This window comes from Humibacter ginsengiterrae, from assembly GCF_054780115.1.
On the sequence record NZ_BAAGWY010000009.1, the window covers coordinates 1 to 115343 of the forward strand.

Sequence of the window (115343 nt, forward strand, 5' to 3'; positions counted from 1 at the left end):
AGCTCGCCGCCTGGCAACACGCCACCAACGAAAACCAGCGGCAAGTCGACTGGCAGTTCACAACAGCCGACGCCCGCGTGAAACTCCGCCACCTATACCCATGCGTTTAGATGCGACGAGCTACTAGGTGCATGCGCCGCGACCGGTGCCCATGCACCTGGCCTCATCGCGTGCACCTAGTCTCGCGGGCGCTGCTTCTCTGAGGCGCGCCCGCCATGCAGCCCGATCTTGTCCGACACAACGCGATTGGGACAAGGCGACCAAGCGGCCGACGTAAGACGCTCTGCGAGGCGGCGGCTCCCCGCCGCCGCCGCACGCAACCACACGGCCCGCCGACTGCGGCGCGCCGCAGGCGCGCAAAGCTACCCAGTGCAGTAAGTGAACTTGATCGTCGAGCCCTGGGGTACCGGGCCGGGGGCCTGGTCCTGATGGTTCACGGGAGCGCCGGTCTGCGTCTTGCACGAAGGATCGGCCTCGGCGTCGGGGACCAGTCCGAGGCTGGGATCCTGCAGAATGGCCGTTGCCTGCTGAACGCTCTTTCCCGTGAGGTCGGGAAGGTTGACCTGCCCGTTCGAGACGACGAAGTTGATCGTGTCGCCCTCGTGAGCGGTGGAACCGACCGCCGGATCCGTGCTGATGACCACGTTGGCCGCCACAGTGGCAGAGTCTTGCTGAGTGATCTGGCCCGTCTTGAAGCCGAGGTCTTGGAGCTCCTTCTGGGCGTCAGAGATCGACTTGCCTGCGACATCCGTCGGCACCTGCACCGGCTTTGCTCCACTGGAGACGTAGACCGTCACGCTGTCGCCCTTGCTGGCGATGACGCCGGAACCGGGGTTGGTGCCGATGACCTTGCCCTTCGGTACCGATGTACTCGACTCGTCGGTGAAGGTGGGGTCGAGTTTTACCTTGTGGAGGGCATCCGTCGCGTCTTTGACCGTCATGCCGGCCACGAGGGGAACCTTCGCGGCGTTGTCGGCGAGGTGCTGAGTGGGCGTCTGGTTGAAGACCCACAGCAGCAGCGCGGCGATGATGACCGCGACGCTGAGCACGCCGGCCCAGATCCACAGCACGGGCGGCCGGTTCTGCGTGCGCACCACCTGGTCGTCGTCGGCGAGCTGGCGCAGCGCCGCCTCGGTCGGGGTGGGACTCGTCACCGATTCGCCGAAGAGCGCGGCGTCGAAGGCGTCGCCGCGCTTCTTGTGCACCGGTACCTTGCCGGATGCCGCGAGCTCGAGATCGTCGCGGAACTCGGCAGCGCTCTGGTAGCGCTGGAAGCGGTCTTTCGCCAGCGCACGCATGACGACCATGTCGTAGGCGGGCGAGACCTTGGGGTTGATGCTGCTCGGCTTGACCGGCTGCTCGCTCACGTGCTGGTACGCGACCGCCACGGCGGTATCGCCGCGGAACGGCGGGCGGCCGGCGAGCATCTCGAAGAGCACGACGCCCGTGGAATACAGGTCGGTGCGGGCGTCCACTGTCTCGCCCTTCGCCTGCTCGGGCGAGAAGTAGCTGGCTGTGCCGAGGATGGCGGTGGTCTGAGCGACCGTGGCCGACGAGTCGCTGATGGCCCTGGCGATGCCGAAGTCCATCACCTTCACCTGGCCGGCGCGGGTGACCATGATGTTGCCGGGCTTGATATCGCGGTGCACGACGCCCGCGCGGTGCGAGTACTCGAGCGCGGTCAGGAGCCCGGATGCGATCCGCGCCGCCTCCGCCGGGTCGAGCGGGCCGTTGCGCAGGATGTCGCGCAGCAGCACGCCGTCCACGTACTCCATCACGATGAAGGGGGCCTGCACCTCGTTGCCCATGGCGTCGCGCACAGTCTCTTCGCCCGCGTCGAACACGCGGACGATCGTGGGGTGCGCCATGCGCGCCGCAGCCTGCGCCTCCTGCCGGAAACGGGTGCGGAAAGCAGGGTCGGTCGCCAGTGAGGGCTTCAGCAACTTGACCGCTACCGTTCGCCCCAAACGGATGTCGACACCCTTGTGCACGTCGGCCATGCCGCCGCGCCCGATGAGCTCGCCCACACGGTATCGCCCCGCGATCATGCGGGGTTCGTCCGTGGCGGTGGATTCGACGTCAGGCAACACTGCGAACAGTGTAACGGGGCCAAGTTGAGTGTTCGGTACACCGCGTCGAGCGGTGGGTGAACGCCCAGACCTCTACGGAGTCGGCGTGCTGCCGCTGGATGCGGTGACCTGCAGGGGCGGCGACTGGGCCGACTCGACCGACTGCCCGCAGAAGATCGTGTAGGTGACGTTGTGCGGCTTCGTGTCGCCGAACGTGTACTGCTGCTGGCTGCTCGTGGTCGGTCCGACCCCGGCGCCGTCGACGTAGAGCTGGCGTCCGGTGAGGCTCTGTCCCGCCGGGCACTGCGCTGAGCCGAAGTTGAACGTTGCAGGCTGACCGACGGTGGCTTTCCCGCCGACAAGCGTGACCGTGTCGGTGGGAGCGGAAGGCGGCGTGACATTGTCGTAGATGGTGAGAGTGATCGTGCTGGAGAACGGTACGGTTCCGGTGGGATTGATGTCGTAAACCGTGTTCACTTTGTCAGCGGACGGAGCGGCGGTCCCCACGTTCCGCGTGATTTTCTGGAAGCCGGCTGCGTTCAACGCTGCCACGGCCTGATCGTACGTCTTACCCAGGTAGTCGCCTCGGTTGATGGTGCCGGTCGTCGCTTGCGCCTTCGTCGGCGTCGTCTTGGGTGTTGTGTGCACTACGGACGGGGTGGACGCCGGGGGCGATGTCGACGGAGCCGGGTTGCCGTGGTTCTGGGTGAGCAGCGCGATGAGGGTCGCGATCAGGATGATCGCCAGTAGCGCGATGAGCGCGATCAGCGGCCAGGTCCACGGGCTGCGCTTCTTCTTGGTCTCCGCGGGTTCCTCGGCGGTCTCGGTTGCCGAGAGCAATGTCGTCGCCTGCGTGTCGCCAGCCGCGGCGGCAGCAGCGCCGCCAGGGAGGAGAAGCGTGTTGAACCGCGTCGTGTCGGTCTCGTCGCCGAGCACGGCCGGCACGGCTGCCGCGGCCGCCTGGATGTCGCCGCGGCGCAGTGCGGTCGCCGCGCGCGCGAGGTGGGCCGCCGACGAGGGCCGCTCGGCCGGGTTCTTCGCGATGCACGCGTAGACCAGGTTGCGCACCGGCTCGCTGACCGTGACAGGCAGCGGCGGGGGCTGCTCGTTGATCTGCGCCATCGCGATCGCCACCTGCGACTCGCCCGTGAACGGGCGGCGGCCGGCCAGGCACTCGTAGGCGACGATGCCGAGCGAGTAGATGTCGGTGGTCGGCGACGCGGGATGCCCGGATGCCTGCTCCGGCGACAGGTACTGCACCGTGCCCATCACCTGGCCGGTCGCGGTGAGCGGAACCTGGTCGGCGATGCGGGCGATGCCGAAGTCGGTGATCTTGACCCGGCCATCCGGCGTGATGAGAAGGTTGCCCGGCTTGATGTCGCGGTGCACCAGGCCGGCCGCGTGTGCGGCGTGCAGCGCCGCGGCCGTCTGCGCCACGATGTCGAGCACCTTGTCGGTGGAGAGCGTGTGCTCGCGCTCCAGGATGCTCGACAGCGCCTCGCCCGGCACGAGTTCCATCACGAGGTAGGCGCTGCCGTCTTCCTCGCCGTAGTCGAAGACGTTGGCGATGCCTTCGTGGTTGACGAGTGCCGCGTGCCTTGCCTCAGAGCGGAAGCGCTCGAGGAAGGTCGGATCGCCGAGGTACTCATCCTTGAGGATCTTGATGGCGACCTGACGGCCGATGACGAGGTCGGTGGCCTGCCAGACCTCGCCCATGCCGCCGACTGCGATCCGCGACTGGAGTTCGTATCGTCCGCCGAACGTGAGCCCTGCCGTGGGTCTCATTTGCCAAGCACCGCCTCAAGTACCTTCTTCGCGATCGGAGCGGCGACGGAATTTCCGTCACCGCTCTGACCTAGTCCGCCACCATTGTCGACCACGACCGCCACCGCGAACTGAGGATCGTTCGCCGGCGCAAACCCGGTGAACCACAGGGTGTAAGGGTCTTTAGAGCCGTTCTGTGCGGTACCGGTCTTACCGCCGACCTTGACCCCGTCTATTCTTGCATTGCTCGCGACGCCCTCTGAGACGTCCTTGACCATGGTCTGGGCGATGGCGTCGGCCGTGTTCTTGCTCGTCGCCCGGCCGAACTGAGTCGGCTTGAACGACTCCCGGGCCTGTAGGTCGGGGGTCAGAACCGACTCGATGAGGCTGGGCTTCATCACCACGCCGCCGGTGGAGATCGCGGCCGTATTCATCGCCATCTGCAGCGCCGTCGCCTTATCGTCCTTCTGCCCGAATCCGCTCATCGCGGTGTCGGCCAGGCTGCCGTAGCCGGGGTACTCGCTGGCCGAGGTGCGCATGGGCACCATGAAGCTCTGATTGAAGCCGTACTTCTCGGCCTGCGCCTTGATGGCATCCGATCCCAGCTTCATCGCCAGCTCCGCATAGGGGATGTTGCAGGAGAGGATGAGCGCGGTCTCGAGCGAGACCGTGTCGCCGGGGCCGCACGTGCTGAACGTGTCGTTGTAGATCTTCGTGTTCGTGCCCGGCAACGTGAGACTCGACAGGTTGGGCATCTGTGAGTCGAGCGTGTAGTCGCCGCTCTCCAGCGCGGCCGACAGCACGACCGGTTTGAACGTCGACCCCGGGGGGTTCAGCTCGTTGATCGACTTGTTGATCAACGGCTCGCCGGGGGCGTCGAGGAGCTGCTGGTACAGGGCATCCACCTGCTTGACGTTGTGCACCGCAAGCGTGTTCGGGTCGAAGTCGGGCTTGGAGACCATGGCGAGGATGCGCCCGGTCTTCGGCTGCAGCAGCACGACCGCGCCCTGTTGCGAGCCGAGGGCGTCGTAGGCGGCCTTCTGCGCGACCGGGTCGATCGTGAGCTCCACGGAGTTGCCCTGCGGATGCTTGCCCGTCACCAGGTTCTGCAGCTGGTCGAAGAAGGCGTCGTTCGACGTCCCGCTCAGCTCGCTGTTCATCGCGCCCTCGACGCCGGTCGGCGCGCCGCTGATCGGGAAGAATCCGGTGACCGAGGAATACAGCGGTCCCTGCGGGTACTGGCGCTGGTAGTTGTAGGAATCGTTGCTCGGCACCGATTGCGCCACCGGCTGGCCGTTCACGAGGATCGAGCCACGCTGTACGTTGTAACTGTCGTCGAGGGTTCGGGTGTTGCGGGCATCCGCGTTGAGGCTGTCGGCCACGCCGACCTGGATGACGGATGTCGACACGAACAACGCCAGGAACATGCACAGCACCACGATGCTGACGCGCTTGATCTCCTTGTTCACCGGTTACACCACCAGCCTTGGTTGGTTGCGGACGGTGTCGGAGAGGCGTAGCAGGAGGGCGACGATGATCCAGTTGGCGACCAGGGACGATCCGCCCGCGGCGAGGAACGGCGTGGTGAGACCGGTGAGCGGGATGACCCGGGTGATGCCGCCGATCACGATGAACACCTGCAGCGCCATGGTGAAGGCGAGGCCGACGGCGAGGAGCTTGCCGAAGTCGTCCTGACTGGCGAAGCCTACGCGGAAGCCGCGGGACACGAAGAGCAGGTAGAGGCAGAGGATGGCGAAGATGCCGATGAGGCCGAGTTCTTCGCCCAGGCTCGCGATGATGTAGTCGCTCTCGGCGAGCGGGGTGATGTTGGGTCGTCCCTGCCCGAGTCCCGTACCCAGCAGGCCGCCGTGCGCGAGGCCGAAGATGCCCTGCACCAACTGGTAGCTGCCGCCGGTGGCGTTGTAGACGTGGTCGTTGAACGGCTCGAGCCAGTTCTGGAACCGACCCTGCACGTAGTCGAGGATGCGACTGGCGATGAACGCGCCGCCTACGAAAAGCACGAGGCCGATGACGACCCAGCCCACCCTCGCCGTGGCGACGTAGATCATCACGAGGAAGAGGCCGAAATAGAGCAGGCCCGTGCCGAGGTCGTGCTGAAAGACGATCACGGCCATCGACACGGCCCAGAGCACGAGGATGGGGCCGAGGTCGCGCAGCCGCGGGAACCGCACCCCGAGCACCTTCTTGCCGACCATCGACAGGGAGTCGCGCGCTTGGACGAGATATCCGGCGAAGAAGATCGCCAGCGCGATCTTCGCTATCTCGCCCGGCTGGAAGCTGAACGGCCCGATGCCGATCCACACCCGGGCGCCGTTCACCTGGCGTCCGATCAGCGGCAGCATCGGCAGAATGAGCAGCACCAGCGCCCCGAACCCGAACACATAGGTGTAGCGCTGCAGCACCCGGTGGTTGCGGATGAGCATCACGACGCCGATGGCGCAGATCACGGCGATCGCGGTCCACACGATCTGACGCACGGCTGCCGACTCCCAGCCGGAGTCGCCCCTGGCGATGTCGATGCGGTAGATCTCGGCGATCCCGACCCCGTTGAGAAGGGTGGAGATAGGAAGGAGGAAGGGGTCGGCATCCTGTGCCAGGTAGCGCATGACCACGTGCATCGCCACCACGAGCGCCGACAGCCCTGCGCCGAGGTAGAGAAGCGTGAAGTCGAGGTGCCCTAGCGCGCCGAGCTCGACGAGCGCGATCGCGACCGCGTTGATCGCGCACGCGAAGATCAGAAGGGCGAGCTCGACGTTGCGCAGCTTCTTGGGCAGGCGGATGCGCCGCACCGGTGCGGTCGTGGCACCGGAGCGTGCGGTCGAGGCCGTCGCGCTAGCCGGAGCTGTCATCGGAAAGCTGTCTCACAATGCGTTCGGCGTCGTGCAGCGACGACGCGTTGATGGTGTCCTCGACCTGCTGCTTCTCGTAGGCGCTCAGGCTGCCGACCAGGATGTCGGTCTTGGTGTGCACGTGCGAGAGCGCGATCGGCCCGAGGTTCTGCTGCACGCCCTGGAAGATGGCGACCTTGCCCTGCGACTCGCCCACGAAGTAGCGGGACTGCGTCCACTCGTAGCCGAGGATGCCGGCGAGCACGATGGCGACGACGAGCAGTATCGCGCTGAGCAGCCAGGTGAGCCGGCGGCGGCGCACCCTGCGCTGATCCTCTTCGATGAGCTCGTCGAGGTAATCGTCGGTCTGCGGTTCGAAGTGCGTCGGACCGGTGGCGGGCCGGGCCGGATGCAGGCGTAGCGCGGGAAGGCGCAGCGCACGCGTGTGCGTCGTCGCCTCATGCTCGAACTGCACGGGGGCGGATGCCGATCCCACCGTGACCGGTTCGCGCACGCCGTCGATCGCGCGGTCGATGTCGATGACGACGACGGTGACGTTGTCGGGAGCACCGGCATCCAGGCTCGCCCGTACCAAGCGATCGGCGGCCGCCTTCGGGGAGTCGACGTGCGCGAGCACGCTCTGGATGGCCTCCTGCTTGACCACTCCGCTCAGGCCGTCGGAGCAGATCAGCCAGCGGTCGCCTGGCATGGTGTCGAGCGCCCAGGTGTCGATCTCGGGAGAGGAATCGACGTCGCCGAGCACACGCATCAGCACGGACCGGCGGGGGTGTGTGAGCGCCTCCTCCTCGGTGATGCGGCCCGTGTCGACGAGTCTCTGCACGAATGTGTGGTCGGTGGTGACCTGCTTCAGCTCGCCGTCGCGCAAGAGGTAGATGCGGGAGTCGCCGATGTGGGCGAGGGCGACCTTGCCGTCCACGCGGATGAGCGCGCTGACGGTCGTGCCCATCCCGGTGAGCTCCGGATGCTCGAACACCGTCTCGGCGAGCAGCCCGTTCGCCGCCAGCAGCGCGGACTGCAGCGCCACCTGGGCATCCTCGGCGGTGGGGTAGTCGTGGTCGATCTCCTTGATGCGGTTGGTCGCGATCGCCGATGCCACATCGCCGCCCGCGTGACCGCCCATGCCATCCGCCACCAGGAAAAGCGAGGCTCCGGCATAGCCGGAGTCCTGGTTGTTCGAGCGCACCTTGCCCACATGCGACGCCGCAGCGGCCCTGATCGAGGTCACCACCCGCTACCGCCGCAGCTCGAACGTGGTCGTGCCGATCTTGATGGGAGCGTCGAGGGGAACCTGCGTGGGAACGGTCACTCGCTGACCGTCGAGGAACGTGCCATTGGTGGAGTCGAGGTCTTGGATCATCCACTCGTTGTTCCACAGCATCAGCCGGGCGTGATGGGTGGACGTGTAGTCGTCGCGGATGACCAGCCCCGACTCGCCGGAGCGGCCGATGGTGATCGGCTCGTTGCCGAGCGGCACCTCAGTGCCGCGGCGTGGACCGGACGTGATGACGAGCTTGTTGGCGGTGAGCACGGTGGCCATGGGACGGTTCGGAAAGCTGGTGCGACCCGTGAAGGCCCCGGTCGGTTCGTCGCGGAAGCCACGCCCGGTCGGGCTCTGCTGCTCGACCGGCCCGGTCGTTGGGCGGGCGAGGCCGGCGAGCGGATGATCGGGAGTGGCGATCGAGCCTGCGGCCATGCCTGATGCAGGCGTCGGGGCGGATGCCGCGGCGGGGGGCGCGGAGGCGACGTTCGCGAACGGGGTGGGCTGAGCATCCGTCTGCAGTTTGCGCACCCGTTGCCCGAAGAGGTCGCTGCGGAGGGCGTAGACGATGGCGAACACGAAGAGCCACAGCAGCAGGAGGAATCCGATGCGCAGCACCAGCAGCGTGAGCGTGCTGACGGTCATCGCTGCCAGAACCCGTCGATGTCGTGCCGGCGGGTGATGTCGTCTGGTTCGGGAGCGGAGGGGCGGCGGGCGGATGCCTGCGGCAGCACGCGGAACACGATGCGGGTGCGTCCGATGGTGATGACCGAGTCGGGCTCGAGAACGGCCTTCTTGACCGGCTGGCCGTTCAACTGGGATCCGTTCGTGGATCCCAGGTCGCGCACCTGCGCGTGCGAGCCGTCCCAGGCGATTTCGATGTGCTTGCGGGAAGTGCCGCTGTCATCCACCGTGATGTCGGCCTCACGACCCCGTCCCACCACGGTGCGGCCCTTCGTGAGCGGGTAGCGCTTGCCGGCGATGTCGAGCACCGGCACCCAGGCGACGTCGCCCTTCACGTTCTGCGACTCGACGTGCAGGATGCCCGTGGAGAGCGACTCGTCGGGCTGCATCGTGATCGAGATGCCGCCGGCGAACTGATAGTGCTGCTTGCGGGCGTGCTGCTGCACGAAGTCGGTGAGCTCGTCGGTGAGCGCGGGACCCATGGCCCTCATGCGCTTGTAATCGCCGGGGGCGAGGCTCAGTGTGAAGTCGTTAGGGGCGAGGATGCGGTCACGCGTGACCACGGCCGCCTTCGTATCGAGCTCACGACGAAGAGCGCTGGTGAGCTCGACAGGCTGCACGCCGGACCGGAAGGTCTTCGCGAACGCACCATTGACGGCGCGTTCGAGGCCCTTCTCGAAACTGTCCAGAATGCCCACAGGTCTCCCGATCTGCCCGACGACTATGTGCATGTTAGCCGCAGACCGTGTGAAGGGCCCCGGGCATGGCCGCGTGTGGGCCGGGGCTGGGGCGCGCGGCGTGTGGAGGGGTTCGGCGCTGGCAGTGGGAGCGGTGTGGTGGCGGTAACGGGAAATAGTGGACCCTCGTTGTCGCTATTTCTGCTCAAAGCGGCACCTCGCGTCCCCGATTTCGCGTCGGATGGGAAATGCCCGTCCCGGGATGCCTTTTGATCGAGCCATCACGACAATCTCGGCCCGGATTCTCGAGTGCTGGGCTCGAGCGGTCAAATGGCATCGGTCGACGGTGCATGCTAATCTCGCTGGGTTGGCACGCAAGTGTCGACGGATCAGCGCGAGTGGCGGAATAGGCAGACGCGCACGGTTCAGGTCCGTGTGCCCGTGAGGGCGTGGGGGTTCAACTCCCCCCTCGCGCACAAATTGAGAGAGACCCCGGGAAACCGGGGTCTCTCTCAATTTGCACGTGAGGGGAGGACGCGAAGCCGCACTTGGGGGTGGGCCCCCATCGCCGGAGGCTCCGCGCGCCGCGAAGCGGCGTGTGGAGGGGCGATAGGGACAACTCCCCCCTCGCCGGAAACGAAGCAACGCTTCGTTTCCGTAGTGATTCCGGTTCGCCTTATTGCTCGTGTACCTGCTTCGTCCGCGCTCCTTCTCCGACCTACCTCTTCGCATGGGCGTCCAGCTTCGCGAACACGACCAGGTTGTCGACTGACTCGGTCTGCGCCGGCACCTGCAGACAGGTGAACACGACGAGGCGTCGGGGAGTGTTTGCCCAGAGTGATGAGTCGGCCGGCACTGTGCTCTTTTTGAGCGCTTTCGATCCGGTGACGGTGTAGGTGAGACCTCCCACGCGGATGACCGCGCCCGGACGCACCCGCGATGTTCCGGCATCCACGTCGATCAGGTAGTTGCCCGGGCCGACGCCCCCGTTGCGGAGCGAGTGCATGACGACGAAGACGGATCCCGTGCCGGGGCGGGAGAGCGGCACGCCGAGGTTGTCGACGCGGTACGCGGAGGTGAAGCCGGGTGGCGTGATCTCGCCGTCGACGACGTCGAGGGAGCCGAGTGGGACATCGAGGCCGACGGAGGGGACGACGAAACGCGATCCCGTGTTGGTGACGGCGTGCATCCGTTGCAGGACTTGAGGTGCTGGTGTGTCGCCCGGATCCAGCTGCACGACGTTCCCCTTGAGGTCGACGGGCCCGCTCGCGGGGACGGCCCGAGTCGCGACGACTCCGACCGCCCCGGCGACGAGGATGATGGCGGCCGCGACCAGCGCCACGGCCACCATCATCCTTCGTGAACGGATCAACGCGTCTCTGACCCTTCGACACGCGGCTTGCGACGCAGGCCGAATGCGGCACCCAGGGCCGCCAGCAGGGCGAGCGCCGCCATGCCCACAGCACCCCAGTTGCCGTTCTCCACCGGTTCACCGCCGGTGTTCACGGACGGCCCGACGCCCGAACCGCTGGCGTCGGCTCCGACCCTCGAACCCGCCGAGAGCGCGGATGCCGGTGCTGCGGAGCCCGCCGAGGCGGCCACGGCTGTGGTTGCGGTGCCGCCGGTGCTTCCCGTGGTGCCGGTCGTGCCACCCGTCGTGCCGCCGTTTCCGGCGGACGACGAGCTACCGGTCACGGAGCCGAGCAGCGCGTCGGCCATTGCGACCGGAACGCTGACCACGCTTCCGACCACACCCGAAACAGGATCGGCGCCGTTCGCACCGAGCACCATGCCGCTCGCGTCATCCGCGGCGTGGGCCACGGGGTCGACGACGGATGCGAAAGTGCTCCCGACGATCGGCAGGGCGGCGATTCCGGTGCTGTCACCGGAGGTGCCGCCCGTGCCGGTTCCCGAAGTGGTGCCGGTGCCGGTTGTGCCGCCCGTGGTGCCAGTGCCTGTTACCGGAGCGGATGCCCCGGCGAGGGCACCTGCCGCGGCATCCAGGATCGGCCCGACAACCGGAAGGCTGCCGACCAGCGGGATCGAGCCGGCCTGACCGGAACTCGAACCGGCCGTGCCCGAACCCGGCGTGCTGGAGCCGCTTCCCTGGTTGCCTCCCGTTCCCGTGGAGCCCGAGGGCAGGCTGCCCGTCAGGCTGTGCACGATGGTTCTCACCACGGGAAGTGAACCCAAGGCTCCGGAACCCGCCGAGCGCGATCCGCTGCCGGACGTGCCGCCGGCGGGCAGGTTGCCCGCAACGGAATCGAGAAGCGGTCCGACGACAGGGACCGAACTGAGGAGGTTTGAGCCTCCAGGGTTCGACCCGGATCCGGGGTTGGATCCGGAACCGGGGATGCTGCCGCCGGGCAGGGACCCGGTGAGTGCGTCCAGGATAGGGCCGACCACCGGGATCGACCCGGGCAGGTCGGTGCCTCCGGGGGTCGTTCCGCCAGGATTGCTCCCGGAACCGGGGTTGGATCCGGATCCGGGAACCGTGCTGCTAGGAAGCGATCCGGTCAGTCCGTCCAGGATTGGGCCGACCACCGGAAGCGATCCGAGCGGGTCCGTTCCGCCGGGGTTGGATCCGGTTCCCGGGTTCGTCCCGCTGCCGGGGACGGTACCGGTGAGCTCATCCAGGATCGGGCCGACGACGGGGATTGCGCCCAGCGGACTTGTGCCTCCAGGGTTCGATCCACTGCCGGGGTTGCCACCATTCGGAAGCCGACCCGTCAGCGAGTCCCAAATCGAGCCCACGACCGGGATCGATCCGAGCAGGTCCATTCCGCCGGGGTTCGAGCCCGAACCGGGGTTGGAACCGCCGGGAGTCGTCCCGCCAGGGAGCGATCCGGTCAGTCCGTCGAGGACTGGCCCGACGACGGGGATCGATCCGAGCAGGTTCGATCCGGTGGGGTTGGTTCCGCCGGGGTTGGAGCCGCCCGGAGTCGTCCCGCCGGGGAGCGATCCCGTGAGGCCATCCAGGACGGGTCCGACTACCGGGATCGATCCGAGGAGGTCCGAACCGGTGGGGTTCGTTCCGCCGGGGTTCGACCCTGACCCGGGGTTGGACCCGGATCCCGGAAGGGTTGCCCCGGGAAGCGATCCGGTCAGTCCGTCCAGGACGGGTCCGACTACCGGGATCGATCCGAGCAGGTTCGATCCGCCAGGGTTGGAGCCCCCGCCCGGAATCGTCCCGCCGGGGAGCGATCCGGTGAGCCCGTCCAGGATTGGGCCGACGACAGGGATTGAACCGAGGAGGTCGGAGCCCCCAGGGTTCGTGCCTCCGGGGTTGGACCCGGTGCCGGGGATGGCTCCGCTGAGGTTACCCAGCCCGGGGAGGGTGACCTCCGCGGAGGGGCTGGTCCCGTCGGTCGGGATGGCACCGTTCACGTAGACGTTGGTGCCGTCTGTTCCGATGCGGTCCGCGGTGGAGACCCCCGCGGGTCCTGCGGAGAGATCCCACAGGTCCTTCACTCCCGCGATGTCGAGGTTCTTCCCGACCGAGACGCCACCATTCGGTGTCGTGCCGGCGCGAACCGTGCCGACGCCCGGGATCGGGAGCGTCACACCGGAGGGTGTGCCGTTCAGACCACCAGGCACCACACCGGAATCACCGCTGCCCGGAGTCGATCCCGAGCCAGGCAGCGAACCACCGGGTAGCGAGCCGGTCAGTTCATGCAGGACGGGTCCCACGACGGGGATCGATCCGAGCAGGTCCGACTCTCCAGGGTTGGACCCGGATCCCGGGTTGGAGCCGCCACCCGGAGTCGTCCCACCGGGGAGTGAGCCCGTGAGTCCGTCCAGGATTGGGCCGACCACCGGGATTGAACCGAGGATGTCCGATCCGCCGGGGTTCGTTCCGCCGGGGAGGGTTCCGCCGGGCAGCGAGCCGCTGAGGTTGCCCAGTCCGGGGAGGGTGATCTCCGCGGAGGGGTTGGTCCCGTCGGTCGGGATGGCACCGTTGACGTAGACGTTGGTGCCGTCTGTTCCGATGCGGTCCGCGGTGGAGACACCTGCCGGTCCTGCGGAGAGATCCCACAGGTCCTTCACTCCCGCGATGTCGAGGTTCTTCCCGACCGAGACGCCGCCATTCGGTGTCGTGCTGGCGCGAACGCTGCCCACGCCCGGGATCGGGAGCGTCACACCCGATGGTGTGCCGTTCAAACCACCAGGCACCACACCCGAGTCACCGCTGCCCGGAGCAGTTCCGGAACCGGGAAGCGACGCGGCGAGACCGCTCAGGACGGGTCCGACCACGGGAATAGAACCGAGGACGCCCGTTCCGCCGGGGTTGGATCCGCCAGGACTGGAACTGGATCCCGGAAGGGTTACCCCGGGTAGCGATCCGGTCAGTCTGTCGAGGACGGGTCCGACGACGGGGATCGACCCGAGCGGGACCGTTCCGCCGGGGTTGGACCCGGTGCCGGGGACGGTTCCGCCGAGGTTGCCGAGTCCGGGGAGGGTGACCTCCGCGGAAGGGCTGGTCCCGTCGGTCGGGATGGCACCGTTCACGTAGACGTTGGTGCCGTCTGTTCCGATGCGGTCCGCGGTGGAGACACCGGCGGGTCCTGCAGAGAGATCCCAGAGGTCCTTCACCCCGGCCACGTCGAGGTTCTTCCCCACGGAGACGCCACCGTTTGGTGTCGTGCCAGCGCGAACCGTGCCCACTCCCGGGATCGGGAACGTCACACCGGAGGGTGTGCCGTTCAGACCACCAGGCACCACACCGGAATCACCGCCGCCGGGGGCTGACCCCAAGCCGGTGCCGCCTGGAAGGGAACCGGTGAGTCCGTCCAGGATCGGGCCGACCACAGGGATCGAGCCAAGCGGGCTGGATCCGCCCGGGTTCGACCCGGTGCCCGGAGCGCTGCCAGTCGGAAGGCCGCCCGTCAGTGAATCCCAGATCGAGCCCACGACCGGAAGTGATCCGAGCGGATCCGATCCGCCCGGGTTGGAGCCTCCGGGGTTCGACCCGGTACCGGGGATCGTTCCGCCGAGGTTGCCCAGTCCGGGGAGGGTGACCTCCGCGGAGGGGCTGGTCCCGTCGGTCGGGACGGCACCGTTGACGTAGACGTTGGTGTCATCTGTTCCGATGCGGTCCGCGGTGGAGACACCGGCGGGTCCTGCGGAGAGGTCCCACAGGTCCTTCACTCCCGCGATGTCGAGGTTCTTCCCGACCGAGACGCCACCGTTCGGTGTCGTGCCGGCGCGAACGGTGCCCACGCCCGGGATCGGGAGAGTCACACCGGAGGGTGTGCCGTTCAGACCACCAGGCACCACACCGGAATCACCGCTGCCCGGGGTCGATCCGGAACCCGGCAGCGGACCGCCCGGGAGCGTTCCGCCGCCGGCCAGGCCGCCCAGCGCGGGAAGCGTGACCTGCGCCGACGGGCTCGTTCCATCGGTCGGGACGGCACCCTTCACATAGACGTTCAGCTTGTCCGTTCCGATGCGGTCCGCCGTCGAGACACCTGCCGGTCCTGCGGAAAGATCCCAGACATCCTTCACCCCTGCGGCGTCGAGGTTCTTCCCGATCGAGACCCCGCCGTTCGGTGTGGTGCCCGCCCGAACGCTGCCGATTCCCGGGATGGGAAGCTCGACTCCGGATGGCGTCCCGTTCAGTCCGCCGGGAACCACTCCGGAGTTGTTGCCTCCCGGAGTGACCTCCGAACTCGAGTCGGTTGCACCCGAAAGCACGTCGGTGACGTCGCCGAGCAGGCCGCTCACCGTGGCACCGACATCCGGGATGCCGCCCTCCGGATCCGCCGCGCCGGGAATGCCCGCGGTGACATCCGTGAGACGACTGCCCAGCGTGTCGGTGGTGTTCTCGAGGTAGGGCAGCGAGTTCGTCACGCCGCCGAGGGATCCGCCCACGTTGGGAACGACGCCCACCGGGTTGCTGATCGCACTGTTCGACCCGGTGATGCGGCGACTCGTTGCACCGATCGCCTCGATCGCCTCTCCGATCGTTCCGCCGTTCGGCGTTCCGAGTGCGCCGCCGACCGTGCCCGAGATCACCGAACCCGCCCACGGTGTCACACCGACCGTCGCCGTTCCTGTGCCCGATGTCGTTGTCGCAGCCGGCTCCGGCGCGTCGTTCGTCGTGACGGCGACTGCACCGGATGTCGAGGCATCCGACTGCTGGCCGGCCGACGATGCCGACGGAGCCGTCTGAGCGCCTCCGCTGGTCGCAGCGGACGGTGCCGGGGCCGGAACCGTCGGTGCGGGCAGCGTGGCGGGTGCCGGAGCCGCCGGCGAGCTCGTGGGCGAGATGACCACGGGTGCGACCGAGTTGATTACTCCACTCAGCGCATGGTCGACGCCGCCGAGCAGGTTGCCGACGAGCGATGACGGCCCGCTGAACGTGTCGGGCACACCGCCGGAACCTGTTCCGTCCGTGCCGCCCGCCGAGGGTTCGGCGGCATTCGCCGCGCCCACCCCCGCCAATGAGATTCCGCCGAGCACGGCTGCAAACATCAGCCCTCTCGACACACATTTCTTCATGACATTCCCCTAGATCTGAATGAACGACCGATCGATTCGCCCGCGCCGCAGCCGAAGCCGCGCACGAGCGCGATGTGCCGTCGTCCGCATCCGCGCCCGCACCCGAAGCGGGAAGGTGGATGCGCCGCCGCGAGGGTCCCGGAGAGCGGATGCCCGAGCATCCGTCGTCCCTGTCGAGCGCGCCTCAGCGCAGTCGACGACCGTCAAGGCAGGACGGCGCGACGGGGATCAGTCGGGGGAGCAGTCCGTGTCGTACGTCGGCATCGACGGGAGGTCGTCGTCACTGGCACTCGCGGTGGAGTGCGAAGTCAGCGGGGCGGGACCGCTCAGGCCGAGCACGCCCGCGAGTGCGGTGCCGGCCGAACCGCCGCCGCTACGCAGAGTGGTGGGCTGGCCGGTGGCTCCCGGAGGAGACGTCGGCGTCGAGGGAACCGGCGTCGACGGCTCAGGTGCGTTGGACGTGGACGTCAGGCCGAAGTTGCCGGCGGATTCCAGTGTGCGGTCGACGAGGGGCGAAGAAGCGAGCGATCCGATCGCCGCAGCAGCGTCAGCGCTCCGGGAAACGTCGGCCGCTCCGGTCGACATGAACTCGATCGGGGACGACGCTGAGGTGCTCGCAGGCATCGCGGCCTCCGTCACGGATGCGGTCGTCGCATCGACGGAGGACAGCACGCCATCGACCGTGCCCGCGAGGGGAGTCGTGACGCTCGAAAGCGTCCCGAGGGTCGCGTGCAGTGTCCCGCCGACGACCGGAACGGAAGACACGATGCCGTCCACCGCGTTCGCGACCGGCTCGAGGGTTCCGGAGGCGGAGATCGTCCCGGTGGTCGCATCCATGGTCTGCGCGACCGGCTGAACGAGCTGCTGCACGGAGGTCGGTGCAGCGTGGATGACGGTCTCGACCGTGGGGGCGACGATCCTGGAAGTCGATGCCGGAATGGATCCGACCGTGCTCGTCACAGGCGCGGTTACGGCATTGAGTGTGAAACCGACCGTGCTGAGCAGTCCCGTTGCGGGAGTCGTGCCCGACGGCTGCGACGCGACCGGCTGCGAGGCCGACGGTGACGAGGTGGTCGGCGTCTCGGCCGATGCCGAGTGAGCTCCGAAAACGAGCGCGAGCAGCAGCAAGCCCCCCGTGACACCCAACGCTCCGAGAGCGATCTTGAGTGCCGAGGAGAAGCGGCCCCCGACGCCGTCCATCTTCACCAAGCCCCCTGCCGTGAAAACAGTCGGGAGTCTACGCTCGCGTGAACCTGGCTGTCTACACCCGATCGGGGCGCACCGGAGCTCGCGCGACGACGCGCCCCTTGAAAGGTCGACGAACCGCTATGGTCGCGCGATGGTGATTCCCGCGTTCGCTGGCTGCGGGCCATCCATTGCGACGAGCGCGTCGATGGCACCGCTGAGGTCGGTGACCGACCCGATGAGGCGGGCCGGATCGAGGCGCCCGTCGGCGATCATCCGCAGCATCTCCGGATAGTCGCGCGCACCCATGCCGTGCGACCCGACGACCGTGAGTTCCCAGGCGATGACTCGCTCCCACGGAAGAGGGGCTGCGGCATTGTCGCCGAGCATCAGGCCGATCTGCACGTGCGTGCCGCGGCGACGCAGGCTTCGCACGGCGGATGCCGCGGTGCCGGCGGATCCGAGAGCGTCGACGGTCACATGGGCTCCTCCGCTCGTCGCCTCGACGACGACCTGCTCGAGAGCGCCGCCGCGCGCAGCGGTTCCCGCTGAACCAGAGTCGGTGACGTGCGAGTCATTGCTCTCGGCACGGATGCCGCGGGCAGCGCCGAGCTCGCGCGCCCGGTCGAGCGCGGCATCCGACACGTCGATCGCCGTCAGGGTTGCACCGAAGGCGGCCGCGATCATGACGACGGAGAGCCCGACGCCTCCGCAGCCGAAGACGGCCACCTCGTCGCCGGGACGCACGCGGGAGCCGACCGTCAGCGCGCGGAAGGCGGTCGCGAAGCGGCAACCGAGGGAGGCAGCGGCATCCATGCTCACGGCATCCGGCAAGGCGACCAGGTTGGTGTCCGCGGCGGTGACGACGACGTACTCGGCGAACGATCCGGCGCGGGTGAATCCGGGCTGCGTCTGGTGGGGGCAGACCTGCGCGTCGCCGCGCCGGCACCACTCGCAGCGGCCACAGCCGTTGACGAAGGGTGCGGTGACACGGTCGCCACGAGCGAATCCCACCACCTCCGGACCGACCTCGGCCACGACCCCGGCGAACTCGTGGCCCGGGATCATGGGCAGCGGCACCGGATCGTGCCCGCGCCACGCGTGCCAGTCGGAGCGGCAGACGCCCGTCGCCTCGACGCGCACGAGCGCGCCGTCGGGCGGACACTCTGGAACAGCGACCTCGCGGATGCCCGGTCTTCCGCCCACCTCGTCGTACACGACCGCCCGCATCGTCTCCGCCACCCGCCCATTCTCGTCGGACGGCAAGGGGCCCGTCGCCGGTCTCCGCTACGGTCGACGGATGCAGGGCATCCTCACCACGACCGTGTTCGTCGCGGCGACCGTGTCGACCGGGCTCCTCGCCGGCGTGTTCCAGCTCTACGCTTTCGCCGTGATGCCGGCGTTGCGGCGCGTGGACGACCGCACGTTCGTCACGGCGTTCGCCGCGCTCGACCGCGCGATCGTGAACCCGTGGTTCCTCCTGGTCATCTTCTTCGGGTCGCCGGTGCTGTGCGCGCTCGCCGCCGTCGCCTCGTGGGGCGAAGCCGGTGGCGGGTGGGCGACCGGTGCACTCGCCGGCACCGTGGCATCCGTGATCATCACGGTCGCCGTGCACCTGCCGGTGAACAACGCGCTCAAGGCCGCCGCCGCGGTACCGGGATTCGATGCCGCTTCCGTGCGCCAGCGGTTCGGCGAGGTGCGCTGGGCGGCGTGGAACCTGGTGCGCGCGGTGCTCAGCACGGCCAGCGCGGTCGGCCTCGGTGTCGGTCTGGCCCAGTAGCAAGGCACCCGCCCGGCTGCTCAGCTCTTCTTCGTCGGGCCCGCGGGATGCCGGATGCCTTCGACCAGCCCGCGCGCCCACGGTGAGTCCACCGCATCCAGACCCGCCGTCACGATCAGGTGACACAGCTGGCCGTAGGCCATGAATCGCTGGATGGCGTCGTCGCTCGCGCCCGATCGCGTCGAGGCGAAGCGCGTGAGCCGGCCGACGCCGTCTTGAAGTGCCGAACGGATCACTTCGACATCGCTCGCCGACTGGGCGTGCACCTGCATCATGAGCAGATCGTGGTCGGCGATGAGCCGAGCGTATTGCTCACCCATTGCGTCGAGTATCCCGTCGGATGTCTGGTCCTCCGCCTCGGCGGCGGCACGCTCGAGTGTCTGCTCGATGAGCTCGAAGCAGCGAGCGAGTGCCGCGACGAAGAGGGCCTCTTTGGTCGGGAAGAGCTTGAAGACGTAGGCCGTCGAGATCTTGGCTTCCTGCGCCACCGCGGTGGTGGGCGTTCCGAGATATCCGCTCCGGGCGAAAGCGCTGATCGCAGCGGCGACCACGGTCTCTCGTCGCTGGTCTGAGGTGGACAGTGACGGCATGTGAGTGATCATACACTCACCCCTTGCGATTCCGCGGCGGTGAGTGTACAGTCACTCACCAGTGGCGCAGGATGCGCCATTCCTTTGATCGAGTGAGTGATTGAGCAATCACTCACTCGACGAAGAGGTCTCGAATCGGGTCAGGAAAGGACGAAGAGATCATGACCATGGAGAGTGCAGCCCACGCGAAGGCGGAGCGGGCAGAGGCGGCTTCGGGAGAGAGTGCGCGACGCAGGTGGATCTCGCTGACGATCCTGGCGATCGCGGAGTTCCTCGTCGTGCTCGATGCATCCATCGTCAACATCGCCCTGCCCTCGATCGGGACGAGCCTGCATCTCGGCACGGCGCAGCTGAGCTGGGTGATCACGGCGTATGTCCTACCGTTCGGCGGACTGCTGCTGCTCGGCGGCCGACTCGCAGACCGGTTCGGCCACCGTCGCGTGTTCCTGATCGGCGTGGCCGGCTTCATCGCCGCTTCGACGCTCGCCGGGCTCGCCCCGAACGGCATGGTGCTGCTCGTCGCACGAGCATTGCAGGGCACGTCGGCAGCGCTCCTCGCGCCCGCCTCGCTCGCGCTCGTGACGCGACTCTTCCCTGTGGCATCCGATCGTGCCAAGGCTCTGGGTGTGTGGGGAGCGGTAGCCGGGATCGGAAGCGCGGCCGGCGTGCTGCTCGGCGGCGTGCTGACCGCAGTCTTCGGGTGGCAGGCGATCTTCTTCGTCAATGTGCCCGCAGGGCTTCTGGTGCTCGCCGTGCTGCCGTTCCTGGTCAGGCGGGACGTCAATCTCACGGGAATGCGCCTCGATCTTGCCGGGGCGTTGACGGTCACGGGCGGGCTGGTCTCTCTCGTCGGAGCGCTGAGCCTCTCCGAGCAGATCGGTTTTGCTGCACCGATCGTGATCGCACTCTTCGCGATCGCTGTCGCCCTGCTCATAGCATTCGTCGTGATCGAGCGGCGCGCCGCCCAGCCGCTCATGGAACTGCGCATCTTCCGGTTGGCCACCGTGGCCGGCGGTAACGCCGCCATGTTCTTCATCGGCGCCGCGACGACCGCGACGTTCTTCGCGCTCTCCGTCTACATGCAGCAGGTGCTCGGCTACAGCGCGCTGGAGTCCGGCCTTACCCAGCTGCCCCTGGCAGGCGCGCTCGTGATCACCGCAGGAGTTGTGCCGAACGTCATCGCCAGGATGGGGTCACGTCGGGTGCTCGTCGTGGCGCTCCTGGTGCTCGCGGCGGGGCTCGTCTGGCTCTCGCTCGCCCGGTCTGATGCGTCCTTCGCCGGTTCGCTGCTGGCACCGACGGTCGCGATCGGAGTGGGCCTCGGGGCATCCTTCATCGCGACGACCGACCTCGCAGTCGATGGAACATCCGGATCGGATGCCGGGCTCGCCAGCGGGCTCGTCAACACCAGTCAGCAGGTCGGTGGTGCGCTGGGGCTCGCCGTTCTCTCCACGATCGCGGCGACCCGCACGGCTGGGCTGATGGCATCCGGCGTCTCCAAGAGTGACGCGCTGACCTCGGGCTTCAGCTGGCTGTTCGTCGGCGCCGCTGCCGCTGCGGTTCTGGCCGCGGCGGCGGTCACGCTGATCGCTCGGCGCCGCTCGGTCGCGGTTCGGCCCCGCCGATAGTCTCGAGGCGACATCCTCATCGCGGAAGACGGAGGCAGCGGTGCGCGCATTCGTGATCACGGCGCCCGGCACGGCCGAGGTGGCCGACGTGCCGGAGCCTGTCGCGGGGCCGGGCGAGGTCGTCGTCGACATCCGTCGCGCCGGCGTGTGCGGCACCGACGTCGAGTTCTACACCGGCCACATGGCGTACCTGCACGACGGCAACGCCCGATATCCGGTGCGCATCGGCCACGAGTGGATGGGCGTGGTCACCGAACTCGGGGCCGGAGCGGATGCCTCGTGGCTGGGTCGCCGCGTCACCGGTGACACGATGCTCGGTTGCGGGCACTGCCGGTTGTGCCGCAGCCGGCGACAGCACGTGTGCGCCGACCGCGAAGAGGTGGGCATTCGGCGCGGTCGTGCGGGCGCGCTCGCCGAGCGGATCGCGGTGCCGGCGAGTTCGCTGCACGCACTGCCCGACGCGGTCGACGACATGCTCGGCGCACTGGTCGAGCCGGCGGGCAACGCGCTCCGGGCCGCGGTGGCGGCTCTCTCGCTGGCAACCGGGCGTCGGGCGGAACGCGTGCTCGTGGTCGGCCCAGGCACCATCGGCGTGCTCGCCGCGATGTTCGTGCGGGCCGCGGGAGCCGACGTTCAGCTGGTCGGGGTGTCGCAGGCATCCGTCGACTTCGCGCGATCACTCGGATTCACGGCATGGCTAGGGTGGAACTCTCTGCCAGACGTCCCGTTCGACGCCGTGATCGACGCGGCGATGGATGCCTCTACGGCGGCACGCGCGGTCGACCTCGTGCAGCCGGGCGGTCGCCTCGTCTTCATCGGAATCGCGGCCACACCGAGCACGGTCGACACGCGCGAGCTACTGCTGAAGGATGTCACGGCCACCGGCATCCTGAGCGCGTCTCCCGGGCTGGATGCCGCGATCGCCGGGTTCGCCTCCGGCACCGTGGACGCCCGCCCGCTGGTCGCCGCCACGGTCAGCCTCGATCACGTCGAGGCGGTGCTGACCGGGAAACATCCGGCCGGTGGACCGGGTCCGAAGGTGCACGTCGACCCGCGGAGGTGAGGGTCACATCGACGGCATCGGGGTGGGTGTCGCGGTTCCCCTGCGCATCATGTGGTCCCGGTGCGTGCGTGCCTTCCCCGCCGGCTCCGCCTTGCCGCCCTGCGGCGTGGCATCCGGTCCGGTGACGGGTCCGCAGCGGGTCTGCGTGTCGATGCAGGCGGCGGTGTCTGCGTTCATGCGTTGCTGATTCCAGCCGTTCATGAAGTCGGCGTGTCCGGTGGTCGCCGGTCCCTGGTTGTTCGGCCCGATGGAAAGGGTGATGCCGCTGCCGCTGTGCGTCGGGTAGTACACGTGGAACACGACCTGCGGAATCTGCACCGGATGCGACGAAGGGCAAGCGCCGGCCTTGCTCGCGTAGACCACGTTCTGCTGGCCCTTGCCGTTCAAGCTGTGGCCGTCCCAGCAGTTCGGGAACGTCACGATGAGTCGCAGGAAGTGGCCGTCTGCGCAGTCGTGCGGGGCATCCGATCGCGCGGATGCCTTCTCGTTCTTGCCCTGCGTGCACGTCCAGTCGATGATCTGATCGCTCTGCGGCGTCGTGGCCTTCTCATTGCCGGCGATCATCGTCATGCCCTGCGGCATGGCCTGCACGTGCTTCGCGGTCGCGGCCGGCGCACGCCAGTAGATCAGCGCGCTGGACGGCTTGAGCGCCTTGCCGTTCTGGTAGAGAACGGGTAGCCAGTACGCGGACGAGTCCGCTGTGGTGGTGCACGATGTCGGCTTGCCGACGAGGTCGGTGGTGACGGTGGAGGCGGTCGGCCGCGTGAAGCCGAAGAAGTCGTGCTGCATGGATGCTCCGGTCATGCCGGGCATCATGATCGGGTCGTTCGCGGCCTCCATCGTCATCGGGCAACGGTCGGTGAAGATGCCGGGGTTCTTGCCGCCGGTCGGAAAGCCCGCGGTGTTGACGGATGCCGCATCCCGCGTCGTCATCGGATGCGACGCGGACGCCGAACTGATCGCCAGCGTCGTCGCCGAGGAGGCTCCCGCGATGGCCAGCCCGCCGACCACGGCGACGGCGACGATCAGCGGAATGCGCCAGTTGCGGCGGCGCGGCGCGGGAGGACCGGCCTGCGGTGCCTGCTGCGGACCGGTCGGCGGGATGTCACCTGGTGCGTTCGTCACGCGGACAAGGCAACACCGCGCACGTTCACCGCACCCTCGGCGAATGTCAGGATTCGGTAAGGGGTTGCTGGATAAGCGTCACCGCTCGCGCAGGTGCTCCGTGAGGTAGGCATCCAGTCCCTCGATCGGGATGCGCTCCTGGCCCATGGTGTCGCGGTCGCGCACGGTGACCGCGTTGTCGTCGAGCGAGTCGAAGTCCACCGTCACGCAGTACGGGGTGCCGATCTCGTCTTGACGGCGGTAGCGGCGGCCGATCGCGCCGGAGTCGTCGAACTCGACGTTGCGGTGGCGTCGCAGGTCGGAGGCGAGCTTGCGCGCAAGCGGCGAGAGATTCTCGTTGCGGGAGAGCGGAAGCACGGCCGCCTTCACCGGCGAAAGGCGCGGGTCGAGCTTGAGCACGGTACGGATGTCGGTGCCACCCTTCGCATTCGGCGCCTCCTCCTGGTGGTAGGCATCCACCAGGAACGCCATCAGGGACCGGGTCAGGCCGAACGCGGGTTCGATGACGTACGGCAGGTAGCGCTCGTTACGTCCCTGGTCGAAGAACGACAGGTCTTTGCCGGAGTGCTCGGTGTGCGTGGAGAGGTCGAAGTCGGTGCGATTGGCAACGCCCATCAGCTCGCCCCAGTCGCCGCCGGTGAAGCCGAAGCGGTATTCGATGTCGATCGTGCGCTTCGAGTAGTGCGAGAGCTTGTCTTTCGGATGCTCGTACCGCCGCAGGTTCATCGGGTCGATTCCCAAGTCGATGTACCAGTTCCAGGCGTTGTCGATCCAGTAGTCGAACCACTTTTCGTCGTCGCCCGGCTCCACGAAGTACTCGAGCTCCATCTGCTCGAACTCGCGGGTGCGGAAGATGAAGTTGCCCGGCGTGATCTCATTGCGGAAGCTCTTGCCGATCTGGCCGATGCCGAACGGCGGCTTCATGCGGGATGACTGCACGATGTTCGCGAAGTTCACGAAGATGCCCTGCGCGGTCTCGGGGCGCAGATACTGCAGACCCGACTCATCCTTCACGGGGCCGAGGTAGGTCTCGAGCATCATGTTGAAGTCGCGCGGCGGCGTCCACTGGCCACGGGTGCCGCAGTTCGGGCAGACGATGTCGCCCATACCGTTCTCGGGCGCGCGGCCCTTCTTCGCCTCGAACGCCTCGATGAGGTGGTCTTCGCGGAAGCGCTTGTGGCAGTGCAGGCACTCCACGAGCGGGTCGTTGAAGACGCCCACGTGACCGGATGCCACCCACACCTGCTTCGGCAGGATCACGCTGGAGTCGAGGCCGACCACGTCGTCCCGGCTCGTGATCATGGTCTGCCACCACTGCCGCTTGATGTTCTCCTTCAGCTCCACGCCGAGGGGGCCGTAGTCCCACGCCGACCGCGATCCGCCGTAGATCTCGCCCGACTGGAAGACGAACCCGCGGTGGCGGGCAAGGGCGATGACGGCGTCGAGCGCATTCTGATCGGGCATGGATGTGCCTTTCACGGCTGGCGGAGCGGGAGAACATCTAGTTTAGGTGCGTGAGTTCGACTGCCCGGCGCCGCAGACGCCGCATCGTGATCGCCGGTGCTTCGGGGATGATCGGGTCTGCGCTCGCCGAGCGGCTGCGCGCATCCGGTGACGAGGTCGTGCGCCTGGTGAGGAGGCCGCCACGCGGCGAGGACGAGGTGCAGTGGGAACCGACTGCGGGCATCCTCGATCCGGCCGTGCTGAACGGCGCGGACGCGGTTGTCAGTCTGGCCGGAGCGCCGACGAGCCGGCTGCCGTGGACTCCTTCTTATAAGAAGGTCATCCTCGAGTCTCGACTGGATGTCACGCGCACCATCGTCGACGCGATCCACGCAGCGCAGAGGCCGCCGCGTGTTCTCGTGAGTGCGTCGGCGGTTGGGTACTACGGCGACCGCGGCGATGAGGACCTGACGGAGAGCTCGCCGCGCGGCGACGGCTTCCTCTCCGCCGTGGTGGATGCATGGGAGGCGGAGGCGTGGCGGGCATCCGATGTCACGCGCGTCGCCTTCGTGCGCACCGGGCTCGTCGTCGGGCCGTCGGGCGCGATGCCGCCGCTGCGCCTGCTCGCCCTCGCCGGGCTCGCCGGTCCGATCGGCAGCGGACGGCAGTGGTGGCCGTGGATCAGCCTGCACGACGAGGTGGCGGCGATCGATCACGTCGTCGGATCCGACCTGAGCGGACCCGTGAACTTCGCCGGGCCGACTCCGGCCACCGAGGCGGAGTTCATGCGCACTCTCGCGCGGGAACTGCGTCGCCCGTACGGGCTGCCCGCTCCCGCGTTCGCGCTCCGCCTCGCACTGCAGGATGCCGCCCAGGAGCTGATGCTGGGCAGTCAGCGGATGCTCCCTGCCGCGCTGCTGAACGACGGCTTCCGCTTCCAGGACGAGACGGTGGGCGCCGCGCTCGCCGCCTATGCCGGTGGGAGTTAGAGGCCTGGTTTCACGAGGCACGCAGGGTGACGGCATGTCACGCGACGATGCCGAACACGTGCATCCCGAGACCGCCGCCGAGTTGCAGCCTCACCCGAGCCCGACCGTGCGAGCCAGCGTCGACGTCGGGGCGGCTTGCGCGGGGCATCCGCCGAGGATGCGGTGGAGCGCGTCGTGCTCCGCGGGCGCCACCCACAGATGGTACGCGGCCTTCACCGAGACCTGCCGCGCCGCGTAGTCGCACCAGAAGCCGCGGTTCGGTGGCAGCCAGGTGGCGGCATCTCCGTCGCCCTTGCCCTCATTCGTCGGGCCGTCGACGGCGAGCAGGTTGAGCGGATCGTTCGCGAGCGTCTCTCGCTGTTGCTGCGTGAGCCGCTGCGCGCCCGTCTGCCACGCGTTCGAGAGCGGCACGACATGGTCGATCTGCACGAGCGCGGAGGTCTGCACGCCCCGCACGAAGTGGATCGTCTTGCCGGTGTACGGGTCGCTCAGCACGCCCGACTCGACAGTGCACGTCCCGCGCTTCATGACATCTGTGAGGTCGCGCGCGAGCACATCGTCGCGAGTGTCGCAGTGGTTGTGGTCCACGTCTTTCCAGGCAGACCCGAAGTCGCCGACCCGGTCGTATCCGGTGCGCGGCGCCTTGCCCTTGACGGGAATGGTCGCGAGCTCGGCGAGGGCCGTTCCCGCGGCCGGGCTTGTCGTGCCATCGGAGGAACCGCCGGGAGTGGCGCTCGCGGTGCTATCCGCGCCGGGGAAGGCCGAGGCATCCGTGGCGCAGCCGGCGAGCAGGATGCCGGCTGCGGCGAGGCACAGCGCAGCGACCGTGCCGCGGATGGCATTTCGCGCACGCGGAACGTTCTCAGAGGGCATTCGGGACTCTCGTCGGGATCGGAAGGTCACCCGACGCTAACGCAGACACGAGACATCGTCACGACGACACGAGCCCGGCAGAGCACGGCGCCGGCGGGGCTGTGCGCGCCATCCGCACGGCGCCGGCGTCTTCGCCCGGCTGAGGCGTGCGCTCGGCCGGAAAAGCGTGCGTCCAACGGTACGCCGTTGAGGTTTCCTCGTAAAGAACAAGGAGACGCGAACTTTCCGGTCTGCTCGTGTCGCTGGAGAAGCGAACAGCGACACGTCGGGACCGCAATTCCGCTGCCGAGCTACTCAGCCCGGCGAAGACGATGGGGCGAGCGCGCGCGTTAGCCTGCGAGAATGCCGACGCACATCCTCGCCATCGACCAGGGAACGACGAGCACCCGGGCAATCGTGTTCGATCACGCCGGGAGCGTGGTCGCGGTCGGGCAGCTCGAGCACCAGCAGATCTTCCCGCGCGCCGGATGGGTGGAGCACGATCCGATGGAGATCTGGCGCAATACGCGCGAGGTCGTCGGGGTGGCCCTCGGCAAGGCGAACCTCACCCGGCACGACCTGGCCGCGGTCGGCATCACCAATCAGCGCGAGACCGCCGTCGTGTGGGACAAGCACACGGGAAAACCGGTATACAACGCGATCGTCTGGCAAGACACCCGCACGCAACCGATCGTCGACCGGTTGGCCGCCGACGGCGGCACCGACCGGTTCTCGGATGCCGTCGGCCTGCCCCTGGCCACGTACTTCGCCGGCACGAAGATCGCGTGGATCCTCGAGAACGTCGACGGCGCACGCGAGCGGGCCGAGCGCGGCGAGCTGCTGTTCGGCACCACCGACACCTGGGTGCTGTGGAACCTCACCGGCGGCAAGCACGGCGGCGTGCACGCGACGGATGTGACGAACGCCTCCCGCACTCTCTTCATGGACCTGAAGACGCTCGACTGGCGCGACGACATCCTCGACGCGTTCGGCGTTCCGCGGTCGATGCTTCCGCAGATCCGCTCGTCCAGTGAGGTCTACGGCGAGGCGGAATCGCACAGCCTGTTGCGGGAGACGCCGATCGCGGGGATCCTCGGTGACCAGCAGGCCGCGACGTTCGGCCAGGCGGCGTTCGAGGCAGGCGAGTCGAAGAACACCTACGGCACCGGCAACTTCGTCATCGTGAACACGGGCGAAGAGATCGTGCACAGCCGGAACGGCCTCATCACCACGCTGGCGTACCGTCTCGGCGACGAGTCTCCGCGGTACGCGCTGGAGGGGTCCATCGCCGTCACCGGATCCCTCGTGCAGTGGTTGCGCGACAACCTGGGCATCATCAGCGACGCGAAGCAGGTGGAGAAGCTGGCGGCATCCGTCGACGACAACGGCGGCGCCTACATCGTGCCCGCGTTCTCGGGGCTCTTCGCGCCATACTGGCGACCGGATGCCCGCGGCGCGATCGTCGGACTCACCCGCTTCGTGAACAAGGCGCATCTGGCGAGGGCTGCTCTGGAGTCGACCGCGTACCAGACCCGCGATGTGCTCGAGGCGGTGGAGCAGGACACCGGCACGCGGCTGAACGAGCTCAAGGTGGACGGCGGCATGACCGCGAACGACCTGCTCATGCAGTTCCAGGCGGATGTTCTGGGCATCCCGGTCGTGCGTCCGACGGTCGCGGAGACCACGGCTCTGGGCGCGGCCTACGCCGCCGGCCTGGCTGTCGGCTTCTGGAAGGACCGCGACGAGCTGCGTGCGAACTGGCAGGAGGGTGCGCGGTGGGAGCCGACCTCCGATCGTGACGAGGTCGAGCGGCTGTACCGCACCTGGAAGAAGGCGGTCACGAAGACCTTCGACTGGGTCGACGACGCGTGAGCGGTGGTCCGCGGGCGGGCGCTGCAAAGCCGGATGACGGCATCCGTTCACACGGTGCTCACGCCGCCCGGGTATCATCGCGTCACCGGCCGCAGCAACAAAAGAAGTGATCGCCCTGATACGAGTACTCAGCTACAACCTCCGTAAGAATCGCGCGACGGGCGAGCTGATCGACCTTGCGGAATCCACCGCTGTGGATGTGATGTGCCTGCAGGAGGCCGACACCACGGTGTTGCCGAACGAGGTCGGCACGCTGGTGCTCGCGGACTCCACGAAGCGCAACCGGCTGGGCCTCGCGGTCTATTACCGACAGGACCGCTTTCACCTGCGTGAGACCGACACGTACGAGCTGAAGAAGTCGCTGCACGATCGGGTGCTCGCCCCGGCGCACGAGCGTCTCGTCGGTACCCTGCTCGAGGATGCCGTCACAGGTAACGAGGTCGTCGTCGCGTCGTTCCACGCGGCTCCGCTGACGGCGCTGAACTCCCTGCGCCGCACGCAGATCCATGCCGCGCACGCCGAGCTGCTGCGGCTCGGGCACGGCGCCCCGACCCTCATGGTCGGCGACTACAACTACCCGTTCTTCACCCATTCGCTCGGAGAGCGCGTGAAGGCATCCGGCTATGACATGTCGCTCAGCGACCGCAAGACGTACACCCGCTACAAGTTCTTCAAGGGTCACTTCGACTTCGTGACCTCGGCAGGGCTGGATGTTCGCAACGTCGAGACCCTGCCGCGCGGCGATTCCGACCACCTGCCGATCGTCGTCTCGGCCGAATACGGTGCGGTCGCCTGAGTTCGTTCGGGCGGATCGGGCGGCGACACAGCACGGCCGGGGCATACCGCGCCGATTACGATTCAAGGGTGACCGCGCTCGCCGAATTGCCTTCCGCCGAACTGCGCGACCTGCACTCGCAGCTCGCCGCTGAGTATGACGCGCTCGTGAAGCGCCGACTCTCGCTCGACATCACACGCGGAAAGCCATCGCCGGAGCAGCTCGACCTCTCGAACGAGTTGCTCTCGCTTCCTGGTGGCGACGATTTCCGCGACGAGTCCGGCAACGACCTGCGCAACTATTCCAACCCGAAGGGGCTGCCAGAGCTCCGCGCGATCTTCTCCGACGTGCTGAGGGTTCCGGTGCCGCAGCTCCTCGCACTCGGCAACTCGAGCCTGACCGTGATGCACGACGTCGTCGTGCACGCCATGCTGCACGGTCTGCCGGAGAGCGGGCGCCCATGGTCGAGCGAAGACACCGTCAGCTTCCTGTGCCCGGTGCCGGGTTACGACCGCCACTTCACGATCACCGAGCATCTGGGCATCCGGATGATCCCGGTCGCGATGACGGATGACGGACCCGACCTCGCCGAGGTCGAGCGGCTGCTGGCGGAGGACCCGACGATTCGCGGCATGTGGTGCGTGCCCGTGCACTCGAACCCGTCGGGTGCGATCTACAGCGAAGAGGTCGCGCGCGCCCTCGTGTCGCTGCCGGCCGCTGCAGACTTCCGCATCTTCTGGGACAACGCATACGCCGTGCACCACCTCGCCGACGACGTGCCCGAGCCGATCGACATCCTGTCGCTCGCCGCGGCGGCGGGGAACCCGGACCGAGTCTTCGTGTTCGCCTCGACCTCGAAGGTCACGTTCGCGGGCGCAGGGGTCGCGTTCTTCGGCTCGTCGCCGGAGAACGTGTCGTGGTACCTGAGCCATGCGGCGGCGCAGTCGATCGGGCCGGACAAGATCAACCAGCTTCGGCACGTGCGATTCCTGAAGGATGCCGCCGGGTTGGAGGCGCACATGCGCCGCCACCGCGAGCTGGTCGCGCCCAAGTTCGAGGCGGTCTCCGAGGTGTTCGAGCGGCGGCTGAAACCGTACGACGCGGGAACCTGGACCACGCCGACCGGTGGCTACTTCGTGAGCCTCGACGTGCACGACGGATGCGCCGAGCGAGCGATCGCGCTCGCCGCGCAGGCAGGCATCGCGGTGACGCCGGCCGGGTCGACGTATCCGTACAAGAAGGACCCGCGCGATGCGAACATCCGCATCGCACCGACGATGCCGCCGCTGTCGGAGCTCGTCGAGGCGCTCGAGGGCCTGTGCACGGCGATCCTGCTCGCCGAGACGGAGCGCCTGCTCGCCGCCTGATCGCGGTCAGCGGGTGGCGTCGCCCACTTCGTCGAGTTCAGGTCGCACTTTCGGTCGGTTCGGATCGGTTTTCGCGACAGAAACTGCGACCTGAGCCGATGTGACCGTAACGGAGGGTGCGGGCGCCGGGCGGCCGGGCAGGGCGAGCGAGAGAACCACGGCGAGGGCCGTGAACCCGATCGACCACCAGAAGGCCTGGTCGTACGCGGTCGCAACGCCCGACGTGCCTTGCGCCACGTGGGCGGTCAGACCCGACTGCAGGATGACCGCGAGCACCGCGGTGCCGAACGATCCGCCGAGTTGCTGCGCCGTGCGCGTGATGATGCTCGAGTGCGGGATGTCGGACGACGCCAGCCCCTGGAACGACGCCACCATGAGCGGCATCACGATGGCGCCGAGGCCGAAACCGCGCACGAATAGCACGGCCATCAGCAGCCACTCGTTCGTCGTCGCCGTACTGAATGCGAACGGCACGGTCGCGGCGCCGACGATGGCGAAGCCGATGACCGCGACCCAGCGGGCGCCCATCCTGTCGGTGAGCCGGCCTGCGAGGGAGCGACTGGCGAGCGTGCCGAGACCCTGCGGAACGAGGAAGAGACCGGCGGCGAGCACGTCGAATCCGCGCAGTTGCTGCAGATAGAGAGGGAGCAGCAGCATGATCCCGTACGCGGCGAGCCCGGAGAGGAACAGCAGCGCCGATCCCGACCACACCGACCGGTGTCTGAGCAAGCGGATGTCTACCAGCGCGCGGTCGCCTCGCCTCAGCGCGTAGACGACGAACGCGGCCAGCAGAACTGCGCCGATCGCGAGCGGCAGCCAGGCATCCGTCGCGCCGAAGCCCTCGCCGCCTACCGAGTTGGAGAGGCCCAGCAGCAGCGCCACCAGAGACGGCAGCAAGAGGACCATGCCGATGACGTCGAGCCTTGGCCGGCTAGCAGCGCGTACGTCTCGCGGGAGCATCCGCCAGGCGAGGAACAGCCCGACGACGCAGAACGGCACGTTGACCCAGAAGATCCACCGCCAGTCCAGCCAGTTCAGGATGATGCCCCCGACTGCGGGCCCGAGGATCGGGCCCAGCATGGCCGGGAGCCCGACGGCCGCGGCGACGCGTCCGAGGTTCTTGCCGCCGGCCGCCTGCATCACGATCGTCTGCATCAGCGGAAGCATGAGTCCGCCGCCGACCCCCTGCACGACGCGGAACGCGATGAGGCTCTCGGCGTTCCACGACACACTGCAGAGCACGGAGCCGAGCAGGAAAAGGGTGAGTGCGAACATCCACGCCCGCTTGCCTCCGATGAGCCGCTGCACCCACGCGCTGAGCGGAACGGTGGCCGCCAGGGCGAGCACGTAGCCCGTGGTCACCCACTGGATGGTCGAGACCGGAACGTGCAGGTCTTTCGAGAGCGAGTGCAGTGCGACGCTCATGATCGTCGTGTCGAACACGACCGCCAGAACTCCGACGACCAGTGCGGTCGTCGTGCGCTTGACGGATGCGTCCACCGCGGGCCGGGTCTGGGTCTTGATGCTCACCGCTACTCCTCATTTAGATACACATATGTATCTAAGAAGGAAGAGTACGCGTTCGCGCTAAGATACACAAGTGGATCTTGAATCGGATGCTCCTGCCACCCGTCGCCGAGGCGCCGCGCTGGAGGACGCGCTGCTCGACGCCGCCTGGGACGAGCTGACCGAGAAGGGCTACAACGGATTGACGTTCGACGCCGTCGCCGAGCGCGCGCACACGAGCCGGCCGGTGCTCTACCGTCGCTGGCCCGACCGCGGCTCGCTCGTGCTGGCGGCCATCCGGCATCACTACGACGCAGATCCCATCGATGTCCCCGACACCGGAACGCTCGCGGAGGACCTGCGCGCGTTGCTGCGGATCGCGAGCGAGAGACGCGTCGAGATGGCGGTCATGCTGAGTGCGCAGCTCGCCGGCCTGTTCAGCGAATCGGGCATGTCGCTCGCTGCCGTGCGGGAGCGGCTCCTCGGGCAGAGGACGCTGTGGAGCAGCGTCGTCTTGACCCGCGCTCAGGAACGCGGCGAGATCGACCTCGATATCGTCCCGGAGCGGGTTCAGAACCTTCCGTTCGACCTGATGAGGCACGAACTGCTCATGACCCAGGCAACCGTGACGGACGAATTCATCGACAACGTCGTCGACGGCATATTCGTGCCGCTGGTCGACCACTACATGGGCGCGGCGAAGCGGGCGAGCTCGAGCCGATCGACCGTCTGAGCGGCGCAGACGCCATACCGCAAACGTGGCCCGTGCACCGCAGACGGTGAACGTCCGGCAGACTTGCACGGTGCCCCGATCAGCGACCTTGAACCGGCCGCTTGCGTTGCTCGCCGCGGTCGGGCTCTCGATGGAGAACCTCGACGGCACGATCATCCAGACCGCCGCCCCCGCCATGGCGCACGACTTCGGTGTGCGCGCTGTGGATCTGAATATTGCCATGACGGCATATCTGCTCACGGTCGCGGTATGCGTTCCGATGAGCGGATGGCTCGCCGACCGATTCGGGGAGCGCAGGATCTTCGCGACGGCGCTGGCGATCTTCACCGTGGCATCCGCACTGTGCGCACTCTCCGGCAACCTCCCGGAGCTCACGGCTGCGCGCGTGCTGCAGGGCGTGGGCGGCGCGATGATGGTGCCGGTCGGACGCCTCGCGGTGCTCCGCGGACTCGACCGGCGCGACCTGCTGGATGCCATGGCCTACCTCACGTGGCCGGGGCTGGTCGCTCCCGTGGTTGCCCCCGCGCTCGGAGGAGTGCTGACCGACACGGTCGGATGGCCCTGGATCTTCCTCATCAACATCCCGTTCGGTGTCGTCGCCTTCGTCGTCGCGCTGAAGATCGTTCCGAACTCGCCAGCACCCCAGGCGCGCCGGCTCGACTGGGCCGGATTCGGGCTCGCCGGCGTCGCGCTGGCCGCTCTCGTACTCGGCATGGAGGAGGTCGGGTCGAGTTCGACGAACTGGGCGTGGGCGGCGGCCTACCTGGTGATCGCAGCCGGGGCGGGCATTGCCGGAGTGATCTGGATGCGTCGTGGCAGGCATCCGCTGCTCGACTTCTCGGCCCTGCGGATCGGTACATTCCGCGTGGGGAATGTAGGCGGCGGCGTGTACCGGCTGATCATCAGCGCGGCGCCGTTCCTGTTCACGCTGCTGTTCCAGGTGGGCTTCGGCTGGAGCGCCGCTCAGGCGGGACTGCTGGTCGGAGCCGTGTTCGTCGGCAACATCGCGATCAAACCGGTGACGACTCCACTCATCCGGCGGTTCGGGTTCAAGCACGTCATCGTCGGCAGCAACCTGCTCGGGGCCGTCGTCTATGTGGCGTGCGTCTTCATCGATCCCGCCACGCCGTTGTGGGCGATCGCGTTCCTGCTGTTCCTCAGCGGGGTGTTCCGCTCGATCGGCTTCAGCGGTTACAACTCGCTGCAGTTCGCCGACGTGCCCAGCGATCTGATGAGCTCGGCCAACACGCTGGCCTCGACGATGCAGCAGGTCGCGGTGGGCATCGGCATCGCGGTGGCCGCGCTCATCGTGCGGCTCACCACGACGGCGGCATCCGCGCTCGGACCGGCGGATGCCTGGCTCGGCTACCGCTGGGCGCTCGCGGTGGTCGCGCTGCTGCTGGTCTTCCCGATCGTGGAGGCGGCGCTCCTGCCGCGGCACGCCGGCGAGCACGCCGCCCAGCGGTGACGCCGCCCAGCGGTGACTCGTCACTCAACCGCCGCGGTGCTGTCCGCCAGAATGGTTCTGTGCCCGAACGAATCCTCACCGCGTCAGACGTGTCCTTCGTGCGGCAGGGGCGCGACATCCTGTCCGGTATCTCGCTCGCGGTGGATCGTGGGCAGCACTGGGCGCTGATCGGCGCGAACGGCGCGGGCAAGTCGACGCTGCTCAGCCTGCTGGGCGCGGTGCAGCATCCGACGGCGGGAAGCGTCGACGTGCTCGGCCGCCGTCTCGGCCGGGTCGACCTGCGCGAGCTGCGATCGCTGATCGGGCACGTCAATCCGCGTCACGAGGTGCGGTCGCCGCTGACCGTGCGCGAGGTGGTCGCCACCGGTGCCACGGGAACCCAGGAGCTGATGATGCGGTGGCAGCCCACGCCTGCCGAGCGCATCCGCATCGACGAGCTCGTCGAGCTGATGGGCATGACGGCGAGGCGGGATGCCCGCTGGCCCAATCTCTCCCAGGGCGAGCGCGGTCGAGCACTGATCGCCCGCGCCCTGATGCCCGACCCGCACCTGCTGCTCCTCGACGAGCCGACGACCGGACTCGACATCGCCGCACGTGAGCACCTGCTCGACCGAGTTGACGAGCTGAGGGCCAGGCATCCGGATCTCGCGAGCGTGCTCGTCACCCACCACCTCGAGGAGCTGCCAGCGTCGACCACTCACGCAATGCTGCTGCGCGACGGACGAGTGCTCGCGCAGGGCGACGCGGATGCCGTGCTCACCGGATCGCTCGTCAGCGAAGCCCTCGAATACCCGCTGACCATCACGCGCGTCGAGGGTCGCTGGAGCGTGCGCACCGACAAAGACGGCCGCGACAGGTCGAGCGCCCAGCAGGGCTGACGACGGAGCACGGTGCGAAACCTGCTCGACCCCTACAGCGCCGCGAGCGCAAGTCCGGCCGCGGCAGCGATCACGCTGAGCACGAGCATCCCGAGGCTGTTGACGACGGATGCCACCCCCTTGCGCTCCATGAGCAGCCGCGCGGTCTCGAAGCTCGCCGTGGAGAACGTGGTGTATCCGCCGAGGAAGCCGGTGCCGAGGATGATGCGCCAGTCATCGGGTGCCGCGTGGAAGGCCGAGAGTCCGGTGAGGATCCCGAGCAGCAGCGACCCGCTCACGTTGATGATGAGCGTTCCGGCTGGAACGACCCAGCGCAGCCGGGTGCGCAGCACGCCATCGAGCACGAACCTGGCGACCGCGCCGAGTCCCCCGCCGATCGCGACGAGGGCGGCCAGCAACGGTGTGCCGACGAGCGCATCCGGAGTCACGGCGACGCCTTCGTGTTGCGCGCCGCGCCGGATGCCCGTGGCCGGGTCCACCGTGCCCCGAGCGCGATCCCGCCGAGCGACGCCGCGAGCCCGATGACCAGAGTGGCGATCGAGTACCCGGCGGCGAGCCAGGTGCCGGCGCCGCCCGCCAGCCCTACGGTCTCGACGGCGAGCGAGCTGAACGTCGTGAACCCTCCCATGAATCCGGTGCCGATGAGCAGGCGAAGCGTGCGTCCCCGACGCGATTCGGTACCACGACGGGCGATCGCGCCGAGCAAGAATCCGAGGAGGAACGCGCCGACGACGTTGACGAGGAGCGTGGCGACGGGAATGCCGCCGATGAACCATCCGGCGGTGGGTCCCGTGAACGGCGGCACCGGAATCGGGGTCAGTGCTTGCGAGATGAGATAGCGCGCCAGCGTGCCGAGCCCTCCGCCGACGAAGACGACGAGCATCGCCAGAGGATTCAGGTGCAGCGGCCTGGATCGCGGAGCCGCTCCCGGCCCGGTGGGATGAGGCCGAGGGGTCACGAAGCGTCTGATGACGGAACGCGCCGTGCGGGATCGTGGCCCTCGACGGTGTGCGCGACGGGGATGACGATCACCGGCCTTGCCTGATTGTGGGCGAGGCTGACGGCGATCGAACCGGCGAGGAACTCCTCGAGACTCGCCCGGAATCCGGGCTTGCGTGTGCCCACCGCGATCGCGCGCGCGTCCCGTTCCTCGGCCAGCCGGGCGAGCTCGATCGCCGGGTCGCCCGCGCGTGCGACGAACTCGGGCTGGGCATCCGGAACCAGCGACCGGATGCGCGCCACGAGGTCGGGATCGAACGTCTCCTCCTGGGTGTCGGCCACGTCGGGATCGAGCGGCATCGAAAGCACAGAGCCATCCGGCAACGTGCTGATCGAGTAGCGCAGCGGCTCGACCGTGGCGAACACGATCGGAGTGCCGAGCTGAGCGGCCATCGCCGCTGCCTCGGTGATGACGACGTCGGGCACGTCGGCCACGACGCCGGCGATCAACGGACGGGAGGATGCCGCGCCGGCGGCCTGCGAACCTGCTGCGTCGGTCATGCTGGCACTATACCGACGGCCCGTCTCCTGTCTCCGCACGAGCAGCGGCGTGCGCCGCGCGTTCGCTCCAGCGTGCGGCCGCTGCGACCCGCTTCGCCGCCTTCGAGACCTGCCTCAGCAAGGAGTGGTCGCCGCGCAGCTCGAACCCGAGATCGGCTGGCACCCAGGCCAGCATGGAGACGAGGTGCGCGACGGACTCGCCCGACAACGGCCACACGCAGCGGTCACCGCCCTCGTCGACGAGACCGGCACCCCACTCGCCCAGCCACATGCGGACATCCTCGATGTTTGCGTGCAGCACGACGTCGAGCCGCAGCGGGGCCCGCACCGAACGGATGCCCGTGCGCACGTAGCCCGCAGCATCGCCGCCGGGAACCGGGCGCGGTGGGAAGCGCACCCTGGTGCCGAAGACATCCGCGATGCGATCGAGACGGAACGTGCGCCAGTCCCCACGATCGCGGTCCCATGCGAGCAAGAACCAACTGCGCCCGTGCGAGACGACGGCGTGCGGCTCCACGCTGCGGCTGGTCTCATTGCCGTCGCGTGACCGGTAGGCGAACCGGATGCGCTCGGCGTCGCGGCACGCCAGCGCCAGAGTGCCGATCAGGTCGGCGGCGACCGGGACGCCTCCCGAAGGCGAGGTGCGCAGGGCGGAGGCGAGGGCATCCGTTCTGGCCCGAAGTGCGGGTGGCAGCAGTTGCTCGAACTTGGCCAGTGCGCTCAGAGTGGTGTGTTCGCCATCGACCAATCCCTGCGCGACGGCCGAGCGCAGGCCGACGGCGATGGTCACAGCCTCATCCTCGGTGAGAAGCAGAGGCGGGAGATGGGAACCGGCCTCCAGGCGGTACCCGCCTGCGGTTCCGCGCACCGCGTCGACGCGGTAGCCGAGACCGCGCAGTCGCTCCACGTCGCGGCGGAGCGTGCGCTCGGTCACGCCTAGCCGATCCGCGAGCTCTGGCCCCGGCCACTGGCGATGGGTCTGCAGCAGCGAGAGCAGTTCGAGCACGCGGGATGCGGTGGCGGCCATGAACCGATTCTCTTCCCATTCAGGACAGAAAGTGACCGGAAGGCCGAATACGGTGTAGCCAACACATCAGGAACGCGGCCGGAGTGCTCCGGTCCGAACGAAGGGAACAGACCATGGATTGGAAGATCGAGCTCGTGTTCGTGCCCGTCTCCGACGTCGACCGTGCCAAGCGCTTCTACGCCGATCAGCTCGGCTGGAACGTCGACCACGACCAGACCGTCAGCGATGACATCCGATTCGTGCAGATCACGCCGCAGGGCTCGGCGTGCTCCATCGCGTTCGGCAAGGGACTCGTCGACATGCCCGTCGGCAGCCAGCGCAGCGTGCAGATCGTCATCGCCGACGCGGATGCCGCACGCGCGCACCTGCTGAAGAACGGCGTCGACGCCAGCGAGGTCGACGAGCAGCCCTGGGGCCGCTTCGTCACCTTCAGCGATCCCGACGGCAACCGCTGGACACTGCAGCAGCTCCCGAAGCGCGACTGAGGCATCCTCTGCGTCGCTGGGGGTCTGCCGCAAGCCCCTGACCTCGCCCGAGCCCGGTGGTAGCTTGCCCTACGTGTCCCGTATCGTGGCGGCAGCGCCTGCCGTCCCCGCCCACCGCTACTCTCAGGCGGAGATCACGCGGGTGCTCGAACCGCTGCTGACGCACGATCCGCTGCGGGCCGCGCTGCTGCGCCGCATCCATGCGTCCGCCGGTGTGCAGACTCGCAACCTGGTCATGGAGCTCGATCGGTATGCGGGTCTCGACTCGTTCCACGAGGCGAACGATCTCTTCATTGCGGCGGGCACCGACCTGGCGGAGCGGGCGACGACGGATGCGCTGGCCGCCGCGGGCATCCGCGCCGACGAGGTCGACTTCGTGCTGTTCACCTCGGTGACCGGCGTCGCGGCGCCGTCCATCGACGCCCAGCTCGCCACCCGCGTGGGAATGCGGCCGGACGTGAAGCGGCTGCCGTCGTTCGGTCTGGGCTGCGTCGCCGGCGCCGCCGGGCTCGCGAGGGTGCACGACTATCTGGTGGGGCATCCGCACGACGTCGCGGTGCTCGTCTCGGTGGAGCTCTGCTCGCTCACCGTTCAGCGCGGCGACGACTCGATGGCGAACATCGTCGCCAGCGGGTTGTTCGGCGACGGTGCCGCGGCGGTCGTCGTGGTGGGAGATGCGTTCGCGCGCGACCGCGGGTTGTCCGGGCCCGATGTCGTCGGCACCCGGAGCAGCCTGTACCCGCAGACCGAAGACGTGATCGGGTGGGACATCGGCGGCACGGGGTTTCGCATCGTGCTCAGCGCAGGCGTGCCGGAGGTGATCGGCCGGCACTTCGCGAACGACGTGCACGCGCTGCTCGGCGACCACGGGCTGACGGTCGAAGGCGTCACGACGTGGTTGGCGCATCCGGGTGGTCCGAAGGTGCTGGAGGCATTCGCGCAGGCGCTCGGACTCACGGATGCGGCGCTCGAGCCGAGCTGGCGCGCGCTCGCCTCTGCCGGCAACCAGTCGTCGGCTGCCGTGCTGGGCATCCTCGCCGAGTCGTTGCGGAGCCCGGTTCCGGATGAGACCGGGCTGCTGTTCGCGCTCGGCCCTGGCGTGACCGCGGAGCTCGTGCTGCTGCACTGGGCAGCCGATGACGAGTCAGCGGCCGCGCCCACCGGGATCGCCGCGTGACGTGGTACACGGCGCTCGTGCTCCTGGTCGGCCTGGAGCGACTCGCGGAACTCGTGGTCTCCGCCCGTAACGCGCGCTGGTCGCTGGCGCACGGCGGCCGCGAGTACGTGCGCCGGCAGTTGCTGCCGATGATCGCCCTGCACGTCGCGCTGCTGATCGGATGCCTGCTCGAGGCGTGGCTCGCCGGTTCGCTTCTGCCGTGGCTGGGGTATCCCATGCTGACGCTGCTCGTCGTCGCGAACGCTCTGCGATGGTGGTGCATCAGCACGCTCGGCCGGCAGTGGAGCGTGCGCGTCATCGTGATCCCTGGAGCGGGAGCGGTGCGACGCGGACCGTACCGCTGGCTGCGGCATCCGAACTACCTGGCGGTCGCTCTCGACGGCATCGCCCTGCCGCTCGTCTACGCCGGCTGGATCACGGCTCTCGCGTTCACGGCGCTCAACGCCGTGCTGCTCTGGGGCTTCCGCATCCCGGCGGAGGAGCGCGCTCTGGCGCAGCTGCACGCGGACGCCGTGCCGGACGGCGCCTGACGTGGGTCGGGAGCCGGCCCCCGCACGGAGGAGCGCGCTCCGGTGACGCCCGACGTGAACGTGGCCATCGTGGGCGGGGGTCCGGTCGGGCTCGCCTGTGCACTGTTCGCCGCCGATGCCGGCCTCGAGCCGGTCGTGATCGAACCGCGTGAGACGCCCATCGACAAGTCGTGCGGCGAAGGGCTCATGCCGGGCGCCTGGCGTCTGCTGCGTGAGCTCGGGCTGGAGCCGCCCGGTGCGCAGCTGCGAGGCGTCGCATATATCCAGGGGCGGGCTCGCGCGGAGCACCGCTTTCGCAACGGGCCCGGCCGGGGTGTGGCCCGAACGACGCTGCACGCGGCGATCGCGGCGCGTGTCGCCGAGCGGGGCATCCGCGTGATCCGGGCGCGAGTGGATGCCGTCAGCGCGCACGACACACAGGTCACGATCGCGGGCCCCGAGCTCGATGCGATCACGGCCGGTCACCTCATCGGTGCCGACGGCCTGCATTCCCGTGTGCGCGACCTGGCGGGGCTCACGGCGCGGCCGCAGCGGGCATCCGCTCGACGATTCGGGCTGCGCAGGCACTTCGGCGTCCCCCCGTGGAGCGACCTCATCGAGGTGCGCTGGACACGGCACGGCGAGTTCTATGTGACGCCGCTAGGGCCCGAGCTGGTGGGCGTCGCGCTGCTGGCGCGCCGAGGCGCCGACTTCGGGGCGGCGCTCGCCGACGAGCCCGAACTCGCCGGGCTCCTGCATGCGGATGCCCGTGGGGATTCTGCGGCGCAGCTCGGGCAGGTGCGCGGCGCGGGCCCGCTGCTGCAGCGCACGCGCGCGCGAACGGCAGGGCGCATTCTGCTGGTAGGGGACGCTTCGGGGTACGTCGACGCCCTGACCGGTGAGGGTCTGCGCCTCGGGATGGATCAGGCGAAGGCCGCCGTGGCGGCGATCGCCGCGGACGATCCTGCGCGTTACGAGCGGGACTGGACGACGATCACGCGTGACTTCCGGATGCTGACCAGCGGTCTCGTCGCCGCAGCGCGGTCACCGCTGCGCCCGGCCATCGTGCCGGCCGCCGTCCGCTTGCCGCGGCTGTACGGCCGGATCGTGGAGCGTCTGGCGCGCTGAGCTACCGAAGCAGTAGCCCGCGCAGCTGGTCTGCCGAGTGCACCACTGCCGTCGCGCCGACGGCCTCGACCGGGGAGCCGTAGCCCCACTCGACGATGATCGAGGGGATGTCGTTGGCCGCGGCGCCGAGCACATCGTGACCGCGGTCGCCCACCATCACGAGGTTGCTCGTGTCGTGTCCCTTGGCCTCGAGCTGCTCGCGAACCCAGCGGATGACATCCGCCTTCGTGCTGTTGTGGGCGGTGTCTGGCGACCCGCCCACCACGTCGAAGTACTCGCGCAGACCGAAGTGCTCGAGGATGCGAGTGGCGCGGCCGACGGGCTTGCTCGTCGCCAGGGCGATCGGGATGCCCGCATCGCGCAGCGCGCGCAGCAGGCCGAGCATGCCGGGGAAGACGGCGTTGCCGTGCAGGTCGGTGAAGTCGGCACGGGCGCGATAGGCAGCGGTGGCGGCAATCGCCTCGCTCTCGTCGAGGCCGAGGGCGCGCATCGTCTCGTGCAGCGGCGGACCGACGTGCACGGTGAGGGAGTCGGGGTCGGCGACCGGGTGGCCGATCTCCTCCAGCGCTCCAGCTAGGGACTGGGTGATGCCGGGGGCGGAGTCGGTCAGGGTGCCGTCGAGGTCGAACAGCACGGCAGACCACGTTCTCGTGATCTCGGGGGTGTGTTCGCTCATGATCGAAGTCGGGGTACTCATGGCTCGGCCATGCTACGACCTTTTGTCGAGTGCCGCCTCCACACGGCTATGGGGGCACAGCGCCGACCTCCGTCTCGGCGTCCGATTCGAGGTAATGCGCGGCAGGTGCATTCGCGAATGGCCTATTCACCCTTCGCGCTATCGCTGCAGCAATGCAATTGCGTATGGTTATCGCATGGCGAAGAAAACCACAGTGGTTCTGGTCGACGATATCGATGGCGTGGAAATCGAAGACGGAAAGGGAGAGACCGTCTTTTTCGCTCTCGACGGCGTCTCCTATGAGATCGACCTCAACGATGCGAATGCGCGCAAGCTTCGCGACGCATTCCGCCCATTCCAAGACGCGGGCCGCCGGTCGCTGCGCGGCAGCCGCTCAGCATCCGCTCCCGCTCGTTCGTCCCGCAACTCGAAGGAAGACCTGGGCGCGGCTCGCGAATGGCTGCGGTCCCGCGGGCACAAGGTCTCGGACCGAGGTCGCATTCCTGCGGCGCTGCTGGAGGAATACCGCGCCAATTCCTAGGCGCATTCCCCGCAAACACCGCATTACTCAGAACAGCCGGCTGAGCGAGTCGTCGATTCCGCGCATCTCGTCGTAATCGAGAACGACACAACGGATGCCGCGGTCTTCCGCGAGCGTGCGCGCCTGCGGTTTGATCTCCTGCGCGGCGAATACACCCGAGACGGGTGCGAGAAGCGGATCGCGGTTCATGAGCTCGAGATATCGCGTGAGCTGTTCGACGCCGTCGATATCACCCCGTCGCTTCAACTCAACGGCGACGGAACGTCCGTCGGCGTCGCGGGCGAGGATGTCCACCGGTCCGATCGCCGTCATGTACTCCCGGCGCACGAGCGTGTGCCCGTCGCCGAGCCGGTGGATCTGCTCGGCCAGCAGCTTCTGCAGGTGAGCCTCGACGCCATCCTTCTGCAGTCCGGGATCGATCCCCAGCTCGTGTTCGGAGTCGTGCAGCACCTCGTGCACGCTGACGATGAGACGGTCGGAGGTCTTGGAGTGCGTGACCGTCCAGATCTCGGAGGCACCGGCATCCGACTGGGCCTCGTCGGGCTCAGAGACGCTGAGCGTGCACGGCGGGCTCATCCAGTTGAGCGGCTTGTACGAGCCGCCGTCGGAGTGCACGAGCACGCTGCCGTCTGCTTTGAGCACGAGGAGCCTGGTCGCCAGAGGCAGGTGCGCGCTGAGGCGCCCCGCATAGTCCACCGAGCACCGAGCAACAACCAACCGCACCAGTCGAGGTTAACGGATGGCGGGCTAGCTCTCAGGCCGGGCGGCGCTGCGCGGCAGTGCCCGCCTTCGGTTCGCGGTGCCTGAGGGCGGGCGCGCACACGAATGCGGCGACGAGCAGCACGAGCACGACGTAGAGCGCGTTCAGGATGCCGAACTGCTGGCCCAGGAACCCGATGATCGGCGGACCTGCGAGGAACGCGAGGTAGCCGATCATCGCCACGGCGGAGACTCGAGCAGTGGCGTTCTGCTCGTCGTCTGCGGCGGCCGACATTCCCAGCGGGAATCCGAGCGATGCCCCGAGACCCCAGAGCACGACACCGATGACGTACGCCCAGGGCACGGGCATGAGGATGAAGAGCAGCAGGCCGGCCACCCCTAACGCGGCCGTCAGGCGGATTGCCCAGACCCGGCCGATGCGGTCGACGACCGGTCCGCCCGCGACTCGCCCGACGGTCATGGCCGCGACGAACACATCGAGCACGAGCGCGCCGCCGGCGTTGCTCAGGCCGTGCCCGTCGACGGAGGCCAGTGCGATCCAGTCGTTCGCCGAACCCTCGGTGAACGCCATGCCGAGCATGACGACGCCGATGAGCACGAGCCGCCAGTCGGCCCATACCGTGAGCTGCGACGTGATCGTCTCGCGGAAGGTGCGCCGGCGCGGGGCGGCGGCGATCGCCGGATCGCCGAAGGAGTCGAGGGATGCCTGCGCCGCGGCATCCCGATCCACGACGTCCTGCGTGTTCGGGATGTACCGAACGGCGATGACACCGGCCGCGATGCAGACGACGGCCATCACGGCGAAATGCCAGAACACCGAGATGCCGAGGGCAGCGCATCCGGCACCGATGGCTGCTCCCGCGACGGTGCCGACGCTGAAGCATGCGTGCATGAAGGGCATGATCGTGCGGCCGATGCGTTTCTCGACGGCCGCCGCCGAGACGTTCATCATCACGTCGACTGCGCCGTTGCCGAGGCCGAGCAGCGCGAGACCGAGCACGACGACCGGGAAGGAGTTGAGCACGGCGGCGCCCAGACCGACGACCGCAAGGCCGAGCGAGGCCGCGACCACGACGATGGCGATCCCCCGCTTGGTGCCGACCCTCGCCTGCAGAGGCGGGGCGACGACGAGGCCGATGATCGCCCCGACCGAGACGCCGAGCAGGATCAGGCCCACGACATCCGTTGGCAGGTGCAGCGAGTCGCGCACGCCGGGCACGCGCGACACCCAGCTGGAGAGGAACAGCCCACTGACGATGAAGATGACGAAGAGTGCGTTGCGCCAGGCCCGCAACTCGGGTGCGACGCGAGTGCGGGAGCTGGTGATGTCGGTGCGTGTTGCCATGAATTCGATCTGAGTGGTGCCGCCGAGACCGGGCGACGAAGACGGAGGTGACGCGGGTGAGGCGACGGCCGAGCGAGGCACGGCAGCCCAGGCGAGTCGAATCGATTCGAGTGCGTCTTTCGCCTAAGCTAGCGAATCGGATGCCGACCCGTCAAGGAGGCGTCAGAAGGGAGCCGGATGCCCGAACACGACGCTCCGCGGCCCACCCTTGCGGATGTCGCGGCGAAGGCCGGCGTCTCCGCCTCGACCGCCTCACTCGCGTTCAGCGGATCCGGCCCGGTCGCTGAGGCGACCAGGGAACGCGTTCTCGCCGCAGCACGGGAGTTGCACTACGCGGGCCCCGACCCGAGGGCGCGATCGCTGCGGCGCGGACGCTCGGGCATCATCGGCGTCGTCATCGAGGAGCGGGTGCGTGAGGCGTTCCGCGATCCCATCCAGATCGCGCAGTTCGACGGCATCGCCGAAGAGATCGGGCATATCGATGCCGCCCTGCTCATCCTCGCCGCGGCGGGGCCGGCACAGCAGCTCGCGGGCGTCAAGTCCATGCCGACGCAGCCGGCGCATCCGGTCACCGTCGAAGACGCACCGATCGACGCGGCCGTGCTGATGGGATGCACGCCGCGCCTGGCCGACAGCATCTCGGCGCTGCGCAACCGGGGGCTCCCAGTCGTGGCGATCGAGGGGTTCCCGGCCGAAGGCATCCTCGTCATCGAGCAGGACAACCGCGACGCCACCGAGCGCGGCGCGCGGCACCTTCAGCAGCTCGGCCACGAACGCGTCGCCATCATCACCCTGCCGCTGGATGTCACGCATCACCGCGGGCGGGTCACCGACGAGCTGCTGGCCATCAGCTCGTCCGCCACCGCGCTGCAGAGGCTCGAGGGTGCCCGGCTCGTGTTTCCGGACGCCATCGCCTACGCGGCCGCAGGCAGCTACGTCGACGAGGGCCGTCGAGCAGCCCGAGAGCTGCTGTCCCTGCCGGAGGAGGAGCGTCCGACCGCGATCATCGCGCAGAGCGATCTGCTCGCGGTCGGGGCCATCCGGGCGGCCGAGGAGCTCGGCATCGCCGTGCCCGATCAGCTGAGTGTGATCGGATTCGACGGCGTACGCGTCGACGGGCTGTGGCCGTACGAGCTGACCACGCTCGAACAGCCCGCGTACGAGAAGGGGCGCGCCGCCGGACGCGCGATCGTGCGGATGCTCGAGGGCGAGCAGGCGGAACCCGTCGCGTTCACCTCGGTGCTCCGCGTCGGCAACACGACGTCACGCGTGCCCGGCGGCCCCCGATAGTCCCACCGCCGTCCCCGGGCGAGGATGGACGCACGGGTTGGGCGTATGGATTCCGTTAGGAAGATTCACAAATTTGTGAATTGAGCGTAGCGTCACGTCCATGACCTCAGTGATAGAGACCCGCGGGCTGCAGAAGCGGTTCGGTCGGGTCCAGGCTCTCGACGGGCTCGACCTCACAGTGGGTGAAGGCGAGGTGCACGGGTTCCTCGGGCCGAACGGCGCGGGCAAGACCACGACCATCCGTGTGCTCCTCGGACTGATCCACGCCTCAGGCGGTTCCGTGCAGGTGTTCGGTGAAGATCCGTGGGGAAAGGCGGCACGACTGCACGAGCGCATCGCGTACGTGCCCGGTGATGTGGCCCTGTGGCCCAACCTGAGCGGCGGCGAGATCATCGACCTCATCGCCCGGCTGCGCGGCACGAACACGAGATCCGCCGACTACGTGGCGCGACGCGACCGGCTGGTCGAGGCGTTCCAGCTCGATCCGCGCAAGAAGTCGCGCACGTACTCGAAGGGCAACCGGCAGAAGGTGGCGCTCGTCGCCGCGTTCGCGACGCCCGCGGAGCTCTACATCCTTGACGAACCCACGAGCGGCCTCGACCCGGTGATGGAGGCGGTGTTCTCCGAGCAGGTGGCGCGCATCGCGAAGGATGACGGCGCGAGCATCCTGCTCTCCAGCCACATCCTCTCCGAGGTGGAGGCGTTGTGCGACGGCGTGACGATCATCCGTGCCGGAAGAGCCGTCGAGTCAGGCACGCTCGCCGACATGCGGCACCTCACGCGCACCGAGATCTCGTTCGCCGCCGACGGCATCGACCCGGCGGTCGTCGAGTCGATCCCCGCCGCGCACGACGTCGCCGTCTCGTCCGGTCGCATCCACTTCACCGTCGACAGCGCCGCCGTCGCGTCGGTGCTCCCGCGCCTCGGTCAGCTCGACGTTCAATCGCTGACGGTCACGCCGCCGTCGCTGGAGGAACTGTTCCTGCGGCACTACGGCGACGAGATCACGGCCGCCGACAGCTCGTTGGAGGCCGTGCGATGAACGCGCTCGGAACCCTGGTGAGGTTCCGCCTTCGACGGGACCGCATGGTCGGTACGACCTGGGTCTTCGTGGTCGCTCTCAGCATCCTGTTCGTGGTGAGCGCGCTCGCATCCACCTACGGAACGCGCGAGCTGCGCCTCGGAGTGATCCAGGTGCTCACCACGAACCCCACGCTGCTCGCTGTGCGCGGGGCCCCCGACGGTGCTTCGGCCGGTTCGTTCTTCATGACCGAGATCGGCGCTTTCATGATGCTTCTCGTGGCGTTCATGAACACGTTCACCGCCGTTCGCCACACCAGAGCCGACGAGGAGCAGGGCCGCAGCGATCTGATCGTCGCCACCCGCGCCGGGCGCGTGGCGAGCACATGGGCGACGATCGTGCACGCGGTCGTGCTCAACATCGTGATGGGCCTGCTCTCGGCCCTCGTGGCCACGCTTTCCGGCTACGACGGTTACGGCTCGCTCATCCTCGGCTGGGCATTGGCCAGCACCGGCATCGCGTTCTTCGGCATCGGGCTGGTCTCCGCGCAGATCTTCTCCACCTCGCGGGCGGCGAACGGCTGGGCCATCGCGGCGATCGCGGTGTTCTGGGTGATGAACGCGGCGGCGGATTCGGGTGGCACGGCCTCCGCAGATCGCCTGCACGTCACCCCGTCCCCTGCGGTATGGTTCACCCCCGTCGGGTGGGGCCTCCGTATCCGCCCGTACACGCAGAACTACTGGTGGATCGGACTGCTCAGCGTGGCGCTCGCCGCGGTCCTGGTCGCGATCTCGTTCTGGCTGCAGTCCATTCGCGACACCTCGTCGGGGCTGGTCGCGCCGCGGAGGGGCCGCGCGTGGGCATCCGCTGCGCTTCGTGGTCCGCTCGGACTGGCATGGCGGCTGCAGCGCGGTTCGATCATCGGCTGGGGGATTGCGGCAGTCGTCGGCGGTCTTCTGATCGCCGGCCTCGGCAAGACGCTGAACGATGCCGTAGCGGCCAACCCCGAGATCGAGACGTCGTTGAAGAAGGTCGGCAGCGGCTCGGGATCGGTGCTCGAGGTGTTCCTCGGCGTGATGGTCGCGCTCATCGGGTTGCTGGTGGCGGGCGCCGCCGTGCAGACGGTCATCCGTCTGCGCCAGGAGGAGGCCGCGACCAATGCGGAGACCGTTCTCGCGACTCCCGTGAGCCGGCTGCGCTGGTACCTGTCGTTCGTGATCGTCGCGGTGGTGGCATCCGCGGTCATCCTCGTGGTGGCCGGTGCAGTGATGGGTGGCGCGCTGTCGGGACTCGACAAGCGGCTGGCCGGCGAGGCGATCGCCCTGGCGCTCGCGCAGTTGCCCGCTGTGGGCGTGTACATGGCCGTGACGGCGTTCGTGTTCGGCGTCTTTCCGAGGGCGACGACCGCGGTCGGCTGGGCCGCATTCGGCATCGGAGTCGTGCTCGGCGAATTCGGTTCCCTGCTCGGGATGCCCGACTGGGTGCGGCAGATCGCGCCGACCGACCACACGCCCACCGTTCCGCTCGGAAGTGCGGATTGGGGCGGCACCTGGATCATGGCGGCCATCGCGATCGTGCTCGTCGTGGCGGGCGCTTGGGCGTTCACCCGACGCGGCATCGTGTCGACGAGCTGAGCAGAACGGGCAGAGCGGCTGTGCCCGCCAGGCGAGGGGAGCGGACGTCCGCATCCGGCGAAAAGGCCGGGGCGGGCATCCGTCGGCGCCGACACCGGCCGCGCAAGCAGGCAGAATCGATCGGGGAGGGCACATGGCGCGAGACGAAGAGCGGGTTCAGGAGTACGTCGAGCGCGGCGCCGCGGTGCTCAACGGCGCGGGCTTTCCCCGCATGCCCTCCCGCGTTCTCATGACGCTCACCGCAGCCGAGTCCGCTCTCACCGCCGCCGAGCTCGCCGAACGTCTGAACGCGAGCCCGGCCGCGATCTCCGGTGCCGTGCGATACCTGCAGACGTTGGCGATGATCCATCGCGTCTCGCAGCCGGGAAGCAGAAGGGATGTCTACGAGCTGCCCGACAACTCCTGGTACGCCGCGACGATGGCCGAGACCCGGGTCTACGACATGATGATCGCGATCTCGGAGGACGCCGTCGACGCGGTCGGCGGTCCGGACTCGCACGCTGGGGAGAGGCTCACCGAACTGGCGGGCTTCTTCCGATTCATCCGGAAGCGCCTTCCGGCGCTCCTGGATGAATGGGCGGCCTCGCGCCGCTAGCCGTGGTGCTTCAGACGCCGGCCTTCACTCGTGGGTCGATGAAGCCGTAGACCAGGTCGACGATGAAGTTCGCGATCACGATGAGGAACGCCGCGAACAGCGTGAAGCCCACCACGAGCTGCAGGTCGAGCTGGTGCACGGCGTCGATGAGCAGCGCGCCGAGCCCCTGCATCGAGAACACCTTCTCGGCGATCACGGCACCGCCGAGCAGCGCCCCCAGGTCGAGCCCGAAGATCGTGACGACCGGGATGAGCGCGTTCCGCAGCCCGTGCCTGAGCACCACCCGCGGCTCGCGAAGGCCTTTGGCCCGTGCGGTGCGAATGTAGTCCTCGCCCATCGCCTCGATCATCTGGCCCCGGGTGAGCCTGGCGTAGATCGCCGAGGAGATGAACGCCAGCGTGAACCACGGCAGCAGCAGATGCAGGAACCACTGCACCGGATCCTGGGTGAACGGTATGTAACCGCCTGTCGGCAGCCATCCGAGGGTGAAACCGAACACCAGGATCGCCAGCAGGCCGACGAGATAGCTCGGCGCTGACACTCCCGCGATCGCCAGCGTCATCACGCTGCGATCCACGAACGTGCCGCGCTTCAAAGCCGAGATCACGCCGCCGGCCACGCCGATGATGAGCCACAGGATGGCCGCCCCCACCGCGATCGACGCCGTCACCGGAAAGCGCGACAGGATCAGGTCGGTGACAGCAGCGTTCTGCTGGAACGAGTAGCCGAAGCATGGTGCGGAGCACACGACGGCCGCCTCGCCGGAGCCGAACGTGCGGCCCACCACGATCCCGGAGAGGAAGTCCCAGAGCTGCCGCCACCACGGCAGATTCGTGCCCATGAACTCCTTCGCCCGCTCGAGGTTGTCGGGCGTGCACGGCTTGCCGCAGCTGAGTTGCGCGGGGTTCGTGGGCAACAGGTAGAAGATCGCGTACGTGATGGCGGCGACCACCAGCAGCACGACGACCATGCCGAGCAGGCGCAGGAGTATGAAGCGGAGCATCCTCATCGGCGGCGCGCCTTCGGGTCGAGCGCATCGCGCAGGCCGTCGCCCACGACATTGAACGCGAGGGTGATCAGGAACAGTGCGGCGCCGGGAAACACGAGGTACATCGCATCGGTCTGCACCCAGCCGACCGCGTCGCCGATCGTGCGGCCGAGGGAGGGCGTCGGCGGCGGAACGCCGACGCCGAGGAACGAGAGCGCGGCCTCGAACCCGATCATGCTGGGCACGAGGATGGTCGTGTAGACGATGATCGTGGCGGTCACGTTGGGCAGCACCTGGCTCAGCGCCACCCGCCACGGGCCTGCGCCCATCGCGGTGGATGCCACCACGAACGTGCGCTCGCGCAGCGACATCACCTGCCCCCGGATGACGCGCGAGATGGGCGGCCAGCCGAAGAAGCCGATCACGAGCACCATGAACAGCGGCCGCGGGAACGAGCTCGGCACGATCGCGGTGAGCGCGATGATGAAGATCAGCACCGGGAAGCCGAACATCACGTCGACGACGCGGCTGAGGACGCGGTCGTACCATCCGCCGAAGAAGCCGGTGGTGAGGCCGACGAGCACGCCGATCAGTACGGAGACGACGGTCGCGCTGACGCCGATGAGCAGCGAGGTGCGGGCGCCGTAGACCACGATCGAGAACAGGTCGCGGCCGGTGAGCGGCTCGACGCCGAACCAGTGAGACCAGCTGATGCCGCCGGCAGCGCCCTTCGGCGCCCCGGAGTCGTCGAGCAGGCTCAGATGGTACGTGTACGGGTTCTGTCCGTTGATGCCGGTGATCAGCGGGGCGAAGATCCCGACCAGCACGAACACGACGATCGCCACGACTCCGGCGGTCGCCCACGGGTCGTGCGCGATACTGCGCACCACGTGCCCGAAGCCGGTCTTGCGTGAGACGACGGCCTCGCCCTCGACGGTGTTGGCGGTCGTCATCCCTCCTCCGTCCCCTCGCTCCGTGCACCGGCGACGGATGCCTGCAGCGCGGCTGCGTCGAGTCCGACCGGCTCCGCTTCGGCGTTCTCGACCTCCAGCCACGCCTCGCGGCGCCGCCGCTGCTCGCCGGGATCGGCCACCGGGGCCGCAGCGAGGAGGCGCAGCGTGTACGCCTGGGTCGGCGCGCTCAGCACCTGCTCGGTTGGCCCCGCCTCCACGAGCCGGCCGGCTCGCATCACGGCGACGGAGTCGGCCAGCTCTTGCACGACGGCGAGGTCGTGGCTGATGAACAGGCAGGCGAAGCCGATCTGCTCGCGCAGCTCGCCGAGCAGCTCGAGGATGCGCGCCTGTACGGAGACATCCAGCGCACTGGTCGGCTCGTCGGCGATGAGCAGCGACGGGCCGAGCGCCACAGCCCTCGCGATCGCGACGCGCTGGCGCTGTCCGCCCGAGAGTTCGTGCGGGTAACGGGAGGTGTACGAGCGCGGCAGTCGCACCGCCTCGAGAAGATCGGCGACCCGGGACCGGCGGGTGGCGGCATCCTGCGCGGTATGCAGCCGCAGCGGCTCGGCGATCGCCTGCCCGACGGTGTAGCGCGGGTTCAGCGACGACGCCGGGTCTTGGAACACAAAGCCGACATCGCGCCGCACCCGGCGCAGGTCCTTGGCCGACGCCTTCGACAGGTCGACGCCGGCCACCGTGATCGAGCCGGAGGTGAGCGGCACGAGTCCGGCGAGGGCGCGGCCGAGCGTCGACTTGCCGGAACCGGACTCGCCGACCAGCCCGAGCGTCGTTCCGCGGGCGATCCCGATGCTCACGCCGTCGACCGCCGCCAGTGGCGGCCGCCCCCACGCGCCGCCGTAGGTGACGACGGCGCTCTGCACGTCGACGACCAGAGAGGTGGCTCGCGATCCGGCCTCACGCTCGCTCAGGTCGTCGTTCTCGTGGCCTCCGGACACGGCCGCCGACGAGAACTGCGAACTGAGCGGTGCACGTTCGGCCGACTCGGCGACCGCCTCGACCCGCAGCCGCTCCAGCCGCGGGACGGCCCCCAGCAGTTCGCGCGTGTATTCGGCATGCGGATGCGCGAACAGCTCGACGGCATGCGCGCGCTCCACGACCTCGCCGGCGCGCATCACCACGACGTCATCGGCGAGGTCGGCGACCACGCCCATGTCGTGTGTGATGAGCAGCACTGCCGTACCGACGGTGTCGCGCAGCGACCGGATCAACTCGAGGATGCCCGCCTGCACCGTGACATCCAGCGCCGTCGTCGGCTCGTCCGCGATCAGTGCGACCGGCTCGCACGAGATCGCCATGGCGATCATCGCCCGCTGAAGCTGTCCGCCGGAGAGCTGGTGCGGATACGAATGCGCGATGCGTCGCGGATCGGTGATGCCGACGGCCGTGAGCAGCTCCCGTATCCGAGAGCGCAACTCGTGCCGCGGCGTGTGCGGGTGGTGCGCCCGTATCGCCTCGGCGATCTGCCACCCGATGCGGTACATCGGGTCGAACGCGCTCATCGGCTCCTGGAAGATCGTGCCGATCCGGTTTCCGCGCACCCGGCGGAGGCTGCGGGAATCCGCTCCGATCAGCTCCTCGCCCTGAAGCCGGATGCTCCCCGTCGCCCGCGCGCTGGCGGGCAGCAGCCCGAGTACCGACATGGCCGTCACGGACTTGCCCGAGCCGGACTCGCCGACGAGCGCGAGCACTCTGCCCTGGTGCAGCGTGAAGCTCACATCGTCGACGACCGTGCGTCTGGACGCGTCGCGGCCGTCCTGGTCGGCGAACGAGACGGAGAGCCCGTCCACCGCCAGGACGTCCGGGTGGTGCTGTATCACTTGCTCAGCGTCACCTTGAGGTAGTTCGGGTACGCCGGGAACGAGGCGACGAAGAAGTTCTGCACGTTCGCGCCGCGCAGGAACGACTGCTTCGAGTACGTCAGCGGCACGACCGGTGCGTCCTGCATGATGCGCTTGTCGGCCTGTGCCCACAACGCCTCCGCCTTCGACGCGTCGACCTCACCGGTCGCCTGCGCGATCAGCTGGTCGACCTCGGGGTTGGAGTAGCGCGACAGGTTGTACCCGCCGCCACCGATCTGGCTCGAGGCGAACAGGGGCTGGATGTTGCCGTTCGCACTCGGGAAGTCGGGCTGCCACCCGCCCAGGATGAGGTCGTAGTCCGGGTTCGCCTCGGTCGTGGCCTCGGTGTACATCGTCAGCTCGTCCATGGGCTTGATCGTGACGGTGATGCCGGCCCGCTGGATGCCCTGCTGCAGCGCCTGCGCCTGCGCCTGGCTCGACGAGTCGTTCGCCGCCCACAGGGTGAGGTTCAGCCCCGTCGAGTGTCCGGCCTCCTTCAGCAGCTCCTTGGCCTTGGCGACGTTGCCGTCGTCACCCGACGGGTACAGGTTGTAGCTGACGCGCCCGGGGATGCCTGGCGTGATCAGCGTCGTCGCCCGGATGGCGGCCTGGCTGCCGCCCTGCGCGATGATGAAGGCCTTCGGGTCGACCGAGTACTCGATCGCCTGCCGCACCTTGAGGTCGGTGAGCGCCCCGCGCTGCGTGTTCATCGCCAGATAGTTGATCGGGCCGGCCTGCGAGGTGACCAGCCGCTTCTTGGCATCCGGGTTCTTGTTGACCAGCGAAAGCTGCGCTGCGCCGAGGTAGTCGGACATGAATGACGTCTTGGCGCTGCCCACGTCGGAGATCAGGCTCTGCGCGCTGGTCGCGAGATCCTGGCTCTCCTTGAACACGATCTCGTCCGGTCCGCCGGAGCGCACCGGGTCGGTCTTCGCGTTCCAGTACTTGTTGCGCACGAGCGTGAGCTGCGTGCCGTTCTTGTTCGACTGCACCTCGTACGGGCCGGACGCGACGGGCTTCTCGCCGTAGGTCTTCGGGTCGTCCTTCGCCTTCGGCACGGGGGCGAACGCCGGCATCGACGCGATCCACGGCCAGTCGCCGTATGAGGAGTTGAGGTGGAAGACGATGGTCTTGGGGTTGGGAGTCTGGATCGACGCGAGGTCGCCGCCGGTGTACGGGCCCTTGTAGTCCGCGCCGCCGACGAGGAGCGACTTGTGGTAGCTCAAGCCGCCGGAGAGTTCAGGGGCGAACGAGCGCTCGACGCCGTACTTGATGTCCTGAGACGTGATGGGCGTGCCGTCGGAGAACTTCAGGCCGCTCTTCAGGGTGTACGTCCAGGTCTTGCCGCCGTCGCTGGCGACGCCGGTGTTCGTGGCGAGGTCGGGAACCACCTTCGCCGGTTTGCCCGGCTCGATGTCCCACGTGGTGAGCCGGCGTTCGATGAGCCCGAGAGTCGTGATCGCGAGGTTCTGGCTTTTCGCCGGATCGAGGTTGATCTGCGTCTGCTGCGTGAGGATGGTCAGCGTTCCGCCGGAGCTCGATGCACCGCTCGTGGAACCGGATGCCGTGCATCCGGTGAGCAGGAGCGCTGCGGCGGCCGCGACGGCGACCGCGCCCTTCAGGTGTTTCATACTTCAACTCTCGTTCTCTTACCGCCTGGCTGTCGAATCGTGTGAACGTGTGTAGCACCCGGTAACTTCCCGTCGGCGCTGAACCCGTCGTCGCTCGCCTAATCTGGAAGACATGAGTGACGCGGCGCAGAAGCCGGAGCAGACGCCGGACGACGGGGCATCCGTTCTTGCCTCCGGCATCCTGACCGATGAGCTGGATGCTGGCATCCGGCCCCAGGACGACCTGTTCCGGCACGTGAACGGCAAGTGGACGACACGCACCGACATTCCCTCTGACAAGGCCAGGTGGGGATCGTTCATGATCCTCGCCGAGCAGTCGGAGAAGGCCGTAAGGGAGATCATCGACGACGCCCAGCGCGCCGAGGAGGGCACAGAGGCGCGCAAGTTCGGCGACCTGTTCTCCAGCTTCATGGACACCGAGCGCATCGAGAAGCTCGGTATCTCGCCCGTGGAGTCGCGCCTGGCGCTGGCCGGGAACATCCGCTCCATCCCGCATCTGCTCGAAGCCATCGGACGCCTGGAGAAGAGCGGGCTCAGCGGTTTCTACCAGCTGTTCGTCGACAACGACCCCGGCGATCCGGAGCGCTACCTCGTGTTCGTCGAGCAGGGCGGCATCTCGCTGCCCGACGAGAGCTACTACCGCGAGCCGAAGTTCGCGTCGGTGCGTGCCGCCTTCCTCGCGCACGTGCAGCGCATGTTCGAGCTGGCGGGCGTGCCGGAGGCGCCGCGCCGCGCGCAGAACGTGTTCGACCTCGAGACCGACATCGCCAAGGCGCACTGGGACAACGTCGCCAGCCGCGACAGCGAGAAGACGTACAACCTCTACAACTGGAGGGATGCCGCCTCCCTGGCCAGCGGCGTCGACCTCGGCGCCTGGCTGAAGGCCCTCGGCGCGCCGGACGGCGCCTTCGATGAGGTGGTACTGCGCCAGCCGAGCTTCACCGCCGGGCTCGGCTCGCTGCTGCGCGAGCAGCGCCTGGCCCAGTGGCGCGACTGGCTGCGCTGGCGGGTGCTTCACGATGCGGCTCCGTACCTGAGCGGCGATTTCGTGAACCAGAACTTCGACTTCTACGGGCGCACCCTCACCGGTACGCCGAAGATCCGCGAACGGTGGAAGCGCGGTGTGTCGCTGGTGGAGGGCGCGATGGGCGAGGCCGTCGGCCGCGTCTACGTCGAGCGCCACTTCCCGCCGGAGTCGAAGCGTCGCATGGACATCCTCGTCGGCAACCTGGTCGATGCGTACCGGCAGTCGATCCGCACGCTGGACTGGATGGGCGAGAAGACCCGGAACCGCGCGCTCGAGAAGCTGTCGAAGTTCACGCCGAAGATCGGCTACCCGGTCAAGTGGCGCGACTACTCCGGCCTGATGACCGATCCCACCGACCTGATGGGCAATGTGCGGCGCGCTGCGGAGTTCGAGTTCCGGCGCGAGCTCGACAAGATCGGCAAGCCGATCGACCGCGACGAGTGGTTCATGACGCCGCAGACGATCAACGCCTACTACAACCCGGGGTTCAACGAGATCGTGTTCCCTGCCGCGATGCTGCAGTACCCGTTCTTCGATCCGAACCGGGATGACGCTGCCAACTACGGAGCGATCGGCGCGGTGATCGGTCACGAGATCGGGCACGGATTCGATGACCAGGGTTCGAAGTTCGACGGCAACGGCAAGCTCGCCGACTGGTGGACGACGGATGACCGCCGTGCGTTCGAGAAGCGCACGCGCGCGCTGATCGCCCAGTACAACGCGCTCGCTCCCGCGCAGGTGCCGCAGTATCACGTGAACGGCGCGCTCACGATCGGCGAGAACATCGGCGATCTCGGCGGCCTCGGCATCGCCTGGAAGGCGTACCTGCTGTCGCTGAACGGTGCCGAACCGCCGGTGATCGACGGGCTGTCGGGCGCTGAGCGGTTCTTCCTCTCCTGGGCGCAGGCCTGGCAGCAGAAGAGCCGTGACGAGGAGGTCATCCGCTTGCTCGCGATCGACCCGCACTCGCCGAACGAGTTCCGGTGCAACCAGATCGTGCGCAACATCGACGCGTTCTACGACGCATTCGATGTGCAGCCGACGGATGCACTATGGCTATCCCCTGAGCACCGCGTGCACATCTGGTGACTCACGGCCCGGGGGGCTCGCGGCGTGGTTTGATGTAAGCACGCCAGGATGCCGCGACGGGGGACGCGGCATCCATTCCAGCAGCACGAAGCTTCGAGGACCGAACAAGACCGTGAGCGCCCCCGTCCAAGGCTCAGAACGCCGATCCAGGCATGCGGGCGGGCGACGCGGCAAACACCGGGGGCGCGAGCCAGGAGACAGCTTCGCCAGGGGCTTCGCGGCTCTCGGGGAGCTTGCGCTCGCCGGTGTGCAGGTATCCGCAAGGGCCATCGACCTCACGACCGGTGCCGTGCTGTTCTCGGTCGACGACCACGTGGTCATGCCTACCGCGTCGATCGGCAAGGTGCTGCTGCTCATCGAGGTGGCCGCGAGGCTCGAGGCGCGCGACACGAGCGCGCTGAGCCTCGTCGACCGGTTGGAAACGGATGCCGTGGGCGACTCCGGAATCTGGCAGCACCTTGTCGCTCCCTCGCTTCCGTTGGCCGATCTGGCGGTCCTCGTCGGCGCAGCCAGCGACAACCTCGCCACGAATGTGCTGCTGCGCCGGGTGGGGCTCGAGTCGGTGAGCGCGCGCACCGAACAGCTCGGTCTGCGTCAGACCGCGATGCTCGATCTGGTGCGCGACCATCGGGGACCGGATGACGCACCGCAGCTCTCCGTGGGAAGCGCCAAGGAGCTCACCTGGCTGTTCGCGTCGCTCGCCAGGGGTGAGGTCGTGGATGCCGGAACGAGCAAGCGCGTCGTGGGGTGGCTCTCGCTGAACCACGACCTCTCGATGGTGGCGAGCGCTTTCGGGCTCGACCCGCTGGCGCATCGCGGTCCGGACCACGGCCTGCTGCTGATGAACAAGACGGGCGCAGACGCCGGTGTGCGCAGCGAGGTCGGCGTGCTGCGCGGTCCGCGGGCGGGCGTCGCGTACGTGGTGTCGACATCCTTCGACGACAGGGAACTGTCTGCACGGCTCGGAGTGCTCGACGGGATGCGCGCCGTCGGCCGCGACCTGCTCGAATACGTCCACTGAATCCTGGGGCGCTCTGGTGAGCGCTGCGATGCCGCTGGCAGGGCCCGACGTGAGAGCAAGGCCGCCTTATGTGTTCACTTTGTAAAGATTTGGCACAACACTGGCCCAATGCGTTGCGGGGGGTCTGAAGACTCGTCTACGGTTCAGGACATTGCAACCGTGCAAAGGGGCACAACCCGCCCCTGGCACAGGACCTGAAAGGCAACCTCCATGGCAACCAAGAGGATCATCGGAGCGCTGGCCGCGGCAGCGGCGGTCGCGCTCCTGACGGCCGGCTGTGTGAACCAGTCGTCGACCGGGGGATCCACCTCCAGCACCAGCAAAGTCGACCTGCCGGTCCAGACGTCGATCGACGTCTCGAAGAACGCCGTGCTTCCCGCAGGCGACGGCAAGGCGAAGTGCGACAGCAACCTGACGATCGGCTACATCGGCGCGGAGACCGGCCCGAACGCGCAGCTCGGCATCAACATCTTCAACGGCGTTCAGCTGGCGATCGACCAGCACAACAAGGCGAACCCGGGCTGCCAGGTGCAGTTCAAGAAGTTCGACACCGAGGGTGACCCGGGCAAGGCTCCCGGCGTCGTGACCCAGGCGGTGAACGAGTCCGACATCATCGGTGTCGTCGGCCTTCCGTTCTCCGGCGAGTCGAAGGCGACCGGCGGAATCTTCGAGCAGGCCGGCCTCGTGCACATCACGCCATCGGCCACGAACCCGACGCTGACGCAGAACGGCTGGAAGACGTTCTTCCGTGCCCTGGGCAACGACAACGTGCAGGGTCCGGCAGCGGCGACCTTCGCGACCGACAAGCTGAAGGCCAAGAAGGTCTACGTGGTGCAGGATGACTCCGACTACGGCATCGGGCTCTCCACGGCCATCCAGAAGGCGCTCGGCTCCTCGGTCGCCGGAACCGACAAGGTGACCACCGGCCAGAAGGACTTCTCGGCCACGGTCAGCAAGATCATCAACGCGAAGCCCGACGCGGTGTTCTACTCCGGCTACTACGCCGAGGGTGCGCCGTTCGACCAGCAGCTGGTGAACAAGGGATACAAGGGCGTCTTCATCGGCCCCGACGGCGTGAAGGACGACCAGTTCATCAAGCTCGCAGGCAACGCGTCCGAGAACGCCTACTTCACCTGCCCCTGCATCCCGGGCGAGCTCATCAAGAGCTTCTCGGATGCCTACCAGTCGGCGTTCAATATGGCACCGGGAACGTACTCTGTAGAGGGCTACGACTCGGCGACCGTGCTGCTCTCCGGTATCGACAAGGGCAACACCGACCGTTCGAAGCTGCTCAACTGGGTGACGAACTACGACGCGGACGGCCTGAGCAAGCACCTCAAGTGGGACTCCACGGGTGAGCTCGCGAAGTCCGCGGTGTTCGGGTACAAGGTCGACAACGGCAAGATCGTGTCGGTCGGAGCGATCGGCTAGTCGCGCCGTTCACGTGAAGGCCGCGTCGTGGGGCGTTTCCAATCCGCCCCACGACGCGGCCATGCTTGACCCGAAACAGCCGGACCCCGACGACGTGGTCGGGGTTCGACACGGCACCGGAAGAACCACATGCTCGCCACCCTCCTCGCCCTGCCGGCGGCTCTGCCGGCATCCGTCCACGCCGATAACAGCTGGATCAACTTCGACGTTGGCTCACTCGTTCAGAATTTCTGGCCAGCGACCTTCGACGGTCTCACCTTCGGCGCCATCTACGCGCTGGTGGCTCTCGGCTACACGCTCGTCTACGGCGTTCTGAACCTCATCAACTTCGCGCACTCCGAGGTGTTCATCATGGGGTGCTACGGCGTCGTCGCGACGCTGACCACGCTCGGTTTCGGGCCGAACCCGCCGAACCTCTCGATCTGGGCGATCATCGCGAACCTCCTGCTGGCGATGATCGTCGGCATGGTGTTCTCGGTCGTGACCGCGTTCATCATCGAGCGGGTCGCCTACCGGCCACTACGGCGGCGTGGCGCGTCGAGGCTCGCGTTCCTGATCACCGCGATCGGCGCATCCTTCTCGATCCAATACATCATCTTCCTGGTGCGCGGGTCGAACGCGGAGCCGGCCGTGACGATGTTCATCCCGACGCCGGTGTTCCAGGTGTTCGGTGCGATCATCGACAGCCAGCAGCTGACGATCATCATCGCCGCCATCGTGATGATGGTCGCGACGGACCAGTACATCCGGCGCTCCCGGGTGGGTCGCGGCATTCGTGCCGTGGCACAGGATCCCGACACGGCGACGCTGATGGGCGTCAACAAGGACCGCATCATCGTCACCACGTTCGTGATCGGCGGCATCCTCGCCGGAGCGGCGGCGCTGTTCTACGTGATGAAGGTGCCCAGCGGCGTCATCTACAACGGAGGTTTCGTGCTCGGCATCAAGGCGTTCGCCGCCGCAGTGCTCGGCGGAATCGGCAACGTGCGGGGCGCCCTGCTGGGCGGACTGCTGATCGGCGTGATCGGCAACTACGGTCAGCTGTTGCTCGGCGACTCGCAGTGGACCGACGTCGTCGCGTTCATCGTGCTGGTGCTCGTGCTGCTGGTGCGTCCGTCCGGCTTGCTCGGGCAGTCCCTTGGAAGGAGCCGCGCATGAGCGCCATCGGAGGCGGCACGCCCATGCCGACCGCTCGCAAGTCGCAGCAGCTGGTTGCGGAGGAGTCGTTCGGCGGCCGCCGGCAGTTCCTCGGCGGCTGGCGTCGTCGGTGGAACCGCATGGCGCGCTGGCAGCAGTGGCTGTTCCTCGCCATCGTGCTGGCCGCGGTCTACTACCTTCCGGTCGCCAACCCGTGGCTGATCACGACGGAGCCCGGGAACGACTTCCCGATCTCATGCTTCCAGATGGCGGTGTACGCGCTGGTGGCGGTGGGCCTGAACGTCGTGATCGGATTCGCCGGCCTGCTCGACCTCGGGTACATCGCGTTCTTCGCGATCGGGTCGTACACGGCGGCGTTCTTCACCTCGCCAGACTCGACGGCGATCCACATCCCGTACCTGTGGACGCTCCCCCTCGCCATCGGTATCGCCATGGTTTTCGGTGTGGCACTCGGCCTGCCCACACTGCGGCTACGCGGCGACTACCTGGCCATCGTGACGCTGGGGTTCGGTGAGATCATCCGCATCCTGGCCACGATCATCCCCGCCGCTCGCGGGCAGGTCGGGTTCCAGGAGGTCGGGCATCCGCCGGGAACGGATGCCCAGGGTCACGCGGTCTTCTCGGCCTCGAACGGCACCCCCTGGTACTGGCTGGCCGTGACGGTCATCGTGATCATCCTCATGTTCGTCGGCAACCTCGAGCGCAGCCGCGTGGGCCGCGCCTGGATCGCGATCCGCGAAGACGAGGACGCCGCCGAGATCATGGGCGTTCCGACGTTCAAGTTCAAGCTGTGGGCGTTCGCGATCGGCGCAGGCATCGGCGGTCTCTCGGGAGCGCTCTTCGCCGGGCAGGTGAGCTTCGTGAACAACCAGAAGTTCGACGTGGCCACCTCGATCCTGTTCGTCGCGGCCGTCGTGCTCGGCGGCTCCGGCAACAAGGTCGGCGCCATCCTGGGCGGCGCGATCGTGGCGTACATCCCGCTGCGGTTCACCGCCATCGCGGACTGGAAGTACCTCATCTTCGGCGTGCTGCTGATCGTCATGATGATCTTCCGTCCGCAGGGCCTGATCGCGGCGAAATCCCACCTGCTCACCTACTCGCGCCTGGTGGCAGACAAGGTGCGAGAGCTCAAGGAGGCACGCACGAAGCCCGGCGGCGGCACGAACCCCGGCGACGATTCGGAGGCGACAGCCGTGTGGCGTGCTCGCCCCGAGGGTGCTCCCGTCACGGGCGTCGTTCCGACCGACACCAGGGACGGAGGTGCCGAATGAGCGAGAAGAACGACGAGACACGCGACGAGCGGCCGGAACGCGTCCCCGTCGAGCACGATCCGAATCTCGGGGCGCTGCCGGAGCCCGTGCCGAACGCGGGCCCCGACGACGCCGACCTCACCGACGTCGGGCCCGACCCGACGCCGGAGGCCGACGCGGATATTCCAGCCGAGGAGGAGAACGCGGCCACGCTCGCCGAAGCCGGGGTCGATGCGGAGCTCGCCGAAGCAGCGGCGCCGGACCGGGAGATCACCGTCGAGGTCGGTGAGAAGCTCGTAGAGGTCAAGGCGGTCACGGTGAAGTTCGGTGGCCTGACGGCTCTCGACGACGTGACGTTCCACATCAACCGCGGTGAGATCCTCGGGCTGATCGGGCCGAATGGAGCGGGCAAGACGACTGCGTTCAACGCAATGACCGGCGTCTACCGTCCGACCAGCGGCGATGTGCTCATGGAGGGCGCATCGATCAAGGGCAAGAAGCAGCACAAGATCACCAGGGCGGGCCTCGCGCGCACGTTCCAGAACATCCGCCTGTTCGGCGAGATGACGGCACTGGAGAACGTCGTGGTGGGCCTGGATGCCCGCCACCGCACGAGCGTGCCAGGTGCGCTGGTGCGCAGCCGGCGCCACTACCGCGAGGAGAAGTCGTCGGTGGAGCGGGGTCTCGCCCTGCTCGAATTCGTGGGCATCGCGGATTCCGCAGACACGCTGTCGCGTCACCTGCCCTACGGCAGCCAGCGCAGGCTGGAGATCGCGCGGGCGCTGGCGACGGACCCGAAGGTGCTCTGCCTGGACGAGCCGGCCGCCGGCTTCAACCCGGCGGAGAAGGAGCAGCTGATGGAGCTCATCCGCACCATCCGCGCCGACGGCTACACCGTGCTGCTGATCGAGCACGACATGAAACTCGTGATGGGAGTCTGCGACCGCATCGTGGTGCTGGAGTTCGGAAAGAAGATCGCGGACGGATCGCCCGCCGAGGTGCGCAACGACCCTCGCGTGATCTCCGCCTACCTGGGAGAGCCCGATGACGACGCTGCTTGAACTGAACGATGTCGTGGTCTCCTATGGCCGCATCGAGGCGCTGCACGGTCTGTCGTTCACCGTCGAGGAGGGCGAGATCGTCTCGCTCATCGGTGCGAACGGTGCGGGCAAGACCACGACCATGAAGGCCATCTCCGGCCTGCTGAACCTGACCAAGGGGTCCATCCGGTTCGACGGTCAGGACATCACGAGGACGAAGGCGCACATCCGGGTCGCGAACGGCATCTCCCAATCGCCAGAGGGTCGCGGGATCTTTCCCGGGATGACCGTGCTCGAGAACCTGGACATGGGCACGTACGCTCGCAAGGACCGCACGGGTGTCAAGGCCGACTTGGAACGCGTGTTCGGGCTCTTCCCCCGGCTGGAGGAACGCAAGACGCAGGCCGGAGGCACCATGTCGGGCGGCGAGCAGCAGATGCTCGCGATCGGCCGGGCGCTGATGGGCCGGCCACGGCTCCTGCTGCTCGACGAGCCGTCGATGGGCCTCGCCCCGCAGTTCATCAAGCAGATCTTCCGCATCATCACCGAGATCAACGAGCAGGGCACCACGATCCTGCTCGTCGAGCAGAACGCGAATCAGGCTCTCGCGCGCGCCCACCGCGCGTTCGTGCTGGAGACCGGAACGATCACGCACAGCGGAACGGGCAGGGAGTTGCTGACGAACTCGGCCATCAAGGAGGCCTACCTCGGCGTCGCGTGATACCCGCACCGCCGGTTGGTTTCGTCCAAGTCGCTCAGATGGCCCTGAAGAGCCGCCCAAAAGGGCCATCTGCGCGACTTGAACCGTGGAGTGCGGCGTCCGAGAAGGCTATCGGCGACTCCCTAGTGCGGGGCGACGGGGGAGACCACCGTGAGCAGATGCACCTTGTCGTTCTGGCACGCGGTGAGGCTGGCATCCTTCACGAAGACCGACTTCGTGGAGTGCGGTGGGTAGACGCGCAAACCGTCGGCGGCGAGCGGCTGGCATTCGCTCGAGCTGTAGTTGCCCGCCTGCACGATGCGCAGGTTCGCGGCGACGGCGGAGCCCGGCTGCAGAGTGTTCTGCACGATCGGCTTGGACTGGTCCCAGTCGGCCGCGGCACCGAGTTGTGTTCCGTTGCCCTTGCCCACGAACGAGACACCGGGGAAGCCATGCAGCTCGCACGGCTTCGACGACGTGTTCGTGAAGACGATCGGCACGTAGTCGCTTCCGGCCGCGCCGCTGAACGAGCCGAGCGTCACGGAGAGGTCGCTCACCGAGCACGTCGCCACCGCACCGGATGTCTGCGTCGGCGTCGGTGTGCTGCTGTGTGTGGGAGTCGGGCTGGATGTCGTCACAGTCGGGCTCGACGTCGGCGTGACCTTGCCGCTCTGGGCGTAGACGAGCGAGGCGACCACGATGATGAGCACAACGACCACGATGGCCAGCACGATGATGGCGACCGTGCGCCCGCGGATGCCCCTGTTCGGTCCGTCGGGACCGCCGGACCCACCGCCATCCGCGTCGCCGAACGGCTCGGGGAATCCCTGCTGATCGCTCATCCACCCATGGTGCACGGATGCAGGTCACGACCGGGGCAGGCGCGCGCGAATGTCCCTTCGAGAGCCCGGAGTCAGGCGGTAACGGCCTGCGTTGCCGCGAACTCGCGGTCCAGCAGGCCGAAGATGGCGACGTCGCGCCACTCGCCGTCCACATGGTCGCGGTCACGCAGCAGTGCCTCGCGTGTCATCCCGAGAATCTCGCACAGCCGAGCGGATGCCTCGTTCGCGGCATCCAGCTCCGCGTACACCCGGTGCGCGCCCAGTTCGTCGAACGCCACCTTCAGCAGCGCCGTGGTCGCCTCCGTGGCGAAGCCGCGCCCGTGCACTGCCGGATGGAACACCCAGCCGATCTCGACCTGGGCATCCTTCGCGCTCTTCACGAACAGGCTGACGTCCCCGATCACGCGGTGCTCATCGGAGCCATCCGTCGCGCACAACTCGACCGCGAAGATGAGGCCGTCGCCGTCGTGCGCCAGTCGCTGAAGTGCGATGCGCTTCTCGAGGTTCTTCGCCGGCTCGTCGTGGTCGTGTACCTCCCAGCGCAGGTAGCGCACGACATCGGTGCGCTTCTGGTAATTCGCGCTGCGGCTCTCCAGATCGCTCTTCGTCAGCGGTCGCAGTCGCAACCGCTCGGTGGAGATCTCCCGCGTCTCGAAGGGCAGAGCCAGCAGACCGGCGTCGTTCGTCGTCTCGGAAGTCATGTGTTGTTGAAGTCCCCTCGTCGTCTCTGACGGCATCCGAGTCGCTCGGATCAGGATGCCTGGCCCTCGTCCGCAACGATACGCAGGGTCGGCCGCGCTTCCGAATCGAGCCCGAAGACGGCGTTCACGCCCTCGATGAAAGCGTCCGCGTCGCCGTCGCGCGACAGCTCGCGGGCTCGTACGGACGGCGTGTGCAGCAGCACCCCGACCAGGTGCCGCAGCGCTGCCTCGGTCTGCTCCGCCTGCTCCGGTGAGCCGCTGCGCCGCCTAGCACGTTCGATCTCCGCCTCGAGCAGGCCGAACACGTGCGTGCGCAGGGCGACCACGGCGGGCTCGGCTTCGCGCTCGTCGCCCTTGGCCGCGAACTCCGCTGCGGCGTCACCGACTATCGTTCGGGCGCGGTCGGTCGCGGTGAAGTCCTCGAGCGGCGCGTGCAGACCGATCGTCTCGAGGTCGAGCAGTTCGGTGCCGGTCACCCACGCCACGTCGCGGTCGACATTGCGAGGCAGCCCGAGATCGATCACGAGACGGTGCACCACGGCATCCGGCCGATGACTGGCCTGCTCGACGAGTTCGCGGTCGAGCAGCACGGTCGGGGCGACGCTGCACGTCACCACGAGCTCGGCCGCAGCCACCGCCTCGACGAGTCCATCGCGCTCCACCGCTTCGATGTCGTGCTTCACGGCGAACGCCTGTGCGCGTCCGGTACGCGACCACACCCGAACGTTCTCGGCGCCGCGGTCGCGGAGCGCTTTCAGGGTCGTGGCCGCGTAGTTGCCTGTGCCGACCAGCAGGATGTTCGCGCTCGCCCAGTCCGCGATCCGGCTCGCGGCGAGCTCCAGGGCGAGTCGCACGATCGACCTACCGGCCGAGCCGACCTTCGTCCCGTTCTTCACCTCGCGCGAGACCCGCGACGCGTTCTGGAACAGCCGCTCCAGGTCGCTCGTCGCGCTGCCGTGCCTGCGCGCCTTCTCGAGCGCCCGGCGCACCTGGCCCGCAATCTCGCCCTCGCCCACGACGAGCGACTCGAGGCCGCTGGCCACGGAGAACAGGTGGTCGGCGACGCCATGGTCGCGGACCACCGTGGTGGATGCCCTCAGCTCTTCGGGCGCGACGCCGGTGGCGTCGCCGATGGTGGCGAGCGCGAGGCGCGCGGCATCGGCAGCGGCGGCATCCGTCACGTCGAGGTAGGCCTCGAACCGGTTGCAGGTGGCCAGCACGACGGACCCCGCGAAGGCATCCGTGCGCGCTCGCAGTGCCGCGTCGACGTCACCCGCGTGCCGTTCGAGCCGCTCGAGCAATTCGAAGTCGGCCGTGCGATGGCTCGCGGTGAAGCAGAGAAGCACGCGTTCGATGGTACGCCGGTGTCTCTGTGTATTCGGACGGCGGGACATCCAGCGACGGATGGGACAATCGAGCGTGTGACGTCACCCGAACCGGCCGCGCCATCCGAGCCGACCGCGCAGCATATGCAGAGCAGGCAGACGACCGAGGATTCGCAGGAACTTGCGGCGGAGCATCCGCTCGTCGCAGGGCTCACGTCCAGGTCGCCGCTCATCACCGCCTACTCGGGCCGTCGTCCCGCCGTGCTGCCCGTGTGGTTCATGCGTCAAGCCGGCCGCTCCCTGCCCGAGTACCGTGAGCTGCGCATCGGGACGAGCATGCTGGATGCCTGCCTCGACCCCGCGCTCGCCAGCGAGATCACGCTGCAGCCGGTGCGCAGGCACCGGGTCGACGCCGGCATCTTCTTCAGCGACATCGTCGTGCCGCTCAAGGCGGCCGGGGTCGACATCGACATCGTGCCGGGCAAGGGGCCGGTGCTCGGCGCCGCCGTACGGACGGCGGCAGACATCGCTGCGCTGCCGACCCTCGACCCGGATGCTCTCGCCCCCGTGGCGGAGGGCGTGCGGCAGACGGTCAGCGGTCTCGCCGAGCTCGGACACATTCCGCTGATCGGATTCGCCGGCGCACCATTCACGCTCGCTGCATACCTCGTCGAGGGCGGTCCGTCGAAGGACCACATTCGTGCGCGCACGCTCATGCACGCGGATCCGGATGCCTGGCACGCCCTGATGGCCTGGGCCGCCGACGTGACGGGCACGTTCCTCCGCACCCAGGTGCTGGCCGGGGCCAGCGCGGCGCAGCTCTTCGACTCGTGGGCCGGCGCGCTGTCGCTGGAGGATTACACGCGGCATGTCGCACCGGCATCCGCTCGCGCGCTTTCGTACGTGCGCGACCTCTCGTATCCCGATCCGGACGAGCCATCCGACCCGGTGACCGGGATGCCCGTCAGGCGCAACGTGCCGATCGTGCACTTCGGCGTCGGCACCAGCGAGCTGCTGAGGGCCATGCACGACATCGGCACCGACGTGGTCGGCGTCGACTACCGGGTGCCGCTCGACGAGGCGAGCAGGCGGCTGGGCAACATCGTTCCGTTGCAGGGCAACATCGACCCCGCCTACCTGGACGCTCCGTGGCCGATCATCGAGGCGCACGTGCGCGACGTGGTCGAGCGCGGGCGCAGCGCTCCGTCGCATGTCGTCAACCTCGGACACGGTGTGCCGCCCGAGACGGACCCGGCCGTTCTCACCCGCATCGTCGAACTCGTGCACGGGTTGCCGACATGAGCCCACGGAGCACCCGACGCGCGGGCGGATCCGACCCGGCGTCGCTCTCGCCGGAGCAGGAGCGCAGGGTTCGCGAGGCGCTCGAGCACGCGATCAGCGACGAGCCGACCCGCGTCGTCGTCATCGGCGGAGGCGCAGCGGGGCTGGTGGCCGCACGGGAGACCGCGCGGCCCGGCTTCGAGGTGACCGTGCTGGAGGAACGTCAGGAACTCGGCGGGAGCGTCGCGCGGCACGAGGTCGCGGGCATCCAGCTGGATGCCGGCGCCGAGAGCTTCGCCACCCGCGGCGGTCACGTGGCCGAGCTGCTCGAGGAGCTCGGGCTCACCGACGACGTGGTGTCCCCGCTGGCCGCGGGTGCCTGGCTTCAACTCCCTGGACGCGCAGTGCCGATGCCGAAGGCAGGGCTGCTCGGCATCCCGAGCTCGCCGCTGGCGAGCGACGTTATCGCCGCGATCGGCTGGGGTGGCGCGTTCCGTGCGTACCTCGACCGGCTGATGCCCGTGCTCAAGATCGGCGAGGAGCGCAACCTCGGGGTGCTCGTGCGACGTCGCATGGGGGAGTCCGTGCTGCAGAACCTGGTCGCTCCGGTCACCACGGGCGTGTACTCGGCGTCGCCCGACGAACTCGACGTGGCCGTCGCCGCGCCCGGCCTCAACGCGGCCATCACCCGCACCGGCTCGCTCTCCGGCGGCGTCTCGATTCTGCGGGAGAACGCGAAGGCCGGCTCCGCGGTCGGCGGACTCGTCGGCGGCATGGCCAGGCTCATCGACGTGCTGGCGGCGGATGCCCGTGCCCGCGGCGCCGTGTTGCGCACCGGGTCGAAGGTGGTCGGGTTGCGTCCCGGCGGGGAGGACGCTTCAGCCGAAGCCGACCGGTCTGGGAATGGAAGCGGGACGCAGGAGCACGCGTCCCGCGCGGACACCGAGGCGCTCGCCGCATCCGTCGATGCGGCCTTCGGAGACGCACGTGGGGAATCGGTGAGCACCGCGGCGCCAGCACAACCGCCGCGACGGCCGGGCCGGTGGCTGGTACAGCTCGCCGACGGGGAGACGCTCGACGCCGACGTCGTGCTGGTGGCGGCACCCGCGGAGGCGGCGCTGCCGCTGCTGGCACGGGCATCCGATTCGCTGACGTCACTCGCCGAGCTGAATTGGCCGAACCCGTCGACGGTCGACATCGTGACGCTCGTGGTGGACGATTCGCGCCTCGACTCAGCGCCCCGCGGCACCGGAATGCTCGTGGCAGAGACCGTGTCGCGGAGCCAGGTAGCCGCGAAGGCGCTGACGCACGTCACCGCGAAGTGGCAGTGGGTCGCGCAGCAGCTCCCCGCCGGCCGCCATGTGCTCCGGCTGTCGTACGGACGGGCCGGATCGCCCAGCCCGCTGGCGGGAATGGACGAGCAGGGCATCCGCTTGCGCGCTATCGCCGACGCGTCAACCCTCTTGAATATTCCGCTAGCGGAATCTAGTGTCGTCGGATCGGATGCAGTGCGCTGGACGAACGCTCCTCCCGTTGCCGCGCAAGGGCAGCGAGAGCGAATCGACCGGGTGCGCAGCGCGGTAGAAGGGGTGGAAGGACTCGAGGTGACGGGCTCTTGGCTGACGGGAACCGGGCTCGCATCGGTGGTTCCGGATGCCCGCAAGGCCGCCGAACGCATCCGCGCACTACGCTGGAAGACGCTGACCGGCAACGGCTGATCGGGCGATCGGTCGGTGTGAACATCGAGCGTCGTAAGACGAACACTGCAGGGGCGGGGGCACCATGAAAGGCAAGGTTCTCTTCGTCGTCGGGCTGGGAGCCGGGTACGTGCTCGGCACTCGGGCCGGACGGCAGAGGTACGAGCAGATCAAGTCCGCCTGGCTCAAGGTGTGGGACTCGCCGGTCGTACGGAAGCAGGTGCATTCCGTGCAGGACTACACGGCCGATCGCATCGGTGACCTCGGCACGGTCGTGACCGAGAACATCAAGCGGGCCGTCACGAAGTCGAACGGTTCGGCGTCCAAGTCGAACGGGTCGGCCTCGAAGACGGATGCGCCGACGGACGAGTCGGCAACGACGGCCGCCAGGTCGGGGCAGCGGCGCACGCGGTCCGGAGGCTCAGGATCGGGCGGGCGGGCATCCTGATGTCCGAGAGTGCTCGTCCGTCGGGTTCGCAGAACCCGCAGTCGCCGGGCATGCGGCCGTCCACCATCGGGGACCGTGGGCTGCGGGACAAGCGTTCGCTGATCCAGTTGCTGCGGGATCTTCCCGGCCTCGTGGTCGCGCTGCTCAAGGCGGAGCTCGCACAGCTCAAGGCCGAGATGGTCCGCAAGGCCATCAGCCTCGGGATCGGCATCGGCATGTTCGTCGTGGCCGGTGCACTGCTGTTCTTCATGCTCGGCGTGCTCGTGGCCGCGGCGGTGCTCGGCATCGCGGTCGCCCTGCCGGCCTGGCTCGCCGCACTCATCGTGGCGGCCGGCCTGCTGATCCTGGCCGGGATCTTCGGCTTCGTCGGAATGCTCTCGTTGCGACGGGGCATGCCGCCCGCGCCGACCGAGACGATCGAGAGCGTCAAGCGCGACGTCAATGCGGTGAGGGGGCTGGGCGACTATGACCACTGAGCCTGTGGAATCCGGCACCGTCTCGGAGGGCGCCCGGCGCGATGCGGAGAAGGGCAAGGGCTCCAGCCCCGCTGCTGACGTGGCCGCCGCTCGCGCGGAGCTCGCCGCGACTCTGGATGCCCTCCAAGACAAGCTGAACGTGCCCAAGCGCATCCGCATCGCCGCCGAGGAGAACCCGCTCGGCCTCGCCGCCGTGGGTGTGGCGCTCGCAGCAGCGGCCGCAGGCGCCGTCTGGCTCGCTGTGCGGGTCTTCCGGCGCTGACGAGCAGCCCAAATGCTGCGGCGCCGGTCCAGCGGGAGGCTCACGCCCACTGGACCGGCGCCGGCGCTTACTGGCCCGAGTGTTGCGCGCGGAAGTTCGCGATCGCGTTCTGCACGAAAGCCTGACGGTTCAGGCTTGGTGAACTCGAGCTGCGGGCCCGCGGACCGCCACCGACGTTTCCGTCGGCAAGCGAGATGATCCCCGCCTCGACACCCCCAGGTTCGCCGTACTGCGCTCCCGTAATGACGAAGAGGAGACCGGGGTCCTGCGAATAGAGGGGCTCGTCCAGTGGCATCGTGAACCGGCTGTATCCGGCCGGCATCGGCGAGGAGAGCCGCGTCCATTTGGTGGGGTCACCCAGGTCGCGGTTGATCAAGAAGTCGGCGTCGTCGTTGTCCGTGACGATGATCGTTCCGTTCTCGCCCCCGTATGGTGACCACGACACGACGGGGGCACCGTTGGGTGCGGTGCTCCCTTCCGGCGGAACGAGCGGCGTGTCGGTGGAGAACCGGAACGACTCCGGGTCTTTCGCGATCCGGTAGTGCACGTGGTACGTGTAGTTGTTCTGGTCCGGGTTGGCGGGGTCGTCGGGCTCACCGAACTCGTACGTCATGATCCACAGGTCGCCGCGCAGACGCGCCACGGTCGTCATACCGGGCCGTTCCGCGTACGTCGTGCCGGTGGCGTCATTGACGACCGGGCCCCATGTCTGCAGGTCCGTGCTGGTCTGGTGAGCGAGCTTCTGCCCGTAGTTCGGGTCACGCTGGTCGGAGTAGTAACAGATCAGGTTGTTGTTGTGCAGCAGCAGGAAGGGTTCCCATACCGGCGTGGCACCGTTCGTCGTGTTGGGTGGCCCGCCCTGAGCGACAGTGCTCAGGAACCTCCAGCTCGTGCCGCCGTCGGTGCTTGCGTACAGCTGGATGTTGGTGCTCGTGAACCTGAACCCTTGTGAGGTATCGATCGCCCAGTAGTTGCATGCGAAAAGCAGCGTGCCCTTCGGCAGTCCAGCGAAAGCTCTTGGAAGCTCGTACAGGTAGGGCTGCACGTAGATCCCGGCGGGCGCGCCGGCGCCGAGGATGCTGCCCTGCTGAGCCCAGGTTTGACCATCGTCGTTGCTGCGGTAGAGCGGAAACGGCGTGCCGCCGAAGCTCTGGTAGGTGGCCAGCAGCGGACGGGGCTGGCCCGGGCCAGAAGTGCCGAACCGCACCGCACGGGCATAGGACAGCCCGCCCGTCGTGCTTGGTACGACGTCCACCGGGCCGAACGGGGCCACGTTGTAGCCGTGACCAGAGTCGCTCGGCGCAGCGAACGCCGGCGCCGCCAGACCGAGCGACGACAGTCCAACGACGGAGAGTCCCGCCGCGGCTGCCCCGGCCTGGATGACGGTACGACGCGAAATCTCCGGCGGCCGACTGCCCGAATCAGCCTTGTACGAATCCCGAACCTTGCGCACAACTTCCTCCTCATCGAGAGTCGATGCCGTGGGACGGACGACGGTCCGCTGATCACACGGCGACGACTTCGCCAACATAACGCCGCATTTGTTGGATCACAAGACAAATGCGGAGAATTTGTTGGCAAGCAGGACGAATACGCCGTCGGACACGAGATATGGAGCCTGCCGCTACACCTGGTGGCCGAGTTTGTACTCGCCCTGCTTCCACTCGGGCATGGACTGCTGGCCCTCGTCGCCGCGGGTGTACGAGAAGCCGTCGGCGCCGATGGTGACGCTCATCTCGCTGGCCTCGGTGCGGGCGAGGACCGGCTGAGGGTTGCCGTCGAGGTCGAGCACGAGTGAGGCATCCGTGTACCAGCTCGGCACGACGGGGTTGCCCCACCAGTCGCGACGCTGGTTGTCGTGCACGTCCCAGGTGACGACCGGGTTGTCGGGGTCGCCGGTGTAGTAGTCCTGCGTGTAGATCTCCACGCGGTGGCCGTCGGGGTCGCGGAGGTAGAGGTAGAACGCGTTCGAGACGCCGTGGCGTCCCGGGCCGCGCTCGATGGCGTCCGAGCGGCGAAGTGCGCCGAGCTTGTCGCAGATGGCGAGGATGTTGTGCTTCTCGTGGGTGGCGAACGCGACGTGGTGCATCCGCGGTCCGTCGCCGCCGGTCATGGCGGTGTCGTGCACGGTGGGCTTGCGGCGCATCCAGGCCGCGTACACGGTGCCCTCCTCGTCCTGGATGTCTTCGGTCACCCGGAAGCCGAGGTCTTGCATGAACTTCACCGCACGCGGCACGTCGGGCGTGACCTGGTTGAAGTGATCGAGCCGCACAAGCGAACCCGGAGTGTAGAGGTCGTAGCGCCAGGCGAGCCGTTCGACGTGCTCGACGTCGTGGAAGAACTCGTACGGGAAGCCGAGCGGGTCGGTGACGCGCACCGAGTCGCCGATGCCCTTGACGTAACCGTCTGTGCGACGCTCGACGCGGCATCCGAGTTCCGTATAGAAGGCGACAGCCTTGTCGAGGTCTTCAGGAGTGCGCACGCGGTACGAGAACGCGGCGACGGCCGGCACGTCGCCCTGGCGCAGCACGAGGTTGTGGTGGATGAACTCCTCGAGCGAGCGTAGGTAGACGGCGTTCTCGTCCTCCTCGGTCACCGTGAGACCGAGCACGTCGACGTAGAAGTCGCGAGAGCGCTTCAGGTCGCTCACGACGAGTTCCATGTAGGCGCAGCGCAGGATGTCCGGCGGAGTCGCCTGCGGCGTCGGCGTCGGGTCGGCGCACTCGATCGGCGCCTCCTGGGAGACGTAGAAGCCCGACGAGGTCAGCGTCATGTCGTCGCGGTGGGTCATGGTCAGCGTCCTTGCGTGTTGTCTTTCCCGTTCAGGTCGCAGTTTCTGTCGGTAAACGCGAATCCAAGCGACAAAAAGTGCGACCTGAACGGGTGGTGTTGAGGTGGTTGGTCAGTTCTTGCCGAACGTGGGGTTCGGCGTGGGGCCGAGCGTGATGTGCACGGCCTGCTGGTCGGTGTAGAAGTCGATCGAGCGGTATCCGCCCTCGTGGCCGAGACCGGATGCCTTCACTCCGCCGAACGGCGTGCGCAGGTCGCGCACGTTGTTCGAGTTGAGCCACACCATGCCGGCGTCGATCGACTGTGAGAAGTTGTGGGCGCGCTTCAGATCGTTCGTCCACACGTAGGCGGCGAGGCCGTACTTCACGCCGTTGGCGAGCTCGAGGGCTTCCTCGTCGGTGTCGAACGGCGTGATGGCCACCACCGGACCGAAGATCTCCTCCTGGAAGATGCGGGCGGCCGGCGGAACATCCGCGAACACCGTCGGCGCGATGAAGTTGCCGGTGGGGAAGCCATCCGGTCGTCCGCCGCCGGCCACAAGCCGGCCCTCCTGCTTGCCGAGCTCGACGTAGCTCATCACTTTCGCGTAGTGCTCCGGATGCACGAGAGCACCCACCTCGGTGGTCTTCTCGTGCGGGTAGCCGACGACCACGCGCTTCGCCTGCGCCGCGTAGCGCTCGACGAACTCGTCGTAGACATCCCGTTGCACGAGGATGCGCGAGCCTGCGGTGCAGCGCTCGCCGTTCAGCGAGAAGACGCCGAAGATCGTGGCATCGATGGCGGCGTCGAGGTCCGCGTCGGCGAACACCACGGCGGGGCTCTTGCCGCCGAGCTCCATCGAGAGTCCCTTGAGGAACGGTGCCGCGTTGCCGAAGATCAGCTGCCCGGTGCTCGACTCACCGGTGAACGAGATGAGCGGCACGTCCGGATGCTTGACCAGCGCGTCGCCGGCATCCTCACCGAGTCCGTTCACCAGGTTGAAAACGCCCTTCGGGAGCCCGGCCTCCTCGAAGATGCCTGCCCAGAGGGATGCCGACAGCGGCGTGAACTCCGCCGGCTTCAGCACCACGGTGTTGCCGGTCGCGAGCGCGGGGCCGAGCTTCCACGACTCGAGCATGAACGGCGTGTTCCACGGGGTGATGAGGCCCGCGACGCCGATCGGCTTGCGGTTGACGTAGTTCATCTGGCGGCCGGGAACCTTGAACGCGTCATCCGCCTGCGCCACGATCAGGTCGGCGAAGAAGCGGAAGTTCTCCGCAGCACGACGCGCCTGGCCGAGCGCCTGGGTGATGGGCAGACCGGTGTCGTAGGTCTCGAGCTCGGCGAGGCGGGCATCCCTGGACTCCACGATGTCGGCAATGCGGTGCAGCACGCGGGACCGCTCGCGAGGGAGCATCCGCGGCCAGGGGCCATCGGTGAACGCGCGGCGGGCGGCGGCGACGGCGCGGTCGATGTCGGCCTTCTTGCCGGCGGCAGCGCGCACGTAGGTCTCGTTCGTGACCGGGTCGAGCACGTCGAACGTGTCGCCGTCGGCCGAGTCGACGAACTCGCCGTCGATGTAGTGCTGGATGTGCTCGGGCAGGTCGTGCGGGATGTGCCGGGCGGCGAGTTCGGCAGTGGTGTCGGTCATGGTTCCTCCGGTGGGTGGAGCGGGGTCGGTGAAGACGGCGTTGCGGCTTCCGGATGCCGCGCGGCGAGGAAGGCGTCGAGGGTGCGCCAGCGGTGGTAGCGGGCTGCGAGTTCGATGTCGAGGGCGTCGGCGCCCTCGCGGATGAGCCGCACGATCTCTTCGTGCTCCGTGACCGAGTGGGTGGCGCGTTGCGGCACGAACGAGAACGTGGAGTCCCGCACGCCGCGCAGCCGTCCCCAGCCTCGGTGCACGAGTTCGAGGATGTGCGGGTTCGGGCACGGCTCGAACAGCACGGAATGGAACTGCTCGTTGAGCCGGGTGAACTCGTGCGGGTCTAGTTCGCCGAGCATCCGGCGCATCCGCTCGTTGATCTCGAGCGCACGGTCGAGGTCGGCGTCGGTGAGCAACGGCGCGGAGAGGGCGGTTGCCGCGCCCTCGACGAGCCCGAGGGTCTGCATCGCGTAGGTGTATTCGCTCTCGTCGGCCAACGCGACCCGCGCGCCGACGTTGTGCTCGAACGTGACGAAGCCCTCGGCCTCCAGCCGCCGGATCGCCTCGCGCACCGGGACGACGCTCATGCCGTTCTCGTCGGCGATGCTTCCGAGCACGAGCCGGTAGCCGGGGCTGTACCGGTGGTCGACGATGCGCTCGCGGATGTACGCGTAGGCCTGCTCCGACTTGCTGCCGGCGGCCGGCTTGCCCACCGGATGCGAGGGACCGGTCGTCACGAGTGCCTCGCTCATCGGTCGCTCTCCCCGGCGCGCTCGTTTGCTGCGGCATCCGCTGACGCGGGCGCGATCGCGGGCTCGGCACCCGCCAGCCCCGCCGCCTCGAGCGATCCCCATGCCTCCGCGCGCTGCGTGTCGTCGACGGCCGGGAGCGATCCGACCTCGGGATCGAAGCCGCGCGTGCCCTGCACGACGGTGGTGACGAGGCGACCGGACGACGGATGCTCAGCCGCGGCCGGTGCATCCACCTCCACCTCGACGACGTCGCCGGGCTGCACCACGGATGATCCGGCTGGCGTTCCGGTGAGGATGACATCGCCCGCCTCGAGCGTGAAGTGCTGGGAGAGGTCGGCGACGAACTGCGCGAGCGGGAAGATCAGGCCTTCGGTCGTGTCGTCTTGCACGAGGTCGCCGTTCACCCACGTGCGGAGCCGGAGCGACTGCGGATCGATCGTTCGAGCGTCGATCAGCCGAGTGCCGATCGGCGTGTACCCGTCGCCGCCCTTGGAGCGCACGTTGGATCCCTTGTCGTTCGCGCGCAAGTCGTACAACCCGAAGTCGTTCGCGGCCGTGACCCAGCCGACGTATTGCCAGGCGTCGGCGAGCGAGACGTGCCGGGCATCCGTACCGATGACGAGTGCGATCTCGCCCTCGAAGGCGAGCAGTTCGGTGCCGACCGGACGCACGATCTCGCCACCGGATGCCTGCACGGAGCTGGAGGGCTTGAAGAAGTAGGAGGGCGCGGCCGGGCGGCGTCCGCGTTGCTGCGCACGCGACGCGTAGCTGAGGTGAACGGCGACGATCTTGCCGGGGCGCGACGGGAGCGCGCCGAATCGTGCGTCTGCCGGAGCCCCATTCGCTGCGGTGGTTTCGCTGGTCATGACCTGCATTCTCCCGTCGGTGCTCTGGCGCGTTCTGCCAGGCGCGACCCCCTCGACGCGCCATTGCATTGTATCTCAAATCGTATATGATCGGCGCAGTCTGTGAGAACCGACAGTCCCGCGGGACCGCTCACGAGCGTGCCGGGTCAGGCATCCGGCGGAGCGAGTCAGGCCACCACTATCCATGACAAGGGAGTCAGTCGCATGAGCACATCAGCCGCATCGGGGTTCACCCCGACAGGCACCATCCGGGCAGCCGTCGATCGGCGCCGCGTGGTCGTCGCGACCGTCGTCGGAACGACGGTCGAGTGGTACGACTTCTTCATCTACGCGTTCGCGGCCGGAGTCGTGTTCGCGAACCTCTTCTTCGAGCCGATGGGGCCGGACTTCGCCCAGATCGTCTCGTTCTTCAGCGTCGGCGTGAGCTTTCTGTTCCGTCCGCTTGGCGCGTTCCTCGCCGGCCACTTCGGCGACAAGATCGGCCGGCGTCCCATGCTGGTCATCACGCTCCTGCTGATGGGCATTGCGACGACGCTCGTCGGGTTGCTGCCCACCCACGCCGTCATCGGCGTGTGGGCGCCGGCCCTGCTCATCCTGCTCCGCGTCGTCCAGGGCATCTCGGCAGGAGGGGAGTGGGGCGGTGCCGTGCTGATGGCGGTCGAGCACGCGCCCAGGAAGCGGCGCGGCGTCTTCGGCGCGTCTCCGCAGATCGGCGTGCCGATCGGGCTGCTGCTGGCATCCATCGTGCTGGCGCTCATGGCTCTCGTCGCACCGGGCGACGCGTTCCTCGTGTGGGGATGGCGGGTGCCGTTCCTGCTGTCGATCGTGCTGATCGGGGTCGGGTACTGGGTGCGTCGTCGTGTCGACGAGAGCCCGGTGTTCCGCGAGATCGCTGAGCGCAAGGAAGAGACGAGGATGCCCATAGCGCAGCTGTTCCGCAGGCATCTGCTGGTGGTGATCATCGCCGCGCTCGTGTTCGCGGGCAACAATGCCGTCGGATACATGACCACAGGTGGATACGTGCAGCACTACGCGACGGACCCGAAGGGCGCCATCCGGCTCGATCCCGGCCCCGTGTTCTGGGTCGTCGCCGCCTCAGGAGTGACGTGGCTGATCGCGACGTGGGTTGCCGGATGGCTGTCGGACAAGCTCGGCCGCCGCAACACGTACATCCTGGGCTGGGTGCTTCAACTGATCGGCGTGTTCCTGCTGTTCCCGCTCACCAACCTGGGCACCGTCTGGTCGCTCTTCGTCGCACTGGCGAGTCTCACGATCGGACTAGGACTCACCTACGGACCGCAAGCGGCGATGTATGCCGAGCTCTTTCCCGCCTCGATCCGGTTCTCCGGGGTCTCGATCTCCTACGCGATCGGCGCGATCGTGGGAGGCGCGTTCTCGCCGATGATCGCGCAGGCGATCTTCCAGTCCACCCACTCGACGGTCGGGATCACCTGGTACCTCGCCGGCATGACGCTCGTAGGACTCGCCGCCACACTGCTGCTGCGCGACCGCACGGGCATCCCGCTGGGTCCCGAGCACGAGGCTGAGCAGAACGCCAGCCCGGTCTACGGGTTGTCGAAGGCCTAGCGGGCCGGCGCTGCTGCGGGCTACTCGAGCATCGGCGCTATTCGCCCAGAGCGTCGCGGATGGCGTCGGCCGCGTCGCGCAGTCGGCGGGCGATCCGCTCCGGCGCGGTCGCCTCGCCGACGTAGACCACGGCGATGGCGGCCCGCCGGCGTCCCCGAAGTCGCAACGGGACCGAGACGGACTTCAACGTCGGAATGACTTCGTCATGGCTCGTCGCCCAGCCACGCTCCCGCGCCTCGGCGACATCCTGTGCGACATGAGGGGGAACGGCGGTCGGCCACTCACTCTCCTGCATGATCGAGAGCAACGCCTTTCCCGGCGCGCCCGCCCACACCGGATGCCTGGCTCCTGGACGCTGCGCCACCGACGCCACGGCGTGCCGGGGTTCGACGCTGGCGAGTGTGACGCACTCCTCGTGATCGAGCACGGCGAGAAAGCAGGTCATGCCCAGGTCGTCGGCCGCCGCGTTCAGCTCGGGAACGCTCGCTGCCTGCAGGTCGGGCACCGCCGCCATCGCGAGAGCCGCGAGACGCGCGCCGAGTGCGTAGCGTCCGTCGGTCTCGCGCATGACGAGGCCATGGTCATCGAGCGTGCGCAGCAATCGGTAGGCGATCGAGCGATGCACGCCGAGCCGGCGTGCGAGTTCGTCGACCGTGAGCGGCACGCGGGCATCCGCGAGCTCCTCGAGAATGCGGATGCCTCGGCTCAGGGTCTGCGACGCCGGTGCAGTCGTCGCGGCAGTCGCGAGAGCGGTTGCCGCGGGGGTCGGGGTCCCGGTGTCGGTCACGTGGTCGCTCCCTCCGCCCAGTTGCGTCGCAATCATCCGAATTCTATGATGTGTTCAATAGTAGAACGCGCCGTTCGAATATAGAACAAGGCCAGGTTCGCCGCAACCTCGACATCGATGTCCGAGGAAGGATCCACTCCATGCAGTTCCACCATCACGGATACGTCTCGGGCGACCCGACCGTCCTGCCAGCGGCGGGCACTGGAGTCGACCGGCCCGAGGAGATCCCCGACGAGGTCGACGTTCTGATCGTCGGATCGGGCCCCGCCGGCATGCTGCTGGCTGCGCAGCTGTCGCAGTTCCCGGATGCCACGACGCGGCTCATCGAGCAGCGCCCCGGGCGGCTCGTGCTCGGACAGGCCGACGGCATCCAGCCACGCAGCGTCGAGACGTTCCAGGCGTTCGGCTTCGCTGAGCGAATCATCGCCGAGGCCTACAACATCGCCTACATGAACTTCTGGGGACCCGACCCCGAGAACCCGGCCAACATCATCCGCACGTCCCGCACCGAGGACTACGCCAAGCACATCGGCGAGTTCCCGCACCTGATCGTGAACCAGGCGCGCGTGCTCGACTACTTCGCCGAGGCTGCGGCGCACGGGCCAGGACGCATTCTGCCGGACTACGGCGTCGAGTTCCTCGGGCTCACCGTGCACGAAAGCGGCGAGTATCCGGTCGAGGTGCGCATCCGCTACGGCGCAGGCGAGCGGGAGGGCGAGGAGCGCACCGTGCGCGCGAAGTACGTCGCCGGTGGCGACGGCGCACGAAGCAGGGTGCGCGACGCGATCGGGCGCAAGCACCTCGGTGAGTTCGCGCGGCATGCGTGGGGCGTGATGGATGTCACGGTCAACACCGACTTCCCCGACTGGCGCATCAAGTGCGCGATCAATGCCGAGGCGGGCAACATCCTGCACATTCCGCGAGAAGGCGGTTACCTCTGCCGCATGTACATCGATCTCGGCGCGGTGGCCGATGACGACAACCACCAGGTTCGGAACACGCCGATCGACGCGATCATCGCGAAGGCGAACGAGATCCTGCATCCGTATTCGATCGACGTGAAGCAGGTCGCGTGGAGCAGTGTGTACGAGGTCGGGCACCGCGTCACAGACAAGTTCGACGACGTGCCGGAGGGGTCGGATCGCACCCCGCGCGTCTTTCTGATGGGGGACGCCTGCCACACGCACAGCGCCAAGGCCGGCCAGGGCATGAACGTGTCAATGCAGGACGGCTTCAACCTGGGCTGGAAGCTCGGCAACGTGCTCTCCGGCCGCAGCCCCGAGTCGCTGCTGGCGACGTACTCCGCCGAGCGGCAGCCTGTCGCGCAGGAGCTCATCGACTTCGACCGCGAGTGGTCGAGCCTGATGGCGCGCAAGCCGGAGGAGTTCGCGGACCCACAGGAGCTTGCGGACTTCTACGTGCGCACTTCGGACTTCCCGTCCGGGTTCCTCACCCAGTACAAGCCGTCGATGATCACCGGCGAGTCGACGCACCAGGAGCTCGCCGCTGGGTTCCCGATCGGCAAGCGCTTCAAGTCGGCGGAGGTGGTGCGGGTGTGCGACGGGAACATCCAGCACCTTGGCCACCATGCTCGTGCCGATGGACGGTGGCGCATATACGCGTTCGCGGATGCCGCGGCCGCGGGGGAACCGTCGGCTCTTACCGACTGGGCGGAATGGCTGCTGGATGCCCCGGACTCGCCGCTTCGGCGGTTCACTCCGTCGGACATCGATGTGGACGCTGTGTTCGATGTGAAGGCGATCTACCAGCAGAACTACGACGAGGTGGACACCGCGAAGGTGCCTGCCGTCTTCAGGCCGCAGACCGGTCCCTTCGGTCTGACCGACTGGGAGAAGGTGTACGCGTCCGGCCCGGGAGAGGACATCTTCGACTCACGTGAGCTTTCTCGAGACGGTGTCGTCGTTGTGGTGCGTCCGGACCAGTACGTCGCGCACGTTCTGCCGCTCACGGCGACCGACGAACTCGGGTCGTTCTTCGAGGGCGTGATGCTGGAACAGTCATCCGTTGTGCGCGAGGTTGTGGCGCCGTAGGCGTTTGCCCGCGGCAGGTCGCGTGCGGGAGGTCGCGCGGCGGGAGGTCTCGCGGCGGGTCGTGACGCGGCGCTCGCGTGCGGGAGGTCGCGCGGCGGGTCGTGACGCGGCGCTCGCGTGCGGGAGGTCGCGCGCGGCGGGTCGTCACGCGGGGATCGCGGGCGCGATATGTGGTTCATTCCCGGTAGCGGCCCCGTAGGCGGCGCCTTCAGGTCGTCGCGCCGCAGGTTGCGGCTGCAGTTGATCGTGCGGCAGATGCTTGCACCGCCAGCGGTTGGCGGCTACTTCACGCTGCCGGTAAGGTTGGCGGCTACTTCACGCCACCCGTAAGGACGCCTCGCGCGAACGTTGTCGCTCGTTCGCCTGGCGGCCGTCGCTTCGCGAGCCTTCGATGATGAGCCCAGCCAGATGACTTGGTGCTGAGTGCGATCGGGGCCTGTGACGGGTCGACGCTCTTCGGGGGCTTCAGGAAGTACTGGGCGCCGTCTCTGCCGATCTTCCAGCCGTTGTTGTGGAGCAGAAGATGGTGAAAACGACACAGCAAGACTCCGTCGGCGATGTCGGTCTTGCCGTGATCGGCGTACCATTCCTCGCTGTGGTGGGCCTCGGTGCTCCAGGGTGGTCGATCGCATCCCGGCCATACGCATCCTCCGTCACGCACCTTGAGAACGGTGCGCTGTCGGCCGTTGAACAGGCGGCTCTCACGGCCAAGATCGAGCACACTCCCGCCCCGGTCGGTGTGAATCTCGACGGTGCCGGCGTCGCAGAGGTGCGTCTCGACAACGGAAAGCGGAACAGCGTCGACGCTCCCCTCGAGGTGCCCGATGCCGAAGGCGACTCCCTGGGGAGCGTCGTCATCGCGGGTGACCATGACGCGGACGGCGGGCCGGTGCGTGCGCAGCGTGGTCGATGCATCCACCTCGGCGCCGCTGCGCAAGACATCCATGACCGTGTCGAGCGCCAACTGCTCATTGCTGCGCGGATCGGTCGTGAGCTCGTTCGACCAGCGGCGATCATCTTCTGAGACGAATCGAGGACCGCCCCTCCGTGGGCTCAGGGCCAGATCGAGGAGCTCTGTCACGAACACGCCGGACTCGTCGTCGAAAACAGCGTGAGCTGTCAACTGGCCGTCCTGATTGCGGCGCATGGTCCAGGAACGATTGTCATATCGGCGCTGCCACCGTTCACGTACGCCCTGCGGGTCGATCTCGTCGCGCTTGCGCCGCGCGAGGCCGAAGATCTCATCGACGTGCGCTGACTTCGCCTCCTCGACGAGCTCGCCCGCCGCGAGCCGCATGGTCTCGCCGTCGCAGGTCGAGCTCGGCTCACCGAGACCTCGCGCGAGCGCATCGCCGGCAGCAGGCGAAAGGATGCCCGCACTCACCGCAGCGACGATCGGGTGATTCCACGGCAATGGAGCGGGACTCGAGGCTGAGCCGTCACGATGGTCACCGGCGTCCCCCTGCGGTCCGTCACCGGCCGGTCCGTCACTCTCGACGCCAAGGACGCCTTCCGATCCCTCGGCCATTCGCAATGCTCGTTCGGCGGCATCCACCTCACCCATCGCTCCGCCCAGCCGCACCTGACGGGACGCCTCGCCCCGGCTAGCGCCGGTAAGCGACTGCACGAATCGCACTGCGTTCTGGTGGCCGTTCCGTTGCGCCAGCCCGGCATGCCCCAGCACTCTCTCGGATCGCTTCGCCGCGACTCCGGCCGCCGCAGTTAATACGGTGTCGAATTCCGCGCGGGCGCGGGAGGCATCCGTGATGAGCCTAGCCAGCACCTCATCGGCGAGCAGATCGATCGACTCGATCAGGGTGGGCTCTTCGGTGTTCGTCTGTGTCGTATCGCGGTCCTCACCTGTGGAATCGGTGCTAGCGAACGTCAAAGATGCACAGACACGAGAGGTCGTGTCCCTGAGCCGTTCGACGTTGGCGAGCATGCTTCCAATTTACCGCACACTGTCGAACGTAGCAACGACGGATGATGCCCCGTTGTGCGAAAGTACGGGCAAATACCAGCTGGGGACGGAGAGTCGGACCCGACTATTAATCGAACGTATCTTCGGTCACTGATCGCCGCAATCGGTGGCCCGGAGCGGGTAGCCGAAACGCGACCGACCCACGCGCCTGCGCCGTACCGTCCACCACTCCTCTGCGCGGTCGCCCGGCTACGTCGGTCCCGCGGTCAGCGGGCGGTGGCGCAGGCCTATCTCGCCGACGCGGGCAGGTCTCCATCAGACCTGCTCGCGTACAGCCTTATGACCCACTTCGGACCGAGGATGCCGTCATGGCTCGGCTAGCCGTAGGCGTCGCGCGACCCGTAGGCGTCACGTGACCCGTAGGCGTCATGCGACGCGGCGTGCTCGGTTCTTCCAGGAGAGGATCAAAGCCTCGAGCTGCCCGTTCGGGAGGTCGCGCGGGTGGTGCGCGAGCTCGTCCGCGAACTGCTGCTGCTCGACGTACGACAGGTTCTGCGCCCACGGGAACGCAGAGATCACCTTGGCGCGGGCATCCATGATCGGCTTCGCCTTGGCGCGGCTCGGGCGCTTACGGCGAGGGGTCGTGCTCGTGGAGGACTGCTCCGCGATACGGCTGGAGTTCTTCAACGATTCAGACATTTGTACCTATCAACACCACGAGGAGCAGTTTTATTCGGTTCATCCCAGTGATTTCGTCAGGTTTGTTCAGCATGCGTCCAAACGTGTTGAAGGCCAAGGGCTTGACTGCGCCGCCACTGCTCGTCGTGCGCAGGAGTGCGCCCCACCACTGCTTTTGCTGCTCAGCGGACAACGGGGGAGACTGGATGCCATGACACACCCGGCGGCTGCCGATGCGGCGTCCGATTCCCCCAGCACGAACAGCACCCCCGAAGCATCCGACCACCCGACGGATGCCGTCCCGAAGCCCGAAGAGCACGGGTCGACGGCCGAGCAGCCCGATGGGTTCACACTCTGGGCGGTGCTGCGACGAGACCCGCTGCGTCCGCTCAACCTCGAACAGACGAACGTGGAGTGGGCGGCGTCGGAACTCGCGTCCGCAGTGACCGAGGTCGAGGCCGATGGCGTCACGGTGCGCGGCTTCTACGACGTCTCGGGGCTGAAGGCGGACGCCGACATCATGATCTGGTTGCACGGACCGGTGGCCGAGCAGCTCCAGGCGGCCCTGCGGCGCCTCAAGCGCACGAAGCTGCTGAGCGACCTCCTCCCCACGTGGAACGCCATGGGCGTGCATCGCGGGGCCGAGTTCAACAAGGCCCACGTGCCCGCGTTCCTCAAGGGCATCGAGCCGCGGGAGTGGCTGACGGTCTATCCGTTCGTCCGCAGCTACGAGTGGTACCTTCTCCCCGACGCCGAGCGCAGTCGCATGCTCTCCGACCATGGCCGGAAGGGTGCGGCGTTCCGCTCGGTCCTGGCCAACACGGTCGCCGCTTTCGCACTCGGCGACTACGAATGGCTACTGCCGATGGAGTCAGACAATCTCGTCGATCTCGTCGACATGATGCGCGATCTCCGCGCGACGGATGCCCGCAGGCACGTGCGCAAAGAGGTCCCCTTCTACACGGGTCGGCGTATTCCTGTGACAGACATTCCCGAGGTCTTGCAATGACGACATACGACGCGATCCTGCTCTCCAGCTTCGGCGGCCCGGAGGGTCAGGATGACGTCATCCCGTTCCTGCGCAATGTGACGCGCGGGCGGGGCATTCCCGACGAGCGGCTCGAAGAGGTCGCCCATCACTACCGTCACCACGGCGGCGTGAGCCCCATCAACGAGCAGAACCGCCAGCTGAAGGCGGCGCTCGAGGCAGAGCTCGCCCGCCGAGGCATCGACCTGCCGATCCACTGGGGCAACCGCAACTGGAAGCCGTACTTCACAGATGCGGTGCGCGAGGCCCATGAAGCAGGTCACGACCGCCTGCTCGCCCTGGTGACCAGCGCCTACACGTCGTACTCCGGCGTCGGCCAGTACCGTGAGGACTTCGAGCGCGCGCTCGCCGAGAACGGGTTGACCGACACCATGTCGATCGACCGCATCCGCGAGTACTTCGACCACCCCGGATTCGTCACGCCCCTCATCGAGGGCGTCGAGTCCGCCGTCGCCGAGCTCACGACGGACACCGCAGACGGCGTAACGGATGCCGTCGCAAGAGACGACGTCCACATCCTGTTCGTGACGCACTCGATCCCGTCGGCCGCGGCCGAGGCATCCGGACCGCAGTTCGGCAAGGGCGGCGCATACGTCGCGCAGCACTGCGCCGTGGCGCACGCGATCTCGGATGCCGAGGCGCGTCATGCAGCAGTGCGTGCGGCCGAGCGTGCCGCGCAGGCGATCGGCGACGCCGTGCAGTCGGATGCGGGCCGGGCGGTCGCAGACATCCCCTGGTCGCTTGTGTACCAGTCGCGCTCCGGCGACCCTCGCACGCCGTGGCTCGAACCCGACATCAACGACGCCATCGCCGACCTCGCCGTCGACGGGCACACGAAGGCCGTCGTCATCGTGCCGTTCGGATTCGTCAGCGACCACATGGAAGTGATGTGGGACCTCGACAACGAGGCCGTCACGACTGCGGCCGAGAGCGGGTTGCGGGCCGCGCGCGTTCCGACGCCGGGGACGCATCCGGCCTTCGTCTCCGGCCTCGTCGACCTGATCGAGGAGCGATTGAACGACGTTCCGCCCGAGCAACGTCCGCACGTGACCGAGCTCGGTCCGTGGCCCGACCACGAGCCGGTCGGGGGGTCGCGCGAATCGGTCCATCCTCACCACGAGCCGGTCAGCGCCCGCGGAGAGAAGGTCGCAGCGCGATGACGGCCCTGCGGGTCGGAACACGTGGCAGCGCGCTCGCTCTGGCGCAGACGCGCCAGGTCGCCGACTCGCTGGCGAAGGCATCCGGCCTCGAGGTCGAGCTGATCACGATCACCACGCACGGGGACACGACGACCGAGTCGCTCTCGCAGCTCGGTGGCACAGGTGTCTTCACGTCCGCCCTGCGGGATGCCCTGCTGCGTGGCGAGATCGATGTCGCCGTGCATTCGCTGAAAGACCTGCCGACCGCGGAGCATCCGGATATCGCGCTGGCGGCGGTGCCCAAACGAGCGGACGCCCGCGATGTGCTCTGCGCCCGCGACGGGCTCACGCTCCAGACCCTGCCGGAGGGCGCGCGGGTGGGAACCGGGTCGCCCCGGCGCATCGCGCAGCTGAAGGCGCTGCGTCCGGATCTCGATGTCGTCGACATCCGTGGCAACATCGACACGCGGCTGGGCCGCGTCTTCGGTGACGCCGACGATGATCGGCGGCTCGACGCGATCGTGCTCGCGGCCGCCGGCCTCGGCCGACTCGGGCGAGCGGATGCCGCGACCGAGCATCTCGAGCTCGCGGACTGGCCCACTGCTCCCGGTCAAGGTGCACTCGCGCTCGAGACGCGCCGAGAGAAGGATGCCTCGCCAGAGGGCCGAGCGCTCGCGAAGGCGCTCGCCGCCGTGAACCACGCGACGACGCGGGCGAACGTCGACGCAGAGCGCGGCGTTCTCGCGGGTCTCGAAGCCGGATGCGCTGCCCCGCTCGGCACCACCGCACTCGTCGAGGACGGCCTGCTGTTCCTCACCGCAACGGTCTACAAGCCGGACGGCACGCAGCGGCTCACGTCGTCGCACGCGACCAGCCTCGAGGGGAACGGCCAGGCTGCGCTCCTGGAAGCGGCAAAGGATGCCTCGCAGCGCGTCGTTGACGAGCTCCTGGCCAGTGGTGCTGCCGAACTGGCCCCGCTGGGCGGGGACGTGCCGGCGCAGAACCCGCGAACCGGCGACGGAACGCGAGGCGGTGACGTCCGATGACGGTGGGCGCCACCGGCCCCATACCCACGCAAGGCCCGAAACCCCTGGCCGGCTGGCGTGTTCTCGTGCCACGCGGCGGTCCCTGGGGCGATTCCGTGGCTGCGGACATCCGCTCCCACGGCGGCACACCCGTCGTCGCCCCGATGATCAACTTCGCCCCCACCTCCGATGCCGAGGCCCTGGAGCGTGCGCTGACCGGGCTCGCCGCGGGCGACTTCGACTGGGTCACGGTGACCAGTGCGACGACGGTCGACGTGCTGTCGGCGCATCAGGCGCGCATCCACCAGAACACCCGCATAGCTGCGGTCGGTGAGACGACGGCCGCAGCACTGCTCGCAGCGGGCTACCGGGCCGATTTCGTGCCGGCCGACGACAGTTCGGCCGCTGGCATGCTCGAGGAGTGGCCTGCCGTGACGCGCGGGGTGGTTCCGCTGCGCGTGCTCACCCTGCGCAGCGAGATCGCGAAGACCACACTCACCGACGGCCTCACCGCGATGGGACATCACGTGCAATCGGTGGTCGCGTACCGCACCGTGGGCATCCCGGTGCCGGAGCAGGTCGTGGCGGATGTGGCATCCGGCCGCATCACAGCCATCCTGGTCACCTCGGGCAGCGTGGCCGAGCAGGTGCAGCAGCAGCTCGGTCCCGTTCCTGAACGCACGCTGGTTGCCGCAATCGGGCCGCGTACTGCGCGGGATGCCCGCCACTACGGTCTGCGCGTGGATGTCGTCGCATCCGATCGCACCGCAGAATCGCTCGTCGATGTGGTCGCGCAGGCAGCGGCGCGGCGGGTTTCGTCGTGACGATCGTCGACGGGCAGCAGGCTGAGCCGGTCGATTCCAGCGCCGGTACTGGCAGACTCGACCTCGTGAGCGTCGACCCGGCCCGTGTCGTGCTGCTCGATGACCATGGCAACCCGACCGGGACGGCCGAGAAGGTCTCTGTGCACGGCGCCGATACACCCCTGCACCTCGGCTTCTCGTGTCACGTGCTGCTGGACGACGGACGCGTGCTCGTCACGCGACGAGCGCTTTCGAAGCTGACGTTCCCCGGCGTGTGGACGAACGCGTTCTGCGGGCATCCCGCGCCGGATGAGTCGGTCCCGGATGCCGTGAGCAGGCACGCTCGCGACGAGCTGGGCATCCGCCTGGCCGACCTCGAGCTGGTGCTTCCGGACTTTCGCTACCGCGCTGTCGATGCCGGCGGGGTGGTCGAGTACGAGATCTGCCCGGTCTACATTGCGCGCGCGGTCGGGGAGCCGGTGCTCAATCCGGCCGAGGTGGCCGAGGTCGCCGCGGTGCGTCCGGCCGAGCTTGGCGCGGCTCTGCGCAGCACTCCGTGGGCGTTCAGCGCCTGGCTCGTGGAGCAGGCGAACCTGATGCCGCTGTACGCCTGACGGGGATAAGCCGACGCGATCGAGCTCAGTCCGCCTCGACGATCCGGCGCCGCGCCCGAGGGTCCATGAGCAGGTCGACGTTGTCGGTGCGCTGCTCCGCGGATCCGCGCCCGAGCGGCAGCGCGGCGACGGCGGAGTCGCGGATGCCTGACAGCAGTTCGACGACGATGTCCGGGTGGAGGTGCAGGTACGGGCGGTCCCAGAACGACTCGGTGGCATCGCTCGCGGAGGTCAGCCCGAGAGCGTTCTGCAGCTCGAGCAGCGTTCGCAGTGCGGCGGCGATGGCCGCCTGCCGATCGCCCCAATCCTCGGCGAGAAGTGAACGATCGAGGGATGCTCCGACCTCGGCGGCGCACTCGAGCCGGCCGAACATCGTGCCGAACCACTTCGCATAGGGCGGCCAGCGTCGCTCCAGCAGGAAGGCGAGGTGCATCGCGACGTGCGCCAGCCGTGCGCACACGATGCGGGACCCGCGATCGTCGCCGACGTCACCGGCCCTGCTCATCAGAGGGAGCTCCTGTTCGAGCCGAGCCCAGTCGCACGCCAGCACATACCGCCAGAGGTCGTCCGGGTACCACGCGATGGCGCGCCGGACTCGACCGAGGTCGCCCGTGTCGTCGGCGAAGACGGGCCCCGCCACGACCTCGAGCACGGCCTGGCCGGTGAGCGAGAGCCAGTCGTCGGCTCCGATGCCGTCGCGCGGGTCGAAGCCGAGGCGGGCATCCAGAAACGATCCGAGCGTGCTCACGTCGATGCGGTGCCTGGCCTCGGCGGTGCCGCTGAACGCGAAACGCGTTGGCAGGCCTGCGAAGCTCGTGGGGAGCGCGCGTTCGAGCTCTGCGTCGACGGCGAGCACGGCATCCGCCGGCACGAACAGGGTCAGCCGTAGCCCCCAGTCGTGGTCGCGCGACATCGCGTCGTCGAGCCCGAGCACGTCGGATCCGGCGCCGAGTCGGCCCGCCGAATGCGGCATGCCGGGGAATCGCTCGCGAAGCAGCGGTCGCACGAGCTCGGTGTAGTACGCGCGGGAGAGCCGGATGCCCGATGAATCGCTGGACGCCATCTCTCCATATTGCCGTCGCTCGTCACCACGCCGTGGAGCGTCGTGCGGTGCGGTCAGGCTTCGAGCTGAAGCGCATCCTTCGGCAGCTTGCGCACCTTCGTGCGTCGCCGCCTACGCGCCGGGATCATCGACCGCATCTCCTCGAGCTTTCCGAAGCACAGCAGGCGGTCGCCCGCCTCGAGCTCCGTGTTGCCGCGCGGGTTCGGGATGACGGCAGCACCGCGATGCAGGGTGAGCACCGTGATGTCGCGCTCGTCGAGTCCGGACTCGCGGAGTCGCTTGCCGACGAGGTCGGCATCCGCTCCGACGGCGAGTTCGGCGACGCCGTAACCGGTCGAGACGGTAAGGCGCTGGCGCACGTCGATCTCGGGGAAGGCGACCTGGTTGTCGATGTAGTCGACGATGGCACCGGCCACGTCCAGTCCGGTCGCGGTCTCGATGCCCTGCAGGCCCGGCGACGAGTTGACCTCCATCACGAGCGGTCCGTCGTTGCTCTCCAGCATGTCCACACCGGCGACGCGCAAGCCCATGATCTGCGCCGATCGCACGGCTGCCTGCTCGTACTCCGGTGGCAGGTCGATCCGTTGCACGGAGCCACCCCTGTGCACATTCGACCGGAACTCGTCTCCGCTCGCGACCCGCCGCATCGCGGCCACGACACGATCCCCGACGACGAGAGCACGAACATCCCGCCCCCTGCTCTCGGCGATGAACGACTGCACGAGCACGTTCTGCTTCGTCGAGTGCAGAGTCTCGATGATCGCCTCGGCGATCTTCGCCTCCGGCGCGAGGATGACCCCGATGCCCTGCGTGCCCTCGAGGAGCTTGATCACCACAGGGGCCCCGCCCACCGACTCGATCGCGGTGCGCACGTCGGCGCGGCTGTGCACGAACGCGGTCGCGGGCATCCCGATGTTGTGCCGGGAGAGAATCTGGTTCGCACGCAGTTTGTCGCGCGAGTTGGTGATGCCGTTGGCGGTGTTCGGCGTGTAGACATCCATCTGCTCGAACTGCCGCACGACGGCGGTACCGAAGTAGGTGATGGAGTTGCCGATGCGGGGGAGGATGGCGTCGTAGTCCGACAGCAGCTTGCCGCGGTATTGCAGGTCGGGCTCGTCGCCGGAGAGGTCGATCGAGAACCGCAGCGTGTCGAGCACCTTCACTCGGTGCCCGCGATCCGTGGCGGCCGCGCGGAGCCGCTGCGTGGAGTACGACTGCGGGGCGCGCGAGAGGATGGCCAACTTCACCGTGGCGGCTCCTGGAAAGATGGGGGAATGGGGAAAGCGAGCGAACCGGGGCCGTCGACGCCGATGCACCGGGTGCGCTCGACAGCGGGTGCGCCAGTCCATTCAAGCACCGTCCTGGGGTGGCGCGAGTGGGTTGCCTTGCCGGCGATCGGTGTGCCATGGGTGAAGGCGAAGCTCGACACGGGCGCGCGCAGCTCGGCGCTTCACGCGTTCGACATCGAGGAGCTCGACGGCGGCGACCGTGTGCGGTTCCGGGTGCGCCCCTGGCAGGACTCCGACCGTGACGCCGTGGTCGTCGAATGCCCCGCCTACGACCGCCGGCTCGTGCGCAGTTCGTCCGGTCACGTGCAGCACCGGTACGTGGTGCTGATCGAGTTGGAGCTCGGCGGCCACCGTGTTCAGGCGGAGACCACGCTCACCAACCGCGATGAGATGGGGTTCCGGATGCTCGTGGGCCGGCAGGCCCTCCGGCAGGGCGGTTTCGTGGTCGACCCCGGACGGTCGTTCGTGGGCGGCAAGGCACCCCGGCCGGTGCGCCGCCGCAACCGCGGGAAGGCCTAGGGGGCTTCCGGCGCCTGTTCCTGGTAGCTGCGTGGATGCCACGTTGCCAGCAGCACCGCGTGCACGATGGCCAGCCCCGTCGCGATCGCGACGATCGTGAGCCACTGCGGTACGGCATCCGGTCCCGACCCGTTCACGAAGACGGCGCCGAGCACGGTCGTGGCGAGGATCGCCCCGACGTAGCGGGACGTCTGGAGGATGCCCGCGGCGACGCCGACATCCTTCGGCGAAGCTGATGCGTACAGCGCCTGGCTCATCGCGATGCTCACCACACAGTACGGCGCACCCATCGCGGCGGTGATCAGCAGGATCGCGATCGGTGTCTGCGTGGCCCCGGCGATCGAGAGGAGGGCCGCGCCGACGATGAGGCCGAGGCCACCGACGATCAGGGTGAAGCGCAGGCCGCGCGACTCGATCCAGCGGGCGCCGAGCGGCGTCAGGCCGATGGTGACCGCCGCCAGCGGGAACATCAGCAGCCCGGTGATGCCCGCGTTGTATCCGCCGTGCTCCTGCAGCAACTGCGGCAGCCCGAAGAACGCCGAGTAGTAGACAAGGTTGAACACCGCGAAGCACAGGTACACCATCATCAGCGATCGATTGGCTGCGAGCAGCCGCAGGTCGATGAAGGGGACGGATGCCGTCACCTCCCGCCACACGAACCCCGCGCCCGCCAGCACGGCGACGGCGAGCAGCCACCAGTCCGGCGACGACTGCAGGCCGAGTAGGAAGATCAGCAGGGCCACGAGCATCCCGATGAAGAGGACGACGCCCGGGATGTCGGACTGGGCGAGCAGCGTGCGGAACCGCTGCGCCTTGCGCGGCGCGTCCGCGGGGGCGAGCATCCTCGTTCCGATCAGCGCCAGCGCGGCCAGCGGAACGTTCACCGCGAAGATGGCCGGCCATCCGAGCGTGCTCACCAGAAGACCGCCGAGCACGGGGCCCACCGCCGCGCCCGCGGTGTTGGCGATCTGGATGCGCCCCAGCAGCCGGGGAGACGACACCCCGGACTGCGCGCTGAGCGGCCGCACCATGGCCACGGCCGACGGGAACGCGGTGGCCGTTCCGATCGCAAGACCGACGCGGCCGACGCAGACGAGCGCGAACGACGGCGCGAACGGTGTCAGGGCGCTGACCACGATGACGACGCACATGCCGAAGATGAACAGGCGGCGCGGTCCGAACCGGTCGCCGAGCCGCCCCATCAACGGTTGCCCGGCAGCCGACGCGAGGTAGAACGCGGTGATCACCCAGGTCGCCTCGGCGATGCCGAGCGCGAACGTCTTCTGCAGGTCGACGAGCGCGACCGCGATCATCGAGGAGTTCAGCGGGTTGAGCGTGGTGCCGAGGCTGAGGCTCGCAACGGCGAGGCCGGTGCGGCGACGTGAGCCGGGTGCGGGTTCTGGGTCGGATGCCTCGCTCACGATCCCGTACCCACGTCTTCGATCGTAGCCACGGCGACCCGAGTCGTTCTGCGCGGGACGCTGCACCCTCGAAGTGATACTAGGTGTATGCGCCGAGACCTGGTGCTGTGCGCCCAGCGTCGTCGCGTACGCCCAGTCTCATCGGTGGGACGTGCCGCGCTGCCGGCGCGGGCGCGGACGCCGGCTCCGCACGCCGGTCCGCCGGGGGCGCCCCGAGCGAGCACCCAGGGCACACCACCTAACCTTGAACGGTGAACGACGTGCTGCATCCGACTGTTCGCCCGCGACGTCTCCGCACCACAGCCGCCATGCGACGCCTCACCGCCGAGACGCGGCTGCACCCCGCCGAGCTGATCCTGCCGGTCTTCGTGCGGGAGGGCATCCGCGAGCCGCAGCCCATCGCATCCATGCCCGGGGTCGTGCAGCACACGCTCGACAGCCTGAAGGACGCCGTGAACGAGGCGGCAGAGGCGGGCATCGGCGGCGTCATGCTGTTCGGCGTGCCCGAGACGCGGGATGCCGTGGGCAGCGGCGCGACCGACGCCGATGGCATCCTCAACGTGGCAACCCGGGCCGCGGTCGCCGAGGCGGGCGACGCGCTCGTGGTGCAGACCGACCTCTGCCTCGACGAGTTCACCGATCACGGCCACTGCGGGGTTCTGGATGCCGCAGGTCGCGTCGACAACGACGCCACGCTCGAGCGCTACCGCGACATGGCGCTGGCGCAGGCGGATGCCGGCTCGCAGGTCCTGGGACTCAGCGGCATGATGGATGGCCAGGTCGCCGCGGTGCGCGACGCACTCGACGGCAAGGGCTACACCGACACCGCCGTGCTCGCATACGCGGCGAAGTATGCGTCGAGCTTCTATGGTCCGTTCCGCGAGGCGGTGGACTCCCAGTTGCAGGGCGATCGTCGCAGCTATCAGCAGGACCCGGCCAACCGGCGCGAGGGCCTGCGCGAGGCGCGGCTCGATCTCGACGAGGGCGCGGACATCCTCATGGTGAAGCCCGCGATGTCGTACCTGGATGTGCTCAGCGATGTGGACGAGATCAGTGATATTCCGGTCTGGGCATATCAGGTCAGCGGGGAGTACTCGATGATCGAGGCGGCCGCCGCGAACGGATGGATCGACCGCGACCGCGCTGTGCTCGAGACGCTCACGAGCATCCGCCGCGCTGGCGCGGACGCGGTGCTGACGTACTGGGCGGTCGAGGTGGCGGAGTGGGTGAAGTGAACCCTGTAGCCGGAAACAACGGGAGCGCGGTCGAGGTAGAAGCAGATGCCAACGAGCGCGAGTTCGCCCGCGCCCAGCGTGTGATCCCTGGCGGAGTGAACTCGCCGGTGCGGGCGTTCCGCTCGGTCGGCGGCGCGCCCCGGTTCCTGGTGTCGGCTCAGGGTCCGTATGTGACCGACGTCGACGGCCGCGAGTACGTCGACCTGGTGGCGTCGTGGGGCCCGGCGATTCTCGGCCACGCGCATCCGGACGTCGTGGCAGCGGTGCAGGATGCCGCCGCTCGGGGGCTGAGCTTCGGCGCGTCGACGCCGGCCGAGTCGGACCTCGCCGAACTCGTGATCGATCGCCTCTCGGTCACCCCCGGCTCCCAGCTGCTGCCCGGTCGCTCGCTCGTGAAGACACGACTCATCGACGAACTGCGCCTCGTCTCGACCGGCACCGAGGCGACCATGACGGCCATCCGGCTCGCTCGCGGGTTCACCGGCCGCGACCTGATCGTCAAGTTCTCGGGTCTCTATCACGGACACTCCGACGGCCTGCTGGCCGATGCCGGCAGCGGCCTCGCGACTCTCGCGCTTCCTGCGTCGGCCGGCGTCCCCGCACCGATCGCCGCGCAGACCGTGGTGATCCCGTACAACGACCGCGAGGCCGTGCGCAAGGTCTTCGCGGAGCACGGCGACCGTATCGCCGCGATCATCGCCGAGGCCGCTCCGGCAAACATGGGGGTCGTTGCGCCGGCGCCCGGGTTCAACCAGTTCCTCGCCGACACGGCCCATCAGCACGGCGCGCTGCTCATCCTCGACGAGGTGCTCACCGGATTCCGCGTCGGCCCGGCCGGCTACTGGGCGCTCGACGCGTTCGCCATCCGCGAGGAGGATGACGGCAGCCGCGCGCTCGTCTCGCCCACCTACCTGCCGGACATCGTGACGTTCGGCAAGGTCATCGGCGGCGGGATGCCCCTGGCCGCCCTCGGTGCCCGCCGCGAGATCATGGAGCGGCTCGCACCCGTCGGCCCGGTGTACCAGGCGGGCACGCTCTCCGGAAACCCGGTCGCGGTGGCGGCCGGCCTCGCCACGCTGCGCCTCGCGGATGCGGATGTCTACGCGCGCCTCGACCACGTCGCCGCGGTCATCTCCGAGGCGGTGGACGACGCGCTGACGGCATCCGGTGTTCCGCATTTCGTCTCGCGCGCGGGCAACCTGTTCAGCATCCAGTTCCGGGAGACCCCCGCCGTCGACTACGCGAGCGTGCAGGCTCAGGATGCCTTCCGCTACGGTCCGTTCTTCCACGCGATGCTCGACGCCGGCGTCTCGCTGCCGCCGAGCGTCTTCGAGGCGTGGTTCGTCACAGCCGCCCACGACGACGCCGCGGTGAACCGCGTGCTCGACGCGCTCCCCGCGGCCGCCCGAGCCGCGGCATCCGCTCGCCCGGATCAGAGGGCAGACCGCGGTGACGGTTGAGTACCTCAAGCACAATGGCGACTTGTATGGCGAGTACTATTCCATCCCGGTACATGGCGACACCGTGAAGGCTGGGATCCGCCAGGTGCAGACCGCCTTCCCGAATACCCCGGAGAACTGGAATTGAGAGGCAGCGACATGACGACCAAGCTCAGAGCCCGTGCGTATCGTGACGACGACGGCACGTGGGATCCCCGAGCTGACTTCGAACACCCCTAGCGGAGCAACCATCGTCGCGACCGGCAGTGCGCTCACGTACCGCGGGGTTAAGAGAGCCGCCTCCGACCTCGCCTCCGTGTGGCTCGATGTCGAGCCACACGAGATTGAGGTGGACGTGGTGATCGAAGCCCCCAACGACGTCGTGGAGCTCATCACACAGAGCAACCTCGCAGCGGCAGAGGCCGAAGCGGCTATCGCGCGCACGGACCAACTGCGCCGCGAAGCCGCCCGCGCCCTCCGAGCCGAGGGATACCCCCTCGAAGCGGCCGGCGCTATTCTCGGCGTCAGCTACCAGCGCGTGCAGCAGCTCGCGAGTTGAACAGAGAGAAATGCGCCGCGCAGTCAGCGCATCGCGGCGAACCGTTCAGTTCCCAGCCAGTGCGTTCAATGCAGTGATGGTCCCGCTAGCGGCCAACGGTGCGGCGACAAGGATGCCAAGTTCCCTGGCTCTTCGCAGCACCTCTACGCGTCCCCGACCGCCGAGCTTGCGGCCGATGTTGCTGATGTGGTGCTTGAGCGTGACCGGGGAGATATTCAGCTGAGCAGCGATGTCGTTGGTGGGAACCTTGTTCACCAGAAGCAGGAAGACCGCTGCTTCCCGCTTGCTCAGCGTGGAGTGGAGTAAGGAGCTGTCCACGATCTCCGTCACAACGTCTTCCCGTCGCACTGTGACACCCGCCGAGTCGAGCACAAGAGCGATGCCGAAGAGCAGGTGCTGCGCGAGGCAGATGGCGATCTCGACGTTCCGGCCGGGGAACACAAGGTCAAGATCCGTCAGCGCCGTCTCGAAAAGCAGGGCGGCTCCCGCAAGTGCGACGCCGGGCCGGATTCCGCTGTCGGCCAGTTCCACTACGGCGCGGCGAGTGTCGAGCGACGGTGATTCACCGACAGGGCCGGTCAGGGCGCTGAGCACTGCGCGAACGACACTTCGCGCGTAGTCCGCCCTCTCGGCTGAGAGCTCGTCAGTGGCAATGAGCGGACTGAATCGCGTCGACGACCGCCTCTCCTTCGTCTTCTGCTGTAGCTGTCGCGGGAGGAACTACTCCAACCGGGATGGCGAACACGGTCTCAACGGTCATCGTGGGATGGTTCCTGGTGCTTACGACTGGGTGGGGACGCGCAACTATACCGCCGTCTTCGCCTCACGCTGTACATCCCCGGTTTCCTGCAATTGAAACAAGTACGCCGCGGTGCCGGGACGGAGGGCACAAACGCTGCCGAAATTGGCCCCCCGAGTGCCATATCTTCAAGCGCGGCTCATGCCCTAGCCTCAACGCCAGCCCATTTGTCTGCCATGGGAGAGGTACGGCACGGATGTCCTTCAGTAAGCGAGCACGGATCGCGGTATTTGCCGTGACGTTCGTCATCGGGGCGTGCCTCACGCCCGTCGCAGCCAACGCCACCGGCATAGCTTCGGCGGACCCGCGCCCGGTCCCCGGTGCGGTTGCGGACGCCGCGTCCGCGGGTTCGGAGTCCGATGCCTCGGCGATCGCCCGTGCACACAACCACTCGGTGGTGGTGGATTCGGAGACGACTCCGACGTCGCAGATCTCCGCGTTGCCGAACGGGTCGTTCCAGTACGAGGCGGATTCGGTTCCGGTGCGGGTGAAGCAGAACGGCACGTGGGGCAAGATCGACACCGCGCTGACGCAGCTGAGCGACGGCCTGTGGGCGCCGACGGCGTCGGCGGCGCAGGTGCGCTTCGGTTCCGGCGGTTCGAACGTGCTCGACAAGGTGCAGACCGTCGGCGGGGACTGGATCACCGAGACGTGGCCGTACGGAAACCTGCCGACACCGTCGGTGTCCGGTTCGACGGCAACCTTTGCCGACGTGCTGCCTGGAGTGGATGTCCGTCTGACCGCTACGGCGTCTGGCATGTCGGATGTGCTGGTGATCGAATCGGCTACGGCGGCGACGAACCCGAAGCTGCAATCGCTGAATCTCCCCGTTTCCGGGGCGACGATGGCGGCTGGGACGGCGGATACGGCGAAAGCGCGTGCGACGGACGGTTCCGCGGTGGTGTCCGCGTCCCCGTTGTGGTGGGACTCCTCGGATGGTTCCAGCGCGAAGGGCCCACACGGCGACGCGCCGGTGCGCCCCTTGCAGCATTCGACGGACGCGCACGGTGTGACGATGAACATCGCCTCCACGATCACAGCGTCGAAGCCGACGTACCCGGTGTTCGTGGACCCGGACTGGAGCACCGGGGCGAACGCGTACTGGTTCACCGACGCCGCGTATCCGAACCAGTCCTACCTGAACGGCAACTACGCCGACGGGATCCAGGCCGTGGGCATCAACGCCCCGTACCAGTCGGACATGTTCTGGCAGTTCCCGATGGGCGCTATCGCTGGCAAGTACATTGAGAACGCCGTCGTGAACACGACGCAGGTGTGGGCTGGAACGTGTTCTCTCACCCCGATCGACGTCCACGTGTATGGGCCACAAGGCCCGGGATTCACGTGGAATCAGGAGCAGTCGTGGTCCGGGCAGTGGGGCGGCATTCTGCAGTCGCAGAACCCCACGGCGGGTTGCCCTGGGCAGGCTGCGGGCGCTGTCGGTTGGAGCGTCACGAGTGGCGTCGCTTCATATGCTGCGGCCAGTCGAAGCACAATCCAGTTCGCATGGACCTATGACAACCCGAACAGCAACTATTCGCGTCGTCACTACTCGCAGTCCGCGTCGCTGATCGTGACATATGACTCGGCGCCAAACACACCGACCAGCCCGGTGTTTTCATCACCGCCTCGAGCCTGTGGCACGTCGACTTCGCCCGTAAAGGTCAACGGTAACGACCCGGTGACGTTTCAGGTGAATGAGTCTGATCCGGATGGGGGAAACGTCGGCGTCGACTTCTTCTACGGGCAGGCGACGAGCGGGAACGGTGCTCCTACCTCGACGACCAAGTACACGACGCCATTGCAGGCCGCTGGCGCTATTCGCTATGCCGCGCCAGCTGGCAGTTTCACGGACGGGAACACATACGCGTGGTACGCGAGAGGCACCGACTACACACTGGTATCGGCGAATACCGCATGGTGCTACTTCACCGTCGACAACTCGCAGCCGTCGGCACCGTCTATGCCGACAGGGCCGATCACGGGGCTCACCGTCGGCACTGGCACAACGCTGCAGATCGGCGCGACGGGACCGGCAGCCGACACCGCCGAGTTCGAGGTGTGGGTCGCGCCGGGCACGGACCAATCGACAGTGCCTGTAGTAATCGGCTCTGGTGCGCTGCCGACTTGCGGTAGCGCACAGGGCGGCGCTCAGTTCGTGTGCCCTTCGAATGGAACGGCCACCGTGACGGTTGCGGCCGTGGATCAGACGTCCACTGCGTGGGCGGTTGCCGTTGATGGTGCAGGCAACGAGTCCGCGCTCGCAGGCGTGGAACTTCAGGCAGCCGAGGCTGATACGGCGCTGACGGGTGCTCATGGGTGGCAACTGGAGAAGTACCCGCCTTCGACGTACTCGGCTTTGCCCGCCACGATCAACGATGACAATCAAACGGCCGGTACTGATTTGAATGCCGCGAAGAACGTCACGATCGGACAGGGACTGTCGTTGACGGCTCAGGACACCGTCCCACCGGCGTCATCGGCCTCCTACGTGTATTCGTTCAACGGCCTGGTGTGGCTGGACCGGGAGTTCAACGGCACTTATCACGTCTCGGACACCGGTGGCACGATTCAGTCGGGTTACACGGTGGAGAAGGAGCTGGGTCAACTCCTTCCCACTACGACCGGTGGCACGTCGCCCCTGGGTGCGACGACGGCGATCTATTCGTGCGCCTTTTCGAACAAGACGAACATGACGTCCTCGAATGCGAGTTGCGAGGGAACCGGGGCAACCCCGACACTGATCGGCTACTCGTTCAATTCGCAGCCCTCGGGTGTCCCGTCTGTGCAGCTCTACCGGTGCACGAACGGCAACGATCGCATCACCACGACCAGCACCACGTGCGAGGCGTGGAACAAGACACCGGACGGGTCCCTGGGGTGGTTCCTGAACACAGGAAATGTGGCAACCGGCACCACGACGACCGGGCAGGCAATTGACACGACCAAGAGCTTCACCGTCTCGGCATGGGTGAAACCGGTGCAGGATGCGAATTCGCCCAAGTACCGCACCATCATGTCCGAGGCTGGCCCAACCCGTGCTGGCTTCGTGCTGCAGCAGAACACCACGTTCGGACCAAACACGGGTGGTGAATTGAGCTTCTGCGTCAACTCTCAACTTAGCGGCGCTACGAACTCGTGCGCGACGGCGAGCTCAGGCGCCGTGGATGGACAGTGGCTGTTCGTCACCGGCATCTACGACTCGGTCAATCAGCAAGTGCGGTTGCTGATCGGTGACATCATCAAACCGGTCGCAATCGGGTCACATCAACCGGTGAGCGGGCAGGTATCCGCCAGCGGTGCGGTGATGATCGGCAATTCGGTCACCAACGGCAAGGTCTGCGATGGCTGGGGAGGGGAGATCGCCGACCCGGTGGTGCTTCCCTTCGTTATCGACACGAACCAACTCGACAACATCTATTACGAGACTCCTGTCGCCTGACGGACAACCCAGAGGACAAAGCCATGCGTGCTTCGAGAACGTTGATCCCGCTTGCAAGGCGGTCGGGCGTTGTTGCGGTAGTCGGGGCCCTGGCTTTGGTGGCCGGACTTCTTCAGTTGGCTCCGGCGTCCGCGGCGGGCGGTTCGGCCATCAGTTTCGATCGCGGCATCAAGGTGCCCGGTCACGCCGCCGGCGCGGTTGCGTCGACTGTGACGGCCTCGAAGAGCGCGCCCGTGACGAGTGCGACGCTGCCGGGTCCATCCACCTCGACGCTGTCGCTTACGGCCGGGGACGCACAACGGCCGGTGAAAACGCATGGTGCGAAAGGTGCACTACCCGCGACCGTGACCGGTACTTGGCAGAGTGCAGGAAGTTCCGGTCTGAGTGTCGCTGCTGCGGCGGTGCGCGGAAAGAACGCGAAGCCATCCCAAGTGACACTCAGCGTTTTGAGCGCCGCCGACGCGAAGAAGCACCACCTCTCGGGCCTCGTCGTCAAGCTGTCCAAGACCGGTGGAGACACCTCCGCAAGCCCGATCGCTGTGCAGGTGCCTGATTCCCTGTTGAACGGTCTTTACGGTGCGGACTACGCGGGACGCCTCAGATGGGTGCAGTTACCGGATTCATCGGCGACGATGGCGCGGAAGACATCGGCGACCACTACCGCTGAGACGCCGGTCGCCACCGCCCTGGATTCGAGCACGAAGTCCCTTGTAGCTACCCCAGAGGTGTCGGCGTCCCCAATGCTATTAGCGGCGACATCCGCACCGGTATCTGCGTCGGGTGCTGGGTCGTTTGCGGCGACGCCGTTGAAGCCGTCGTCGGCGTGGCAGGTGTCGGCGCAGACGGGTGATTTCTCATGGTCGTATCCCATCCGGGTGCCACCAGCTGCTGCCGGTCCCGCACCGGATGTGTCGTTGTCGTACGACTCCCAGTCGGTGGACGGGGAGACGGGGTCGACGAACAATCAGCCATCCGCGGTGGGCGAGGGTTGGCAGCTGGGCGGTGGCGGATTCATCGAACGCACCTACGTCGCCTGTGCCCAAGACGACGGACCTTCCGGTCCGGTGACGACGTCCGGGGATCTCTGCTGGAAGACGGACAACGCCACCATCTCAGTTGCTGGACATTCCGGGACCCTGGTGAAGGACTCCTCGAGCGGGGTCTGGCGGTTGCAATCGGATGACGGCACCAGGTTCGAGCACCTCGCCGGCGCGAGCAACGGGTGCGGGGCCAGCAATGGCACGTATGACGATGACTGTTGGCGGATGACGACCACCGACGGCACGCAGTACTACTTCGGGATGAACGAGTTGCCCGGCTGGACCTCCGGGAATGCGACGACGAATTCGGCGTGGACGGTGCCCGTGTACGGCAACGACCCCGGTGAGCCATGCCATGCCGCCACCTTCGCGGCGTCGTCGTGCACCCAGGCGTGGCGGTGGAATCTGGACTACGTCGTGGACACCCACGGGAACGCTGAAGCGTTCTACTACGACGCGGAGACGAACAAGTACGCGCAGAACGGTTCCGGGGCCACCACCTACATTCGCGGTGGTCAGGTGGCGGAGATCGACTACGGCCTACGTGCCGGGAACCTGTTCGGCTCAACGGCAGCGTCGGACAAGGTGGTGTTCGGGTACGACGGCAACGGGCGATGTGCGTCCGGGTGCTCCAGCGAACCCATCGCCTCACCCGCATCGACTCCAGCGACGCCGGCGAACTATCCGGATGTCCCGTTCGACCAGTTGTGCACCGGGTCTTCGTGCACGGCCTCGCAGATCTCGCCCACGTTCTTCACCGACGGCATGCTCGACACGGTCACCACCGAAGCCTTGAACAGCAGCAGTTACAGCTCGGTGGACAAGTGGACGCTATCGCACTCCTTTCCTGCGCCCGGGGATGGCACCAATGCCGCACTCTGGTTGACGCAGGTGGTGCACAGCGGGGAGGTCGGGGCCACTCCGATCAGCGAACCCCCGACCGTGTTCACCGGGGTGACGATGCAGAACCGGGTCTGGGTCATCGACGGACTCGTCCCGTTGGACAAGTGGCGCATCTCGTCCATCCAAACCTCCCTGGGCGCAGTGATCAGTGTGAACTACTCATCACAGCAGTGCACGCCTGCTCAGGCTGCTTCGATCGAGGCGAACCCGCAATCGAATACCGAACGCTGCTTCCCGCAATGGTGGACACCACAGGTAACCCCGCCACAGGCGGCACAGGAAGACCTGTTTCACAAGTACGTTGTCACCTCCGTAATCGTTGACCCGAAAACCGGCGGCGGCCTGGACCAAACCCAGGAAACGGACTACGTGTACGGTACACCGGCGTGGCGGTACGACAACTCGCCACTGGTGCCGGCCAAGAACCGCACGTGGAGCGTGTTCGCCGGATACAACACGGTCGAGGTCCGCACCGGCGACAGCCAGTACCATGACCTGCAAGGCGTGACGGACTATACGTACTTCCAAGGACTGGACGGCGACCGGGCAACCAGTTCAGGCGGCACGAAGTCTGTGTCTGTCGCCTCGGGTGTGCCGGACTCGCTGTGGTTAGCCGGCCAGGTCTACGAACAGAAGTCTCTGCTCGGTGTCGGCGGGGCCGCCCTGTCGGACACGGTGAATCACTACTGGGCTTCAGCCGTGACCGCCAACGACGGCACCAACAACTCCAGACTGACAGGTGTCTCTGACAGTGTTGCGACCTCACCGGTGTCCACTGGCGGCAATCGTACGGTGGAGACGAAGACCACTTACGATCCGACCTACGGGTATGCGACGCAGGCGGACGAGATCACGAACGACGCGGGTGCGATATGCACCACCACGAGCTATGCGGCGCCAAACACGGCCGCGTGGATCATCGGCCTTCCCGACGAGGTACAGAAAGTTGGCGTCGACTGCGCCAATCTCGCGTCAGCCACCTACCCGGCGGATGCGATTAGCGACACCAAGACCCTCTACGACGGGCTGGCCTGGGGCGCAGCGCCCACGACCGGTGCAGCAACCAGCGCCCAAGAAGTCGACTCCTACACCGGCCACACCGCGGCCAGCGCGCACTGGGTCACGAACTCCACGACCGGGTATGACGCGCTCGGTCGACCTGTCGCCAGCACTGATGTGCTCGGCCACACCACCACGACCACGTACGCGCCAGCCAATTCGGGCCCGCTCACCCAGAAGACGACGACCGTCACAGCCCCGTTCTCCTGGTCGACGACCGCGAACTACAACCCCGACTGGGGTGTCGAGACCTCCGTCGTCGACCAGAACAACAACACCACAACCGCGACTTATGACGCGCTCGGTCGACGCACCCAGGTCTGGTTGCCGCAGTGGCCGCAGGCATCTCATGCGACCGCACCGTCGATCTCATACGCTTACACGGAATCCCAGACCGCAACGAGCGCGATCGTGACCATGACTGCCACCGCCGGCGGCATGTACCGGGGTGACTGGCAACTGTTCGACGGGCTCGGGCAGCAGGTGCAGGATCAGGTCGCCGCCGACGGCGGTGGGACTGCGGTCTCGTCCACGTTCTACGACTCGCAGGGTCACGCTTATTGGACGGACAACAAGTACTGGACCACCTCAGTAAACCCGTCGACCACGCTGTTCGTGCCGAACAGTGAGTCCGCGATCCCGTCTCAGGTGGTGAACAACTACGACGCCGCTGGACGTGTGTTGCGGGCCGTGACGAATACGAGCAGTGGGGAAGCATACGAGACTGACTACGCGTACACCGACGCGGACCGTGTGGACACGATCCCACCAAGTGGTGGTACTCCGTCAACGAGTTTCACGAACTCGCTCGGTCACCAGACGTCGCTGATCCAGTACTTGTCGGCTGACCTCTCCGGCACAGCGCAGAGCACGTCGTACACGTACACCCCCGCCGGGCAGATGGCGTCCATGACGGATCCGGCCGGGAACAGGTGGTCGTGGTCGTATGACGTGCTCGGGCACCAGACGACCGCGGTCGACCCGGACACTGGCACCACCACATCGGTGTACGACGACGCCGGCAACCAACTGTCGACGACCGATGCGCGTGGACAGCAGCTTTCTTACACGTATGACGCTTTGAACCGGAAGACAGCCGAGTACGCCGGCACCGCTTCCGGGAGCCTGCTCGCGTCGTGGACCTACGACACCGTCGCGAAGGGTCAGTTGACCTCCTCGTCGAGCTACGCCGGGTCCACGCCAGGCAGCCCTGGCTTGGCGTATACGGAATCGGTCGGCGGATACGACGCGGCGTACTCGCCCACGTCGACCACGTTGTCGATTCCGGCCGGAGCGCCCGCATTCGCCGGTACCAGTTACACCACCACGAACACGTATGAGGTGGATGAGCAGAAGGCGACGCAGGTGGACCCTGCTGAGGGTGGGCTGCCGGCCGAGACGCTGCGGTACAACTACAACAGCCTCGGTGATTTGAACGGGTTCCGGGGTATGTCTGCGATCCTGACGAGCACCGACTACACCGCGATCGGTCAACTCGGAGAGTTCTACACCAGCGGCACCTACTTCGGGTACGAAGCGTATGGATACGATCCCGCCTCTGGCTTGTTGACGAACATCAACACCGAAATCCAGACCGGCGGCAACTTCACAAGTGTCAGCAACACCACCTACGGGCGCGACGCGGCCGGCAACGTCACATCGTCGAAGGACTCAGTGACCGGTCAGTCGGAGTGCTTCAGCTACGATCACCTGTCCGAACTGACACAGGCCTGGACGCCGAACAGCTCGAGCAGCTGCTCCACCACACCGGCGACTTCCGTGCTGGGCGGCCCGGCACCGTTCTGGGAGAACTTCACCTACGACACCGCCACTGGGAACAGGCTCACGGAGACGCTGCACGCCACCACCAGCGGTGGGAGCGACACGACGGACACCTATGCGTACCCGGCCGCAGCATCCGCGCACCCGCACGCCGTGTCCACCGTGACGGCGACAGGCGGAACCACCGGTACGAACTCGTACACATACGACCCGGACGGATCGACGATCACTCGCCCAGGCGACACGATCAGCTACGACCCGACAGACAAGCCGACGACAATCGTTACGTCGAAGGGAACCCAGCAGAACATCTACGACGCCTCCGGGAACCTCTTGCTGAGTGTGGACCCGGTGACCGGTGCGACGCTCTACAACGGCGACACCGAACTGCACCAAGCCGGCGGATCCTCACAAGTCTCGGCCACCCGCACCTACACCGGCGCGAACAACACACCTGCCGCAGAACGCGACACCGTCGCAGGACAGACCGGAAATACCCTGTACTGGCTGTTCAGCGACCTCGATGGAACGGTCACCGCCCAAGTCGACTCGGCCACCGGGACGACCGTGCATCGGTACACCGACCCCTTCGGCAACGTTGTCGGAACCGCACCGCCCGGGTGGGCTGATGACCACGGGTACCTCAACAAGGTCGCCGACACTGACAGCGGGCTGAGCTTGGTGGGTTCCCGTGACTACGACACCACACTCGGCAGGTTCACGTCGGCGGATCTGGTGCTAGCGCCCACAAATCCGATTCAGAACAACGGGTACGCATACGCCGGGAACAACCCGGTCACGAACACCGATCCCACCGGGCTCTGCTATAACCCGGCCACAGACTCCCTTACACACGGCGTCAACTGCGGTGGCCACAACACCGGCGCAAACGTCTCCGTCAACGGTGACTACACCCCGGAAAGCGGTACGGTACGGTCCCTCGCAAATCGTGAGACAGACCATATCGTCGATAGCTGGATTTCCGGTAAAGGGCCGCAGAAGATCAATATCAAACCCACAGATCCGTTCGCGCTAGAACTCGAAAACAGTTATGCGTATAGCGTTCTATTGCGCAACATCCGGCAAGAAATTGACAAAAACCACATGCAGACCGGCGATGGTGATTCGATGGACTACTCGGTAGAAAAGCGCCCGTGGCTGTTTGGTCGCGACGTGTGGGTATTTGCAACAAATGGCACGATTGGGAATTTGCCAGAGTCCTTCTTGGGTACGATCAGTTCCGATTACAAGATCGTCTCGAGAAACCCCAATGGTACAGCGACCGTGAAGGTAACGATACGTAACTCGACCACCAATACGTCGGCGACTCGTTTCCCGGGCACCTCGATGTATTTTCTTCCTGCATTGATTGACATGGGGGTGGCGCATGCCGTGACGGGTGAATACGCTGAAAGAGATGAAACTATCACAATATACAGTCAGGTCAAGACCAGGTGACCGAGTCGCGCTACGGCTGGAGAGTGACAAGCACGCTCATCGCGCTCGGTGCGGCGTTGCTTCTAACGTTCACGGCTATTGTCGTGTGGTTTGTTCGCTTAGATACCACCGCGACGGTGCCACGAGAGAGTATGGTTGGCACGTGGGCTGATGACGCTGATGTACTGATGTTGCGGCAGGGGGGACAGTTCGAAGCGACTGGGCCCATATTTCGAAAGCTTGGGCTCCACAAAGGGACATGGGATATGTCCGTCGTAGACGACTTGCCCGGTCCGGTGCTTCACGCAAGTCCTCACACTGGATATCACCTTTACACGCAATATCACTATTGGGAGGTAGGGATTCAGGTTTGTGCAGGCGACCCTGATGCGACACCCTGTATATGGCTGCACAGGACGGGTTAAGGGGATGCTAGCCTCGACCTTTCGTCGGTCGGGTGAGTGGTCGTGTTCGGCGTCGTTGCCGGGGTTGTGGCTGATTCTGGTGTGAGGGTGCGACAACGACCGCTTGGCGCTGCGGTGGCGGGTGTCCAGGGCTCCGGTCGTGGTGGTCGGGATAGGACCGGCTGAACGGGACGGTTCAATGAACGACCTGCAACTCGTCCGGAAACGGAACCGCCGACACGCCCGCTCGCACTTCGTGCGGATGGCAAAGCGTTCGACCAGAATCGTCTCGGATGGCTCCCACTCCCCTGGCTCGGCAGCAAACCCGAGGGCTTCCCGCTCCTCGGCCTCGTAGTTGGCCTCAGCCAGGAGCGCCTCAAGAACGTTCTGCGCAACAAGTTCGACACGAGTCGCCTGGCTCGACACCGACTTCGTCCTCCTTCGCATGCTCACTGCCCAGCAAGACAAGGAATACGTGTTCGCCGATGTGCTCATCGCCCGCGTCGGCTCGAGAGTGACCGCCGCGCAAGCAGGGATATCCGGACGGCGCGTAGAAGATGAAATATAGAAGGGTCGCGATGGCCGGGCGTACTCCAAAAGAAGACGTTCTGATCGGAGGGCTCGAGGACTGGATATATGCGTCTTGGGTTTCGAATTCGATCTGGGATCTGGTTGCGTCGCAATATCGTCGCACTTTGACAATTGGGTTGATTGCGGAGCTCCTAGTTGAAGGGCTTATGGTTGCCGGCGACGTTGATGATCAAGGTCATCACCCTTGGGCATGCTCCATCGGCGAGGCGATCGAGCGAATTGCACTTGAATGGCTTACGGAATGGCGTGACGAGATCCCGACGCCTGGCGCGGTGGTTTGGTTGGCCAATACTCCGGCTGGAGACGCCATCGCGCGTAACGCTCTGCGACGCGAAAGCGGACTGCCTTGAGTGGGGTCGAGGGCTGCTTCATGGAGTAAGGGAAAGAACCTGGGACGGTTCACAACTGAAACCGAGAACGTTGCCATGAAGTGTCAGGGTCAAGTTGAGGAATTATATGTCGCGGTTAGTGGAGACACCGGGGCGAACTCTTAGCGTGGTATCTCTTATTCTGGGAGCACTTGGTCTTGCTCTATGGCCGTTCGCGATACTTGTCTTTCCAATCGGCTTCCCAATTATAGGCGCATGCACAGCAGGAATCGCGTTGCGGAGGCGAAAGCGCGGAGATTCGTTACCGATCATCGGCATGGCTATTTGCCTACTGGCGATAGCAGCATGCGTAGTCGCGATCGTCCTGACTTATGTGGTTCCGTGTACAGGACACGGGTGCGGGTTAAACTGAACTCGCTGTTCGGTAAGTCATGCCTGATGGGATTATATGAGGCTCTTCGCATTTGGGATGTGGAAGGCCGAGTCGGCGGCGCAGACTACTGGCACCCTGAACCGTCCCGCATGATTCCCGGCACAAAGCCAACGGGACCGGACCGGTGTCGTGATCGCCGATGCAACGGGGCCGCCCGCGCGAACGCGGACGGCCCCGATGTGACGCGCGAGCCTACTGGTTGGCGGTGGCCAGCTGCTCGAGGGTCGAGTTGTTGGCGTACGCCTTGACGGCGTTCTCCTTGGTGACCAGCACCGGCGTGAGCGGCTTGTACGGAACGGTGATCGTGCCGTTGTACGCGTTCGCCTTGTCGTTGTACACGACACCGGCCGGCTTCTTCTTGCCGGCGGCGAGGTCGTCGATCAGGTCGACCGCGGCCTTCGCCTCCTCGTCGGTGTTCTTGTAGATGGTCGAGTACTGCACGCCCTTCATGATCAGCGGGATCGACGCGGTCTCGGAGTCCTGACCGGTCACGACCGGCACGGGAAGACCGGCCTGCTGAACGGCCGTGATGATCGAGCGGCCGAGCGTGTCGTTCGGGGAGAGAACGCCGTCGAGCTCGGTGCCGCTGGAGTACGTCTTCGTGATGATGTTGGTCATGCGGGTCTGGGAGTTCTTCGGGTCCCAGTTGTCCGTCTGCACCTGCTGGAAGGATGTCTGCCCCGACGGCACCTTCAGCTCGCCCTTGTCGATCAGCGGCTTGAGCACGCTCATGGCACCGTTGTAGAAGACCTTGGCGTTGGCATCCGTGTTCGCGCCGGCGAAGATCTCGATGTTGTATGGACCGTTCGGCTTCTTGGCCTTCATGCCGTCCAGCAGCGCCTGAGCCTGCAGCTGACCCACCTTGTAGTTGTTGAAGGCGGCGTAGAAGTCGACGTTCTTCGTGTTGAGGATGTTGCGGTCCCACGCGATGACCGTCGCGCCGGCCTTCTTCGCCTGGGCGACCTGCGTGCCCAGCTGGCTGCCGTCCTGCGCCGCGATCACGATGACCTTGTCGCCCTTGGTGACCATGGACTGGATGACGTTCTGCTGGTCGGCGACGCTCGCCGAGTACTGAACGTCGGACTTGAAGCCGGCATCCTTCAGCGCCTTCTCGAACGACGCCTTCGCGAGCACCCAGTTCTGCGAGGTCTTCTGGGGCAGGGCGACGCCGATGGTGTCGCCCTTCTTCACCTCGGAGCTGGCGGAGTCGGAGCTGGCGCGGGACGAGCATCCGGTCAGCGCCACACCGGCAAGGGCCACGGCCGTGAGGCCGATGAGCAGTTTCTTGCGCATGTTGTTCCTTCTTGTTGTGAATTGCAGGGCGGCCGGTGGGGCCGCTCTTCTTCGAAAGCCGTCCGTTGCCTCTGGACGGCGCACGTACATGGATGCCTGCGACGAGCCCCGCAGCGGCCTAAGACAGGGTGTCGACCTTTTCGACCTGCTCACCGGCGGGCTTGGCGATGCCCTGCGGCTGCGCCTCGATCGCCTCTTCGGTGGCGGTCGACTTCTTACGGCCGATGCCGATGCCGCGCAGCAGCAGGCCGACGATCGACGGCCGGCCCTGCGTCTTGTTGTAGACGTCGAACGCGACGGCGGCGATGAGTACCAGACCACGGATGATCGACACCCACGAGCTGTCGAGTCCGAGCAGGGACAGGCCGTTGGAGAGGAAGGCCATCACGAACGCACCGATGATCGAGCCGGCGACGGTTCCGACGCCGCCGAAGATCGCGGCGCCGCCGACGAAGACCGCGGCGATGGCATCCAGCTCCCATCCGGTTCCGTCGAACGGACCGGATGCCTGCGCGTTGCCGATGAACACCATGCCGGCGACCGCGGCCAGGATGGACATGTTCATCATGAGCAGGAAGTTCACTCGGCGGGACTTCACACCCGACAGCACAGCTGCGCTGGGGTTGCCGCCGACCGCGTAGATGTGACGGCCGAACACGGTGCTCGAGGTGAGGAAGCTGTAGAGCAGGATGAGCAGTCCGGCGATGATGCCGACGATGGGGAAGCTCGTGCCCACGCGGCCGGTGGCGAACAGGTACGTGGCGAAGATCGTGACACCGCAGAGCAGGACGAGCTTGACGACGCTCACCCACACCGGCTGCAGCTGCGCGCCCATCTTGACGCGCTTGCGGCGGTCGTGCAGCTCCTTCCAGATCAGCGTGACGATCACGATGAGGCCGAGGATGAGCGTGGGATTGCTGTAGCCGAAGTCCGGTCCGAAGTCGGGCAGGTATCCGTTGCCGATCCAGTTGTAGGACGCGGGCGTGGGCACAGCCGTGGAGTTGCCGACCACCTGGTTCGCACCACGGAAGATCAGCTGACCCGCCAGCGTGACGATGAACGCGGGCACGCGCACGTAGGCGACCCAGAACCCCTGCCATGCGCCGACGAGCGCTCCGACGACGAGGCCGAGAAGCATCGCGACTCCGGCGGGAAGATGCCAGACGGCCATCGACTGTGCGACGACGACGCCGACGAACGCGGCGACCGAACCGACCGACAGGTCGATGTGGCCGGCGATGATGAGCATGACCATCCCGATCGCGAGGATCAGGATGTACGAGTACTGCTGCACCATGTTGATCACGTTCGTGGGGTCGAGCGTGTAGCCGCCGGTCCAGATCTCGAAGACGAGGATGATCACGACCAGCGCGATGATCATGCTGTACTGGCTGATTCCGCGACCCCCGGTCAGGGTGCGCAGGCCTTGGGAGAACTTGCTCATGCTGCTTGTCCGGTCTTTCGGGTGGAGGTCATGCTGACCATGAGGGATTCGGGGTTGGCCTCTTCTGCCGGCAGCACGTTCGTGATCTGGCCCTCGAAGATCGTGTAGATGCGGTCGGACATGCCGAGCAGCTCGGGCAGCTCGGAGGAGATCAGCACGATCCCCTTACCCTGCGCGGCCAACTGGTTGATGATGTTGTAGATCTCGTACTTGGCGCCGACGTCGATGCCTCTCGTCGGCTCGTCGAGGATGAGCAGGTCGGGGTCGGTGAACATCCATTTCGCCAGCACGACCTTCTGCTGATTGCCGCCGGAGAGCTTGCTCACGCCCTCGTCGACCGAGGTCGCCTTGGTGCGCAGCGCCTGCCGGTATTCCTCGGCGACCTTGTACTCGAGCAGGTCGTCGACGACGCCTCCGCGCGAGATCTTGTCCAACCGTGCCGAGACCGTGGCCCGCTTGATCGTGTCGAGCAGGTTCAGCCCGAGCGTCTTGCGGTCCTCGCTCACGTAGCCCATGCCGTGCTGGATCGCCTCATGCACGTTCGCAACCTTGATGCGCCGGCCGTCCTTGTAGATCTCACCGCGCAGGTACGTGCCGTAGCTGCGCCCGAACACGCTCATCGCGAGCTCCGTGCGCCCAGCGCCCATGAGGCCCGCGAACCCGACGATCTCTCCGCGTCGCACGAAGAAGCTCTCGCTCTTGCACACCAGGCGCTCCGGGTCGACCGGGTGCTGCACCGTCCAGTCGCGCACCTCGAAGAACGTCTCGCCGATGTTCGGCGTGCGCTCCGGAAAGCGGCTCTCCAGAGAGCGCCCGACCATGCCGCGGATGATGCGGTCCTCGTCCACGCCGCCGGCGGCGACATCCAGGGTCTCGATGGTCTTGCCGTCACGGATGATCGTGATCGAGTCGGCGACGCGCTCGATCTCGTTCAACTTGTGGCTGATCATGATCGACGTCATCCCCGACTTCTTGAAGCCCAGGATGAGGTCGAGCAGGTGCTGCGACTCGGCCTCGTTGAGCGCCGCGGTCGGCTCGTCGAGGATGAGCAGCTTGACGTCTTTGTGCAGCGCCTTCGCGATCTCCACGAGCTGCTGCTTGCCGACGCCGAGCGTCTTGATGGGTGTGTCGGGGTCTTCCCGAAGGCCGACCAGGTCGAGCAGCTCGCGGGCGCGCTTCTGCGACGCGACCCAGTCGATGCGGCCGAACCGGGTGATCTCGTTGCCGAGGAACAGGTTCTCGGTGATCGAGAGCTCGGGAATGAGCGCGAGCTCCTGATGGATGATCGCGATTCCGGCGGTCTCGCTCTGCTTCGTGCTCGAGAAGCGAACCTCGTCGCCCTCGAAGACGATCTGGCCCTCGTACGTGCCGTAGGGGTAGACGCCGGACAAGACCTTCATGAGCGTCGACTTGCCTGCGCCATTCTCGCCGCAGATCGCGTGGATCTCGCCGCGCGCCACGGTCATCGTCACGTCCGAGAGTGCGACCACGCCGGGGAAGCGCTTGGTGATCTCGCGCATTTCCAGAATGGGGGCGGTTGCCACGGATGATCCTCTCGCTGTGCGGGGCGAGGCATCCGTGCGTCAGCTCTGACTGCCTGACGCGGGGGGTCGACGCCCTCGTCCCGTGGTGCTGCGGCCGTACCGGCCGCTTCGTGTTGCCTCGGGTGCGGCAACGAAACGCCACGCTAACACAACTGCGTTCATGTGTTGAACACAAACGCGAAAATGAGCACGCTACGAGGTTCGCGGCTGAACGCAATCAGGTCTAGGCGAGCGCGCGCGGCCCGCGAAATGCACGGTATTCGCGGGTTATGCACGCCCGTGAGTCGCGCGCGAGCGTCTGGAAAGTGAATCCACGATGACGGCGAGCAGCAGCACGGCCCCGGTGATGATGTAGCGCACCGAGGCGTCGAGGTTGAGCAGGGTGAGCCCGCTGGAGATGGCCGAGATGACGAGCACGCCGAGCACGGCGGACCATGCGCTGCCCCGCCCGCCGAACAGGCTGGTGCCGCCGATGATCGCAGCGGCGATGGCGTTGAGGTTCGTGTCGGCGGATCCGGTGAGCGTGGTCGCCGAGCCGAGACGTGCCGCGGAGAGCACGCCGCCGAGCGCCGCGAGCGCCGAGCAGATCACGAAGGCCGTGATCAGGGTGCGGGTGACGGGCAGGCCGGCGCGGCGCGCGGCATCCACGTTCCCGCCGACCGCGAAGACCGATCGGCCCCACCGCGTGCGCCGCAGCAGATACGAGACGACCACGACGAGCAGAAGGAAGAGCACCGGCATGATCGCGGTTCCGCGGTCGAGCGAGAGGTACCAGACCACGATGCAGAGCGCGATCAGCAGCGACGCCGCCTTCACGATCGTGACCGACGGATGCTCCGCCGGCAGCTGTGCGAGCATCCGTCTGTGCCTGCGCGCCAGCCCCGTGCCGAGCACGGCCAATGCGGCGACGCCCACGATGATGTACGCCACCCACGGCGGCAGGAACCACGTGTTCGCGAACTGGACGAGCGGGTCGGTGAACGGGATGTTGATGGATCCGCTCGGCCCGAGCAGCGCCAGTTGCACCCCGAGGAACGAGAGCAGCCCGGCGAGCGTGATCAGGAAGCTGGGCACACCGAAGCGGGTGAGCAGGAACCCGTAGAACGCGCCGATCGCCGCGCCTGCGGCGATCGCCGCCAGCACGCCGACGATCATCGGCCAGCCCAGCCGCATCGCGAACACGCCCACCACAGCGCTCGCAAGGCCGCTGACCGAGCCGACCGAGAGGTCGATCTGCGCGACCAGCAGCACGATGACCGTTCCCAGCGCGATGACGCCGAGCGGAGTCGCCTGCAGCGTGAGGTTCACCAGGTTTCCGGGCGCCAGGAACCGCGGGTTGAAGGCCTGGAACAGCACGGCGATGACGATGAGCCCGAGCACGACGGGGAGGGAGCCGAGCTCGCCGTCGCGCAGCCGGCCGAGGAACCCGGATGCCATGTCGCGCAGCGTGTAGGCCGCCCCCGGCTCCGCCTGGCCGCGTGCCGGCCTGCGCGGAACTGCCGCGCGATCCATCGCGTTCATCGGCCGCCCCCACCGGGGAACGGAGGGTCGCCGCTCTCGTCGCCTGCTCCAGCATCGCCGAACGGTCCGTCGAGGAGACGATCGCGTGGATCGTCTTCCGGGGTTCCCTCCTCGAGGTTCAGCACGCCCGTGATCGACGCGATGATGTCTTCGTAGCTCAGGTCGGGCGCACGGAACCGGCCGTTCACACGCCCGAGCCGCAGCACGATCACCCGGTCCGCGACGGCTTGCACGTCGGCCATGTTGTGGCTGATCAGCACGACGCAGTGCCCGCGGTCGCGCAGCAGCTCGATGAGGTTGAGCACCTCCGCCGTCTGCGCGACGCCGAGTGCGGCGGTCGGCTCGTCGAGGATGACGACGCTCGGCTCCCCGATCAGCGAGCGGGCGATCGCCACGGTCTGACGTTGGCCTCCGGACAGCGTCGCCACGGGCATCCGCACCGAGGGAATGCGTGCCGACAGCTGCCGCAGCAGTTCCCACGAGCGCTGCTCCATCGCCTCCTCATCGAGAGGCCCGTTCCCGAGCTCCTGCCCGAGGAACAGGTTCGCGACCACGTCGAGGTTGTCGCAGAGAGCGAGATCCTGGAACACGGTCGCGATACCCAGTTCGCGGGATGCCGCCGGCGTCGGGATCGAGACCGTGCGGCCCTCGTAGGCGATGCTGCCCGAATCCGGCGGGTGCACCCCGGCGAGGATCTTCACGAGCGTCGACTTGCCCGCGCCGTTGTCGCCGACGAGCGCGACCACCTCGCCGCCGTAGAGGTCGAGGTCCACATTGCGCAGCGCCTGGATGTGCCCGAACGACTTGCTGATGCCGCGCATGCTGACGACGGGTTCGAGCGCTCCCGCCAGCCGGGCGGCATCTGCGCTCAATCCAGCGTCTCCCCCGCTCATGAGATGGCGTGCTCCTTGCAGTAGGTCTCGTACGCGGGCGTGCAGATCTCGGCGACGGTGTGGAACCCGCTGTCGATCACCACCTTCTTCACGTTCTGCAGCGTCACGGTGACCGGCCTAAGCGTCACGGTCGGCACCGGCTTGCCGGAGACCTTCGTGGTGGTCGTGCCCTTCGGATGCCCGCCGCGCACGATCGTGAGGGCGGCATCCGCGGCGATCTGCGCCTGCTGCCTGATCGGCTTGTACACGGTCATGTACTGAGTTCCCGCGATGATGCGCTGCACGGCTGCCACCTCGGCATCCTGCCCCGTCGTCGGCGGAACCGGGCGCACGCCTGCCGCCTGCAGGGCGGCGATGGCGCCCTGAGCGAGGCCGTCATTGGCCGCGTACACACCCGTGATGCGGGTGCCGAACTGCGTGATCTGCCCGGCGACCCAGGTCTGCGCCTCCGATCCGGCCCAGTCCGGAGTGTCGTACTCGGCCAGCACCTTGTAGCCCGACGAGTCGATCACCGAGTGCGCGCCATCTTTGTAGGCGCGGGCGTTGTTGTCGGTCGGAGATCCGTTGACCATGAGGATGCCCGACCCGGCGGGCACGTTCAGCTCGCGCAGGCGGTCCACGAGTGCCTGCGCCTGGAGCACTCCCACCCGCTCGTTGTCGGCGGAGACGAAGAACGACAGGTCGGGGCTGTCGATGATGCGGTCGTAGGCGATCACCGGCACGCCCTTGGCGACCGCCTCGTTGACGATGGATGCCGCAGCCTCACCGTCGACGGCATCCAGAACCAGAACCGCGACTCCCTGGGCGAGCATCGACTCGGCCTGCTGCTGTTGTCGTGCTGCGTCGGCGGAGGCGTTCTGGTACGCGACGCTGCAGCCCGCGCACTTGTCGTGGATGCGTGCCTCGAACGCCGGCCGGTCGGCCGATTCGTAACGGGTGTTCGTGGAGTCGGGCAGCAGCAGCCCGATCGTGGCGTGCGCCGGGTCGATGGCGGCGTGCGAGGTATCGCCGGGCGCCACCGCGTTGGAACACCCGACGAGGGCGAACACGCAGGCGGCGACCGCGAGCAGCGAACCCGCGCGGAGCGCCTTCATTCCGCGATGTCCTCCACCGGTGTCGACTCGTCGGACTGGATTTCCTCGGGCTGAATGGAGACGCGGTCGACCGCCAACGCGACGGCACCCATGGCGGCTGCGCCGGGGCCGAGCTGGCCCTGCACGATCTCGGGTGCGAACGTCGTGCCGGCAAGCACGGCCCGCTCCACCTCGCGGCGCATGGGGCCCAGCAGCAGCTCTCCCGAGCGACCCAGCTCGCC

The 115343-nt window shown here is 67.5% G+C and carries 95 protein-coding genes, 1 tRNA gene and 1 pseudogene (1 of these 97 running past the window's edge); 46 read left to right on the forward strand and 51 right to left on the reverse strand.

Annotation, left to right across the window (positions count from 1 at the left end; translation table 11 throughout):
- Positions 1-362 precede the first annotated feature (362 nt).
- The 7 genes from pknB to ACYVII_RS11785 form a co-directional block, all read right to left on the reverse strand.
- Positions 363-2087, reverse strand: a complete 1725-nt coding sequence (pknB, locus tag ACYVII_RS11755) for a Stk1 family PASTA domain-containing Ser/Thr kinase (protein WP_460535178.1) — start codon at positions 2085-2087, stop codon at positions 363-365.
- A 75-nt stretch (positions 2088-2162) separates the two neighbouring features.
- Entirely contained in the window at positions 2163-3854 is a 1692-nt protein-coding gene (locus ACYVII_RS11760) for a serine/threonine-protein kinase (RefSeq protein ID WP_460535179.1), read from the reverse strand.
- Positions 3851-5302, reverse strand: a complete 1452-nt coding sequence (locus tag ACYVII_RS11765) for a peptidoglycan D,D-transpeptidase FtsI family protein (RefSeq protein WP_460535182.1) — start codon at positions 5300-5302, stop codon at positions 3851-3853. The genes ACYVII_RS11760 and ACYVII_RS11765 overlap by 4 nt, the downstream gene beginning before the upstream one ends.
- Before the next feature lie 3 nt (positions 5303-5305).
- Positions 5306-6703 carry an FtsW/RodA/SpoVE family cell cycle protein gene (locus ACYVII_RS11770; protein ID WP_460535184.1) on the reverse strand — a complete coding sequence of 466 codons (1398 nt, stop codon included), beginning with the start codon at positions 6701-6703 and terminating at the stop codon, positions 5306-5308.
- Positions 6687-7931, reverse strand: coding sequence for a PP2C family protein-serine/threonine phosphatase (locus ACYVII_RS11775; protein WP_460535187.1), 1245 nt, complete (start codon positions 7929-7931; stop codon positions 6687-6689). The genes ACYVII_RS11770 and ACYVII_RS11775 overlap by 17 nt, the downstream gene beginning before the upstream one ends.
- Before the next feature lie 3 nt (positions 7932-7934).
- Positions 7935-8606 carry an FHA domain-containing protein gene (locus tag ACYVII_RS11780; protein WP_460535190.1) on the reverse strand — a complete coding sequence of 224 codons (672 nt, stop codon included), beginning with the start codon at positions 8604-8606 and terminating at the stop codon, positions 7935-7937.
- Complete coding sequence (locus ACYVII_RS11785; RefSeq protein WP_460535192.1) at positions 8603-9343, reverse strand: FhaA domain-containing protein; 741 nt, start codon at positions 9341-9343, stop codon at positions 8603-8605. Before ACYVII_RS11785 ends, ACYVII_RS11780 begins: the two co-directional genes overlap by 4 nt.
- A gap of 371 nt (positions 9344-9714) precedes the next feature.
- On the opposite strand from ACYVII_RS11785, the gene ACYVII_RS11790 reads away from it, so the two are divergent.
- Positions 9715-9798, forward strand: a tRNA-Leu gene (locus ACYVII_RS11790).
- Between the two features lie 242 nt (positions 9799-10040).
- On the opposite strand, the gene ACYVII_RS11795 is transcribed toward ACYVII_RS11790, so the two are convergent.
- The 4 genes from ACYVII_RS11795 to ACYVII_RS11810 all read right to left on the reverse strand — a co-directional run bounded on the left by ACYVII_RS11795 (position 10041) and on the right by ACYVII_RS11810 (position 18238).
- Complete coding sequence (locus ACYVII_RS11795) at positions 10041-10670, reverse strand: class F sortase (RefSeq protein WP_460535194.1); 630 nt, start codon at positions 10668-10670, stop codon at positions 10041-10043.
- A 20-nt stretch (positions 10671-10690) separates the two neighbouring features.
- Positions 10691-15796: a beta strand repeat-containing protein gene (locus tag ACYVII_RS11800; RefSeq protein WP_460535197.1), complete on the reverse strand. Its 5106-nt coding sequence runs from the start codon at positions 15794-15796 to the stop codon at positions 10691-10693.
- A 255-nt stretch (positions 15797-16051) separates the two neighbouring features.
- Positions 16052-17029 carry a hypothetical protein gene (locus ACYVII_RS11805; RefSeq protein ID WP_460535199.1) on the reverse strand — a complete coding sequence of 326 codons (978 nt, stop codon included), beginning with the start codon at positions 17027-17029 and terminating at the stop codon, positions 16052-16054.
- Positions 17030-17149: 120 nt separating this feature from the next.
- On the reverse strand, positions 17150-18238 hold the full coding sequence (locus tag ACYVII_RS11810) for a zinc-dependent alcohol dehydrogenase family protein (RefSeq protein ID WP_460535433.1): 1089 nt from the start codon (positions 18236-18238) through the stop codon (positions 17150-17152).
- A gap of 70 nt (positions 18239-18308) precedes the next feature.
- Between ACYVII_RS11810 and ACYVII_RS11815 the strand changes: the two genes are divergently transcribed.
- The gene (locus ACYVII_RS11815; protein ID WP_460535201.1) at positions 18309-18788 is read left to right on the forward strand and encodes an anthrone oxygenase family protein; all 480 of its coding nucleotides are present in this window, start codon (positions 18309-18311) and stop codon (positions 18786-18788) included.
- Between the two features lie 20 nt (positions 18789-18808).
- Here ACYVII_RS11815 and ACYVII_RS11820 read toward each other — a convergent pair whose 3' ends face one another.
- Positions 18809-19378 (reverse strand): TetR/AcrR family transcriptional regulator, encoded by a 570-nt coding sequence (locus ACYVII_RS11820; protein ID WP_460535203.1) that lies wholly within the window; start codon positions 19376-19378, stop codon positions 18809-18811.
- A 161-nt stretch (positions 19379-19539) separates the two neighbouring features.
- Between ACYVII_RS11820 and ACYVII_RS11825 the strand changes: the two genes are divergently transcribed.
- Positions 19540-21006 carry an efflux MFS transporter permease gene (locus ACYVII_RS11825; RefSeq protein ID WP_460535205.1) on the forward strand — a complete coding sequence of 489 codons (1467 nt, stop codon included), beginning with the start codon at positions 19540-19542 and terminating at the stop codon, positions 21004-21006.
- A 40-nt stretch (positions 21007-21046) separates the two neighbouring features.
- The gene (locus tag ACYVII_RS11830) at positions 21047-22069 is read left to right on the forward strand and encodes a zinc-dependent alcohol dehydrogenase (protein WP_460535207.1); all 1023 of its coding nucleotides are present in this window, start codon (positions 21047-21049) and stop codon (positions 22067-22069) included.
- Between the two features lie 3 nt (positions 22070-22072).
- On the opposite strand, the gene ACYVII_RS11835 is transcribed toward ACYVII_RS11830, so the two are convergent.
- Together ACYVII_RS11835 and ACYVII_RS11840 are read right to left on the reverse strand one after the other, a co-directional pair.
- Positions 22073-23194 (reverse strand): DUF1996 domain-containing protein, encoded by a 1122-nt coding sequence (locus ACYVII_RS11835; RefSeq protein WP_460535209.1) that lies wholly within the window; start codon positions 23192-23194, stop codon positions 22073-22075.
- 78 nt (positions 23195-23272) lie between these two features.
- On the reverse strand, positions 23273-24658 hold the full coding sequence (locus ACYVII_RS11840) for a glycine--tRNA ligase (protein ID WP_460535211.1): 1386 nt from the start codon (positions 24656-24658) through the stop codon (positions 23273-23275).
- A 50-nt stretch (positions 24659-24708) separates the two neighbouring features.
- Here ACYVII_RS11840 and ACYVII_RS11845 point away from each other — a divergent pair, with 50 nt between their 5' ends.
- A complete protein-coding gene (locus tag ACYVII_RS11845) occupies positions 24709-25626 on the forward strand; it encodes a TIGR01777 family oxidoreductase (protein ID WP_460535213.1) in 918 nt (305 codons plus the stop codon).
- 90 nt (positions 25627-25716) lie between these two features.
- On the opposite strand, the gene ACYVII_RS11850 is transcribed toward ACYVII_RS11845, so the two are convergent.
- Complete coding sequence (locus ACYVII_RS11850; RefSeq protein ID WP_460535215.1) at positions 25717-26499, reverse strand: HNH endonuclease family protein; 783 nt, start codon at positions 26497-26499, stop codon at positions 25717-25719.
- A gap of 342 nt (positions 26500-26841) precedes the next feature.
- Between ACYVII_RS11850 and glpK the strand changes: the two genes are divergently transcribed.
- The 3 genes from glpK (at position 26842) to ACYVII_RS11865 (ending at position 30492) form a co-directional block, all read left to right on the forward strand.
- A complete protein-coding gene (glpK, locus tag ACYVII_RS11855) occupies positions 26842-28350 on the forward strand; it encodes an FGGY family carbohydrate kinase (protein ID WP_460535218.1) in 1509 nt (502 codons plus the stop codon).
- A gap of 118 nt (positions 28351-28468) precedes the next feature.
- A complete protein-coding gene (locus tag ACYVII_RS11860; RefSeq protein WP_460535435.1) occupies positions 28469-29146 on the forward strand; it encodes an endonuclease/exonuclease/phosphatase family protein in 678 nt (225 codons plus the stop codon).
- 68 nt (positions 29147-29214) lie between these two features.
- A complete protein-coding gene (locus ACYVII_RS11865; protein WP_460535220.1) occupies positions 29215-30492 on the forward strand; it encodes a PLP-dependent aminotransferase family protein in 1278 nt (425 codons plus the stop codon).
- Positions 30493-30498: 6 nt separating this feature from the next.
- On the opposite strand, the gene ACYVII_RS11870 is transcribed toward ACYVII_RS11865, so the two are convergent.
- Positions 30499-32022, reverse strand: coding sequence for an MDR family MFS transporter (locus ACYVII_RS11870; protein ID WP_460535223.1), 1524 nt, complete (start codon positions 32020-32022; stop codon positions 30499-30501).
- Between the two features lie 70 nt (positions 32023-32092).
- On the opposite strand from ACYVII_RS11870, the gene ACYVII_RS11875 reads away from it, so the two are divergent.
- From ACYVII_RS11875 to ACYVII_RS11885, 3 genes are all read left to right on the forward strand, one after another.
- Complete coding sequence (locus ACYVII_RS11875) at positions 32093-32731, forward strand: TetR/AcrR family transcriptional regulator (protein WP_460535225.1); 639 nt, start codon at positions 32093-32095, stop codon at positions 32729-32731.
- A 70-nt stretch (positions 32732-32801) separates the two neighbouring features.
- The gene (locus tag ACYVII_RS11880) at positions 32802-34199 is read left to right on the forward strand and encodes an MFS transporter (protein ID WP_460535227.1); all 1398 of its coding nucleotides are present in this window, start codon (positions 32802-32804) and stop codon (positions 34197-34199) included.
- 59 nt (positions 34200-34258) lie between these two features.
- Positions 34259-35077: an ABC transporter ATP-binding protein gene (locus tag ACYVII_RS11885; RefSeq protein WP_460535229.1), complete on the forward strand. Its 819-nt coding sequence runs from the start codon at positions 34259-34261 to the stop codon at positions 35075-35077.
- 32 nt (positions 35078-35109) lie between these two features.
- Here ACYVII_RS11885 and crcB read toward each other — a convergent pair whose 3' ends face one another.
- From crcB to ACYVII_RS11905, 4 genes are all read right to left on the reverse strand, one after another.
- A complete protein-coding gene (gene crcB / locus ACYVII_RS11890) occupies positions 35110-35505 on the reverse strand; it encodes a fluoride efflux transporter CrcB (protein WP_460535232.1) in 396 nt (131 codons plus the stop codon).
- The gene (locus ACYVII_RS11895) at positions 35502-35960 is read right to left on the reverse strand and encodes a fluoride efflux transporter FluC (protein WP_460535234.1); all 459 of its coding nucleotides are present in this window, start codon (positions 35958-35960) and stop codon (positions 35502-35504) included. Before ACYVII_RS11895 ends, crcB begins: the two co-directional genes overlap by 4 nt.
- A 71-nt stretch (positions 35961-36031) precedes the next feature.
- A complete protein-coding gene (locus ACYVII_RS11900; RefSeq protein WP_460535236.1) occupies positions 36032-36577 on the reverse strand; it encodes a universal stress protein in 546 nt (181 codons plus the stop codon).
- 7 nt (positions 36578-36584) lie between these two features.
- Complete coding sequence (locus ACYVII_RS11905; RefSeq protein ID WP_460535238.1) at positions 36585-37604, reverse strand: helix-turn-helix transcriptional regulator; 1020 nt, start codon at positions 37602-37604, stop codon at positions 36585-36587.
- A 113-nt stretch (positions 37605-37717) separates the two neighbouring features.
- Between ACYVII_RS11905 and ACYVII_RS11910 the strand changes: the two genes are divergently transcribed.
- From ACYVII_RS11910 to ACYVII_RS11925, 4 genes are all read left to right on the forward strand, one after another.
- Positions 37718-38089 (forward strand): VOC family protein, encoded by a 372-nt coding sequence (locus ACYVII_RS11910; RefSeq protein WP_460535240.1) that lies wholly within the window; start codon positions 37718-37720, stop codon positions 38087-38089.
- Between the two features lie 73 nt (positions 38090-38162).
- Positions 38163-39266, forward strand: coding sequence for a type III polyketide synthase (locus ACYVII_RS11915; protein WP_460535242.1), 1104 nt, complete (start codon positions 38163-38165; stop codon positions 39264-39266).
- The gene (locus tag ACYVII_RS11920) at positions 39263-39796 is read left to right on the forward strand and encodes an isoprenylcysteine carboxyl methyltransferase family protein (RefSeq protein ID WP_460535244.1); all 534 of its coding nucleotides are present in this window, start codon (positions 39263-39265) and stop codon (positions 39794-39796) included. The genes ACYVII_RS11915 and ACYVII_RS11920 overlap by 4 nt, the downstream gene beginning before the upstream one ends.
- Positions 39797-39838: 42 nt before the next feature.
- The gene (locus ACYVII_RS11925; RefSeq protein WP_460535246.1) at positions 39839-40903 is read left to right on the forward strand and encodes an NAD(P)/FAD-dependent oxidoreductase; all 1065 of its coding nucleotides are present in this window, start codon (positions 39839-39841) and stop codon (positions 40901-40903) included.
- 1 nt (position 40904) lies between these two features.
- On the opposite strand, the gene ACYVII_RS11930 is transcribed toward ACYVII_RS11925, so the two are convergent.
- The gene (locus tag ACYVII_RS11930) at positions 40905-41600 is read right to left on the reverse strand and encodes an HAD hydrolase-like protein (protein WP_460535249.1); all 696 of its coding nucleotides are present in this window, start codon (positions 41598-41600) and stop codon (positions 40905-40907) included.
- A 175-nt stretch (positions 41601-41775) separates the two neighbouring features.
- Between ACYVII_RS11930 and ACYVII_RS11935 the strand changes: the two genes are divergently transcribed.
- Positions 41776-42120, forward strand: a complete 345-nt coding sequence (locus tag ACYVII_RS11935; RefSeq protein WP_460535252.1) for a histone-like nucleoid-structuring protein Lsr2 — start codon at positions 41776-41778, stop codon at positions 42118-42120.
- Between the two features lie 27 nt (positions 42121-42147).
- Here the strand turns inward: ACYVII_RS11935 and nucS are convergent, their stop codons facing one another.
- The gene (gene nucS / locus ACYVII_RS11940; RefSeq protein WP_460535254.1) at positions 42148-42843 is read right to left on the reverse strand and encodes an endonuclease NucS; all 696 of its coding nucleotides are present in this window, start codon (positions 42841-42843) and stop codon (positions 42148-42150) included.
- A 31-nt stretch (positions 42844-42874) separates the two neighbouring features.
- Positions 42875-44185: an MFS transporter gene (locus ACYVII_RS11945; protein WP_460535256.1), complete on the reverse strand. Its 1311-nt coding sequence runs from the start codon at positions 44183-44185 to the stop codon at positions 42875-42877.
- A 177-nt stretch (positions 44186-44362) separates the two neighbouring features.
- Between ACYVII_RS11945 and ACYVII_RS11950 the strand changes: the two genes are divergently transcribed.
- From ACYVII_RS11950 to ACYVII_RS11965, 4 genes are all read left to right on the forward strand, one after another.
- The gene (locus ACYVII_RS11950) at positions 44363-45475 is read left to right on the forward strand and encodes a LacI family DNA-binding transcriptional regulator (RefSeq protein ID WP_460535259.1); all 1113 of its coding nucleotides are present in this window, start codon (positions 44363-44365) and stop codon (positions 45473-45475) included.
- Between the two features lie 100 nt (positions 45476-45575).
- The gene (locus tag ACYVII_RS11955; protein WP_460535261.1) at positions 45576-46517 is read left to right on the forward strand and encodes an ABC transporter ATP-binding protein; all 942 of its coding nucleotides are present in this window, start codon (positions 45576-45578) and stop codon (positions 46515-46517) included.
- A complete protein-coding gene (locus ACYVII_RS11960; RefSeq protein ID WP_460535263.1) occupies positions 46514-48130 on the forward strand; it encodes an ABC transporter permease in 1617 nt (538 codons plus the stop codon). The genes ACYVII_RS11955 and ACYVII_RS11960 overlap by 4 nt, the downstream gene beginning before the upstream one ends.
- Positions 48131-48263: 133 nt before the next feature.
- Positions 48264-48725, forward strand: coding sequence for a GbsR/MarR family transcriptional regulator (locus tag ACYVII_RS11965; RefSeq protein ID WP_460535265.1), 462 nt, complete (start codon positions 48264-48266; stop codon positions 48723-48725).
- Positions 48726-48735: 10 nt separating this feature from the next.
- On the opposite strand, the gene ACYVII_RS11970 is transcribed toward ACYVII_RS11965, so the two are convergent.
- From ACYVII_RS11970 to ACYVII_RS11985, 4 genes are read right to left on the reverse strand one after another with little or no spacing between them, the layout of a single operon-like run.
- Complete coding sequence (locus ACYVII_RS11970) at positions 48736-49734, reverse strand: ABC transporter permease (RefSeq protein WP_460535267.1); 999 nt, start codon at positions 49732-49734, stop codon at positions 48736-48738.
- Entirely contained in the window at positions 49731-50666 is a 936-nt protein-coding gene (locus ACYVII_RS11975; protein ID WP_460535269.1) for an ABC transporter permease, read from the reverse strand. The genes ACYVII_RS11970 and ACYVII_RS11975 overlap by 4 nt, the downstream gene beginning before the upstream one ends.
- Positions 50663-52507, reverse strand: a complete 1845-nt coding sequence (locus tag ACYVII_RS11980) for a dipeptide ABC transporter ATP-binding protein (RefSeq protein WP_460535271.1) — start codon at positions 52505-52507, stop codon at positions 50663-50665. Before ACYVII_RS11980 ends, ACYVII_RS11975 begins: the two co-directional genes overlap by 4 nt.
- Positions 52504-54159 carry an ABC transporter substrate-binding protein gene (locus ACYVII_RS11985; RefSeq protein ID WP_460535273.1) on the reverse strand — a complete coding sequence of 552 codons (1656 nt, stop codon included), beginning with the start codon at positions 54157-54159 and terminating at the stop codon, positions 52504-52506. Before ACYVII_RS11985 ends, ACYVII_RS11980 begins: the two co-directional genes overlap by 4 nt.
- A 112-nt stretch (positions 54160-54271) precedes the next feature.
- On the opposite strand from ACYVII_RS11985, the gene ACYVII_RS11990 reads away from it, so the two are divergent.
- From ACYVII_RS11990 to ACYVII_RS12020, 7 genes are all read left to right on the forward strand, one after another.
- Positions 54272-56275, forward strand: coding sequence for a M13 family metallopeptidase (locus tag ACYVII_RS11990; RefSeq protein WP_460535276.1), 2004 nt, complete (start codon positions 54272-54274; stop codon positions 56273-56275).
- Between the two features lie 112 nt (positions 56276-56387).
- Entirely contained in the window at positions 56388-57296 is a 909-nt protein-coding gene (locus ACYVII_RS11995) for a serine hydrolase (RefSeq protein ID WP_460535278.1), read from the forward strand.
- 210 nt (positions 57297-57506) lie between these two features.
- Positions 57507-58727, forward strand: coding sequence for a branched-chain amino acid ABC transporter substrate-binding protein (locus tag ACYVII_RS12000; RefSeq protein ID WP_460535280.1), 1221 nt, complete (start codon positions 57507-57509; stop codon positions 58725-58727).
- Between the two features lie 129 nt (positions 58728-58856).
- Entirely contained in the window at positions 58857-59885 is a 1029-nt protein-coding gene (locus ACYVII_RS12005) for a branched-chain amino acid ABC transporter permease (RefSeq protein ID WP_460535282.1), read from the forward strand.
- Positions 59882-61156 (forward strand): branched-chain amino acid ABC transporter permease, encoded by a 1275-nt coding sequence (locus tag ACYVII_RS12010; RefSeq protein ID WP_460535284.1) that lies wholly within the window; start codon positions 59882-59884, stop codon positions 61154-61156. Before ACYVII_RS12005 ends, ACYVII_RS12010 begins: the two co-directional genes overlap by 4 nt.
- A 161-nt stretch (positions 61157-61317) precedes the next feature.
- Positions 61318-62196 (forward strand): ABC transporter ATP-binding protein, encoded by an 879-nt coding sequence (locus ACYVII_RS12015; protein WP_460535437.1) that lies wholly within the window; start codon positions 61318-61320, stop codon positions 62194-62196.
- A complete protein-coding gene (locus tag ACYVII_RS12020) occupies positions 62180-62896 on the forward strand; it encodes an ABC transporter ATP-binding protein (RefSeq protein ID WP_460535286.1) in 717 nt (238 codons plus the stop codon). The genes ACYVII_RS12015 and ACYVII_RS12020 overlap by 17 nt, the downstream gene beginning before the upstream one ends.
- 122 nt (positions 62897-63018) lie before the next feature.
- Here the strand turns inward: ACYVII_RS12020 and ACYVII_RS12025 are convergent, their stop codons facing one another.
- The 3 genes from ACYVII_RS12025 to ACYVII_RS12035 all read right to left on the reverse strand — a co-directional run bounded on the left by ACYVII_RS12025 (position 63019) and on the right by ACYVII_RS12035 (position 65764).
- Positions 63019-63717, reverse strand: coding sequence for a DUF4232 domain-containing protein (locus ACYVII_RS12025; protein WP_460535288.1), 699 nt, complete (start codon positions 63715-63717; stop codon positions 63019-63021).
- A gap of 71 nt (positions 63718-63788) precedes the next feature.
- Positions 63789-64418, reverse strand: a complete 630-nt coding sequence (locus tag ACYVII_RS12030; protein WP_460535290.1) for a GNAT family N-acetyltransferase — start codon at positions 64416-64418, stop codon at positions 63789-63791.
- A 50-nt stretch (positions 64419-64468) separates the two neighbouring features.
- Positions 64469-65764, reverse strand: coding sequence for a glutamyl-tRNA reductase (locus ACYVII_RS12035; protein ID WP_460535292.1), 1296 nt, complete (start codon positions 65762-65764; stop codon positions 64469-64471).
- Between the two features lie 123 nt (positions 65765-65887).
- On the opposite strand from ACYVII_RS12035, the gene hemE reads away from it, so the two are divergent.
- The 5 genes from hemE (at position 65888) to ACYVII_RS12060 (ending at position 69907) form a co-directional block, all read left to right on the forward strand.
- A complete protein-coding gene (hemE, locus tag ACYVII_RS12040; RefSeq protein WP_460535440.1) occupies positions 65888-67045 on the forward strand; it encodes a uroporphyrinogen decarboxylase in 1158 nt (385 codons plus the stop codon).
- Positions 67042-68742, forward strand: a complete 1701-nt coding sequence (gene hemG, locus ACYVII_RS12045; protein WP_460535295.1) for a protoporphyrinogen/coproporphyrinogen oxidase — start codon at positions 67042-67044, stop codon at positions 68740-68742. Before hemE ends, hemG begins: the two co-directional genes overlap by 4 nt.
- 64 nt (positions 68743-68806) lie before the next feature.
- Positions 68807-69169 (forward strand): YtxH domain-containing protein, encoded by a 363-nt coding sequence (locus ACYVII_RS12050; RefSeq protein WP_460535297.1) that lies wholly within the window; start codon positions 68807-68809, stop codon positions 69167-69169.
- Positions 69169-69645, forward strand: coding sequence for a phage holin family protein (locus ACYVII_RS12055; RefSeq protein ID WP_460535299.1), 477 nt, complete (start codon positions 69169-69171; stop codon positions 69643-69645). The genes ACYVII_RS12050 and ACYVII_RS12055 overlap by 1 nt, the downstream gene beginning before the upstream one ends.
- Positions 69635-69907 carry a DUF3618 domain-containing protein gene (locus tag ACYVII_RS12060; protein WP_460535301.1) on the forward strand — a complete coding sequence of 91 codons (273 nt, stop codon included), beginning with the start codon at positions 69635-69637 and terminating at the stop codon, positions 69905-69907. The genes ACYVII_RS12055 and ACYVII_RS12060 overlap by 11 nt, the downstream gene beginning before the upstream one ends.
- 67 nt (positions 69908-69974) lie before the next feature.
- Here the strand turns inward: ACYVII_RS12060 and ACYVII_RS12065 are convergent, their stop codons facing one another.
- The 5 genes and pseudogenes from ACYVII_RS12065 to ACYVII_RS12085 all read right to left on the reverse strand — a co-directional run.
- Complete coding sequence (locus ACYVII_RS12065; protein WP_460535303.1) at positions 69975-71360, reverse strand: sialidase family protein; 1386 nt, start codon at positions 71358-71360, stop codon at positions 69975-69977.
- A gap of 171 nt (positions 71361-71531) precedes the next feature.
- The gene (hpaD, locus tag ACYVII_RS12070; RefSeq protein WP_460535305.1) at positions 71532-72698 is read right to left on the reverse strand and encodes a 3,4-dihydroxyphenylacetate 2,3-dioxygenase; all 1167 of its coding nucleotides are present in this window, start codon (positions 72696-72698) and stop codon (positions 71532-71534) included.
- 111 nt (positions 72699-72809) lie between these two features.
- Positions 72810-74327, reverse strand: a complete 1518-nt coding sequence (hpaE, locus tag ACYVII_RS12075; RefSeq protein WP_460535307.1) for an aldehyde dehydrogenase — start codon at positions 74325-74327, stop codon at positions 72810-72812.
- Positions 74324-75070, reverse strand: coding sequence for a GntR family transcriptional regulator (locus tag ACYVII_RS12080; RefSeq protein WP_460535309.1), 747 nt, complete (start codon positions 75068-75070; stop codon positions 74324-74326). Before ACYVII_RS12080 ends, hpaE begins: the two co-directional genes overlap by 4 nt.
- Before the next feature lie 44 nt (positions 75071-75114).
- Positions 75115-75936, reverse strand: a pseudogene (locus tag ACYVII_RS12085) (fumarylacetoacetate hydrolase family protein); the annotation flags it as partial.
- A gap of 204 nt (positions 75937-76140) precedes the next feature.
- Between ACYVII_RS12085 and ACYVII_RS12090 the strand changes: the two are divergent.
- On the forward strand, positions 76141-77523 hold the full coding sequence (locus ACYVII_RS12090; RefSeq protein WP_460535311.1) for an MFS transporter: 1383 nt from the start codon (positions 76141-76143) through the stop codon (positions 77521-77523).
- Between the two features lie 37 nt (positions 77524-77560).
- Here the strand turns inward: ACYVII_RS12090 and ACYVII_RS12095 are convergent, their stop codons facing one another.
- Complete coding sequence (locus ACYVII_RS12095; RefSeq protein ID WP_460535313.1) at positions 77561-78310, reverse strand: IclR family transcriptional regulator; 750 nt, start codon at positions 78308-78310, stop codon at positions 77561-77563.
- Between the two features lie 140 nt (positions 78311-78450).
- Here ACYVII_RS12095 and ACYVII_RS12100 point away from each other — a divergent pair, with 140 nt between their 5' ends.
- The gene (locus ACYVII_RS12100; RefSeq protein WP_460535315.1) at positions 78451-80361 is read left to right on the forward strand and encodes an FAD-binding monooxygenase; all 1911 of its coding nucleotides are present in this window, start codon (positions 78451-78453) and stop codon (positions 80359-80361) included.
- 310 nt (positions 80362-80671) lie between these two features.
- Here the strand turns inward: ACYVII_RS12100 and ACYVII_RS12105 are convergent, their stop codons facing one another.
- The 3 genes from ACYVII_RS12105 to ACYVII_RS12115 form a co-directional block, all read right to left on the reverse strand.
- Positions 80672-82303 carry an HNH endonuclease signature motif containing protein gene (locus tag ACYVII_RS12105; protein ID WP_460535317.1) on the reverse strand — a complete coding sequence of 544 codons (1632 nt, stop codon included), beginning with the start codon at positions 82301-82303 and terminating at the stop codon, positions 80672-80674.
- Positions 82304-82708: 405 nt separating this feature from the next.
- Positions 82709-82981: a hypothetical protein gene (locus ACYVII_RS12110; protein ID WP_440292978.1), complete on the reverse strand. Its 273-nt coding sequence runs from the start codon at positions 82979-82981 to the stop codon at positions 82709-82711.
- Positions 82974-83153 (reverse strand): hypothetical protein, encoded by a 180-nt coding sequence (locus ACYVII_RS12115; protein ID WP_460535319.1) that lies wholly within the window; start codon positions 83151-83153, stop codon positions 82974-82976. The genes ACYVII_RS12110 and ACYVII_RS12115 overlap by 8 nt, the downstream gene beginning before the upstream one ends.
- Positions 83154-83171: 18 nt before the next feature.
- Between ACYVII_RS12115 and hemQ the strand changes: the two genes are divergently transcribed.
- From hemQ to idi, 5 genes are all read left to right on the forward strand, one after another.
- A complete protein-coding gene (gene hemQ, locus ACYVII_RS12120) occupies positions 83172-83969 on the forward strand; it encodes a chlorite dismutase family protein (protein WP_460535321.1) in 798 nt (265 codons plus the stop codon).
- Complete coding sequence (locus tag ACYVII_RS12125) at positions 83966-85168, forward strand: ferrochelatase (protein WP_460535323.1); 1203 nt, start codon at positions 83966-83968, stop codon at positions 85166-85168. The genes hemQ and ACYVII_RS12125 overlap by 4 nt, the downstream gene beginning before the upstream one ends.
- The gene (hemC, locus tag ACYVII_RS12130) at positions 85165-86193 is read left to right on the forward strand and encodes a hydroxymethylbilane synthase (RefSeq protein ID WP_460535325.1); all 1029 of its coding nucleotides are present in this window, start codon (positions 85165-85167) and stop codon (positions 86191-86193) included. Before ACYVII_RS12125 ends, hemC begins: the two co-directional genes overlap by 4 nt.
- The gene (locus ACYVII_RS12135; protein ID WP_460535327.1) at positions 86190-86996 is read left to right on the forward strand and encodes a uroporphyrinogen-III synthase; all 807 of its coding nucleotides are present in this window, start codon (positions 86190-86192) and stop codon (positions 86994-86996) included. The genes hemC and ACYVII_RS12135 overlap by 4 nt, the downstream gene beginning before the upstream one ends.
- A 65-nt stretch (positions 86997-87061) precedes the next feature.
- Positions 87062-87589: an isopentenyl-diphosphate Delta-isomerase gene (gene idi / locus ACYVII_RS12140; RefSeq protein WP_460535442.1), complete on the forward strand. Its 528-nt coding sequence runs from the start codon at positions 87062-87064 to the stop codon at positions 87587-87589.
- Between the two features lie 25 nt (positions 87590-87614).
- Here the strand turns inward: idi and ACYVII_RS12145 are convergent, their stop codons facing one another.
- Both ACYVII_RS12145 and ACYVII_RS12150 read right to left on the reverse strand, forming a co-directional pair.
- Positions 87615-88652, reverse strand: coding sequence for a DUF4037 domain-containing protein (locus ACYVII_RS12145; RefSeq protein ID WP_460535330.1), 1038 nt, complete (start codon positions 88650-88652; stop codon positions 87615-87617).
- Positions 88653-88705: 53 nt separating this feature from the next.
- Entirely contained in the window at positions 88706-89899 is a 1194-nt protein-coding gene (locus ACYVII_RS12150) for a RimK family alpha-L-glutamate ligase (RefSeq protein ID WP_460535332.1), read from the reverse strand.
- Between the two features lie 63 nt (positions 89900-89962).
- Here ACYVII_RS12150 and ACYVII_RS12155 point away from each other — a divergent pair, with 63 nt between their 5' ends.
- Positions 89963-90460, forward strand: a complete 498-nt coding sequence (locus ACYVII_RS12155) for an ATP-dependent zinc protease family protein (RefSeq protein ID WP_460535444.1) — start codon at positions 89963-89965, stop codon at positions 90458-90460.
- On the opposite strand, the gene ACYVII_RS12160 is transcribed toward ACYVII_RS12155, so the two are convergent.
- Complete coding sequence (locus tag ACYVII_RS12160; protein WP_460535334.1) at positions 90457-91881, reverse strand: MFS transporter; 1425 nt, start codon at positions 91879-91881, stop codon at positions 90457-90459. The two genes, ACYVII_RS12155 and ACYVII_RS12160, sit on opposite strands and share 4 nt — an antisense overlap.
- Before the next feature lie 308 nt (positions 91882-92189).
- On the opposite strand from ACYVII_RS12160, the gene hemB reads away from it, so the two are divergent.
- The 3 genes from hemB to ACYVII_RS12175 all read left to right on the forward strand — a co-directional run bounded on the left by hemB (position 92190) and on the right by ACYVII_RS12175 (position 95114).
- Complete coding sequence (hemB, locus tag ACYVII_RS12165; RefSeq protein WP_460535446.1) at positions 92190-93116, forward strand: porphobilinogen synthase; 927 nt, start codon at positions 92190-92192, stop codon at positions 93114-93116.
- Between the two features lie 80 nt (positions 93117-93196).
- The gene (locus ACYVII_RS12170) at positions 93197-94576 is read left to right on the forward strand and encodes a glutamate-1-semialdehyde 2,1-aminomutase (protein ID WP_460535449.1); all 1380 of its coding nucleotides are present in this window, start codon (positions 93197-93199) and stop codon (positions 94574-94576) included.
- A 169-nt stretch (positions 94577-94745) separates the two neighbouring features.
- Positions 94746-95114: a hypothetical protein gene (locus tag ACYVII_RS12175; protein WP_460535337.1), complete on the forward strand. Its 369-nt coding sequence runs from the start codon at positions 94746-94748 to the stop codon at positions 95112-95114.
- Between the two features lie 45 nt (positions 95115-95159).
- Here the strand turns inward: ACYVII_RS12175 and ACYVII_RS12180 are convergent, their stop codons facing one another.
- Positions 95160-95708, reverse strand: a complete 549-nt coding sequence (locus tag ACYVII_RS12180; RefSeq protein ID WP_460535339.1) for a helix-turn-helix transcriptional regulator — start codon at positions 95706-95708, stop codon at positions 95160-95162.
- Between the two features lie 401 nt (positions 95709-96109).
- Between ACYVII_RS12180 and ACYVII_RS12185 the strand changes: the two genes are divergently transcribed.
- Positions 96110-99355, forward strand: coding sequence for a LamG-like jellyroll fold domain-containing protein (locus ACYVII_RS12185; protein ID WP_460535341.1), 3246 nt, complete (start codon positions 96110-96112; stop codon positions 99353-99355).
- 583 nt (positions 99356-99938) lie between these two features.
- Here ACYVII_RS12185 and ACYVII_RS12190 read toward each other — a convergent pair.
- Complete coding sequence (locus ACYVII_RS12190) at positions 99939-100319, reverse strand: hypothetical protein (RefSeq protein ID WP_460535343.1); 381 nt, start codon at positions 100317-100319, stop codon at positions 99939-99941.
- A gap of 595 nt (positions 100320-100914) precedes the next feature.
- Between ACYVII_RS12190 and ACYVII_RS12195 the strand changes: the two genes are divergently transcribed.
- Positions 100915-105597 (forward strand): RHS repeat domain-containing protein, encoded by a 4683-nt coding sequence (locus tag ACYVII_RS12195; protein WP_460535346.1) that lies wholly within the window; start codon positions 100915-100917, stop codon positions 105595-105597.
- Positions 105598-106558: 961 nt separating this feature from the next.
- The gene (locus tag ACYVII_RS12200) at positions 106559-106921 is read left to right on the forward strand and encodes a hypothetical protein (RefSeq protein ID WP_460535348.1); all 363 of its coding nucleotides are present in this window, start codon (positions 106559-106561) and stop codon (positions 106919-106921) included.
- Between the two features lie 604 nt (positions 106922-107525).
- On the opposite strand, the gene ACYVII_RS12205 is transcribed toward ACYVII_RS12200, so the two are convergent.
- The 7 genes from ACYVII_RS12205 to ACYVII_RS12235 form a co-directional block, all read right to left on the reverse strand.
- A complete protein-coding gene (locus tag ACYVII_RS12205; protein WP_460535350.1) occupies positions 107526-108626 on the reverse strand; it encodes a substrate-binding domain-containing protein in 1101 nt (366 codons plus the stop codon).
- A 118-nt stretch (positions 108627-108744) separates the two neighbouring features.
- On the reverse strand, positions 108745-110070 hold the full coding sequence (gene mmsB / locus ACYVII_RS12210) for a multiple monosaccharide ABC transporter permease (protein WP_460535352.1): 1326 nt from the start codon (positions 110068-110070) through the stop codon (positions 108745-108747).
- A complete protein-coding gene (gene mmsA, locus ACYVII_RS12215; RefSeq protein WP_460535451.1) occupies positions 110067-111590 on the reverse strand; it encodes a multiple monosaccharide ABC transporter ATP-binding protein in 1524 nt (507 codons plus the stop codon). The genes mmsB and mmsA overlap by 4 nt, the downstream gene beginning before the upstream one ends.
- Before the next feature lie 291 nt (positions 111591-111881).
- Entirely contained in the window at positions 111882-113126 is a 1245-nt protein-coding gene (locus tag ACYVII_RS12220; RefSeq protein ID WP_460535354.1) for a sugar ABC transporter permease, read from the reverse strand.
- A 5-nt stretch (positions 113127-113131) separates the two neighbouring features.
- Positions 113132-114028: a sugar ABC transporter ATP-binding protein gene (locus tag ACYVII_RS12225; protein WP_460535356.1), complete on the reverse strand. Its 897-nt coding sequence runs from the start codon at positions 114026-114028 to the stop codon at positions 113132-113134.
- Complete coding sequence (locus ACYVII_RS12230) at positions 114025-115122, reverse strand: sugar ABC transporter substrate-binding protein (protein WP_460535359.1); 1098 nt, start codon at positions 115120-115122, stop codon at positions 114025-114027. The genes ACYVII_RS12225 and ACYVII_RS12230 overlap by 4 nt, the downstream gene beginning before the upstream one ends.
- A protein-coding gene (locus ACYVII_RS12235; protein WP_460535361.1) for an ROK family transcriptional regulator crosses the window boundary here: on the reverse strand, positions 115119-115343 show its 3' portion. Its footprint extends 990 nt past the window's final position; only the last 225 of its 1215 coding nucleotides appear in the window; its start codon lies off the right edge, out of view; its stop codon occupies positions 115119-115121. Before ACYVII_RS12235 ends, ACYVII_RS12230 begins: the two co-directional genes overlap by 4 nt.

Excerpts from the sequence above, each read along its gene's own strand:
- ACYVII_RS11760 (WP_460535179.1), bottom strand. The coding sequence starts at position 3,854 with ATGAGACCCACGGCAGGGCTCACGTTCGGCGGACGATACGAACTCCAG.
- ACYVII_RS11770 (WP_460535184.1), bottom strand. The coding sequence starts at position 6,703 with ATGACAGCTCCGGCTAGCGCGACGGCCTCGACCGCACGCTCCGGTGCC.
- ACYVII_RS11780 (WP_460535190.1), bottom strand. The coding sequence starts at position 8,606 with ATGACCGTCAGCACGCTCACGCTGCTGGTGCTGCGCATCGGATTCCTC.
- ACYVII_RS11800 (WP_460535197.1), bottom strand. The coding sequence starts at position 15,796 with ATGTTTGCAGCCGTGCTCGGCGGAATCTCATTGGCGGGGGTGGGCGCG.
- ACYVII_RS11810 (WP_460535433.1), bottom strand. The coding sequence starts at position 18,238 with ATGCGGGCGGTCGTGTACGACGAGGTGGGCGGAAGACCGGGCATCCGC.
- ACYVII_RS11815 (WP_460535201.1), top strand. The coding sequence starts at position 18,309 with ATGCAGGGCATCCTCACCACGACCGTGTTCGTCGCGGCGACCGTGTCG.
- ACYVII_RS11820 (WP_460535203.1), bottom strand. The coding sequence starts at position 19,378 with ATGCCGTCACTGTCCACCTCAGACCAGCGACGAGAGACCGTGGTCGCC.
- ACYVII_RS11825 (WP_460535205.1), top strand. The coding sequence starts at position 19,540 with ATGACCATGGAGAGTGCAGCCCACGCGAAGGCGGAGCGGGCAGAGGCG.
- ACYVII_RS11840 (WP_460535211.1), bottom strand. The coding sequence starts at position 24,658 with ATGCCCGATCAGAATGCGCTCGACGCCGTCATCGCCCTTGCCCGCCAC.
- ACYVII_RS11850 (WP_460535215.1), bottom strand. The coding sequence starts at position 26,499 with ATGCCCTCTGAGAACGTTCCGCGTGCGCGAAATGCCATCCGCGGCACG.
- glpK (WP_460535218.1), top strand. The coding sequence starts at position 26,842 with ATGCCGACGCACATCCTCGCCATCGACCAGGGAACGACGAGCACCCGG.
- ACYVII_RS11895 (WP_460535234.1), bottom strand. The coding sequence starts at position 35,960 with ATGCTCGTCGTCTTCGTCGGCGGAGGGCTCGGCACGCTGGCGCGCTAT.
- ACYVII_RS11900 (WP_460535236.1), bottom strand. The coding sequence starts at position 36,577 with ATGACCGACGCAGCAGGTTCGCAGGCCGCCGGCGCGGCATCCTCCCGT.
- ACYVII_RS11905 (WP_460535238.1), bottom strand. The coding sequence starts at position 37,604 with ATGGCCGCCACCGCATCCCGCGTGCTCGAACTGCTCTCGCTGCTGCAG.
- ACYVII_RS11910 (WP_460535240.1), top strand. The coding sequence starts at position 37,718 with ATGGATTGGAAGATCGAGCTCGTGTTCGTGCCCGTCTCCGACGTCGAC.
- ACYVII_RS11930 (WP_460535249.1), bottom strand. The coding sequence starts at position 41,600 with ATGAGTACCCCGACTTCGATCATGAGCGAACACACCCCCGAGATCACG.
- ACYVII_RS11935 (WP_460535252.1), top strand. The coding sequence starts at position 41,776 with ATGGCGAAGAAAACCACAGTGGTTCTGGTCGACGATATCGATGGCGTG.
- ACYVII_RS11945 (WP_460535256.1), bottom strand. The coding sequence starts at position 44,185 with ATGGCAACACGCACCGACATCACCAGCTCCCGCACTCGCGTCGCACCC.
- ACYVII_RS11950 (WP_460535259.1), top strand. The coding sequence starts at position 44,363 with ATGCCCGAACACGACGCTCCGCGGCCCACCCTTGCGGATGTCGCGGCG.
- ACYVII_RS11955 (WP_460535261.1), top strand. The coding sequence starts at position 45,576 with ATGACCTCAGTGATAGAGACCCGCGGGCTGCAGAAGCGGTTCGGTCGG.
- ACYVII_RS11960 (WP_460535263.1), top strand. The coding sequence starts at position 46,514 with ATGAACGCGCTCGGAACCCTGGTGAGGTTCCGCCTTCGACGGGACCGC.
- ACYVII_RS11965 (WP_460535265.1), top strand. The coding sequence starts at position 48,264 with ATGGCGCGAGACGAAGAGCGGGTTCAGGAGTACGTCGAGCGCGGCGCC.
- ACYVII_RS11970 (WP_460535267.1), bottom strand. The coding sequence starts at position 49,734 with ATGAGGATGCTCCGCTTCATACTCCTGCGCCTGCTCGGCATGGTCGTC.
- ACYVII_RS11975 (WP_460535269.1), bottom strand. The coding sequence starts at position 50,666 with ATGACGACCGCCAACACCGTCGAGGGCGAGGCCGTCGTCTCACGCAAG.
- ACYVII_RS11985 (WP_460535273.1), bottom strand. The coding sequence starts at position 54,159 with ATGAAACACCTGAAGGGCGCGGTCGCCGTCGCGGCCGCCGCAGCGCTC.
- ACYVII_RS11990 (WP_460535276.1), top strand. The coding sequence starts at position 54,272 with ATGAGTGACGCGGCGCAGAAGCCGGAGCAGACGCCGGACGACGGGGCA.
- ACYVII_RS12000 (WP_460535280.1), top strand. The coding sequence starts at position 57,507 with ATGGCAACCAAGAGGATCATCGGAGCGCTGGCCGCGGCAGCGGCGGTC.
- ACYVII_RS12005 (WP_460535282.1), top strand. The coding sequence starts at position 58,857 with ATGCTCGCCACCCTCCTCGCCCTGCCGGCGGCTCTGCCGGCATCCGTC.
- ACYVII_RS12010 (WP_460535284.1), top strand. The coding sequence starts at position 59,882 with ATGAGCGCCATCGGAGGCGGCACGCCCATGCCGACCGCTCGCAAGTCG.
- ACYVII_RS12020 (WP_460535286.1), top strand. The coding sequence starts at position 62,180 with ATGACGACGCTGCTTGAACTGAACGATGTCGTGGTCTCCTATGGCCGC.
- ACYVII_RS12025 (WP_460535288.1), bottom strand. The coding sequence starts at position 63,717 with ATGAGCGATCAGCAGGGATTCCCCGAGCCGTTCGGCGACGCGGATGGC.
- ACYVII_RS12030 (WP_460535290.1), bottom strand. The coding sequence starts at position 64,418 with ATGACTTCCGAGACGACGAACGACGCCGGTCTGCTGGCTCTGCCCTTC.
- hemE (WP_460535440.1), top strand. The coding sequence starts at position 65,888 with ATGCAGAGCAGGCAGACGACCGAGGATTCGCAGGAACTTGCGGCGGAG.
- hemG (WP_460535295.1), top strand. The coding sequence starts at position 67,042 with ATGAGCCCACGGAGCACCCGACGCGCGGGCGGATCCGACCCGGCGTCG.
- ACYVII_RS12050 (WP_460535297.1), top strand. The coding sequence starts at position 68,807 with ATGAAAGGCAAGGTTCTCTTCGTCGTCGGGCTGGGAGCCGGGTACGTG.
- ACYVII_RS12055 (WP_460535299.1), top strand. The coding sequence starts at position 69,169 with ATGTCCGAGAGTGCTCGTCCGTCGGGTTCGCAGAACCCGCAGTCGCCG.
- ACYVII_RS12060 (WP_460535301.1), top strand. The coding sequence starts at position 69,635 with ATGACCACTGAGCCTGTGGAATCCGGCACCGTCTCGGAGGGCGCCCGG.
- hpaD (WP_460535305.1), bottom strand. The coding sequence starts at position 72,698 with ATGACCCACCGCGACGACATGACGCTGACCTCGTCGGGCTTCTACGTC.
- hpaE (WP_460535307.1), bottom strand. The coding sequence starts at position 74,327 with ATGACCGACACCACTGCCGAACTCGCCGCCCGGCACATCCCGCACGAC.
- ACYVII_RS12080 (WP_460535309.1), bottom strand. The coding sequence starts at position 75,070 with ATGAGCGAGGCACTCGTGACGACCGGTCCCTCGCATCCGGTGGGCAAG.
- ACYVII_RS12090 (WP_460535311.1), top strand. The coding sequence starts at position 76,141 with ATGAGCACATCAGCCGCATCGGGGTTCACCCCGACAGGCACCATCCGG.
- ACYVII_RS12100 (WP_460535315.1), top strand. The coding sequence starts at position 78,451 with ATGCAGTTCCACCATCACGGATACGTCTCGGGCGACCCGACCGTCCTG.
- ACYVII_RS12105 (WP_460535317.1), bottom strand. The coding sequence starts at position 82,303 with ATGCTCGCCAACGTCGAACGGCTCAGGGACACGACCTCTCGTGTCTGT.
- ACYVII_RS12110 (WP_440292978.1), bottom strand. The coding sequence starts at position 82,981 with ATGTCTGAATCGTTGAAGAACTCCAGCCGTATCGCGGAGCAGTCCTCC.
- hemQ (WP_460535321.1), top strand. The coding sequence starts at position 83,172 with ATGACACACCCGGCGGCTGCCGATGCGGCGTCCGATTCCCCCAGCACG.
- ACYVII_RS12125 (WP_460535323.1), top strand. The coding sequence starts at position 83,966 with ATGACGACATACGACGCGATCCTGCTCTCCAGCTTCGGCGGCCCGGAG.
- hemC (WP_460535325.1), top strand. The coding sequence starts at position 85,165 with ATGACGGCCCTGCGGGTCGGAACACGTGGCAGCGCGCTCGCTCTGGCG.
- ACYVII_RS12135 (WP_460535327.1), top strand. The coding sequence starts at position 86,190 with ATGACGGTGGGCGCCACCGGCCCCATACCCACGCAAGGCCCGAAACCC.
- ACYVII_RS12145 (WP_460535330.1), bottom strand. The coding sequence starts at position 88,652 with ATGGCGTCCAGCGATTCATCGGGCATCCGGCTCTCCCGCGCGTACTAC.
- ACYVII_RS12155 (WP_460535444.1), top strand. The coding sequence starts at position 89,963 with ATGCACCGGGTGCGCTCGACAGCGGGTGCGCCAGTCCATTCAAGCACC.
- hemB (WP_460535446.1), top strand. The coding sequence starts at position 92,190 with ATGCGACGCCTCACCGCCGAGACGCGGCTGCACCCCGCCGAGCTGATC.
- ACYVII_RS12185 (WP_460535341.1), top strand. The coding sequence starts at position 96,110 with ATGTCCTTCAGTAAGCGAGCACGGATCGCGGTATTTGCCGTGACGTTC.
- ACYVII_RS12200 (WP_460535348.1), top strand. The coding sequence starts at position 106,559 with ATGGCCGGGCGTACTCCAAAAGAAGACGTTCTGATCGGAGGGCTCGAG.
- ACYVII_RS12205 (WP_460535350.1), bottom strand. The coding sequence starts at position 108,626 with ATGCGCAAGAAACTGCTCATCGGCCTCACGGCCGTGGCCCTTGCCGGT.
- mmsB (WP_460535352.1), bottom strand. The coding sequence starts at position 110,070 with ATGAGCAAGTTCTCCCAAGGCCTGCGCACCCTGACCGGGGGTCGCGGA.
- mmsA (WP_460535451.1), bottom strand. The coding sequence starts at position 111,590 with ATGCGCGAGATCACCAAGCGCTTCCCCGGCGTGGTCGCACTCTCGGAC.
- ACYVII_RS12220 (WP_460535354.1), bottom strand. The coding sequence starts at position 113,126 with ATGGATCGCGCGGCAGTTCCGCGCAGGCCGGCACGCGGCCAGGCGGAG.
- ACYVII_RS12225 (WP_460535356.1), bottom strand. The coding sequence starts at position 114,028 with ATGAGCGGGGGAGACGCTGGATTGAGCGCAGATGCCGCCCGGCTGGCG.
- ACYVII_RS12230 (WP_460535359.1), bottom strand. The coding sequence starts at position 115,122 with ATGAAGGCGCTCCGCGCGGGTTCGCTGCTCGCGGTCGCCGCCTGCGTG.